At 59.7% G+C, this 115343-nt stretch carries 100 protein-coding genes and 2 rRNA genes (1 of these 102 running past the window's edge); 49 read left to right on the forward strand and 53 right to left on the reverse strand.

Going from position 1 to position 115343, the window contains the following annotated elements:
- From AC3IT9_RS06855 to AC3IT9_RS06865, 3 genes are all read left to right on the forward strand, one after another.
- Nucleotides 1–2088, forward strand: a 23S ribosomal RNA gene (locus AC3IT9_RS06855) (it extends 806 nt beyond the left edge of the window).
- Nucleotides 2089–2238: 150 nt separating this feature from the next.
- Nucleotides 2239–2354 (forward strand): 5S ribosomal RNA (gene rrf, locus AC3IT9_RS06860).
- A gap of 197 nt (nt 2355–2551) precedes the next feature.
- Nucleotides 2552–2743, forward strand: coding sequence for a YegP family protein (locus AC3IT9_RS06865; protein ID WP_489272474.1), 192 nt, complete (start codon nt 2552–2554; stop codon nt 2741–2743).
- Nucleotides 2744–2793: 50 nt separating this feature from the next.
- Here AC3IT9_RS06865 and AC3IT9_RS06870 read toward each other — a convergent pair whose 3' ends face one another.
- Nucleotides 2794–3000: a hypothetical protein gene (locus AC3IT9_RS06870; protein ID WP_150724331.1), complete on the reverse strand. Its 207-nt coding sequence runs from the start codon at nt 2998–3000 to the stop codon at nt 2794–2796.
- Between the two features lie 251 nt (nt 3001–3251).
- Between AC3IT9_RS06870 and AC3IT9_RS06875 the strand changes: the two genes are divergently transcribed.
- Together AC3IT9_RS06875 and AC3IT9_RS06880 are read left to right on the forward strand one after the other, a co-directional pair.
- On the forward strand, nt 3252–4178 hold the full coding sequence (locus tag AC3IT9_RS06875; protein ID WP_150724332.1) for a LysR substrate-binding domain-containing protein: 927 nt from the start codon (nt 3252–3254) through the stop codon (nt 4176–4178).
- Nucleotides 4179–4235: 57 nt separating this feature from the next.
- Nucleotides 4236–4601, forward strand: coding sequence for a 5-carboxymethyl-2-hydroxymuconate Delta-isomerase (locus AC3IT9_RS06880; RefSeq protein WP_489272475.1), 366 nt, complete (start codon nt 4236–4238; stop codon nt 4599–4601).
- A 3-nt stretch (nt 4602–4604) separates the two neighbouring features.
- Here AC3IT9_RS06880 and AC3IT9_RS06885 read toward each other — a convergent pair whose 3' ends face one another.
- The 3 genes from AC3IT9_RS06885 to AC3IT9_RS06895 all read right to left on the reverse strand — a co-directional run bounded on the left by AC3IT9_RS06885 (nt 4605) and on the right by AC3IT9_RS06895 (nt 7773).
- Complete coding sequence (locus AC3IT9_RS06885; RefSeq protein ID WP_489272477.1) at nt 4605–5543, reverse strand: LysR family transcriptional regulator; 939 nt, start codon at nt 5541–5543, stop codon at nt 4605–4607.
- A 114-nt stretch (nt 5544–5657) separates the two neighbouring features.
- Nucleotides 5658–6575: a DMT family transporter gene (locus AC3IT9_RS06890; RefSeq protein ID WP_489272478.1), complete on the reverse strand. Its 918-nt coding sequence runs from the start codon at nt 6573–6575 to the stop codon at nt 5658–5660.
- A gap of 13 nt (nt 6576–6588) precedes the next feature.
- The gene (locus AC3IT9_RS06895; RefSeq protein ID WP_489272480.1) at nt 6589–7773 is read right to left on the reverse strand and encodes a cyanate transporter; all 1185 of its coding nucleotides are present in this window, start codon (nt 7771–7773) and stop codon (nt 6589–6591) included.
- A 496-nt stretch (nt 7774–8269) separates the two neighbouring features.
- Between AC3IT9_RS06895 and AC3IT9_RS06900 the strand changes: the two genes are divergently transcribed.
- The 5 genes from AC3IT9_RS06900 to AC3IT9_RS06920 all read left to right on the forward strand — a co-directional run bounded on the left by AC3IT9_RS06900 (nt 8270) and on the right by AC3IT9_RS06920 (nt 14200).
- Nucleotides 8270–9652, forward strand: a complete 1383-nt coding sequence (locus tag AC3IT9_RS06900; protein ID WP_489272482.1) for a glutamine synthetase family protein — start codon at nt 8270–8272, stop codon at nt 9650–9652.
- Nucleotides 9653–9842: 190 nt separating this feature from the next.
- Nucleotides 9843–11492: a phosphoethanolamine transferase gene (locus AC3IT9_RS06905; RefSeq protein WP_489273487.1), complete on the forward strand. Its 1650-nt coding sequence runs from the start codon at nt 9843–9845 to the stop codon at nt 11490–11492.
- A 232-nt stretch (nt 11493–11724) separates the two neighbouring features.
- A complete protein-coding gene (gene rnd, locus AC3IT9_RS06910; RefSeq protein ID WP_489272483.1) occupies nt 11725–12858 on the forward strand; it encodes a ribonuclease D in 1134 nt (377 codons plus the stop codon).
- Entirely contained in the window at nt 12855–13148 is a 294-nt protein-coding gene (locus AC3IT9_RS06915; protein ID WP_150757523.1) for a YcgL domain-containing protein, read from the forward strand. The genes rnd and AC3IT9_RS06915 overlap by 4 nt, the downstream gene beginning before the upstream one ends.
- A 119-nt stretch (nt 13149–13267) precedes the next feature.
- Nucleotides 13268–14200, forward strand: coding sequence for a D-2-hydroxyacid dehydrogenase (locus AC3IT9_RS06920; RefSeq protein ID WP_489272484.1), 933 nt, complete (start codon nt 13268–13270; stop codon nt 14198–14200).
- A 125-nt stretch (nt 14201–14325) separates the two neighbouring features.
- On the opposite strand, the gene AC3IT9_RS06925 is transcribed toward AC3IT9_RS06920, so the two are convergent.
- On the reverse strand, nt 14326–14919 hold the full coding sequence (locus AC3IT9_RS06925; protein WP_150755681.1) for a nitroreductase family protein: 594 nt from the start codon (nt 14917–14919) through the stop codon (nt 14326–14328).
- A 164-nt stretch (nt 14920–15083) separates the two neighbouring features.
- Between AC3IT9_RS06925 and AC3IT9_RS06930 the strand changes: the two genes are divergently transcribed.
- Nucleotides 15084–15533, forward strand: coding sequence for a YcgN family cysteine cluster protein (locus AC3IT9_RS06930; RefSeq protein ID WP_489272486.1), 450 nt, complete (start codon nt 15084–15086; stop codon nt 15531–15533).
- Between the two features lie 35 nt (nt 15534–15568).
- A complete protein-coding gene (locus tag AC3IT9_RS06935; protein ID WP_353742272.1) occupies nt 15569–16798 on the forward strand; it encodes a hypothetical protein in 1230 nt (409 codons plus the stop codon).
- Between the two features lie 142 nt (nt 16799–16940).
- Here the strand turns inward: AC3IT9_RS06935 and AC3IT9_RS06940 are convergent, their stop codons facing one another.
- The 4 genes from AC3IT9_RS06940 to AC3IT9_RS06955 all read right to left on the reverse strand — a co-directional run bounded on the left by AC3IT9_RS06940 (nt 16941) and on the right by AC3IT9_RS06955 (nt 19174).
- Complete coding sequence (locus AC3IT9_RS06940; RefSeq protein WP_489272487.1) at nt 16941–17318, reverse strand: YgaP family membrane protein; 378 nt, start codon at nt 17316–17318, stop codon at nt 16941–16943.
- Nucleotides 17319–17397: 79 nt separating this feature from the next.
- A complete protein-coding gene (locus AC3IT9_RS06945) occupies nt 17398–17868 on the reverse strand; it encodes an RNA methyltransferase (RefSeq protein WP_150724345.1) in 471 nt (156 codons plus the stop codon).
- Between the two features lie 197 nt (nt 17869–18065).
- Nucleotides 18066–18437, reverse strand: a complete 372-nt coding sequence (locus AC3IT9_RS06950) for a YajD family HNH nuclease (RefSeq protein ID WP_007898702.1) — start codon at nt 18435–18437, stop codon at nt 18066–18068.
- A gap of 50 nt (nt 18438–18487) precedes the next feature.
- The gene (locus AC3IT9_RS06955) at nt 18488–19174 is read right to left on the reverse strand and encodes a spermidine synthase (protein ID WP_150724346.1); all 687 of its coding nucleotides are present in this window, start codon (nt 19172–19174) and stop codon (nt 18488–18490) included.
- Nucleotides 19175–19269: 95 nt separating this feature from the next.
- Between AC3IT9_RS06955 and AC3IT9_RS06960 the strand changes: the two genes are divergently transcribed.
- Nucleotides 19270–19560, forward strand: a complete 291-nt coding sequence (locus tag AC3IT9_RS06960) for a hypothetical protein (protein ID WP_489272488.1) — start codon at nt 19270–19272, stop codon at nt 19558–19560.
- Here AC3IT9_RS06960 and AC3IT9_RS06965 read toward each other — a convergent pair.
- Nucleotides 19557–20030 carry a cyclic nucleotide-binding domain-containing protein gene (locus AC3IT9_RS06965; RefSeq protein ID WP_489272490.1) on the reverse strand — a complete coding sequence of 158 codons (474 nt, stop codon included), beginning with the start codon at nt 20028–20030 and terminating at the stop codon, nt 19557–19559. The two genes, AC3IT9_RS06960 and AC3IT9_RS06965, sit on opposite strands and share 4 nt — an antisense overlap.
- Before the next feature lie 212 nt (nt 20031–20242).
- Nucleotides 20243–22297 (reverse strand): S9 family peptidase, encoded by a 2055-nt coding sequence (locus AC3IT9_RS06970; RefSeq protein WP_489272491.1) that lies wholly within the window; start codon nt 22295–22297, stop codon nt 20243–20245.
- 214 nt (nt 22298–22511) lie between these two features.
- Between AC3IT9_RS06970 and AC3IT9_RS06975 the strand changes: the two genes are divergently transcribed.
- The 3 genes from AC3IT9_RS06975 to AC3IT9_RS06985 are packed head-to-tail and all read left to right on the forward strand — an operon-like array spanning nt 22512 to nt 24374.
- A complete protein-coding gene (locus AC3IT9_RS06975) occupies nt 22512–23009 on the forward strand; it encodes an MFS transporter (RefSeq protein WP_489272492.1) in 498 nt (165 codons plus the stop codon).
- Nucleotides 23010–23041: 32 nt separating this feature from the next.
- Nucleotides 23042–23818 carry a class II glutamine amidotransferase gene (locus AC3IT9_RS06980; RefSeq protein WP_150724351.1) on the forward strand — a complete coding sequence of 259 codons (777 nt, stop codon included), beginning with the start codon at nt 23042–23044 and terminating at the stop codon, nt 23816–23818.
- Between the two features lie 13 nt (nt 23819–23831).
- Nucleotides 23832–24374 (forward strand): DUF2937 family protein, encoded by a 543-nt coding sequence (locus AC3IT9_RS06985; protein WP_489272493.1) that lies wholly within the window; start codon nt 23832–23834, stop codon nt 24372–24374.
- A gap of 44 nt (nt 24375–24418) precedes the next feature.
- Here the strand turns inward: AC3IT9_RS06985 and AC3IT9_RS06990 are convergent, their stop codons facing one another.
- Both AC3IT9_RS06990 and AC3IT9_RS06995 read right to left on the reverse strand, forming a co-directional pair.
- Entirely contained in the window at nt 24419–26530 is a 2112-nt protein-coding gene (locus AC3IT9_RS06990; protein ID WP_150724353.1) for a TonB-dependent receptor, read from the reverse strand.
- Nucleotides 26531–26885: 355 nt separating this feature from the next.
- Nucleotides 26886–27815: a LysR family transcriptional regulator gene (locus AC3IT9_RS06995; protein ID WP_489272494.1), complete on the reverse strand. Its 930-nt coding sequence runs from the start codon at nt 27813–27815 to the stop codon at nt 26886–26888.
- Nucleotides 27816–27961: 146 nt separating this feature from the next.
- Here AC3IT9_RS06995 and AC3IT9_RS07000 point away from each other — a divergent pair, with 146 nt between their 5' ends.
- The 4 genes from AC3IT9_RS07000 (at nt 27962) to AC3IT9_RS07015 (ending at nt 31698) form a co-directional block, all read left to right on the forward strand.
- Nucleotides 27962–29248 carry an MFS transporter gene (locus AC3IT9_RS07000; RefSeq protein WP_489272495.1) on the forward strand — a complete coding sequence of 429 codons (1287 nt, stop codon included), beginning with the start codon at nt 27962–27964 and terminating at the stop codon, nt 29246–29248.
- A gap of 73 nt (nt 29249–29321) precedes the next feature.
- A complete protein-coding gene (locus tag AC3IT9_RS07005) occupies nt 29322–30074 on the forward strand; it encodes a 5-oxoprolinase subunit PxpA (protein WP_489272496.1) in 753 nt (250 codons plus the stop codon).
- Nucleotides 30071–30775 carry a 5-oxoprolinase subunit B family protein gene (locus AC3IT9_RS07010; protein WP_150757702.1) on the forward strand — a complete coding sequence of 235 codons (705 nt, stop codon included), beginning with the start codon at nt 30071–30073 and terminating at the stop codon, nt 30773–30775. The genes AC3IT9_RS07005 and AC3IT9_RS07010 overlap by 4 nt, the downstream gene beginning before the upstream one ends.
- A complete protein-coding gene (locus AC3IT9_RS07015) occupies nt 30772–31698 on the forward strand; it encodes a 5-oxoprolinase subunit C family protein (RefSeq protein WP_489272498.1) in 927 nt (308 codons plus the stop codon). The genes AC3IT9_RS07010 and AC3IT9_RS07015 overlap by 4 nt, the downstream gene beginning before the upstream one ends.
- A gap of 102 nt (nt 31699–31800) precedes the next feature.
- On the opposite strand, the gene AC3IT9_RS07020 is transcribed toward AC3IT9_RS07015, so the two are convergent.
- Entirely contained in the window at nt 31801–32979 is a 1179-nt protein-coding gene (locus tag AC3IT9_RS07020; RefSeq protein ID WP_008049176.1) for a vWA domain-containing protein, read from the reverse strand.
- A gap of 11 nt (nt 32980–32990) precedes the next feature.
- On the reverse strand, nt 32991–33836 hold the full coding sequence (locus AC3IT9_RS07025) for an AAA family ATPase (RefSeq protein WP_057715989.1): 846 nt from the start codon (nt 33834–33836) through the stop codon (nt 32991–32993).
- Between the two features lie 207 nt (nt 33837–34043).
- On the opposite strand from AC3IT9_RS07025, the gene AC3IT9_RS07030 reads away from it, so the two are divergent.
- Nucleotides 34044–34274, forward strand: coding sequence for a DUF4160 domain-containing protein (locus tag AC3IT9_RS07030; protein ID WP_191624905.1), 231 nt, complete (start codon nt 34044–34046; stop codon nt 34272–34274).
- Complete coding sequence (locus AC3IT9_RS07035; protein WP_150757545.1) at nt 34262–34762, forward strand: DUF2442 domain-containing protein; 501 nt, start codon at nt 34262–34264, stop codon at nt 34760–34762. The genes AC3IT9_RS07030 and AC3IT9_RS07035 overlap by 13 nt, the downstream gene beginning before the upstream one ends.
- On the opposite strand, the gene AC3IT9_RS07040 is transcribed toward AC3IT9_RS07035, so the two are convergent.
- Nucleotides 34759–35835 (reverse strand): DUF748 domain-containing protein, encoded by a 1077-nt coding sequence (locus tag AC3IT9_RS07040; protein WP_150757546.1) that lies wholly within the window; start codon nt 35833–35835, stop codon nt 34759–34761. The genes AC3IT9_RS07035 and AC3IT9_RS07040 overlap by 4 nt on opposite strands.
- A gap of 130 nt (nt 35836–35965) precedes the next feature.
- Between AC3IT9_RS07040 and cysK the strand changes: the two genes are divergently transcribed.
- Nucleotides 35966–36940 (forward strand): cysteine synthase A, encoded by a 975-nt coding sequence (cysK, locus tag AC3IT9_RS07045; RefSeq protein ID WP_150724362.1) that lies wholly within the window; start codon nt 35966–35968, stop codon nt 36938–36940.
- Nucleotides 36941–37204: 264 nt separating this feature from the next.
- Entirely contained in the window at nt 37205–38143 is a 939-nt protein-coding gene (locus AC3IT9_RS07050; RefSeq protein ID WP_150757547.1) for an aspartyl/asparaginyl beta-hydroxylase domain-containing protein, read from the forward strand.
- A gap of 59 nt (nt 38144–38202) precedes the next feature.
- Here the strand turns inward: AC3IT9_RS07050 and AC3IT9_RS07055 are convergent, their stop codons facing one another.
- The 3 genes from AC3IT9_RS07055 to AC3IT9_RS07065 all read right to left on the reverse strand — a co-directional run bounded on the left by AC3IT9_RS07055 (nt 38203) and on the right by AC3IT9_RS07065 (nt 39396).
- Nucleotides 38203–38403 carry a hypothetical protein gene (locus AC3IT9_RS07055; RefSeq protein ID WP_150755694.1) on the reverse strand — a complete coding sequence of 67 codons (201 nt, stop codon included), beginning with the start codon at nt 38401–38403 and terminating at the stop codon, nt 38203–38205.
- A complete protein-coding gene (locus AC3IT9_RS07060; protein WP_353742279.1) occupies nt 38400–38945 on the reverse strand; it encodes a GNAT family N-acetyltransferase in 546 nt (181 codons plus the stop codon). The genes AC3IT9_RS07055 and AC3IT9_RS07060 overlap by 4 nt, the downstream gene beginning before the upstream one ends.
- A gap of 280 nt (nt 38946–39225) precedes the next feature.
- Nucleotides 39226–39396 (reverse strand): hypothetical protein, encoded by a 171-nt coding sequence (locus AC3IT9_RS07065; protein WP_191629389.1) that lies wholly within the window; start codon nt 39394–39396, stop codon nt 39226–39228.
- On the opposite strand from AC3IT9_RS07065, the gene AC3IT9_RS07070 reads away from it, so the two are divergent.
- The gene (locus AC3IT9_RS07070) at nt 39395–40258 is read left to right on the forward strand and encodes a DMT family transporter (RefSeq protein ID WP_489272501.1); all 864 of its coding nucleotides are present in this window, start codon (nt 39395–39397) and stop codon (nt 40256–40258) included. The genes AC3IT9_RS07065 and AC3IT9_RS07070 overlap by 2 nt on opposite strands.
- Before the next feature lie 78 nt (nt 40259–40336).
- On the opposite strand, the gene AC3IT9_RS07075 is transcribed toward AC3IT9_RS07070, so the two are convergent.
- Nucleotides 40337–41245: a DMT family transporter gene (locus tag AC3IT9_RS07075; protein WP_489272503.1), complete on the reverse strand. Its 909-nt coding sequence runs from the start codon at nt 41243–41245 to the stop codon at nt 40337–40339.
- A 159-nt stretch (nt 41246–41404) separates the two neighbouring features.
- Between AC3IT9_RS07075 and aceK the strand changes: the two genes are divergently transcribed.
- The 3 genes from aceK to AC3IT9_RS07090 all read left to right on the forward strand — a co-directional run bounded on the left by aceK (nt 41405) and on the right by AC3IT9_RS07090 (nt 48651).
- Nucleotides 41405–43123 carry a bifunctional isocitrate dehydrogenase kinase/phosphatase gene (gene aceK, locus AC3IT9_RS07080; RefSeq protein ID WP_489272504.1) on the forward strand — a complete coding sequence of 573 codons (1719 nt, stop codon included), beginning with the start codon at nt 41405–41407 and terminating at the stop codon, nt 43121–43123.
- 150 nt (nt 43124–43273) lie between these two features.
- On the forward strand, nt 43274–47185 hold the full coding sequence (gene hrpA / locus AC3IT9_RS07085; protein WP_489272505.1) for an ATP-dependent RNA helicase HrpA: 3912 nt from the start codon (nt 43274–43276) through the stop codon (nt 47183–47185).
- A 344-nt stretch (nt 47186–47529) separates the two neighbouring features.
- Nucleotides 47530–48651, forward strand: a complete 1122-nt coding sequence (locus tag AC3IT9_RS07090) for a beta-ketoacyl-ACP synthase III (protein WP_489272506.1) — start codon at nt 47530–47532, stop codon at nt 48649–48651.
- Between the two features lie 234 nt (nt 48652–48885).
- On the opposite strand, the gene AC3IT9_RS07095 is transcribed toward AC3IT9_RS07090, so the two are convergent.
- Nucleotides 48886–50217, reverse strand: a complete 1332-nt coding sequence (locus tag AC3IT9_RS07095) for a putative porin (RefSeq protein ID WP_150724370.1) — start codon at nt 50215–50217, stop codon at nt 48886–48888.
- Between the two features lie 280 nt (nt 50218–50497).
- Between AC3IT9_RS07095 and AC3IT9_RS07100 the strand changes: the two genes are divergently transcribed.
- The gene (locus AC3IT9_RS07100) at nt 50498–51622 is read left to right on the forward strand and encodes a GNAT family N-acetyltransferase (protein ID WP_489272507.1); all 1125 of its coding nucleotides are present in this window, start codon (nt 50498–50500) and stop codon (nt 51620–51622) included.
- 11 nt (nt 51623–51633) lie between these two features.
- On the opposite strand, the gene aqpZ is transcribed toward AC3IT9_RS07100, so the two are convergent.
- From aqpZ to AC3IT9_RS07125, 5 genes are all read right to left on the reverse strand, one after another.
- Nucleotides 51634–52332 (reverse strand): aquaporin Z, encoded by a 699-nt coding sequence (gene aqpZ, locus AC3IT9_RS07105; RefSeq protein WP_046043691.1) that lies wholly within the window; start codon nt 52330–52332, stop codon nt 51634–51636.
- Nucleotides 52333–52632: 300 nt separating this feature from the next.
- Nucleotides 52633–54465, reverse strand: coding sequence for an ABC transporter ATP-binding protein (locus tag AC3IT9_RS07110; RefSeq protein ID WP_489272508.1), 1833 nt, complete (start codon nt 54463–54465; stop codon nt 52633–52635).
- A 94-nt stretch (nt 54466–54559) separates the two neighbouring features.
- Nucleotides 54560–55123, reverse strand: a complete 564-nt coding sequence (locus AC3IT9_RS07115; protein WP_150724374.1) for a peptidylprolyl isomerase — start codon at nt 55121–55123, stop codon at nt 54560–54562.
- 3 nt (nt 55124–55126) lie between these two features.
- Entirely contained in the window at nt 55127–55930 is an 804-nt protein-coding gene (locus AC3IT9_RS07120; RefSeq protein ID WP_223445879.1) for an alpha/beta fold hydrolase, read from the reverse strand.
- Between the two features lie 14 nt (nt 55931–55944).
- Entirely contained in the window at nt 55945–56868 is a 924-nt protein-coding gene (locus AC3IT9_RS07125) for a PA3225 family LysR-type transcriptional regulator (protein ID WP_007972479.1), read from the reverse strand.
- 49 nt (nt 56869–56917) lie between these two features.
- Between AC3IT9_RS07125 and AC3IT9_RS07130 the strand changes: the two genes are divergently transcribed.
- The 3 genes from AC3IT9_RS07130 to AC3IT9_RS07140 all read left to right on the forward strand — a co-directional run bounded on the left by AC3IT9_RS07130 (nt 56918) and on the right by AC3IT9_RS07140 (nt 59220).
- Nucleotides 56918–57232, forward strand: a complete 315-nt coding sequence (locus AC3IT9_RS07130; protein WP_150724377.1) for a 3-phosphoglycerate kinase — start codon at nt 56918–56920, stop codon at nt 57230–57232.
- Between the two features lie 168 nt (nt 57233–57400).
- Nucleotides 57401–58000, forward strand: a complete 600-nt coding sequence (locus AC3IT9_RS07135) for an FMN-dependent NADH-azoreductase (protein ID WP_150724378.1) — start codon at nt 57401–57403, stop codon at nt 57998–58000.
- Between the two features lie 341 nt (nt 58001–58341).
- The gene (locus AC3IT9_RS07140; protein ID WP_489272511.1) at nt 58342–59220 is read left to right on the forward strand and encodes a carboxylate/amino acid/amine transporter; all 879 of its coding nucleotides are present in this window, start codon (nt 58342–58344) and stop codon (nt 59218–59220) included.
- An 18-nt stretch (nt 59221–59238) separates the two neighbouring features.
- On the opposite strand, the gene AC3IT9_RS07145 is transcribed toward AC3IT9_RS07140, so the two are convergent.
- Nucleotides 59239–60126, reverse strand: coding sequence for a LysR family transcriptional regulator (locus AC3IT9_RS07145; protein ID WP_150724380.1), 888 nt, complete (start codon nt 60124–60126; stop codon nt 59239–59241).
- A 158-nt stretch (nt 60127–60284) separates the two neighbouring features.
- Between AC3IT9_RS07145 and AC3IT9_RS07150 the strand changes: the two genes are divergently transcribed.
- Entirely contained in the window at nt 60285–60929 is a 645-nt protein-coding gene (locus AC3IT9_RS07150) for a hydrolase (protein ID WP_150724381.1), read from the forward strand.
- A gap of 135 nt (nt 60930–61064) precedes the next feature.
- Here the strand turns inward: AC3IT9_RS07150 and AC3IT9_RS07155 are convergent, their stop codons facing one another.
- Nucleotides 61065–62363, reverse strand: a complete 1299-nt coding sequence (locus tag AC3IT9_RS07155) for a mechanosensitive ion channel family protein (protein ID WP_489272513.1) — start codon at nt 62361–62363, stop codon at nt 61065–61067.
- Between the two features lie 192 nt (nt 62364–62555).
- On the opposite strand from AC3IT9_RS07155, the gene AC3IT9_RS07160 reads away from it, so the two are divergent.
- Nucleotides 62556–63896: a DEAD/DEAH box helicase gene (locus AC3IT9_RS07160; RefSeq protein ID WP_046043701.1), complete on the forward strand. Its 1341-nt coding sequence runs from the start codon at nt 62556–62558 to the stop codon at nt 63894–63896.
- A 62-nt stretch (nt 63897–63958) separates the two neighbouring features.
- Here AC3IT9_RS07160 and AC3IT9_RS07165 read toward each other — a convergent pair whose 3' ends face one another.
- Together AC3IT9_RS07165 and AC3IT9_RS07170 are read right to left on the reverse strand one after the other, a co-directional pair.
- The gene (locus AC3IT9_RS07165) at nt 63959–64237 is read right to left on the reverse strand and encodes a hypothetical protein (protein WP_353742288.1); all 279 of its coding nucleotides are present in this window, start codon (nt 64235–64237) and stop codon (nt 63959–63961) included.
- A 175-nt stretch (nt 64238–64412) separates the two neighbouring features.
- Nucleotides 64413–65147 carry a DUF899 domain-containing protein gene (locus AC3IT9_RS07170; protein WP_489272515.1) on the reverse strand — a complete coding sequence of 245 codons (735 nt, stop codon included), beginning with the start codon at nt 65145–65147 and terminating at the stop codon, nt 64413–64415.
- A 194-nt stretch (nt 65148–65341) separates the two neighbouring features.
- Between AC3IT9_RS07170 and AC3IT9_RS07175 the strand changes: the two genes are divergently transcribed.
- On the forward strand, nt 65342–65734 hold the full coding sequence (locus tag AC3IT9_RS07175; RefSeq protein ID WP_353742290.1) for a transcriptional regulator: 393 nt from the start codon (nt 65342–65344) through the stop codon (nt 65732–65734).
- A 136-nt stretch (nt 65735–65870) separates the two neighbouring features.
- On the opposite strand, the gene AC3IT9_RS07180 is transcribed toward AC3IT9_RS07175, so the two are convergent.
- From AC3IT9_RS07180 to AC3IT9_RS07190, 3 genes are all read right to left on the reverse strand, one after another.
- Nucleotides 65871–66740, reverse strand: a complete 870-nt coding sequence (locus tag AC3IT9_RS07180) for a DUF6279 family lipoprotein (RefSeq protein WP_489272516.1) — start codon at nt 66738–66740, stop codon at nt 65871–65873.
- Between the two features lie 78 nt (nt 66741–66818).
- A complete protein-coding gene (locus AC3IT9_RS07185) occupies nt 66819–67541 on the reverse strand; it encodes a TorF family putative porin (RefSeq protein ID WP_489272517.1) in 723 nt (240 codons plus the stop codon).
- A gap of 206 nt (nt 67542–67747) precedes the next feature.
- Nucleotides 67748–67936 (reverse strand): hypothetical protein, encoded by a 189-nt coding sequence (locus tag AC3IT9_RS07190; RefSeq protein WP_015096330.1) that lies wholly within the window; start codon nt 67934–67936, stop codon nt 67748–67750.
- A gap of 351 nt (nt 67937–68287) precedes the next feature.
- Between AC3IT9_RS07190 and AC3IT9_RS07195 the strand changes: the two genes are divergently transcribed.
- The gene (locus tag AC3IT9_RS07195) at nt 68288–69124 is read left to right on the forward strand and encodes a CvfB family protein (protein WP_489272519.1); all 837 of its coding nucleotides are present in this window, start codon (nt 68288–68290) and stop codon (nt 69122–69124) included.
- Nucleotides 69125–69320: 196 nt separating this feature from the next.
- On the forward strand, nt 69321–70253 hold the full coding sequence (locus AC3IT9_RS07200; protein WP_489272521.1) for a DMT family transporter: 933 nt from the start codon (nt 69321–69323) through the stop codon (nt 70251–70253).
- Here AC3IT9_RS07200 and AC3IT9_RS07205 read toward each other — a convergent pair.
- Nucleotides 70198–71379 (reverse strand): MFS transporter, encoded by a 1182-nt coding sequence (locus AC3IT9_RS07205; RefSeq protein ID WP_489272522.1) that lies wholly within the window; start codon nt 71377–71379, stop codon nt 70198–70200. The genes AC3IT9_RS07200 and AC3IT9_RS07205 overlap by 56 nt on opposite strands.
- Before the next feature lie 104 nt (nt 71380–71483).
- Here AC3IT9_RS07205 and ptrR point away from each other — a divergent pair, with 104 nt between their 5' ends.
- Both ptrR and AC3IT9_RS07215 read left to right on the forward strand, forming a co-directional pair.
- Nucleotides 71484–72377: a putrescine utilization regulator PtrR gene (gene ptrR, locus AC3IT9_RS07210; RefSeq protein ID WP_150724390.1), complete on the forward strand. Its 894-nt coding sequence runs from the start codon at nt 71484–71486 to the stop codon at nt 72375–72377.
- Nucleotides 72378–72512: 135 nt separating this feature from the next.
- Entirely contained in the window at nt 72513–72641 is a 129-nt protein-coding gene (locus AC3IT9_RS07215) for a PA1414 family protein (RefSeq protein ID WP_007972508.1), read from the forward strand.
- An 86-nt stretch (nt 72642–72727) separates the two neighbouring features.
- On the opposite strand, the gene AC3IT9_RS07220 is transcribed toward AC3IT9_RS07215, so the two are convergent.
- The 6 genes from AC3IT9_RS07220 to speB all read right to left on the reverse strand — a co-directional run bounded on the left by AC3IT9_RS07220 (nt 72728) and on the right by speB (nt 78353).
- Complete coding sequence (locus AC3IT9_RS07220; RefSeq protein ID WP_150724391.1) at nt 72728–72979, reverse strand: acyl carrier protein; 252 nt, start codon at nt 72977–72979, stop codon at nt 72728–72730.
- A 70-nt stretch (nt 72980–73049) separates the two neighbouring features.
- Nucleotides 73050–73775 carry an MBL fold metallo-hydrolase gene (locus tag AC3IT9_RS07225; protein WP_489272524.1) on the reverse strand — a complete coding sequence of 242 codons (726 nt, stop codon included), beginning with the start codon at nt 73773–73775 and terminating at the stop codon, nt 73050–73052.
- An 85-nt stretch (nt 73776–73860) separates the two neighbouring features.
- Nucleotides 73861–75240 carry a sodium:solute symporter family protein gene (locus AC3IT9_RS07230; RefSeq protein ID WP_150755712.1) on the reverse strand — a complete coding sequence of 460 codons (1380 nt, stop codon included), beginning with the start codon at nt 75238–75240 and terminating at the stop codon, nt 73861–73863.
- Between the two features lie 163 nt (nt 75241–75403).
- The gene (locus AC3IT9_RS07235; RefSeq protein ID WP_150724394.1) at nt 75404–76915 is read right to left on the reverse strand and encodes a purine-cytosine permease family protein; all 1512 of its coding nucleotides are present in this window, start codon (nt 76913–76915) and stop codon (nt 75404–75406) included.
- 55 nt (nt 76916–76970) lie between these two features.
- Nucleotides 76971–77393, reverse strand: a complete 423-nt coding sequence (locus AC3IT9_RS07240; RefSeq protein WP_150757630.1) for a YybH family protein — start codon at nt 77391–77393, stop codon at nt 76971–76973.
- A gap of 9 nt (nt 77394–77402) precedes the next feature.
- Nucleotides 77403–78353 (reverse strand): agmatinase, encoded by a 951-nt coding sequence (gene speB / locus AC3IT9_RS07245; RefSeq protein WP_007984912.1) that lies wholly within the window; start codon nt 78351–78353, stop codon nt 77403–77405.
- Between the two features lie 368 nt (nt 78354–78721).
- On the opposite strand from speB, the gene AC3IT9_RS07250 reads away from it, so the two are divergent.
- Both AC3IT9_RS07250 and AC3IT9_RS07255 read left to right on the forward strand, forming a co-directional pair.
- Entirely contained in the window at nt 78722–79615 is an 894-nt protein-coding gene (locus tag AC3IT9_RS07250; RefSeq protein WP_007972518.1) for a LysR family transcriptional regulator, read from the forward strand.
- 5 nt (nt 79616–79620) lie between these two features.
- On the forward strand, nt 79621–80217 hold the full coding sequence (locus tag AC3IT9_RS07255; protein ID WP_489272525.1) for a tRNA-uridine aminocarboxypropyltransferase: 597 nt from the start codon (nt 79621–79623) through the stop codon (nt 80215–80217).
- Nucleotides 80218–80362: 145 nt separating this feature from the next.
- On the opposite strand, the gene AC3IT9_RS07260 is transcribed toward AC3IT9_RS07255, so the two are convergent.
- Genes AC3IT9_RS07260 through AC3IT9_RS07270 form a run of 3 tightly spaced genes read right to left on the reverse strand, consistent with a single transcriptional unit; the run spans nt 80363 to nt 85262 of the window.
- A complete protein-coding gene (locus AC3IT9_RS07260; RefSeq protein ID WP_489272527.1) occupies nt 80363–81718 on the reverse strand; it encodes an HlyD family type I secretion periplasmic adaptor subunit in 1356 nt (451 codons plus the stop codon).
- Between the two features lie 9 nt (nt 81719–81727).
- On the reverse strand, nt 81728–83887 hold the full coding sequence (locus AC3IT9_RS07265; protein ID WP_489272529.1) for a type I secretion system permease/ATPase: 2160 nt from the start codon (nt 83885–83887) through the stop codon (nt 81728–81730).
- A 16-nt stretch (nt 83888–83903) separates the two neighbouring features.
- The gene (locus AC3IT9_RS07270) at nt 83904–85262 is read right to left on the reverse strand and encodes a TolC family outer membrane protein (RefSeq protein ID WP_489272530.1); all 1359 of its coding nucleotides are present in this window, start codon (nt 85260–85262) and stop codon (nt 83904–83906) included.
- A gap of 588 nt (nt 85263–85850) precedes the next feature.
- On the opposite strand from AC3IT9_RS07270, the gene AC3IT9_RS07275 reads away from it, so the two are divergent.
- Entirely contained in the window at nt 85851–95285 is a 9435-nt protein-coding gene (locus AC3IT9_RS07275; protein WP_489272531.1) for a retention module-containing protein, read from the forward strand.
- 320 nt (nt 95286–95605) lie between these two features.
- Complete coding sequence (locus tag AC3IT9_RS07280; RefSeq protein WP_489272533.1) at nt 95606–97618, forward strand: hypothetical protein; 2013 nt, start codon at nt 95606–95608, stop codon at nt 97616–97618.
- Nucleotides 97619–97718: 100 nt separating this feature from the next.
- Here the strand turns inward: AC3IT9_RS07280 and AC3IT9_RS07285 are convergent, their stop codons facing one another.
- A complete protein-coding gene (locus AC3IT9_RS07285; RefSeq protein WP_224789675.1) occupies nt 97719–97943 on the reverse strand; it encodes a hypothetical protein in 225 nt (74 codons plus the stop codon).
- A 46-nt stretch (nt 97944–97989) separates the two neighbouring features.
- Between AC3IT9_RS07285 and AC3IT9_RS07290 the strand changes: the two genes are divergently transcribed.
- A complete protein-coding gene (locus AC3IT9_RS07290) occupies nt 97990–100092 on the forward strand; it encodes an autotransporter outer membrane beta-barrel domain-containing protein (RefSeq protein ID WP_489272534.1) in 2103 nt (700 codons plus the stop codon).
- 114 nt (nt 100093–100206) lie between these two features.
- Here the strand turns inward: AC3IT9_RS07290 and AC3IT9_RS07295 are convergent, their stop codons facing one another.
- The 5 genes from AC3IT9_RS07295 to AC3IT9_RS07315 all read right to left on the reverse strand — a co-directional run bounded on the left by AC3IT9_RS07295 (nt 100207) and on the right by AC3IT9_RS07315 (nt 106741).
- Nucleotides 100207–102846 (reverse strand): hypothetical protein, encoded by a 2640-nt coding sequence (locus AC3IT9_RS07295; RefSeq protein WP_489272536.1) that lies wholly within the window; start codon nt 102844–102846, stop codon nt 100207–100209.
- 129 nt (nt 102847–102975) lie between these two features.
- Nucleotides 102976–104916 carry a cyclic di-GMP receptor LapD gene (gene lapD / locus AC3IT9_RS07300; protein ID WP_489272537.1) on the reverse strand — a complete coding sequence of 647 codons (1941 nt, stop codon included), beginning with the start codon at nt 104914–104916 and terminating at the stop codon, nt 102976–102978.
- 22 nt (nt 104917–104938) lie between these two features.
- Nucleotides 104939–105646 (reverse strand): cysteine protease LapG, encoded by a 708-nt coding sequence (gene lapG, locus AC3IT9_RS07305; RefSeq protein ID WP_489272539.1) that lies wholly within the window; start codon nt 105644–105646, stop codon nt 104939–104941.
- Nucleotides 105647–105747: 101 nt separating this feature from the next.
- Nucleotides 105748–106143, reverse strand: a complete 396-nt coding sequence (locus AC3IT9_RS07310) for a YbaN family protein (RefSeq protein WP_489272540.1) — start codon at nt 106141–106143, stop codon at nt 105748–105750.
- A 10-nt stretch (nt 106144–106153) separates the two neighbouring features.
- Entirely contained in the window at nt 106154–106741 is a 588-nt protein-coding gene (locus AC3IT9_RS07315) for a UPF0149 family protein (protein WP_007975277.1), read from the reverse strand.
- A gap of 386 nt (nt 106742–107127) precedes the next feature.
- Between AC3IT9_RS07315 and recQ the strand changes: the two genes are divergently transcribed.
- From recQ to AC3IT9_RS07335, 4 genes are all read left to right on the forward strand, one after another.
- Nucleotides 107128–109254 (forward strand): DNA helicase RecQ, encoded by a 2127-nt coding sequence (gene recQ, locus AC3IT9_RS07320; RefSeq protein WP_489272542.1) that lies wholly within the window; start codon nt 107128–107130, stop codon nt 109252–109254.
- 119 nt (nt 109255–109373) lie between these two features.
- Nucleotides 109374–109808: a MarR family transcriptional regulator gene (locus AC3IT9_RS07325; RefSeq protein ID WP_150724407.1), complete on the forward strand. Its 435-nt coding sequence runs from the start codon at nt 109374–109376 to the stop codon at nt 109806–109808.
- Nucleotides 109809–109935: 127 nt separating this feature from the next.
- Nucleotides 109936–111189, forward strand: coding sequence for a FimV/HubP-related protein (locus AC3IT9_RS07330; RefSeq protein WP_489272544.1), 1254 nt, complete (start codon nt 109936–109938; stop codon nt 111187–111189).
- A 33-nt stretch (nt 111190–111222) separates the two neighbouring features.
- The gene (locus AC3IT9_RS07335) at nt 111223–111510 is read left to right on the forward strand and encodes an Rdx family protein (protein WP_056721456.1); all 288 of its coding nucleotides are present in this window, start codon (nt 111223–111225) and stop codon (nt 111508–111510) included.
- Here the strand turns inward: AC3IT9_RS07335 and AC3IT9_RS07340 are convergent.
- On the reverse strand, nt 111504–112397 hold the full coding sequence (locus AC3IT9_RS07340) for a DMT family transporter (protein ID WP_489272546.1): 894 nt from the start codon (nt 112395–112397) through the stop codon (nt 111504–111506). The two genes, AC3IT9_RS07335 and AC3IT9_RS07340, sit on opposite strands and share 7 nt — an antisense overlap.
- Nucleotides 112398–112474: 77 nt before the next feature.
- Complete coding sequence (locus AC3IT9_RS07345; RefSeq protein ID WP_489272547.1) at nt 112475–113233, reverse strand: helix-turn-helix transcriptional regulator; 759 nt, start codon at nt 113231–113233, stop codon at nt 112475–112477.
- A gap of 134 nt (nt 113234–113367) precedes the next feature.
- On the opposite strand from AC3IT9_RS07345, the gene AC3IT9_RS07350 reads away from it, so the two are divergent.
- Nucleotides 113368–114183 (forward strand): UDP-2,3-diacylglucosamine diphosphatase, encoded by an 816-nt coding sequence (locus AC3IT9_RS07350; RefSeq protein WP_223441250.1) that lies wholly within the window; start codon nt 113368–113370, stop codon nt 114181–114183.
- A 147-nt stretch (nt 114184–114330) separates the two neighbouring features.
- Here AC3IT9_RS07350 and AC3IT9_RS07355 read toward each other — a convergent pair whose 3' ends face one another.
- Nucleotides 114331–114921: an HD domain-containing protein gene (locus AC3IT9_RS07355; protein WP_489272548.1), complete on the reverse strand. Its 591-nt coding sequence runs from the start codon at nt 114919–114921 to the stop codon at nt 114331–114333.
- Between the two features lie 27 nt (nt 114922–114948).
- The gene (locus tag AC3IT9_RS07360) at nt 114949–115260 is read right to left on the reverse strand and encodes an Mpo1-like protein (RefSeq protein WP_150755729.1); all 312 of its coding nucleotides are present in this window, start codon (nt 115258–115260) and stop codon (nt 114949–114951) included.
- Nucleotides 115261–115343: the final 83 nt, after the last annotated feature.

Genomic DNA, 115343 nt, shown 5'->3' on the forward strand with positions numbered 1-115343 from the left:
TCGAAAGCTATTTAGGTAGCGCCTCATGTATCACTGTAGGGGGTAGAGCACTGTTTCGGCTAGGGGGTCATCCCGACTTACCAAACCGATGCAAACTCCGAATACCTACAAGTGCCGAGCATGGGAGACACACGGCGGGTGCTAACGTCCGTCGTGAAAAGGGAAACAACCCAGACCGTCAGCTAAGGTCCCAAAGTTATGGTTAAGTGGGAAACGATGTGGGAAGGCTTAGACAGCTAGGAGGTTGGCTTAGAAGCAGCCACCCTTTAAAGAAAGCGTAATAGCTCACTAGTCGAGTCGGCCTGCGCGGAAGATGTAACGGGGCTCAAACCATACACCGAAGCTACGGGTATCACCTTCGGGTGATGCGGTAGAGGAGCGTTCTGTAAGCCTGTGAAGGTGAGTTGAGAAGCTTGCTGGAGGTATCAGAAGTGCGAATGCTGACATGAGTAACGACAATGGGTGTGAAAAACACCCACGCCGAAAGACCAAGGTTTCCTGCGCAACGTTAATCGACGCAGGGTTAGTCGGTCCCTAAGGCGAGGCTGAAAAGCGTAGTCGATGGAAAACAGGTTAATATTCCTGTACTTCTGGTTATTGCGATGGAGGGACGGAGAAGGCTAGGCCAGCTTGGCGTTGGTTGTCCAAGTTTAAGGTGGTAGGCTGGAATCTTAGGTAAATCCGGGATTCCAAGGCCGAGAGCTGATGACGAGTGTTCCTTTGGAACACGAAGTGGTTGATGCCATGCTTCCAAGAAAAGCTTCTAAGCTTCAGGTAACCAGGAACCGTACCCCAAACCGACACAGGTGGTTGGGTAGAGAATACCAAGGCGCTTGAGAGAACTCGGGTGAAGGAACTAGGCAAAATGGCACCGTAACTTCGGGAGAAGGTGCGCCGGTGAGGGTGAAGGACTTGCTCCGTAAGCCCACGCCGGTCGAAGATACCAGGCCGCTGCGACTGTTTATTAAAAACACAGCACTCTGCAAACACGAAAGTGGACGTATAGGGTGTGACGCCTGCCCGGTGCCGGAAGGTTAATTGATGGGGTTAGCTAACGCGAAGCTCTTGATCGAAGCCCCGGTAAACGGCGGCCGTAACTATAACGGTCCTAAGGTAGCGAAATTCCTTGTCGGGTAAGTTCCGACCTGCACGAATGGCGTAACGATGGCGGCGCTGTCTCCACCCGAGACTCAGTGAAATTGAAATCGCTGTGAAGATGCAGTGTATCCGCGGCTAGACGGAAAGACCCCGTGAACCTTTACTATAGCTTTGCACTGGACTTTGAATTTGCTTGTGTAGGATAGGTGGGAGGCTTTGAAGCGTGGACGCCAGTTCGCGTGGAGCCAACCTTGAAATACCACCCTGGCAACTTTGAGGTTCTAACTCAGGTCCGTTATCCGGATCGAGGACAGTGTATGGTGGGTAGTTTGACTGGGGCGGTCTCCTCCTAAAGAGTAACGGAGGAGTACGAAGGTGCGCTCAGACCGGTCGGAAATCGGTCGTAGAGTATAAAGGCAAAAGCGCGCTTGACTGCGAGACAGACACGTCGAGCAGGTACGAAAGTAGGTCTTAGTGATCCGGTGGTTCTGTATGGAAGGGCCATCGCTCAACGGATAAAAGGTACTCCGGGGATAACAGGCTGATACCGCCCAAGAGTTCATATCGACGGCGGTGTTTGGCACCTCGATGTCGGCTCATCACATCCTGGGGCTGAAGCCGGTCCCAAGGGTATGGCTGTTCGCCATTTAAAGTGGTACGCGAGCTGGGTTTAGAACGTCGTGAGACAGTTCGGTCCCTATCTGCCGTGGACGTTTGAGATTTGAGAGGGGCTGCTCCTAGTACGAGAGGACCGGAGTGGACGAACCTCTGGTGTTCCGGTTGTCACGCCAGTGGCATTGCCGGGTAGCTATGTTCGGAAAAGATAACCGCTGAAAGCATCTAAGCGGGAAACTTGCCTCAAGATGAGATCTCACTGGGACCTTGAGTCCCCTGAAGGGCCGTCGAAGACTACGACGTTGATAGGTTGGGTGTGTAAGCGCTGTGAGGCGTTGAGCTAACCAATACTAATTGCCCGTGAGGCTTGACCATATAACACCCAAGCAATTTGCGTCGAAAGGCCAGATTGCGGTGTGTGAAGACGAAAGAACCGAAAGTTCGTGATACTCACAAAACACCAAGCTGTCACATACCCAATTTGCTGAAGCGCGACCATCTGGTCGCGACTCAGTACCCGAATTTCTTGACGACCATAGAGCGTTGGAACCACCTGATCCCATCCCGAACTCAGCAGTGAAACGATGCATCGCCGATGGTAGTGTGGGGTTTCCCCATGTGAGAGTAGGTCATCGTCAAGATTAAATTCCGAAACCCCTATCTGCGTATGCAGGTAGGGGTTTTGTTTTTGTCCGCAGGAAAGTTGGCACACGGTTATTCAGGGTCGCCAGTGCGAAATATCCCCTGACATTGAAAGCAATCAGCCTGGAAGCTCCTCCTTTACTCTGGTTTCGCAGACCACTGATCTGCAGCCACCAGCAATCGCAAGGAGCGAGCAATGTATTTTGAGATTTACAGACAAGTCCGCGGCACCGTTCTGACCGGCAAGGGCCAATGGCGTTGGCGGTTGAGGGCAGGCAATCATGAAACGATTGCCAGCGGGGAGGCTTACGTCAACAAGGCTGATTGTGTGCATGCAATCAGTTTGATCAAAGGGACCTGCGAGCAGACCCCGATCAAGGAAATCTAGATAGAGGGCGGTGAAGCTGCTCGTACAGAGCAGCTTCGTTTCAATCCGTCTTACGGCTGGGTATGGCCCAGTTTTCTCTTGATCAGTTCGTAGACGTCCTTGTGGGTGGAGTTGTGCAGGGATTTGTCCTTGCAGGCGGAGGCGAGGAATGTCTTGACCTCTTCCCTGGCGTGCGGGTACAGGCTGGCGACGTAGTCGGCTTCGTGTACCTGGGTGCAGTTGAAATGTTTGTCGTCTTTGGCTTTGTCTCTGGCCATGGTGCCGCTCCTTGTGATTTCGCATGTTTTGGATGACGAGGGTGGTTTTTCACCTCGTGCGTCGCTGAGCTTAGGGACTCACGGGCTGCCTGCCAGGGGTTTCAGGTAAAAAGGAAGAGGCTGTAGGACTAGGCATGGAACAGCATTTTGCTTAAGCGTGAACGGCATCAGGCTGTTGAACCTGAGTTGGATAGACGGCAGTCGCACCAGCTACCTAAACTGTCAGCAGATTTGGGGATCGGGGGCAGTGGATGAATCGCAATGAACTTCGCAAGGCGGATATCAACCTGATGGTGGTATTCGAAGCGCTGATGCTCGAGCGCAATGTCACTCGGGTGGCGGAGAAGCTGTTTCTCGGTCAGCCGACCATCAGTTCGGCACTCAACCGCTTGCGTGCGATGTTCAATGATCCGCTGTTCATACGCGTAGGCCATCGCATGGAGCCGACGGCACGGGCCGAGGAGATCATCAGGCACCTGTCGCCAGCGCTGGATTCGTTGTCCGTAGCCTTGAGCCTGACCCATGATTTTGACCCGGCCAGCAGCACGATGACGTTCCGCATCGGGCTGTCCGACGATGTCGAGTTCGGCCTGTTGCCGCCATTGCTTCGAGCGCTGCGCCAGGAAGCGCCCAACGTGGTGTTCGTTGTGCAGCATGTCGATTACTGGCGGATTCCCGACTTGCTGGCGTCTGGCGATATCACGGTGGGTATCAGCCAGACCCGTGGCTTGCCGGCCAATGCCAAGCGCAAGTTGCTGCGGCACATCCAGCCCAGCATTTTGCGCGCCGATGCCTCCGACACACCGCTGACCCTCGATGAATATTGCGCGCGACCGCACGTGCTGGTGTCTCATACCGCCAACGTCAGTGGCTACGCCGACGAGTGGCTGGCGGACATCGGACGCACACGCCAGGTGGTGCTCTCGGTACCGCAATACAGTTCTTTGCCGGCCCTGCTTGCCGGGACGGACCTGATTGCCAGCCTGCCGGACTACACCGCCGAGGCGATGGCTGCATCGGGAGTGCTGTTCAAGGAACCCTTTCCGATCCAGACACCTACCCTGGACCTGTCCATGGTCTGGCTCAGTCATGTCGATACCGACCCTGCCGAGCGCTGGCTGCGCTCGCGGCTGGAAGCGTTCATGAGCGAGCGTGCGGTTTTGCCGCTGCCTGAATGAGCAGGGCGGTGCTGTGTTATATGTACGACCTTTCCACCCACTTACAGGAACTGACTCATGCCTCACCTGCACATGGAATATACCGCCAACCTGACTGATCTGAATGCCGATGTGGCATTGATGCGGTTGAACAATACATTGGTGGGTTCCGGTCAGTTTGCTGCCGAATTCGACATCAAGAGCCGCGCGGTCAAGGTCGAGACGTTCAAGGTTGGTACGGCACTGGCTGAGCGGGCGTTCGTGCATGTGAAACTGGCGTTGTTGAGTGGTCGTTCCGCAGAGATCAAGAAACAGCTGTCTGAAAGCCTGCTGGCGGTGGTGCGGGACCTGTGTGAATGGCCGGGCAGCATTGAGGTCCAGTTGTGCGTGGAAATTCTCGACATCGATCGCGACTCTTACAGCAAGACCGCCATCAACAACTGAGCATCAGGCCGTTTCCTGGTCGACGCAGGCCCGGATCACTTGCGCTCGCAGCCAGGTGTTGGCGCTGTCCTGATCGACACCCTGGTTCCACTGCATGTCGAGGGTGAAACCCGGCAAGCCTTCGGGCGCTTCACAGTGATTGAAGGTGTCTGCACTGGCCAGCAACCGCTGGATGCGCCGGGGCAGGGTCAGGGCATAGTCGGTGCCGGTAATCAGTTTCAGCGCTGCACTGTAGCTGTTGGCGCGTGCGACGATCTGGCGCTGTTGTGCCTGCTGCGCGAGCCAACCGTCGACCATGTTGGTGGCGGACGTCCAGGGTGTCGGGAACACGTGTCGACGTTCGACATAGGTTTGCAGGCTCAGGCGTGGTTCCGCCGGCGTGGCGCGTTTGTCGAACACACACACCAGATCATCTTCCAGCAGCGTCTGCGATTTGACATCGACGTGACTGCGATGAAAGTTCGGACCGAAGCACATCACCAGGTCGAGGCTGCTTTCGCGCAACGCTTCGGCAGGGATATCGGCCTGGAGCTTGAACACATTGACCATCACCGGAAGGTCGGCGAGGTCGAAGGTTTTCAACAGGCGCGGCAGGATCAGTTGCTCGAAATATTCCGGTGCGCAGATGTTGAAGGTCACGGGTTGCAGGCCCGGGTCGAACGTGGGTACGCCGGCGTGACACAGGTTGATGCTTTCCAGGATTTTCAGTACGTGGGGGTACATCGCGCGGGCCTTGCCGGTGGGCTGCATGCCACCGGTACGGGTATTGATGAACAGTTCGTCCTCGAAACTGGTGCGCAGTTTTTTCAGGCAGTAACTCACGGTGGACTGGCTGACGCAAAGCGTCTCGGATACGTCGGTGACGCTGTTCTGCTCATACACGGCGACGAACACCATGAGGTCCTGCATGTCGAGTTTTCTAAGCGAATTACTGTTCAGCATCCATTGCGTCTCGCTGCGTCCCTTGCGCTGACCGTGTGCAAGGGTGGGTGCATGATCCTAGCGGAATGGGCGAGCAGGGAGAATGCTTTGCGGGACATTTCGCCCAGGACCCTGTCAGCCCTGGACCATCGCCGACACCGTGCGGCGGCTGGTTATCAACAGCGCAAACATGCCGAGACCCACCAGCACCGCACCGGCCATTTCCAGCGACAGCGGCATCTGGCGCCCCCATAGCCAGTGAAACAAGGTGATGAACAGCGTGCTCAGGTAGATGTAGGAAATCACCGAGGACGGCGCGATCACGCCGATGGCCCGATGCAGCAGCCAAAACGTCGCCAGGGTGGCGAACACCGCCAGGTACATCAGCCAATAGAAATCGTTGAGCGTCAGTAATGATGCCGAGCGCCAACCGCCACTCAATCCACAGAACACCAGCAGAAACAGCGCACCGAACAGCATGTTCCAGAACGTCATGGGCACCGGCCCGCGTCCCTTGAGGCTATTGGCTTTCAGGCGCTGGCTGAGGGGGGCGTAGAGTGCCATCGCCAAACAACCGATGCCGTACACCGTCAATGCATAGGGCGATGGCAACTCGCCGGGACCCGTACCTTTCATGATCAACAAAACCGCCCCGGCAGCGGCGAGCAGCATCGGCACAATCCGTTGTTTCAGACGGCTGTCAGGTGTCAGCACGGCTTCGAACCCCAGGGTCATCAGCGGCACCAGCGTGAACATCGTCCCGGTGTTGACAGCCGAGGTGTAACGCAATGCTTCGAACAGCGAACCGAAGTACAGCGCCAGCAGCAGGCCGAGTACCGCGTGACCAAGCAGCCCGCGGGCGGTCATGACGGCATCGCCTCTAAGCAGTAACAGTGGCAGAAACACCACGGCACAAAACAACAGGCGCAAACCGGTCAGCAGGATCGGGTCGATGGCCTGGCTGACTTGCGCCGCCGCGGAAAACGATGCGGCGATCAACAAGGCCCAAAGCAGCATGCTGGCGTGAGCGACGGCGAAACCGGTGGTTTTCATGGCAGGCTCCGGGTCAATGGATGTGGCGGCTGTAGTGCCTTGGGTTGAAGCGCAAAACCATCAGCATCATCAGCGCCATGACCGCCGTCAGCGCCCACCAGGCCCATTCAAAGCTGCCGAGCTGGTCGCGGATGATCCCCGCCAGCAGCGGCGACAGGCCGGCGATCAAGTAGCCGATGCCTTGCACGAATGCGGTCAGGCCACCGGCGCGAAATGGATTGTCCAGGTGGTCCAGCGATACGATCAGGCTCATCGGGAACAGGCCGCCAATGCCCAGCCCCAGCAGGCTTGGCCACATCAGGCTCAAATGCTGCGGGCTCAGAATCAGTCCGCAGAAACCGGCGATGATCAGTGTCAGCAATACCATCAGCACGACGCGGCGGTCGCGGCTGCGGTTGGCGATGACGGGCGTCAGCAGGCCCGACAGTACTTCCATGGCGGTCAGAAACCCGAGCAGCAATCCGGCGTTCTGCTCGCTCCAGCCTTTTTCCACGTAGTACGGCGCCAGCCAGGCCAGAACACAGGTGTAGGACGCAGTGCCCAGGCCAAAGAAAATCGCGAGTAACCATGCGCGGGAATTGGCGAAGTACGAATTTTTGCTGGATGCCTTCGAATCCAGTGTTGGCATCCCCGCGCTTTGGCTGCGCCAGAAAAGCAACGCCAGCACGGCGAGAACGGTCCAGATCGCCAGGCCCATACGCCAGCTTCCAGTACGCGCCATCACCAGCGGCGCAAAGGAAGCCCCCATGGCGGCACCGCCCATGATCGATGTGACGTAGAGCCCCATGCACAGGGCAACGTGGTCGCTGAAGCGGGATTTGATCAGCGCTGGCATCAGGGCCTGGATCAGGGCGATCCCGATACCCGCTAGTACTGCGCTGAGGAGCAACTCCACGGCTGAATCAAGGAACAACCGCGAAACCGTGGCCACGCCGATGATCAGCAACGAGAACACCACCGTGCGCTGATCGCCGAATCGCTGGCTGACGCGCAGGCCGAAAAACATCGCCAATCCCATGGCCGTCACCGGCAACATTGTCAGCAGTGAAGCCTGGCTGAAGCTCAGTGCAATGTCGTCGCGAATCGCCGAGAGCAGAGGCCCGACAGCGGCCATGGAAGGGCGCAGGTTCAGGGCAACCAGGACAATGCTGAACATGAGCCAGAGGGCAGGGCGGGAAGTGGCTCGGGTGTTTTCCATGATCGGACCTTGAACAGAAGGGGTCCGATTAGGCGCGCGAGGCCCGAAGTGGGCAAATCAGAAAGTCTGGGGTGGTATTTAGAAATCAAATACAGACCTTCTCCCACAGGAGGCAGCATAAAACAGCCAAATGTTTAGCCAGACGACATCCAAGGTTCTTCAAATCCTGATTTAACGACTTAAGCCATCGTGTGACGCTGCGGGTCATCTGTTTTCTGCGGTTCTCTCTATGGGCGGTTGGCCAGTCGCAATCCACTTCAAGGCATCCATCGACGTTCGAGCGTCGAGCCTTGGTCGTCGATTCACACCCGCCACCGCGCCAAACCTCTCTGCACTTCCTTCTGAACTGGCTTTCTGGGCGCTGTGGCATTGCCGCCATGCGCGCCCGCCGGATTCCTGCTTTTTCCGCTGATTGTTCCTACATATTCCGCTCGATGGCGGGATTAAAGTGCGGGTGCTTTTGCGTACCCGTCTGACACGGAAAAAGAGAGTTCCCATGAGTTGTGCCACGACCTCGTTTGCCACCCAGCAAGAAGCCCTGACCTTTCTGGAGCAGAACCCGGATATTGAAATGTTCGAGCTGTTCATCCTCGACAACAACGGTGTGCCGCGGGGCAAGTTGCTGCATCGTGATGAGTTGCTGGCGGTGTATGAAAGCGGGCGGCCATTGCCGAGCACCATCCTCGGCCTGACCATCAACGGCGATGACGTGGAAAACTCCGGGCTGGTCTGGGATGTCGGTGATATCGACTGCCGGGCCTACCCGGTCAGTGGCAGCCTCACGCGTATGCCGTGGCGCCTGATACCGACCGCGGCCGTGCAGGTCAGCATGCACCCGACTGAGGGAATGCCCGCCACCATTGCCGATCCCCGCCACTTGCTGGCTAAAGTCATCGAAGGTTTGCAGGCTGACGGTTATTACCCGGTCATGGCGGCGGAATTGGAGTTCTACCTGCTGGACCAACAACGCGACAGCAATGGCCGACCGCAACCGGCGCGGGATGTCGATGGCGGGCGTCCGCACGGCACTCAGGTCTATGGTTTGCGCGAGCTTGAACAGATCGAGCCGTTCCTGGCCGATCTCTACAGCGCCTGCAAGCTCCAGGGGATTCCCGCGCGCACGGCCATTTCCGAATACGCGCCCGGGCAAGTGGAAATCACCCTCGAACACCGCACCGACGCGCTACAGGCGATGGATGAAGCGGTGCGCTACAAGCGTCTGGTCAAGGGTGTGGCGCACAAACACGGCATGACAGCCTGCTTCATGGCCAAGCCTTTCGATGACCTGGCCGGCACCGGGATGCACATGCACGTGAGCCTGGCGGACAAGGACGGCAACAACCTCTTCGCCAGCGAAGCCCCGGATGGAACGCCACTACTCAAGCAGGCCGTCGCCGGCATGCTCAGTACCTTGCTCGATTCGCTGTTGCTGTTCTGCCCCAACGCCAACTCCTACCGGCGATTCCAGGCCAACAGCTATGCACCCCTGGCGGCCACCTGGGGCGTGGACAATCGCACCGTGAGCCTGCGCGTACCTGGCGGGCCGGCGTATTCCCGGCACATCGAACACAGAATCTGTGGCGCAGATGCCAACCCCTATCTGGCGGCTGCGGCGATTCTGGCCGGTATTCATCGCGGTATCCGCGAACAACTCGATCCCGGTGCGCCGGTGGAAGGCAATGGCTACGCCCAGGCTGCGAAACTGTTGCCGACCGACTGGCTGACCACTTTGCGATCGCTGGAAGGTTCGAGTTGGGCCAGGGAAGCCTTCGGCGGTGAATTCCTCGGCGTCTACCTGGCGGTGAAGCGCGCCGAATATCGTCAATTCATGGGGGAGGTCGGTGAACAGGACTGGCGCTGGTATTTGCACCAGGCTTGAGTCGAATCTGAATCGGGGCTGAACCATTCTCAAATAGTCTGAAAGTGTCAGGCGGACTTAATAAGCCAACTAATTGTTGGCTTATTTTTCACAAAAAATTGATTGTTGGCTGCCTAAAATTACAGCTGTCTCGGTAAATGAAATTTTCACATTTGCCGAAGATACTTATTTTCAGGATCCGCCAAATATCATGCTTAAGATTAAAGCTGTGCGCCCTGAATGGGTGACACTGATTGCCAGCACGTTTTTGTTAGTTGGCTTCAATTACGTACTTTGGCAACACCTGTTCGAAATCACCGCATCCGATGGCAAAGGCATCGTCATGCGCGTGGCCTTCGGAGCGATGATCTTCGCGGCCTTCAACATTGTGCTGACCCTGCTGGCATTCCGGCCGGTGCTCAAACCGATCCTGACCCTGCTGTTCATGACCAGCGCAGGGGTGGCGTATTTCATGAGCCAGTATGGTGTTCTGATCGACACCGGCATGTTGCGTAACTTAGCTGAAACCAATGCCACGGAAGTGCGTGACTTACTGTCGCTCAAGTTGTTTGTGTATATTTTTCTGCTCGGCGTTTTGCCATCCTGGCTGTTGTGGAAGACGCCGATTAATTATCGTCGTTGGCACCGTGAACTACTCAGTAAAGTTCTGGTGGTTTTTGCCTCGGCAGCAGTCATTGGTGGTGTTGCACTGGTTAACTATCAAGGGCTGTCTTCGCTGTTTCGCAATCACCACGAGTTACGCCTGATGGTGGTGCCAAGCAACTACATTGGTGCCTCGGCTGGCTTCTTGCGCGAGCAGGTTGCGTCTGCACATCAGCCTTTTGTGAAGCTCGGTGAAGATGCCCGGCGCAATCCGGCCTGGCAAACTCACGGGCGCAAATCCCTGACGGTTCTTGTCGTGGGTGAAAGTGCCCGGGCGGAGAACTTCGGCATCCTTGGCTATAGCCGCGACACCACTCCGACACTGAGTAAGGAAGATGGCCTGATCGCATTCACCGATGTGCATTCCTGCGGTACTGAGACCGCCGTATCGGTGCCTTGCATGTTCTCCAATATGGGACGCAAGGACTACAACGCCAGCAAGGCAAAGAACGAAGAAGGCCTGCTGGACGTGCTCAAGCATGCGGGTATCGACGTGATCTGGCGTGACAACCAGTCAGGCTGCAAAGGTACGTGCGATCGCGTCACCGTTGACGACGTCAGCAATCTGAAGGACCCGGCGCTGTGCGCCAACAGCGAATGCCGCGACGAAATCCTGCTGCAAGGGCTACAGCATTTCATCGATACCCTGGACAAGGACACGGTATTGGTATTGCACCAGATGGGCAGCCACGGTCCGGAGTACTTCAAGCGTTATCCGAAAGAGTTCGAGCGCTTCACCCCGGTTTGCGAGAGTAATGCCCTGAACAATTGCAGTCGCGAAAGTATCGTCAATGGCTACGACAACACCTTGGTCTATACCGACCACGTGCTGTCGACCTTGATCGATCTGCTGCGCAGCAACCAGGACAAAGTGGATACCGCGATGCTGTATCTGTCGGACCACGGCGAGTCCCTGGGTGAATACAACTTGTTCCTCCACGGCACGCCTTACATGCTGGCACCGGAGCAGCAAAAGCATGTCGCCATGTTTGCCTGGTTCTCCGACAGCTATAAAAAGTCGTTTGCGGTAGACACCCACTGCCTGCAACAGAGCCGTGAAAAGCCCCTGAGCCAGGACAACCTGTTCCATTCGATGCTTGGGCTGCTGGAGGTCAACAGCAAGGTCTACAACCAGGATCTGGACATGTTTGCCGGATGTCGCGGTCCAGTGGCCGACGGCGTGTTGGCCAAGGGTTGATTGCCTCTGACTCTGTTTCACGCAACGACCGCCGACCTGGCTTTTGGCCGGTGTTGGCCGGGCACGGTGATTCTCGCGACGGTTCCAGATGCTGGGTAAGACCAGCTAGCTCGGCTTTGTAGGACTATTCTTTATGTCACGCAGTAATTTTCGCTAACGCTCTTGTTCAGTGGATGCGCGGAAATCGCCGGGGGCGATATATACTGCGCGCCATTCTTCAAGGGAGAGCCGTGTGGCCATCGATATTCACTGGATTCGCGACAACGATAGCCTCGGACGGTTGTGCGCCGAGTGGCAACAGTTGCCATTCGTTGCCCTCGACACCGAATTCATGCGGGTCGACACCTTCTACCCGATCGCCGGCCTGCTGCAGATCGGTGATGGCGTTCGCGCCTATCTGATCGACCCGCTGACCATCGACAACTGGCAGCCATTGGCCGCGTTGCTGGAAAACCCGGCGGTGCTCAAGGTTGTCCACGCGTGCAGCGAAGACCTCGAAGTCCTGCTACGCCTGACCGGCAGCCTGCCGACGCCACTGTTCGATACGCAGTTGGCTGCCGCTTACCTGAACCTCGGTTTTTCCATGGGCTATTCGCGGCTGGTGCAGGAAGTGCTCGGCATCGACCTGCCCAAGGGTGAAACCCGTTCCGACTGGCTGCAACGTCCGCTTTCCGAAACCCAGATCAGCTATGCCGCCGAAGACGCCGTGCATTTGGCTGAAGTCTTCGTAAAGCTGCGTCCAAAGCTGTCTGACGAGAAATACACCTGGGTCCTGGAAGACGGCGCCGAACTGGTGGCCAACCTGCGCCGCGAGATCGACCCGTACGAGGTCTATCGCGATGCCAAGCTGGCCTGGAAGTTGTCCCGCGCTCAACTCGCCGTTTTGCGTGAGCTCTGCGCCTGGCGCGAAAAGGAAGCCCGGGTCCGCGACCTGCCGCGCAACCGGATTATCCGCGAGCATTCGTTGTGGCCGCTGGCGCGTACGCAACCGGATAACCTCGGTGCCTTGGCGAAAATCGAAGACATGCACCCGCGTACCGTGCGTCAGGACGGGGAGTTTCTGCTTGATCTGATCAAGCGCTCTGGCAGTGTGTCGCCTGATCAATGGCCGCCAGCCGTGCCGGAGCCGTTGCCGGTGGATGCCGCTGCGCTGCTCAAACAAATGAAGGCCATAGGCCAGGCCGAAGCCGAGCGCCTGAACATCGCGCCGGAACTGATGCTGCGCAAGAAAACCCTGGAAGCGCTGCTCAAGAGCGGCTTCCCCAATGGTCCCTACCAATTGCCTGATTCGCTGCGTGGCTGGCGCCGCGAATTGATGGGCCAGGCGCTGCTCGACAGCCTGGTCACCGCCGGAGAACAGCCTTGAAACGTATTTGTTCCATCTATCGCAGCTCGAAGAGAAACGAAATGTACCTGTATGTGCTCAAGAGCGACGCTCTGGAGCGCGTGCCGGAGTCCCTGATGGCAGCCTTCGGCAAGGCCATCCACGCGTTCGACCTGGTGCTGAGCCCCGAGCGCAAACTGTCGCGCGAGGACATCACGGTCGTGCTGGAAAACCTCGAAAAACAGGGCTATCACCTGCAAATGCCACCTGCCGAAGACGAGTACATCGAGCACTTGCCGGAAGAGTTGTTGCGTCGCAACGATCCGATGTGAGCGCCAGACAGGCTCTGTTCAGAGTGGTTATGAAACACTGATTGATTTTAGCGATGGCAGCATCGACGGAGCACTGCTCCGTCGGCGGCCGTCTGCACCGTTTTTGAAAGGTTTGAAGCATGCGCGTCCTGATTGCTGAACACGACCACCCGGTGTACGCCCAACTGTTGCGCGAGGCGGCACCGGACCTGGAGGTGCTGACCAGCGGTGATTCCGCCGAACTGGCCAGCCAGGCCGCCGATTGCCCGGTGTGGCTCGGCCAGCCTGATTTGCTGGCGACCCTGCTACGCCAGGGCCATCAACCGCAATGGCTGCAATCGACCTGGGCCGGCATCACGCCGCTGCTGGCCGATGGCTTGCCGCGGCACTATCGGCTGACCCGTGCAGTCGGAATCTTCGGCCAGGTCATGGCCGAGTATGTGCTCACGTACATGCTCGGTCACGAACGTGAAGTGCTGGCGCGACTGGTCAGCCAGGTCGAGCGCAAGTGGGACAGTCGCCATGGCCAGAGCCTGGCGGGGCGTAAGGTGTTGATCGTCGGCACCGGTGATATCGGCCAAAGTGTCGCGCAGTTCCTCACGCCGTTCGGCGTCGAGTTGTATGGCGTTGCCAGCAGCGCGCGGGAACAGGCACCGTTTATCGAAGTCGGTTCACTGGCGGATCTGCCGCGGCTGGTCGGTGAAGTCGATTACGTGGTCAACCTGCTGCCGAACACGCCGGAAACCCACGATATCTACGACGCTGCGCTGTTCAAGCAATTCAAGCCGACCGGGTTGTTCATCAACGCCGGGCGCGGTGTGGCGGTGGTCGATGCGGATCTGGTGGATGCCTTGAAGGAAGGCCATCTGGCTGGCGCAGTAATCGACGTGTGCCGTCAGGAACCCCTGCCCCAGCGTCATCCGTTCTGGACGGCCTGGGGCCTGCTGCTGACCGGTCACAGCTCGGCACCGACTTCGCCTTCGATGATGGTGAAGCTGTTTGTCGAGAACCTGCGAGCGTATCAGGCGGGAGAGGCGTTGCGCGGGGAAGTGGATTTCGATCGCGGGTATTAAATCCAATGCGGTCAAAGTGTGGGAGCGGGCTTGCTCGCGAATGCGGTGTATCAGTCGACAATTACAGTGACTGATACACCGCATTCGCGAGCAAGCCCGCTCCCACATTGGTTTTACGGTGGGGCTCAGAGGGTGAAATCACCTTCAGCCGCCAACTCGTTCAATGGGCGACGCGGGCTCGGTTCTTCTCGGGCTTGCAGGTAATCCGCCAGGCTCGCCTTGTCCCCCAGCTTGCCCACCGCGACGGCCGCGTGCAGGGCGTAGCCTTCAGGAATGTTCAGCTCCTTGCGGGTCAGCTCCTGGTCGAAGCCGGCCATGCCGTGGGTGTGCCAGCCGCTCAGGCTCGCTTGCAAGGCCAGGTGGCCCCAGGCGGAACCGGTGTCGAAGGTGTGCCACAGGGCCGGGGTTTCTTCGGTGGCGCCAGGCGCGGTGAAGGTGGTTTTCGAAATCACGATCACCAGGGCCGACGCATGTTGCGCCCAGCTGCGGTTGAATTCGTTCAGCAGGCCCAGGTAACGCTCCCAGTTCGGCGTGTCGCGACGTGCGTAGAGGAAGCGCCAGGGTTGCGAGTTGTAGGCCGAGGGTGCCCAGCGGGCGGCTTCGAAGAAGCTCAGCAGGGTTTCCTCTGCAATCGTTTCGCCAGTGAATGCGCGGGGCGACCAGCGATCGGTGAACTGAGGGTGAATGGCGTAATCGGCAACGCGTGGGTTGGCGCTCATCAAGAGATTCCTGGCTACGTTTGAAAGTGGGAGCAACACAAAACCCTACTTGGCAGCGCAAAAACTGACAAGCCCGTTCTACCGACAGTCGCCAATGCTTGGCCCAAAGGGCTTCGGGCACTAGACTGGCGGCCTTTTCACCACCTGATGTCGATACTCGAACCATGGCCGCCAAAGTAGAACCGTTCTGGATACGCAAGACCCTCGATCAACTCGATCAGGAGGAATGGGAGTCGCTGTGCGACGGCTGTGGATTGTGCTGCCTGCAAAAGCTTGAAGACGAAGACGACAACAGCGTCTATTACACGCGCATCGCCTGCAAGTTGCTGGACCTGAAAACCTGCCAGTGCAAGGACTATCCCAACCGCCGTGACTCGGTGCCGGACTGTATCCAGCTCACGCCGGGCAAGGCCGACGAATTCAAATGGCTGCCGCCGACCTGCGGCTATCGCCTGGTCAGCGAAGGCAAGGAGCTGCCGTTGTGGCATCACCTGGTGTGTGGTGATCGCGATGCCGTTCATCACGAGCGGATCTCCCAGTCCGGGCGCATGCTCGCCGAAGGCAGCGTGCCGGAAGATGACTGGGAAGATCACCTGATTTTCCGCGCAGGCTGATTGCCTGAGGTTCATGGTTTCACGAAGGAGTGTGTATGGCTGTGGGATGGCGGCAGGCGTTGATCCTTGGATTACTGGTCGTGAATTCGCCCGCATGGGCTGCGAACAAGGTCAATCTGGATTACCACGTGCGCCTGTTGCCGCAGAGCGATCAGGCCGAAGTGCGCCTGACGCTCGCCCAGGGGGCGGCGGTACGCAGCCTGGATTTCAACCTCGGCGACGGCAGCCGCTACAGCGACTTCAAGGCTGACGGCCAATGGCAGCTGACCCCCGGTAAAACGGCGCGTGGTGTCTGGCGTCCGGCCGCCGACAAGGCCAGCCTGACCTACCGCGTGAACATCAGCCATAGCCGCAAGAATGGCAGTTTCGAGACGCGCATGACGCCAAACTGGGCGTTGATGCGCGGCGACGATCTGGTGCCGGTTGCCAGGCTCGATCAACAGGACGGCATCGAACTGGTTTCACGCCTTGAATTCGAACTGCCCGGTGGCTGGAAAAGCGTTGAAACCGCGTGGCCACGAATCGGCCCGAATAAATTCCGTATCGATAACCCTTCCCGACTGTTCGACCGGCCCACGGGCTGGATGCTCGCTGGCCAGCTCGGCAGCCGTCGTACTCGTCTGGGCGAGACCGAAGTCACTGTCGCCTCGCCGCTGGGGCAGGGCATGCGCCGTATGGATGTGCTGACGCTGCTGACCTTCGTCTGGCCGCAAGTGCAGGCGCTGTATCCGCGACACCCGGGCAAACTGCTGATCGTCGGGGCCAATGATCCCATGTGGCGCGGCAGCCAGTCGGCGCACGAGTCGATCTATCTCAACAGTCACCTGCCGTTGGTCAGCGAAAGCGGCACCAGTGCCCTGGTCCGCGAGTTGGCCCAGATGTTCGGGCGTATCAATGGCACCCGGCGCAGTGACTGGATCCGCGAAGGCTTTGCCGAGTATTACGCCATCGAACTGGTGCGCCGGGCCGGCGGCATGAGCGATGAACGCTACGAGAACCTGCACGGCAAACTGGTCAGGAGCAGCCAGAAGGTCACCACGCTGCGCGGTGAGCAGATCAACCCGGCACAGGTGGCCAGGGCGGTGGCGTTGCTGCAGGAACTGGACCGCGAGATTCGCCTGAAAACCCATAACAAGCGGTCGCTGGACGACGTGTTGCGCGGGGCGATGCGGCTGGGGGATATCGATACCCAGGCGTTTGTTCAGCTCAGCGAGAGCGTGATCGGTGGCTCTTCAAAGGTATTGAGTACCGAGTTGATTCAGTGAGTCCGTCATCGCGAGCAAGCTCGCTCCCACAGTGATTGGGGGTGAACACAAATGTTGTGAACGCCACATGACCCTGTGGGAGCGAGCTTGCTCCGGGCGGCGTTCCGACGATAGGGCCATCAGCCCCGCCGGACAAGCCTGATCAAACCCCGGCCTTCGGCGACTTCAACGAATCATTTCCGGTAACGGTCGCGGTTTTGGTCGCCGCCTCGGCATTGGCCTTCAACTGGCTCAGTTCTTCACCCGCCCGCTGGATTTTCGCCCGCACGTTTTTCATGTCCTGACGGCCTTTCTCCAGCAGGCTTTTAGCCGAGCTGTGGCCGGTAATACCGCGCGCCAGCGCCACGCCGCCGATGGTCACCTGGATCAGGCCAAAGATCCCACCACGCCGCAGGCCCTTGCCCACCATCACCACGCCGCCAGCCAGGGAGCCAATGCGCTCCCAGCCCTGCACGTTCTGCTCGGAAGGGCTCTGGAACGGGGTGGATTCGATACGCTCGACGCGTTTGAGTTCGCTCATGGTCTGTCTCCAGGCTTCAGGGATCGATAGTCAAGCTGACAGCCGTGGCGGGCAGCTCGTTCAATCGGATGTGCGGCGATTAGCGGAATTTTGGCCCGGAGCGGGTATTGAGCCCCTTGGACATGCGGTCGTAGAGCACGACGTTGACCGTGGCGGCCAGGTTCATGCAGCCGGTGGTCGGAATGTAGACCACGTCTTCGCACCAGTCGCGAATCTCTTTATCCAGCGATCCGTCTTCCGGGCCAAAGATGTAGAGCGCGCGATCCGGGTGGGTGTATTCCGGCAACGGGCGGGCGCCGTCGACGAGTTCCACGGCGACGGGCACACAGTTGAGGGGCAGGATTTTCTTCAGGTCGTCGATGCCGATCAGCGGGATGTCGTAATGCACGCGCTTGGTATCGGTGACGAAGTCGGCGGCGCGCTCATAGCGCTTGCCGGTGTAGAACACCGACGCCACGCCATAACAGCCAGCGGCGCGCATCACCGAACCGACGTTCTCCGGTGATTTGGGGTTATACAAACCAATGCAGCTGTACCGTTTGTCTGCCACGAGCGGGGTGCCTTTCGGAAAAAAGCGCGATTATACGGGGATTGGGGCGGGGGTGTTCGGTTTGAGATTGGTGGTGTCTGAGCGATTGCTATCGCGAGCAGGCTCGCTCCCACAGTTGACCGAGGTGTCCTGACGGACGCAGAACAATGTGGGAGCGAGCCTGCTCGCGAAGGGGCCGGTTCAGGTACAGAAGAACTTCAGTCTTCTTTTTTCATGAGACCCGCCAACGCCGCAAACGGGTTGTGCGTGGCCTTGGCGATTTTCGGCGTGCTGAGGGAGCCTTCGTCGAAATACTGCTGGTCGGTGTAACGCGAGTGTTCATTATCGTGGCAGTACAGGCACAACAGCTCCCAGTTCGAGCCGTCCTGCGGGTTGTTGTCGTGGTTGTGGTCGCGGTGGTGCACGGTCAGTTCGCTCAGGCGCTTGCCGGAGAACTCACGGGCGCAGCGGCCACAGACGTGCGGGTACATCTTCAGGGCCTTGTCGCGGTAGCCCATTTCCTTGTCGCGCTGGTTGTCGGCGAGGATGCGATCCAGCTTCGAAGTGTTGGTCGGGGTGGACGAACTCATGGGTTCACCTTTGTAGAAAGACTAATGACGGTTATAGGGTGAAGTTTAGCCTAGCCCTTGAGCTTCTCGGCAATCCAGATGGTGTGGCGGGTGCCCTTGTTGCCGTGGGCGAAGACCTGCACTTCCTCGGCCTTGAAACCCGCCTTCTTCAGTTTGTCGGAAAATTGCCGGTCAGCGCTGGCCGACCACACGGCCAGCACGCCTTTGGGGCGCATGGCTCTGGCGCAGGCATTCAGTCCGGCGGCGGAATACAGCCAGCTGTTGGCTTTCTGGGTCAGGCCTTCGGGGCCGTTGTCGACGTCGAGCATGATCGCATCGAAACCCTGGGGTTCGGCTTGCAGGACTTTGGCCACGTCTTCCATGCGAATCACGGTCCGTGGGTCTTGAAGCGGGTTTCCGGCTTTCTCGCCGAGTGGTCCGCGATTCCATTCCACAACGCCAGGCACTAATTCAGCGACCACCACTTCGGCGGTCTTGCCCAAATGCTTGAGCGCCGAGGCGAGGGTGAAACCCATGCCCAGGCCGCCGATGAGTACCCGAGAATTCGGTCGGCCGGCAACCTTGCGACACGGAATTTCGGCCAGGGCATCTTCGGAACCGTGCATGCGCGTGTTCATCAATTGTCCGCCATCGCCGCCCTGGATCTTGATGACAAAATCCTCGCCGTATTCGAACAGGCACAGGGCGCCGCCGTTTTCAGGGATGGGGGTGGTGTCCAGCAGAACGAAACGTTTCATGGGGCTCACTTGAAGAAAATTGGCAGAACTCGGGAGGGCAAACAGACGCAGTTGGGAGTAGCCTGTTTATGACGACAAGGTCAACGGAGCCATTGATGAAGCGCACCATTCTAACGGTCATTGCCCTGGCCGCGCTCTCGATAACTGCAGTGCAGGCTCAACAGCTGCAATCGATTCCCGTCAGCCCCGCGCCGATACCCGGTTCACCCGGCACCGCGACGCCCACGCCGTACCCGCAAATCAGCCCGGCACCATTACCTAAAGTCGGCCCCGGCAGTAGCGGTCCGCCGTTGGTGCCGATTGAAATGCCGAGCCCGCCGACCAAGGATCAGCCCGTGCCGGGGATTGAGCCAAACCTGCCGAAACCCAAGTCGCTGGGCGGCTAGACCTGCTGCGAAAGCAGTTGGCCGTCGGCCATGCGCAGGCGTTTGGAGAGGGACACGGCGAGGGCGCGGATGATCTTGGCGGCGATTTTCGGTGCGTCGTTGAGCATCTTTTCCAGCGAGTCCTTGCCCAGGTTGAGCAACTGGCAGTTGCTCGCAGCCACGCAACTGGCCGAGCGCCGCTCGCCATCAAGCACGGCCATTTCGCCGAACGAGCGGCCGCTGCGCAACGTGGCAATGGTGACTCGTTGCCCGTCAGCGGTGGTTTTCTGCACCGCCACCTGACCGGTGTGGATGATGCACATGAAACTGCCCGCATCGCCCTCCTGGAAGAGTTCCTCGCCCTGGGCAATGGTGCTGATACTGAAGTAGCCCGAAGCTGCGGCGAAGTCCGCCGGCAGCAGTTGATTGAACAGGCCGCAATCCATCAGCCAGTCGCGAATTTCGTTGTTCAGAAAGGTTGGTTCAGACATGTCGTCTCGGTCTTTTTTGTGTGTTGCTGACTCGAATTTGAATTCACCGAAAATCCCTTGTGGGAGCGAGCTTGCTCGCGATTGCGGCTTCACAGGCAACGGTAATGTTGATTGTGCTGACGCCATCGCGAGCAAGCTCGCTCCCACAGGGGGCAGGTGTTGTATCGGCTACCAGCGTCCGGAATTAAGACCGGTTCATCGGCCCAGGTTCCTCAGGCAATACCCAGTACCTTGAACAAAAATGCATATTCGAGTGCTACGTCACGCAATCCCTGATATCGACCGCTCATCCCGCCATGCCCGGCACCCAGCTCAGTCTTGAGCAGCAGGGGATTGCTGTCGGTCTTGGTCGCGCGCAATTTCGCCACCCACTTGGCCGCTTCCCAATACTGCACGCGGCTGTCGTTGTAGCCGGCGATCACCAGGGTCGCCGGATAAGCTTGTGCGGTGACGTTTTCGTACGGGGCGTAGGCTTTGATCCGATCATGGACGTCCGGTTCTTCAGGGTTGCCCCACTCGTCGTATTCCGTCACGGTCAATGGCAGGTCAGGGTCGAGCATGGTGTTGAGTACGTCGACGAACGGTACTTCGGCGATGGCGGCGCCAAACAGTTGGGGCCGTTGATTGAGCACCGCGCCGATCAGCAAGCCACCGGCGCTACCGCCACTGATCGCCAACTGCGCTGCAGTGGTGAAGCCTTGGGCGATCAGGTGTTCGGCGCAGGCGATAAAGTCGCTGAAGGTGTTGTGCTTGTGCTCCTGCTTGCCGGCGCGATACCAGGCTTCCCCCAGTTCGCCGCCGCCACGCACGTGGGCAATGGCAAACGCCATGCCGCGATCCAGCAGGCTCAGGCGCGCATGGGAAAACCACGGGTCGAGGCTTTCGCCATAGGCACCATAGCCGTAGAGGTACAGCGGCACGGGTTTGCCCAGGTCTGTGCGTTTGATCACCAGGCTGATGGGCACTTGCGTGCCGTCCGGCGCAGTGGCCCACAGGCGCTGGCTGACGTAGGCGTCGGCATCGAACGGGCCGAGCACCGGGGTTTGCTTGAGCACTTTCTGCTCACTGGTCGCCAGTTCAAGCTGGCGGATTTGCGCCGGACGGTTCAACGCTTCGTAGCGCAGGCGAATCCGGTCGCTTTCGAACTCCAGGCTGTTTTGTACGTGCAGGCTATAGGCTGCGTCTGGCAGTTGCACGCGATATGGCGCCAGGCCTTGCGGGTGAACTTCAATGACCGGCAAGCCGCCGACCCGCAGGCTGAGGGTCATGGCCCGGGTGTTCAGGCTGATGCCGTCGATCATCACCGTGTCGCTGTGGGGGATCAGGTTCTGCCAGTCGGCTTCGGTCGGCGCGGCGCCGGTATCGACAGCGGTGTACAAGGCGAAATTGATGCCGTCACGGTTGCTGCGAATGAACCAGGTCCTTTGACCGTCGAGTACGCCGTGGTCGACGTCGTACTCATGATCCTCGACTCGTGGCGCGATGCAGGTAAAGGCTTGCTGCGGCTGGTTGGCGTCGAGGACCCAGGCTTCGCTGGTAGTCTTGCTGCCCACGGACAGCAGCAATTGCTGCTCGGAGCTTGAACGGTAGCAATGCATGAAGAAGCGACCGTCCGGCTCATGGAACACTTCTTCGGCCGCCGTGCCGTCCAGTCGATAGCGATACAGCTTGTGCGGGCGATGGGTATCATCCAGTTCGCCAAAGAACAGCGTCAGGCTGTCGTTGGCCCAGGTCATGCTGCCGTCGCAGTCCTGGAATTCCAGCTCGCTGACGCGGCCGTCGGACAATTCCTTCACGAACAGCGTGTAAATCTCGTCGCCACTGGAGTCGATGCTGTAGGCCAGACGCTGGTGGTCCGGGCTGATGCTGAACGCACCCAGGGAAAAGAAGCCGCCCTTGGCCAGTTCGTTAGGGTCCAGCAGCAGTTGTTCACGGCTTTCGTCGAGGGTCAGGCTGTCATCGGCCGGACGCGGACAGCGGTAGTGCCGGGCGTACTCATCGCCCGCCGTGGTGCGGGTGTAATACAGATACGGTCCCCACGGCGAGGGCAGGGACAGATCGGTCTCGAGAATCCGGCCCTTGATCTCTTCGAACAGGGTTTCACGCAGCTCGGCCTGGTCGGCGGTTTGCGCTTCCTGATAGCTGTTTTCGGCCTTCAGGTAGTCGAGCACTGCCTTGGTGTCGCGCTCTTGCAGCCAGGCATACGGGTCCAAGCCTTCAGCCATGTGGGCAATCGGAGCGTCGTGAATGTTGGTGGATAGGGGCATGAAGGGCTCTCGAACAGTGTACGGAATAGGGGCTGGCAACCTGTGGGAGCGGGCTTGCTCGCGAAGGCGTTGGGTCAGTCAATATCATTGTTGAATGATAAGCCGCATTCGCGAGCAAGCCCGCTCCCACATGGATAGCGCCCAACAGTCAGGCATTGATGCAGCCTGATGGGCGAAAAGTCGTTATCATAAGCGCCTCTTTGCCTGCCTTGCCATGGACACCATGACCGAGAACGACTATCTGATCGCTTGGGGCCTCTACGCCTTCGCCGCTTTGGGCTGCCTGTTGGTGTGGATGCGCTTGACCCGCTGGATGTGGCGTTGGCTGCGTGAGCCATTGCGGCTGGCGATGGTCGTGCTGCTGTTCAGCCCGACCATCATCGACCCTGTCAAGGATAAAGTCGCACCGGCCATCGCCATTACCGCGCTCGACCTGCTGTTCAAGGTCGGCAATAACGCCTGGCGGGCGATTTCCGATCTGTTGATGTACGGCATGATCGCGTTCGGCCTCTATCTGGTGCTGGTGGCGATCCGTTTCCCCATCGAGCGCGCCTCGAACGCCCGCAAGGAGCGTGAGGCTGTCACCCAAGCCGCCGTCCGCGCCGACGAGCCCGAGGGTGATCAACCGTTCGGCGGTGCCGGCGATGATCGTTACGGTCGTCCACCTGTGCCGAGCAGCCCTCAGCGGATGCGAGTCGAACCCCGTCTGTAACCTTGCCCCTGCGATTGAGCGAGAGTCCGAGCATGTGTGAGTTATTGGGCATGAGCGCCAATGTCCCGACCGATATCGTGTTCAGCTTCACCGGGCTGATGCAGCGCGGCGGACGCACCGGCCCGCACCGCGATGGCTGGGGCATTGCCTTCTATGAAGGCCGTGGGCTGCGGTTGTTCCAGGACCCGGCGGCGAGCTGCGAGTCGGAAGTCGCGAACCTGGTGCAGCGCTATCCGATCAAGAGCGAAGTGGTGATCGGGCACATCCGCCAGGCCAACGTCGGCAAGGTCTCCCTGTCCAACACGCATCCGTTCGTCCGTGAGCTGTGGGGGCGCAACTGGTGTTTCGCCCATAACGGCCAATTGGCGGACTTCCAGCCAGTGGCCAGTTTCTATCGCCCGGTTGGCGATACCGACAGCGAAGCGGCGTTCTGCGATTTGCTCAACCGTGTGCGTGCGGCGTTCCCCGAGCCGGTCGAGGTCGAAGCATTGCTGCCGGATCTGGTGGCCGCTTGCGCCGAATACCGCAGCAAAGGCGTATTCAACTGCCTGCTCAGCGACGGCGACTGGCTGTTCTGCTATTGCTCGACCAAGCTGGCGCAAATCACCCGGCGCGCACCGTTTGGCCCGGCGCGCTTGAAAGATGTCGACGTGATCGTCGATTTTCAGGCCGAAACCACGCCTAACGATGTGGTCACCGTCATCGCCACCGAACCCCTGACCGAAAACGAAACCTGGACCCGTTACGAACCGGGTCAATGGAGCCTGTGGCGACGCGGCGAATGCGTCAGCCAGGGCCAGACCTCATAAGGATTCAACCCCCATGTTGCTCAGTTATCTACGGCTGGTGTTGTTTGCGGCGGGCCTGTTGATCGGTGTCCAGGTGCCGGGCTTCATCAGCGATTACGCCAAGCGGGTAGAGGCGCATCTGATCGAGGCGCAAGCCGGGTTGAGTGGCTTCCAGAACACCGCCAATCAGTTCTTCAAGGGTGACATGCAGGCCCTGGTGGCCCACTACCGCGCCAGCGAAGACCCGATCTTTCGCAGCGATGCCGACAGCCTGGGCAACCTGCTGACCCGTCAGGTGGCGTTGGACAAGCAATTCCAGGCGATGCAGGGCCCGTGGTACATCCGCTTCCTGCAAGTGGTGTTGGCCGCCGATCCGGATATCCGCAAGGAAACCTGGAATGGCTACAGCTACCAGATCCTGTTGACGCCCGAGGCGATGGTCTGGGGCATCAGCGGCGCGTTGCTGCTGTCGTTCGGGATCGAGTGCCTGTTCCGTCTGATCGACTGGGTGGTGCTGGGCGGTAAGCGTCTGCGCCAGAGCCGGCCGATCGAAGAGCGGGATTTGCGCGGCTTGTAACACCGGCGAACGTCAAGGAGCCGGCAAGCCGGCTCCTTGCTTGATTACCAATCGATCGAATAGGTCATGCTCAAGGTACGGCCTTCGGCGTTGGGGAATGGCGCTCTGGCGTTGGCCTGGGCGAACAGGTTGACGTACGTGCGGTCGGTCAGGTTGTACACCCCGCCTTCCAGGCGACCGACCGGCAAGTACACGGAGCCGAGCAGGTCCACCAGCGTATAGCCTTCGATGTCGCGCCCGTTGTTGTCCTTGGCGGCAGCGTCGTAACTGGACAGGTGCATGCCTTGCAGGCGCAGGGTGTAGTCGTCTTCGGCGTAGCCGACGAACAGCGTGGTTTTGGCCGGTGAAATGCGTGTCGCCGGCAGATCGATCCATTTCCCGTTCTGCTGGGTCTCGCCTTTGGCCCAGGCATAGGTGCCACCCACCGACCAGTGATCGGTCGCGAGGTAGGTCAGGCTGTTTTCGATGCCGCGAACCCGCTCCTTTTGGTTGATCAGACGCAAGACACGGTCATTGGCATCGTAGAACTGAGTCACGTCCGAGGTGTTTTCATAGACGGTGACGTCGGCCTGCCACCGGTCCCAGTCACCGCGCCAGCCCAGCTCGTAGCTGTCGACCTTGATGGCCTGAGCGTTGAGGCTCTGGATGTCGAAGGTGCTGTTCACGTCACGCAAGAAGCGCTGGATGTCCGGCAGCGAAAAGCCCTGGCTGTAATTGGCGAAGACGTCCTGATGTTCGCTCAGGTGATAGACCGCGCCCAGGTTATAGAGCGTGGCATCGTATTTGAGGGTGTCGCCGGGCAGGATGGCACGTACGCCGGTCTGGACGATCTGACCGTAGGCGATGCTGTCGGAAACCTCGCTTTCGATCCATTCGCGGCGCACACCGCCACGCAAGGTCCAGTCACCGATGTCCCAGGACATCTGCCCGAACAGCGCCTTGGTGGTGGTTTCGATATCCGGGCCCATCTCGTAAGTGGTGCCAGTCTTGGTGTAGGTCAGCCCTTTGAGGGTGTATTGGTCACCGCGCTGGCGGGAGCGTTCGTGATCATAGTCGGCGCCCCAGACCAGGTTGCCCGTGGCGCTGCCGATGGCCGGCAACGGCGTGTCGATGGCCGCACGCAGGCCATACACATCCTGCACGCTGTTGTTGTCGGCGATCCCGGCCTTGCCCCGCGACAGGTCCGGGAAGAACAGCGCGTCGGCCCGGCGCCAGTAGCTTTCCAGTTGCAGGCCCTGACCGTAGAAGTCGTTGTCGGTGTAGTTGAGGTTGGCCGCCTGGTTATGGGTGTAGGGCTGGTCGTCGAGTTTCAGTCCTTTGACCGCCTCGGCCTCTTGCAGGTTTTTCGGGTTTTTTGTGTAGTCAGTGTCCTGCTGGTCCTTGTAGTCCTGCAGCGACAGGCTGAGTTTTTTATCGGCATCCAGTTCGTAACCGAAACGACCTTGCAGGTCATAGGTGTCGGTGTCCATGTTGCTGCCCTGGGACGTGTCCTGAGGGATGCGATTGCCATTGCCGTCGTACTGATCGTTGCGCTGGGTCAGGTCGGCGGACACGTACCAGTCCAGGGCATCCTTGCGCCCGGTCGCACTCTGAAAGGCCTCGTAGGCGAAACCTTTACTGTTGAGGTTGTTGCCGGTGGTCAGGCCCAGTTTGCTGCTGTAGGCAAGGTCCTGACCCTGATTGCGCTTGGTGATGATGTTGATGATGCCGCCCGAAGCACCGGCACCATAAATGCTGCTGGCGCCGGAAACCACCTCGATGCGTTCGATACTGGCCGGTGCGATGCTGTTGAGCTGGCGGAAGTTGTCACGTGTGGCGTTCTGCGACACGCCGTCGATCAACACCAGCATGTTGCGCCCGCGCAGGGTCTGGCCGAAGTTGCTCATCCCGCCGCTGGACGGCGCCAGGCCGGGAACCAGTTGCCCCAGAATGTCGGAGACCCGACGTCCGGCGCCACTCTGTTGGCGGATCTGTTGTTCGTCGATCACCTGGACCGAGCCTGGAATCGAGGCAATGGTCGCTTCGCTGCGCGTCGCGGAAACGACGGTGGCTTGCATGTTCAATGTGCCCGGTTGCTGCTCGGTGTCTTCGGCCCAGGCCTGGGCGCTGACGGAGCCGAGCAACGGAATCAACAGGGAAAGTTTGGTTCGGGTCATGAATTAGTCTTTTTTTAGTCGTGAGCCAGAAACTGTTACCCAGGCCCAGGGCAAAACCCTGCTGGCTTGGAGACACGGTGTTGGCGATCAGTGCATAGGCGAGGGGGAGCAGCGCTATGCGGCGGGCTCTAGGGCATTGCTCAAATGGTCGGGGGTGATGCGGTGGGATTGCAAAGCCTGAGTGACGAGGGCTTCGCTCCGGTGTGAGAGCAGTTGCCGCTGTCTAGACGTGTAAGCGCGCATCAAGTCCGATTCCTTCTGGACGGTGGTTTAGCTGAATGCGCGCAGAGAATACATTTTCAAAATATTAATGCAAATGATAGTAATTGCTTCTTGCGTGGAGGGGCGCGCCTTTTCAGAGGCCGGCCAGGGGTTTGCTCAAAACCATGTAATGCTCGCCTACCTTCTGCGCATAGTGCTCCACCACGTGCTGACACAGCGTCACGATCTCTTCGACTATCTCTGCGCCGACCCGCCATGACACCACCACTTGCAGGTTGGGTGGGCGTTGGTCGATGGCCAGCAAGGTCAATTCCCCCCGCTCCAGTTCCTCGGCCACCAGCACCGGTGGCAATGCGCCGATGCCGAAACCGTCGCGCAACAAACGGGTTATGGCCGACACCGAATTCACGCAATTGAGTCGCGGTGTCATGACACCGTTGGCCTGCATCAGTGCCAGCACTTCCTGATGCGGATGGGAGTTTTTCGAATAAGTGATGATTCGCTCACGCGCCAGTTCGGCGACGTTCGTGTAATGGCGGTTGTAGATCGAGTTGCTGGCGACGATCCAGCCCATGGGGTGGCTGGCCAGTTCCAGGCTGCGCACGCTTTCCTGGCGCAGCAGGTCGGTTTGCAGGATCACGTCAAGAAAGCCTTTTTGCAGCTGATCGCAGAGGTTGAGCGAGGTATCGGCCACCAGCTCGATTTCCACCAGCGGGTAGTGATCGGTCATCTGCGCCACCAGCGGGCTGAGCCAGGTATGGATCACCGTGTCCATCACGCCGATGCGCACCCGTCCGGCCTTGCTCGAACGGGTCTCGATCGACTGCTTGAGTGCCTGCATGGTGTCCATCATCTGCTCGGCGTAATCGAGCACTTTGAGGCCTTCGGGCGTCAGGCTCACGCCGCGCGAATCCCGCAGAAACAGCTTCACCCCGAGCTCGCCTTCAAGCACTGCGATGCGGCTGGAAATCGAGGCCTGGGTGGTGAAGAGCTTGTCGGCGGTCAGGCGAAAACTCTTGAGTCGGGCGACCCAGACGAAGGTCTCGAGAAACTTCAGGTTCATGGGATAAAGATTTCTTATGTCTAAGGCGGGTTTTTATTAGTTGGACGCAGCAGGGGCGCGCGTCCAAAAATCGACGCATCCGGTTCCCACGATAGGCGTCGTCGGGGCTCAGAACAATACCAATAAAATCAGCGCGGAGATTTGCCATGAGTGCGCCCGACACCACCGTCATTCCGAAAGCCTCGGCCCGTCCGGGACCTTTCGACTGGTATCGCAACATCAATCAGCAGGAACGCCGCACCTTCTGGAGCTGCAAGATCGGCTATGGCCTGGACGGCATGGACACCCAGATGCTCAGCTTCGTGGTGCCGACCCTGATTGCCATGTGGGGCATCACCACCGGCCAGGCCGGGCTGATTCACACCAGCACGCTGATCGCTTCGGCCATCGGTGGCTGGGTGGCGGGGATTCTCTCCGACCGCATTGGTCGTGTGCGCACCTTGCAACTGACCGTGCTGTGGTTTGCCTTCTTCACCTTCCTCTGTGGCTTTGCCCAGAGCTACGAGCAACTGCTGATTGCCCGCACCCTGATGGGCTTCGGTTTCGGCGGCGAGTGGACTGCCGGCGCGGTGCTGATCGGCGAAGTCATTCGTGCCCAGGACCGTGGCAAGGCAGTGGGCATGGTGCAATCCGGCTGGGCGCTGGGTTGGGGGCTGACGGCGATTCTGTATGCGCTGCTGTTCTCGGTATTGCCACCGGAAGACGCCTGGCGCGCGCTGTTCATCCTCGGCATCGTGCCGGCAGTCTTCGTGATATTCGTCCGCCGTCTGGTCAAGGACCCGGAAATCTATCGTGAAGCCAAGGCTAAACAGGAGCCGAGCAACCCGTCGAAGTTCTATGAGATCTTCGCCCCCGGCATGCTGTTCACCACGATTCGCGCTTCGTTGCTGACCACCGGCGCGCTGGGCGGCTACTACGCGATCACGTCCTGGCTACCGACGTTTCTGAAAAACGAGCGCGGTTTGAGCGTACTCGGCACTGGCGGTTATCTGGCGATGGTGATCATCGGGTCCTACGTCGGTTATGTCATCAGCGCCTATTTGACCGACATCCTCGGACGTAAAAAGAACTTCATCCTGTTCGCCGTCGGCTCGTTCACCATTGTCTTGCTGTACACGCAACTGCCGGTCAGCAACGGCGTGATGCTGTGGCTGGGCTTTCCGCTGGGCTTCTTCGCCTCGGGGATCTTCAGTGGCATGGGCGCATTCCTGACCGAATTGTTCCCTACACGCATTCGCGGTTCGGGCCAGGGTTTTTGCTACAACATCGGCCGGGCGCTGGCGGCGTTGTTCCCGCTGCTGATCGGCCTGCTCAGCCAGACCGTGCCGCTGAGTGTAGGCATCGGTGCCTTTGCGGCGGTTTCCTACGGCGTGGTGATCCTCGCGGCCCTGAGTTTGCCGGAAACCCGTGGCAAGCAACTCGACGCCCAGTAACTGATAACCTGCGGGGCTGTCTTATAGATATGTCCCGCAGCTGAAAAGAATAAAGCCTACAGGAGTGTTCAGTGTGAGCCGCCTGCTATTGAACTGCGACATCGGCGAGAGTTTCGGCAGCTGGACCATGGGTCTGGACGCGGAAATCATGCCCTTCATCGATTGCGCCAACATCGCCTGCGGTTTTCACGCCGGCGACCCGAGCATCATGCGCAAGACTGTCAGCCTGGCCCTCAGCCACGGTGTGCAAGTTGGCGCGCATCCGGCCTATCAGGACCTGGTGGGGTTCGGCCGTCGTTCCATGGCCTATGCCACCCAGGAACTTCAAGACATTCTGCATTACCAGATCGGCGCCCTCGACGGCATCTGCCGGGCCCAGGGCGGACGGGTCAGTTACGTCAAACCCCATGGCGCGATGTACAACGACATGATGGCCAACCCGGCGCAATTACGCGCTGTGCTGCAAGCGGTAGCGTCCTATGACCGCAGCCTGCCGCTGATGTTGATGGCGACCCGCGACAACAGCGTCGCGCAGCAGTTGGGCGATGAATATGGCGTGACCCTGTGGTTCGAGGCCTTTGCCGACCGCGCTTACGACAGCGCTGGCAGGCTGGTGTCGCGACAACTGCCGGGAGCGGTGCATCACGCCCCGGAAAAAATCATCGAACAGGCGCTGACCATCGCCCGTGGCGATCCGCTCACCGCCAGCGACGGCAGCGCCCTGCATTTGCAGGCCAACACCCTGTGCGTGCACGGCGACAACGCCAGTTCGGTCGCTGCCGTGCAACGCATCCGTGAAGCCTTGAACCGGCAGTGTGCGTCATGAAGCTGCGGGTGGAAGTGGTGGCGCTGGATTGCCTGATGGTGCGCCTGTTCGATGAAATTGCCGAAACCAACATGCCGTGGATGCTGGCGGCCAGTGAAAGTCTGCGCGCGGTGTTCGCCGGGCATCTGATCGATCTGGTGCCGTCCTACACCACCTTGATGGTGCATTACGACTTGAACGCGCTGAGTCCCGCCCAGGCCCGGGAATTGATTGCCCAGGCACTGATCGACCTGTCGCCCAATGCGCGTACGCGCGGTACCTGCCATGTGTTGCCTGTTTGGTACGACTTGAGCGTCGGTCCGGAATTGAACCTGTTGTCGCAACGCAGCGGGTTGGCGGTGGAGGAGGTGATCCGTCGTCACTGCGAACATGAATATCAGGTGTTTGCACTTGGCTTTGCGCCGGGCTTCGCCTTCATGGGGCTGGTGGAAGAGGTGCTCGCCGCGCCGCGACTGGACACACCACGCAAGAAAGTCGCCGCCGGCAGTGTCGGCATCGCCGAACGGCAGACAGCGGCTTACCCGGTGGCGTCGCCGGGGGGCTGGAACCTGATCGGCCGCACACCGGCCAAATTGTTCGATCGCCACCGTGACGGCTACAGCCTGATGCAACCCGGTGACACCGTACGGTTCGAAGCGGTCGGCCATGCCGAATTCATTAACCTGGGCGGTGACGACACGCCACTGGAGGCCCAGGCATGAGCCGTTTGATGATTGAAGCGAGTACGCCGTTGTGCCTGTTGCAGGACGCTGGTCGTTTTGGCGTGCGGCATCTGGGCGTGACCCAGGGCGGCGCGGCCGATTGGCGTTCGATGTCGTGGGCCAACTGGCTGTTGGGCAACGGACTGGATGCGCCGGTGATCGAAATCACCCTCGGCGGGTTCACTGTCGTGGCCGAGGATGATTGCGTGCTGGCCTTGGCCGGAGCGGATCTAGGCGCGCAGGTGGACGGCGAGGCGCTGGCGCCGTGGCGCAGTTTCAGGTTGCACAAAGGTCAGCGTCTTCAATTCACCCGGCCGTTGCTCGGCGCCCGGGCCTATCTGGCGGCACCGGGTGGGTTTGATGCACCGAAAGTGCTGGGCAGCAGTGCAACGGTGGTCCGCGAGGAACTCGGCGGCCTGGACGGAATGGGCCATGCGCTGGGTAAAGGCGCGTCCTTGAGCTACTCGGGGAGCTCGCTGGTATTGCTGCGCGAGTTGCCGAGCCAATGCGTGCCGGATTTCACCGGCGAGCCATTGCTGGATCTGGTGCTCGGTGCGCAGATTGGCGAGTTCAGCGGGCAGAGCCTGTTCGATGCGTTCAACAGCGTGTGGAGCCTCGACAGCCGAGCCGACCGGATGGGGATTCGCCTGTTGGGTGCGGCGCTGCAGTACCAGGGCAAACCGATGATTTCCGAAGGTATCCCGCTGGGGGCTGTCCAGGTACCGCCCGACGGGCAGCCGATTGTGCTGCTCAATGATCGGCAGACCATTGGTGGTTATCCGCGATTGGGGGCGTTGACGCCGTTGGCACTGGCGCGATTGGCGCAATGCCTGCCGGGGGCGCAGGTGCGGTTGCGACCGGTGGTGCAGGATGTTGCCCATCGCGAACAAATCGAGTATTTGCGCCGCTTCAACAACAGCTAAAAGCATCGCGAGCAGGCTCGCTCCCACAGGGATCTTATGCACGACAAAGATCCAATGTGGGAGCGAGCCTGCTCGCGATGGCGTCAGACCAGACAATAAAAGTTATTTGGAAAGAAACCGCATCCCTTCTTCCAACCCGCGAAGAGTCAGCGGATACATCTGGTCCTCGATCAAATCCCGCACGATGTTGGTCGACGAGGTATAGCCCCAGGTGTCCTTCGGATACGGGTTGATCCAGATGAGCTTCTTGTACTTCTCCTTGAACCGCTGCATCCACACGTAACCGGCTTCTTCGTTCCAGTGCTCGACGCTACCGCCCGCCTGGGTGATTTCGTAGGGCGCCATGGCGGCGTCACCGATGAAGATCACTTTGTAGTCGGCGCCGTACTTGTGCAGCAGGTCCATGGTCGAGGTGCGCTCGGAGGTGCGGCGCATGTTGTTCTTCCACACCGATTCATAAATGAAGTTGTGGAAGTAGAAGTACTCCAGATGCTTGAACTCGGTCTTGCAGGCCGAGAACAGCTCCTCGCAAATCTTCACATGGGCGTCCATCGAGCCACCGATGTCGAACAGCAGCAACAGCTTGACGGTGTTGCGCCGCTCCGGCCGCATCTGGATGTTCAGCAGGCCGGCATCCTTGGCGGTGTGGTCGATGGTGCCATCGATGTCCAGTTCTTCTGCCGCACCCTGACGGGCAAACTTGCGCAAGCGCCGCAGGGCGACCTTGATGTTGCGCGTGCCCAGTTCGACGGAATCGTCGAGGTTCTTGTATTCGCGCTGGTCCCAGACCTTGGCCGCCTTGCCCTGGCGTTTGCCGGCATCGCCGACTCGAATGCCTTCCGGGTTGAAACCGCCGGAGCCGAACGGGCTGGTGCCACCGGTGCCGATCCACTTGTTGCCACCGGCGTGGCGTTCCTTTTGTTCTTCGAGGCGTTTCTTGAACTCTTCGATCAGCTTGTCGAGGCCGCCGAGCGACTGGATCGCCGCCCGCTCTTCGTCGGTCAGCGAACGCTCGAATTCCTTGCGCAGCCAGTCTTCGGGGATCAGCGCCTGCAGGTGATCGTCGAGCTTTTCCAGACCGTTGAAGTAGGCACCGAAGGCTCGGTCGAACTTGTCGAAATGCTTTTCGTCCTTCACCAGAATCGCCCGGGACAGGTAGTAAAACTCGTCCATGTCGGCGAAGGTCACGCGCTGTTTCAGCGCGTTGATCAGGTCCAGCAGCTCTCGCACCGAGACCGGCACCTTGGCTGCGCGCATTTCATTGAACAGGTTGAGCAACATGGCGTTAACCCTTATCGGCTGCCGCGACGGCTCATGAACGCCAGACGCTCCAGCAGTTGCACGTCCTGTTCGTTCTTCACCAAAGCGCCGGCCAGCGGCGGGATGGCCTTGGTCGGATCGCGCTCGCGCAGCACCGCTTCGCCGATGTTGTCGGCCATCAGCAGCTTCAGCCAGTCCACCAGTTCGGAGGTCGATGGCTTTTTCTTCAGGCCCGGCACCTTGCGCACGTCGAAGAACACGTCCAGCGCTTCGCTGACCAGGTCTTTCTTGATGTCCGGGTAATGCACGTCGACGATCCGCTGCATCGTGACGCGATCCGGGAAGGCGATGTAGTGGAAGAAGCAGCGGCGCAGGAAGGCGTCCGGCAGCTCTTTCTCGTTGTTGGAAGTAATGATGATGATCGGGCGTTTCTTGGCCTTGATGGTCTCGTCGATCTCGTAAACGTAGAACTCCATCTTGTCGAGTTCTTGCAGCAGGTCGTTCGGGAACTCGATGTCGGCCTTGTCGATTTCGTCGATCAGCAGGATCACCCGCTCCTCGGACTCGAAAGCTTCCCAGAGCTTGCCTTTTTTCAGGTAGTTGCGAACGTCGTGGACCTTCTCCGTACCCAGCTGCGAATCGCGCAGGCGGCTGACCGCGTCGTACTCGTACAGGCCCTGGTGAGCCTTGGTGGTGGATTTGATGTGCCAGGTAATCAGCTTGGCGCCAAAGGATTCGGCCAGTTGCTCGGCGAGCATGGTCTTGCCGGTGCCCGGTTCGCCCTTGACCAGCAATGGCCGCTCCAGGGTGATGGCGGCATTGACCGCCAGCTTCAGGTCATCGGTGGCGACGTAGGCCTGGGTGCCTTCGAACTTCATCTGCTAATCCTCGAACGGTAACGCCGACCTGAACGAGGCAGGGCGGGGGGGCGCAATAAAAGAGTCAGTCCCGACTATAACGCGCTGCCCGGTCGACTGTGAACGCAGACGGCTTATTCAGTCTCTGAATGGGGCGTCACATCTTGACTCAGTCTCGGCTGCTGGCCAGTATTGAGCTATCGCCATTTTGGCGATAGCTTGCCGGGCATGTCTACTAAATACCGATTTCGTGACACATACCGCATTCAGTTGCGCGAAAAGGATCATCCACCACCTCACGTTCATCTAACTGGTGGCGGGCTGGACGTCATGCTCAGCCTGGAAACCGTCGAGGTGATGGTAGGCAGGGCTCCACCCCTGATCATCAGGGAAGCACTGGATTGGGTCAGGGCCCATCAGGCGCAACTGCTCGAGGACTGGAAACGATGTTACCCATGAAACGACCACGACTGCTGACCGTACAGGCACTGCCGGAGTATCGCCTGGCGTTGACCTTTATTGACGGCCAGCAACTGACTCTCGACCTGAGCCGGGATTTGCTGGCCTTACCAGGCTTGCAACCACTGCAGGGACGCGCGTTCGATGGCGCGGCTCTGGCTGATGATGGCTGGTGCGTCGAGTGGCCTGAGCAGGACATCCAGATTGGTGCAGACACGTTGTACCTGGATGCGATCGCACAAAATGCCTGCGACGAAAATACCCGGATCTTCATCGACTGGCGCGCTCGCACCGGGCTGTCACTCACACAGGCCGCCGAGGCGCTGGGGGTCAGTACCCGCAGCATCAGTCGTTACAGCCGTGGCAAGGAAGCGGTGCCGCGGTCCCTGGCACTGGCCTGTCTTGGGTGGGATTTCTTGCAGTTGCAAGCGAACGCGCCGCGGGCGGCCGAGGAAACAGGCCGGTACATCGTCACGCGCAAAAGTTAGCCTGCATCCGGCTTGGGTCGTTCATACCGCGCATTGAACGCCTGGATGAAACCATTGCGTAAAATCTGTAAAAAAGCCTGGAATGCGCTGACATCTTGCTGATGTACATTGCCCTTGAGTTCGACCCGTGTCGCAAACTGGTTTTTGCCCTGGTTTTTCAAGACGGTCTCGGTGCCGCCGACGAGGGCTTCCCAAATCGAGCGGAACAGCCCTTTGTCGTTGCTTTGCACATCCTGCTGCCAATTGAACACATCAACATCGCGCAGCAGTGGCTTGATATAGCCGGTCAGTCGTCCCTTGTTGGCTGAGGCTTCGATCACCACGTCGCCATGGCCGGCATTGAAGTCGAACTTGCCATAGGCCGCGGCGAAGTCGTTCAAGCGCTTGAGCTCGATATCCGTGGTGCGCAAGCGAAACTCGAAGTCTTCGAAGTCGCTCAAGGGATCGAAAGTGGCCGTGGTTTCCAGTGGCGCGTGCCCCAGCAGCAGGGCTTTGCCTTCGAAGCGCGCATCACGCTTGCCTTTGGTGTCGACCACGTTGGTCAGGTTGTAGAGGTTGGCATCCACGTTTGTGGCATTCATGTTCACGGGTGGTTTTGAGTTGAAGTTGCGAAAACTGATCTTGCCGTCGTTGATCCGCACTTCGTTCAGGGTAATGGGCAGCAGCTTGCCTAACTGTGCACGCCAGTCGGTACCCTCGCCGGTCTGGGAATTTTGCTTGTTGGCCCCGCCATCGACGAAGTTGACCTCGGGATTGATGAACTGCACCTCGGCTACTACCGCCCGGTCGTACCACAGCGAATGCCAACTGACCGAGAGGTCGATCAACGGCGCGTTGACGAAAGGCACCGGAACCTTGCCATCGATCTTGACGATTTTCAGTCCGTTGATTTTGTAGGCGCCGCGCCACAGGGCCAGGTCCACGTCGGTGATTTGGCCGCGGTAGTCGCCCATGTTCGCCAGTCGCTCATTGAGGTAGTCGCGCACCAGATAGGGCAAGGCGATGTGGAGCGCTATCAGCAACAGAACGAGGCCGATGAGGGTCCGCAGGGGCCAACTGTATCGACGTTTCATGGTGGCAAATCTCTGACGATCTAAAGCCATTGACTGCACTGATAAGCGGACGTTCGACCTGACTGGACGCCTGCGGGCAAGAGGGCTTACCTTGATGCCCTATTTCAATGCTGTCGTTAAGGACCCAGCCATGAGCCGCATTTTCGCTGACAACGCCCACTCCATCGGCAACACGCCGCTGGTGCAGATCAATCGCATTGCGCCGCGCGGTGTGACCATCCTGGCCAAGATCGAAGGGCGCAACCCGGGTTACTCGGTCAAGTGCCGGATCGGTGCGAACATGATCTGGGATGCCGAGGGTAGTGGCAAACTCAAGCCGGGGATGACCATCGTCGAACCTACCTCCGGCAATACCGGCATCGGCCTGGCCTTCGTGGCCGCCGCCCGTGGCTACAAACTGATGCTGACCATGCCGGCGTCCATGAGTATCGAACGCCGCAAGGTGCTCAAGGCACTGGGTGCCGAACTGGTATTGACCGAGCCGGCCAAAGGCATGAAGGGCGCCATCGAGAAAGCCGGTGAAATCGTTGCCGGCGACCCGTCGAAGTACTTCATGCCGGCGCAATTCGACAACCCGGCCAACCCGGCCATCCACGAAAAAACCACCGGCCCGGAAATCTGGAACGATACCGACGGCGCGGTCGACGTGCTGGTGGCAGGCGTCGGAACCGGTGGAACCATCACCGGGGTTTCACGCTATATCAAGAATACTCAGGGCAAACCGATACTCTCAGTGGCGGTGGAACCGGCGGTGTCGCCGGTGATCACCCAGGCCCTGGCCGGTGAAGAAATCAAGCCGAGCCCGCACAAGATCCAGGGCATTGGTGCCGGTTTTGTGCCGAAGAACCTCGATTTATCGATCGTCGATCGGGTGGAACTGGTTAGCGACGAAGAGTCCAAGGCCATGGCCTTGCGCTTGATGCAGGAAGAAGGGATTTTGTGCGGGATTTCCTGCGGCGCTGCCATGGCAGTGGCCGTTCGGCTGGCCGAGACTCCGGAAATGCAGGGCAAGACCATCGTCGTGATCCTACCGGATTCCGGTGAGCGTTACCTGTCGAGCATGCTGTTCAGTGATCTGTTTACCGAGCAGGAGAATCAGCAGTAAGCGCTGAACATTGGCGGGTTGTGGCTGGCGGTGATGGTTGAGGCGTTGTCGCTGGTTGCGATCCATTGAACTGGTCTGGTTGATGATGGATTGGCATCAGCCCGCGTTCAGGCACCTTATGTTAGTAAATGCTTTGTTGCACATTCATTAACATTGAATGTTGAAAAGTGCAGGTTTTCACCGGGTCGGTAGTGTTTATCATGCTGGCAGCCATGTCGGGCAATGGACGTGGTGGCATATCGTTTATCTTCAAAGGAGTTGTTGATGACTTTATCGTTTGCCGCGAAGGCCTCGTTGTTGCTGCTGTTTCTCGGCAGCACCCTCTATGTGCATTTACGCGGCAATGCGCGTCTGCCGGTTTTGCGCCAGTTCGTTAACCATTCGGCACTGTTCGCACCCTATAACTCCTTGATGTACCTGTTTTCCAGTGTGCCTTCGAAACCGTATCTGGATCGCAGCAAGTTCCCGGAACTGGATGTGCTCAAGGACAACTGGGAGGTGATTCGCGACGAAGCGATGCACTTGTTCGACGAGGGGTATATCCGCGCGGCGGCAAAGAACAACGACGCCGGTTTTGGCTCGTTCTTCAAGAAGGGCTGGAAGCGTTTCTATCTCAAGTGGTATGACAAACCGCTGCCTTCCGCCGAAGCCTTGTGCCCGAGAACCGTGGAACTGGTCGGCAGCATTCCCAGCGTCAAAGGCGCGATGTTTGCGCTGCTGCCGGGCGGCAGCCATCTCAACCCGCATCGTGATCCGTTTGGCGGCTCCCTGCGTTATCACTTGGGCCTGTCCACCCCCAATTCCGATGATTGCCGCATCTTTGTCGACGGGCAGGTTTACGCCTGGCGCGATGGTGAAGATGTGATGTTCGACGAGACCTACGTGCACTGGGTCAAGAATGAAACGCAAAAGCCCCGCGTCATCCTGTTCTGCGATATCGAGCGTCCGCTGAGCAATCGCTTCATGACCTGCATCAATCGCAGTATCAGCGCCTGGCTGGGTCGCGCCACCGCCCCTCAGAACCTGGACGACGAGCGTGTGGGCGGGATCAACCAGGCCTACGCCTGGAGCAAGAGCTCCAGCGATCAATTCAGTGGTGTGATCAAGCAATGGAAGCGGCGCAACCCCAAGGCCTACCGTGTACTGCGTCCAGTACTGGCGGTGGTGGTGCTGACATTACTGGGGTATTGGTTGTTTGGCTGAAGCCGGTTTCAGAATAAAAGAACCGCTCGTTGTGAGCGGTTTTTTTTTGCTTGCGAGTTTTAAGGGCGTCCGGCGAGAAGGCTAGGTTCTTCGCCGTCGATGCCTGTTACAAGTATTTTTAGAAGACGCTGCTGACTGGCAGTCAGCTCTACAGCGGCGGTCTTTTTTTCCGTATGACGCGAGCTTTTCCTTGTGGGGGATTTTTTGATTACTTTGCGCATTTTCCCTCCGCTGCTGGTCATTAATTGAACAATTTTCACGATACAAGGTTCTCCAGGGTTTTGACAAGACGGCCTTCTATATCGAAGTCAAATCCAAGCTGTTGATAAATTGAAACCGCGCCAACCTGCGGCTCTTGAACTTCGAGGAACCGGCAACCGATGAGCTGCGCGTATTGTTCAATGGCAATCAGCGCCAGTGTCGCAATACGGTTTCTCAAAGGATGCGCCTCCTTTGGACGTCCCTCTAACCGTACAATGCGCATCCGCAGGCGACTGTTGTTTGGATTCGCAAAGCACATGCCGCACAGTTCGTCGTCGAACCAGATGGCAATATCCAGAGCCAATGGCTCTCGTGCTTTCCACCCAACGACTTCATTCCAGGAAAAGTGCGGATCCTCCCAAAGCACAAAAGCATTCAATGCCCGTGTGTCAATCGGTTCAAAGCGCACCTTCGATAAATCGAACGCAGTAGGGCCGATCCGTTCCAGCTCATACTGCAACTGTGCAGTGCTGGCACCAGCAATCTTTCTGGCCTGAGACTTGTACAACTGATACCGAAGATGAGTCCTTTCCCTTGGCATGTGATCTCTTGCATTCCATTCCCCATCGTTGGGCGTTGCAGTTGCTCTCAAGCCTAGGTAGCACCCTCTCCCTTGTCATTACTGGCCTTTTGAGCAAGTCGTTGCAATCCATGTCGCACGCTGGTTATAGTCGGCGCACGGTGAGTTTCAGGACTCACTTTTTCATCCCTCGATCAAAGATCAGCCCAATGCCTGCATCCCTCATCAACGCGGTAGTCGATTCAGCGGTCAACGCTGGCGTCGTGCCGTGCGGGAATCAGCAGCCCGGGCAGATCAGTCATTACCCCCCACCTGTCAGCAGCACGCCGGTGTGCGCAGTCGTATCACCGCCAGGCGTTGGCATTTCGGGCTGATCAGCTGCCTTCTGCTGTTCCCCATGCCTGCCTGAAAAACTACTGGATTTCAGCTTTTTGCTGAGTTGGCTTTTTGCCTGACTACAGGTGGTATCCATGCTTGTCCTTTCGAAAAAATCCGCGCTCGCGGCGGCGTCCACGAGCCTGTTCGTTCTGCTGTGGAGCAGCGGGGCGATTTTCTCCAAGTGGGGGTTGGCCCACGCGTCACCCTTCGCCTTCCTGATGTTTCGTTTCGTCATTGCGCTATGCGGTCTGGTGTTGCTGGTGCCGTTGCTCAAGCTGAAATTGCCCAAGGGCGGCAAACCGATGCTGTATGCGATGACTACCGGTGTGGTGTTGTTGGGGGCTTATCAGATTTTCTATCTGCTGGCCCTCGACCTTAAAGTCACCCCCGGGGTGATGGCGACCATCATGGGCGTGCAGCCGATCCTCACCGTGGTGCTGATGGAGCGCCAGCGTTCCTGGAGCCGAATGTTCGGTCTGGCCCTGGGGCTGACCGGGTTGGTCATGGTGGTCTATCAGGGCATCGGACTGGCCGGGATGTCGTTGGCCGGGATGCTGTACGGGTTGCTGGCGCTGGCGAGCATGACGCTCGGTTCGATCATGCAGAAACGCATCACCGACAATCCCCTCGGCACATTGCCGGTGCAGTATCTGGCCGGACTGCTGTTGTGCGGGATTTTCGTACCCTTCCAGCCGTTTCACTTCGAACACAGCAGCGGTTTCATCTTGCCGGTGCTATGGATGGGGCTGGTGGTGTCGGTGCTGGCGACACTGTTGCTGTACCGCTTGATTGCCCAGGGCAATCTGGTGAATGTCACCAGCCTGTTTTACCTGGTGCCGGCGGTCACGGCGGTGATGGACTATCTGATCTTCGGCAATCGCCTGGCGATGTTGAGCCTGTTCGGCATGCTGTTGATCATCGTCGGTCTGGTGTTTGTGTTCCGTAAAACAGCGTAATTGCGAGGAAACCCGATGAGGCCTGGAGCGATGCTCCGGGCCTTCGTGATTTTTGGCGTCATCTGAAACACAACAACTCTACCGGTCCGCCACCAATTGCGGTTTCACAGCAGCCGGCTTCAACACCAACCACAACGCCAGCGCAATCAACAACCCGCCATAGATATGCGCCATCGACAGCGGCTCATCGAGAAACAATGCCCCCCACAACACGCCGAACAGCGGGATCAAAAAGGTCGTAGTCATCGATTTCACCGGACCAATCGAGCTCAGGAGCCGGAAGTAAACAATGTACGCAAACGCCGTGCATCCCAGACCCAACCCCAGCAACGAGAGCCAGACACTCCAGCCGCCCCAGGTCGCGGGTGGTTGGCTGATCACGCTGTAGCCGAACAGCGGCAGCAGGAACAACGTCGCGCCGAGCATGCTGCCCACTGCCGACAAACGGCTGTCGAGACCACCGGCCTGATCGAGCCAGCGGCGGGCCAGAAACCCCGCAAATCCGTAGCAAGTGGTCGCGAGCAGGCAAGCGACGGCACCCATCAGCAGTTGCATATCGAACGCCACCGGACCGGCTCGGGTCAGCACGCCCACGCCGAACAGCCCCAGGAACACGCCGCCGAGTTTGGCGCCAGTGAGCCTTTCATGGAAAAACAGGCCGCCAATCAGTACGCCCATCAAGGGGGTCGTGGCATTGAAAATCGACGAGTAACCGGCTGGTAGCACCTGCGCGGCCACCGAGTAAAGCGTCGCCGGGATGCCGGAGTTGATCACCCCGAGCAGCATCACGGTCTTGAGTTTGCCCTTGAAATCCCAACTGATGCGCATCAGGCCGAGAATCACCAGCAGTCCGGCAGCGGCTATCGATACACGGAAAAAAGCGGTAGGAATGCTGCCGATCACCGGGGCGATGATGCGCATGAACAGAAAACTCGCACCCCAAATGGCCGCCAGGGACAGTAAACGGAAAATATCGACGGGGTTCACAGCGAGGTCCTTCCTTGGGGGAGGGGCGAAAGTGTTGCTGAGTGTGTGATCGATGGCAACCGAAAACCGGGCATTTAATTCACCCGGAAAATTACGCTTCTCCTGCACCCGGTTCACTGGCTAAGCTCAAGCCTCCCGAATTCCCGCAGAGGTCTCACCATGCCGCAGCAGTGGCCAGCCGCCGACATCGCCCGCTTGATCCTCGATGGCTTTGACGATTACCGCGAGCATTTTCGCCAGATCACCGACGGCGCCCGGGCCCGCTTCGAACAGGCCCGGTGGCAAGAGACGCAGTCGGCGTCGGCGGCGCGGATCAATCTGTACGAAGACAAGGTCGGTGAAACGGTGGAGCGACTGCGCACCGCGTTTGACCCAGGCACCCTGGACGTCAGCTGCTGGCCGCTGGTCAAAAGCGCCTACATCAGCCTGATCGACCTGCGCTTCGACGATGAACTGTCCGAGACCTGGTACAACTCGATCTTCTGCGGGCTGTTCAGCCATGACCTGATCAGCGATGGCTGCATGTTCATCCACACCACCCGGCCGAGCCTGCGCCGTGCCCGGGCCGCGCAAACCCGCACGTACAAGCCGCAAGGTCAATTGTCGGCCATGCTCGCCAGCATCTTCGCCGATTACCGCTTCAGTGAGGATTACGCCGACCTGGCCGGTGACTTGAAGCGCCTCGAAGCGCAGTTGCGCGAGAACCTGCCGGATTGGGTGTGCAAAGACCCGGAGTTGAGCGTCGAACTGTTTTCCTCGGTGCTGTACCGCAATAAAGGCGCGTACCTGGTGGGGCGCATCTACACCGCTGACGAGCAATGGCCGCTGGCGATTCCATTGCTGCACCTCGAGGGTCGCGGCATCCAGATCGATGCGCTGATCACCGATGAGGCGGACGTGTCGATCATCTTCTCGTTCACCCGCTCGTATTTCATGGTGGATGTGCCGGTGCCGGCAGAGTTCATTGGCTTCCTGCGACGCATCCTGCCGGGCAAGCACATTGCCGAGCTGTACACCTCGATTGGCTTCTACAAGCACGGCAAGTCGGAGTTCTACCGGGCGCTGATCAATCACCTGGCCAACACCGACGACCAGTTCATCATGGCCCCCGGTGTGCGCGGTATGGTCATGAGCGTGTTCACCCTGCCGGGTTTCAACACCGTGTTCAAAATCATCAAGGACCGTTTCTCGCCGTCGAAAAACGTCGACCGCGCCACGGTGATCGAAAAGTACCGCCTGGTGAAAAGCGTCGACCGGGTCGGGCGCATGGCCGATACCCAGGAGTTTGCCGATTTCCGTTTCCCCCTGAGCAAGTTCGATCCGGCGTGCCTGGAGGAACTGCTGGAAGTCGCGCCGTCCACGGTGTCGGTGGAAGGCGACACGGTGTTGATCCGTCACTGCTGGACCGAGCGCCGCATGACCCCGCTGAACCTCTACCTGGAAAACGCCAACGAGGCGCAGGTACGCGAAGCCCTGGAAGACTACGGGCTGGCGATCAAGCAACTGGCGGCGGCCAACATCTTTCCCGGCGATATGCTGCTGAAGAACTTCGGCGTTACCCGTCACGGTCGTGTGGTGTTCTACGACTACGACGAGATCTGCTTCCTCACCGAGGCCAACTTCCGCCACATCCCGCTACCGCGTACACCCGAAGATGAAATGGCGTCCGAACCGTGGTACTCGATCGGGCCGTTGGACGTGTTCCCCGAGGAGTTTCCGCCGTTCCTGTTTGCCGATTTCGGGCAACGCAAGTTGTTCGATCAGCTGCATGGCGAGTTGTACAACGCCGATTACTGGAAGAGCCTGCAGGAAGCGATTCGGGCCGGGAAGGTGATTGATGTATTCCCCTATCGGCGTAAAGGTTTGGACAACGAGTAGTTCTCACAGACGCCATCGCGAGCAAGCTCGCTCCCACAGGTCAAGCGCGGTCCCTGTGGGAGCGAGCTTGCTCGCGATCGGCCGCGCAGCGGTCGTAAAATCTGCGACAATCCGCACCCTGCGCCACTAGACGACTGAATTGCGTACCCGATGACCGACGAATCGCCCTCCATCGACAAACTGCTGAAAAACCTCGATCACGCCATGCTCGCCGACCGCCACCGGCTGCGGCGGCAGTTGCTTGAGCTGCGCAAGAAACCCGATGAGGCCAGGCTGGGCCAGTGGGTGACGCGGATGCAGGCGTCCTGTGAGCAGGTGCTGGCGCGCAAGGCCAGCCTGCCGGTGATTCGTTACGACGACAGCCTGCCGATCGCCGCCAAGCGCGACGAAATCAAAAAGGCGCTGGAAAAGCACCAGGTGCTGATCATCGCCGGTGAGACCGGCTCGGGCAAAACCACCCAGTTGCCGAAGATCTGCCTGGAAATCGGTCGCGGCCAGCATGGCCTGATCGGCCACACCCAGCCGCGCCGGATCGCTGCGCGTAGCGTCGCCAGCCGGGTTGCTGAAGAATTGGGCACGCCGCTGGGTTCGTTGGTCGGTTATCAGGTGCGGTTCGAGGATCAGAGCGATTCGAGCACCCTGATCAAGCTGATGACCGACGGTATCCTGCTGGCGGAAACCCAGAACGACCGCTACCTGGAACGCTACGACACGATCATCGTCGACGAAGCCCACGAACGCAGCCTCAACATCGACTTCCTGCTCGGCTACCTGAAAACCCTGCTGCCGCGTCGTCCTGACCTGAAGGTCATCATCACTTCGGCGACCATCGACCTGGAGCGCTTCTCCAAGCACTTCGATGACGCGCCGATTGTCGAAGTCTCCGGCCGCACCTACCCGGTGGACACCTGGTATCGCCCGCTGACGCTTGAGCAGGACGAAGAGGGCAACCGCGTCGAGGACGACCTGACCGTGGATCAGGCGATCCTCGCCACCCTCGACGAAATCGCCGCCTATGAGCGCAGTGAACGCCGCAGTCCCGGTGACGTGCTGGTGTTCCTGCCCGGTGAACGCGAGATTCGTGACGCTGCCGACATGCTGCGCAAGGCCCAACTGAAACACACCGAAATCCTGCCGTTGTACGCGCGACTGTCGCCAGCCGAGCAACAGCGGATTTTCCAGTCGCACCCGGGCCGTCGTGTGGTACTGGCGACCAACGTCGCGGAAACCTCGCTGACCGTGCCGGGCATTCGTTATGTGATCGACAGCGGTACCGCGCGCATCAGCCGCTACAGCTACCGGGCCAAGGTCCAGCGCCTGCCCATCGAAGCCATTTCCCAGGCCAGCGCCAACCAGCGTAAGGGCCGCTGCGGACGGGTCGAGCCGGGCATCTGTGTACGCCTGTACAGCGAAGAGGACTTCCTCGGTCGTCCGGAATTTACCGATCCGGAAATCCTGCGCACTAACCTCGCGGCGGTCATCTTGCAGATGCTGCACCTGCGCCTCGGCGAGGTCAGCGCGTTCCCGTTCATCGAGCCGCCGGATGGCAAGGCCATCAGCGACGGGTATAACCTGCTGCAGGAACTCTCGGCGGTGGACCGCAACAGTGAGCTGACTCCGCTCGGTCGCCAATTGGCGCGGCTGCCGGTGGACCCGCGCATGGGCCGCATGTTGCTCGAAGCGGCCAAGCTCGGCAGCTTGCAGGAAGTGCTGATCGTCGCCAGCGCCATGTCGATCCAGGACCCGCGCGAGCGTCCGCCGGAGCGTCAGCAAGCGGCGGATCAGGCCCACGCCCAGTGGAAAGACGCCGACTCGGACTTCGCCGGGCTGGTCAATCTGTGGCGCGGTTTCGAAGAACAGCGCCAGGCGCTGACCGCCAGTCCGCTGCGTAACTGGTGCCGCAAGAATTTCCTCAATTACCTGCGCCTGCGCGAGTGGCGCGACTCCCATCGCCAATTGAGCCTGATCTGCCGCGACATGCAGTTGAGCCTCAATAAAGAGCCGGCGGATTATCCGAAACTGCACAAAGCGGTGCTGGTGGGGTTGCTCAGCCAGATCGGGCAGAAAACCGAAGACGGCGATTATCTTGGCGCCCGTCAGCGGCGGTTCTGGATTCACCCATCGTCGGGCATCGGCAAGAAGCGCCCGCAATGGCTGATGACCGCCGAACTGGTGGAAACCACCAAGCTCTACGCGCGCATGGTGGCGAAGATCGACGCCGACTGGATCGAGCCGCTGGCCGGGCACCTGATCAAGAAAAACCACTTCGAACCCCACTGGGAGAAGAAGCGCGGCCAGGTCGTGGCGTTCGAGCAGATCACCCTGTTCGGGTTGATTGTGGTCGGGCGCCGGCCGGTGCATTACGGCCCGGTCGACCCCGTGGTGTCCCGCGAATTGTTCATCCGCGAAGCGTTGGTGCGCGGCGAGATTCAGTCCAAGGCCAAGTGCCTGACGGCCAACAAGCAATTGCTGGAACAGCTCGACGAACTGGAAGCCAAGGCCCGCCGTCGCGACATCCTCGCCGATGAAGAAACCCTGTACGCCTTCTACGACGCGCGACTGCCGGCGGAGATCCACCAGACCGCGACTTTCGACAGCTGGTACCGGATCAACAGCCAGAAAGACCCGCAGCTGCTGATCATGCGCGAAGAAGACGTGCTGGCCCGTGAAGCCAGTGAAGTCACCGCCCAGCATTACCCGGATACGCTGCATATCGGCGATCTGGAATTGGCCCTCAGCTACCACTTCGAACCGAATCACCCGCGCGACGGCGTGACCCTGCGCGTGCCGGCGCCGCTGCTGCCGATGTTGCCACCGGAACGCCTGGAGTGGCTGGTACCGGGTGTCATCGAAGCCAAGTGCATTGCGCTGGTGCGCAACCTGCCCAAGGCCTTGCGCAAGAATTTCGTGCCAGTGCCGGACTTCGTCAAGGCGGCCTTGCAGCGCATGACCTTTGCCGAGGGATCGCTGCCCCAGGCCTTGGGTCGCGAGCTGCTGCGCATGACCGGTGCTCGGGTCAGCGATGAAGCCTGGGCCGAAGCGGCGCAGCAAGTCGAAAGCCATCTGCGGATGAACCTGGAAATCGTCGACGCCCAGGGCAAGTTCCTCGGTGAAGGTCGCGATCTGGCCGAACTGACTGCACGTTTCGCCGAGGCCAGCCAGGCCGCATTGGCCGTGCCGCAAACCGCGAAGAGCCAGCAGCCGGTGGAGCCGAAAGTGTTCGCCGCCGTGGCCGAGAAAACCCAACAGAAGATCGCCGGGCTGTCGATGACGGTCTATCCGGCATTGGTGGAAGAGGGCGGCACAGTCAAGGAAGGGAGGTTCTCGACCCCGGCCGAGGCCGAGTTCCAGCATCGCCGCGCGTTGCAACGCCTGTTGATGCAGCAACTGGCCGAACCTGCCAAGTTCCTCCGTGGCAAGTTGCCGGGCCTGACTGAATTGGGCCTGCTGTACCGCGACATGGGGCGAGTCGATGCGCTGGTGGAAGATATTCTGCTGGCCAGCCTCGACAGCTGCATTCTCGAGGGCGAAGACCCGTTGCCCCGTGACGGCGCTGGTCTGGCGTCCCTGGCCGAGCGCAAGCGTGGCGCCTGGACCGAGCACGCCGAGCGTGTGGCGAAGCTGACCCTGGAAGTCCTCAAGCTTTGGCATGGCCTGCAAAAACGCTTCAAGGGCAAGATCGACCTGGCGCAAGCCGTGGCCCTGAACGACATCAAGCAGCAGCTCAGTCACCTGGTCTACCCGGGGTTTGTCCGGGAAACGCCGATGCAGTGGCTCAAGGAGTTGCCGCGTTACCTCAAGGCGATTGAACAGCGCTTCGAAAAAATCGCTGCCCAGGTGCAGCGCGACCGGGTCTGGAGTGGCGAGTTGAGCGGGTTGTGGACGCAATACCAGACCCGCGCCAACAAACACGCCCAGGAAGGCAAGCGCGATCCGCAGCTGGAGTTGTATCGCTGGTGGCTGGAGGAATACCGGGTTTCGCTGTTTGCCCAGCAATTGGGGACCAAGGTGCCGATTTCCGACAAGCGCCTGAACAAGCAGTGGAGCCAGGTCGAGCCCTGAACCCGAGGTTGGCGCAATACCTGTGGGAGCGAGCTTGCTCGCGATAGGGCCATTACATTCAACATCTATGTTGCATGTCAGGCCGCCATCGCGAGCAAGCTCGCTCCCACAGGTTTTTGTATGGCCTGCAAGTGGGAGTCATCCAGCAAAAAGGGGCCAAAACCCTAGGTTTATGGCAAACTTCGCGCCTATAAACGCCGGCCCCGCGGTTTTGAGCCTTCACGGTCTCGGGCAGGTCGGAATAAAGCGATGCCAGGTTTGCGTCCCCCGGATGGGAATAGACCCTTTGTGTATTGGTACGACGGTACCAATGCTTTCTGCCTGAACAGATTAGAGACACGACCATGCATAATGTCGTCATCAGCGGCACCGGCCTTTACACCCCGGCCAACAGCATCTCCAACGAAGAGCTGGTGCAGTCTTTCAATACGTATGTGGCGCAATTCAACGCCGATAACGCCGAGGCCATCGCACGCGGTGAAGTCGAGGCATTGACCGAGTCCAGCGCCGCGTTCATTGAAAAAGCCTCGGGCATCAAGAGCCGCTTTGTCATGGACAAGGACGGCATCCTCGACCCGCAACGCATGGCACCACGCCTGCCGGAGCGTACCAACGACGAATGGTCGGTACTCTGCCAGATGGCGATCGGCGCCGCCGAACAAGCTCTGCAGCGCGCTGGCAAGACCGCCGCGGACATCGACGGCGTGATCGTCGCCTGCTCCAACCTGCAACGTGCCTACCCGGCCATTGCCATCGAAGTTCAGGAAGCGCTGGGCATCCAGGGGTTCGGTTTCGACATGAACGTGGCGTGCTCGTCCGCTACCTTCGGCATCCAGACCGCCGCCAACAGTGTGCAACTGGGCCAGGCCCGGGCGGTCCTGATGGTCAACCCGGAAGTCTGCACCGGCCACCTGAACTTCCGTGACCGCGACAGCCACTTCATCTTCGGTGACGCTGCCACTGCGGTGATCATCGAGCGCGCCGACCTGGCAACGTCCAAGTACCAGTTCGACATCGTCAGCACCAAGCTGCTGACCAAGTTCTCCAACAACATCCGCAACAACTTCGGCTTCCTCAACCGCGCGGCGGAAGAGGGCATCGGTGCCAAGGACAAACTGTTCGTGCAGGAAGGCCGCAAGGTGTTCAAGGAAGTCTGCCCGCTGGTTGCCGAGCTGATCGGTGAGCATCTGCAAGAGAACCAGCTCAACGTCAGCGACGTGAAGCGCTTCTGGTTGCATCAGGCCAACCTCAGCATGAACCACTTGATCGTCAAGAAACTGCTCGGTCGCGACGCCACCGAACAGGAAGCGCCGGTGATTCTCGACACCTACGCCAACACAAGTTCCGCCGGTTCCGTGATTGCGTTCCACAAGAACCAGGACGATCTGGCCGCCGGTTCGCTGGCCGTGCTCAGTTCGTTCGGTGCCGGTTATTCGATTGGTAGCGTGTTGCTGCGCAAACTGTAGGAGCGAGCTTGCTCCGGGCGGCGTTCCGACGATGGTCGTCAACGATAACGCGATAAACCTGACTCCCTGCGGCGTATTCAGGTTTATCGCGAGCAAGCTCGCTCCTACAAGAGAGGGTTGGCAAAAACAAACAGCCCGGCGTTGATGCATCGGAGGATGATGGGGACCGACACATCAACGCCAGGCTGTAAAAGGAGCCCGGGCTTCCTTGCTCGAGTCGTGTAGCGGGGTGAATCAGAACTTCGCTTCGGCATCCAGTTGCAGGGTGTTGATGTCCGAATCCTTCTTGTTGATGTTGGCGTTGGTCTGGTCCGAGGTCGCCATGTAGTAGGTCGCGCCCAGGGCAAAGTTCTTGTCCAGGTCGTAGCTCACTTTCAACTTGCTGCCGCGCGAACCGGTGAAGCCGTTGGCGAAGTCGGAGTCGGTGAAGGCGCCAACCACAGCGTTACGCTGCACGTCGCGGTAGTTGTAGTCCACGTTGAAGCCGTAGAGCTTGGACTTCACACCGGCCAACCAGCCAGTGTCCTGGTCGTTGCTGGCATCGGTGTTGTTGACGTACTGACCGTAGATCGACAGCGGAACCGGCAGGTTGCTGAAGTCCAGCTGACCAAAGCCTTCGTACAGTTTGAACTGCTCGCCCGGGCTGTTGCCGTTGACGGCCAGTGCGCATGGCGTAGTAACGGTACCCGAGGTAGGGCAAGCGCTGCTGTCGTCGTTGTCGTAGGCGTAGAGACTGCCGCCCAAGGTCATTTTCATGCTGTCGGTGATGGCGAAGCGCGCACCCAACTGGCCAGCGTACAGACGCAGGTCGTGCTTGAACTGCACGCCTTCGCCGTCGACGTTGTCCTTGAGGGTGTAGTGACCGGCGCTACCGAACAGCTCGGTGCTGCCGCTCAGCGGGTACTTGTAGGTAACGGCCAGACCTTCCGGGCTGATGTCGCTATCCCAGATGATGTCGCCCATGCTCACCCATTGTTGCGGCATCTTGCCGCCAACCAGGTGCAGGTTCTTGATCGCGTCCGGGTGGTAGTCGATGTAACCCTGGTCCAGCCAGATCTGCTTCTTGTCGAAGTAGTTGTCCAGGCTCTGGTTGGTCGAGCGAGCGTCGTCGTTGTTGCCGGTGGCGATACGGATACCGGTGTCGACTTGCGGGTTGATTTGGGTGTAGGCACCCAGGCGGGCACGAATGCGCTGACGGTCCTGGTCTTTGTTGTTGGATACGCCATCGTTGTGGACGTTTTCCTGACGGAAGCGCACGTCGCCCTTGAACTGGGTCTTTGCCGCCCATGCAAGCTTCTGGTCGAAAGCGCTCAGTGTGTCGGTTTTCTTCGCGGTGGCCGCGATTTGCTCGTTGGTCTCTTGCTGAGCCTGACGGGCGATCTGCTGGTCTTTCTGATCCCTGGCCAGCTCGGCTTGCAGTTCGCTGTACTGCGCGTTGGTGATCGAGCCGTTAGCCTTGAGCATGTCGAGCAGTTTGGCGTCGACTGCGGCACTGGCCGGAACACTCATGGCCAGCAACAGGCCACCGCACAAGGCCGCCGCAGTTTTCGTGGAAGCAAGACGCATATCAATCTCCGAAGATGAGAGGGGATGACAGAGCCATCCGGGACACAACCGACCATAAGGGGCGGAAAACAGTGACCGGGTATAACCCGGCGCTCTAAAAACAGGCGCCAGTATCGCGATGGTTTATGACAGAGCAGTGGCAATGTGATGTCATGTCGGTGACGATACAAAGTCGCCGTGAACTATTGAGTTAGAGCACTGTCGTCGTTTTGCCCGTGTGCATTGCAGAGCGATAGGCGATACTCGCGGGGCTTTCACGCCATGAAGAGTGAGGATGGTGATGCCGTTGCAACGCCTGCAAAAACTGTCAGAAATCGCCCCGCAGATATGGGACGCACTGGTGCCCGAGACTCAGCCTTTTCTGCGTCACGCTTTTTTGAGCGCACTGGAAGACAGCGGCAGCGTCGGACCCCATACCGGCTGGCAGCCTGAGCATTTGTTGCATGTTGAAGGTGAGCGCTTGATCGCCGCGCTGCCCGGTTATCGCAAGTGGCATTCCTACGGCGAGTATGTGTTCGATCATGCCTGGGCCGATGCCTGTGAGCGTGCCGGCATCGACTACTACCCCAAGCTGTTGAGCGCGGTGCCGTTCAGTCCGGTCACCGGACCACGGCTGCTGGCGGCCACGGTCGAAGACGGTTTCGAGTTATTGAAAAGCCTGCCGGGCTACCTTGAGCTTGAAGGGCTCTCCAGTGCCCACATCAATTTCACCGATCCGTTCACCGACGCGGCACTGAGCGAGCAGCCCGGCTGGCTGCAGCGCGTTGGCTGTCAATACCACTGGCAGAATCGCGGCTACCGGGATTTCCAGGACTTCCTCGACGTGCTCAGTTCGCGCAAGCGCAAACAGATGCGCAAGGAGCGCGAGCAGGTAGCGGGGCAGGGCTTCGATTTCGAATGGCTGGAGGGGCGGGAACTGAGCGAGGCGCAATGGGATTTCGTCTATGCCTGCTACGCCAATACCTACGCAGTGCGCCGGCAAGCGCCGTATCTGACGCGGGAGTTTTTCAGCCTGCTGGCCGAGCGCATGCCGGAGTCGATTCGCGTGGTGCTGGCCAGGCAAGGTTCACGGCCGGTGGCGATGGCGTTCAGTCTGGTGGGGGGCGACAGCTTTTATGGCCGTTACTGGGGATGTCTGGCGGAGTTCGATCGCCTGCATTTCGAGACCTGTTTCTACCAGGGGATGGACTATGCCATTGTCAACGGTTTCCAGCGTTTTGATGCCGGGGCACAGGGTGAGCACAAACTGATTCGTGGATTCGAGCCAGTCATTACGCATTCCTGGCACTACTTGCGGCATCCGGGATTGAAAGCTGCGGTGAAAGACTTCCTTGAGCAGGAGCGACTGGGAGTGCTGGCTTATGCAGAGGATGCAAAGTCAGCCTTGCCTTATCGACAAGGCTGAGCTTCAGCGTTTCAGCTTTCTTCTTTACCCAGCCAGCGATACAGCACGCCGCCGACCACTGCACCGAGTAGCGGTGCGACCCAGAACATCCACAGTTGTTGAATCGCCCAGCCGCCGACGATCAGCGCCGGGCCGGTGCTGCGCGCCGGGTTGACCGAGGTGTTGGTGACCGGGATCGAGATCAGGTGGATCAGCGTCAGCCCCAGGCCGATGGCAATCGGTGCCAGGCCTGCCGGTGCTCGTTTGTCGGTGGCGCCGAGGATGATCAGGATGAACATCGCGGTCATCACCAATTCACAGACAAACCCCGCCGCCATCGAATAGCCGCCAGGCGAGTGTTCGCCGTAGCCGTTGGACGCCAGGCCCCCTGCCAGTTCGAAACCGGGTTTGCCGCTGGCAATGAAATACAGCAGGGCGGCCGCAATCACGCCGCCAATGACCTGGGCAACGATGTAGGCCGGCAGTTCATTGGCCGGAAACCGCCCACCCACAACCAGGCCGAGGGATACCGCGGGGTTGAGATGACAGCCGGAAATATGGCCGATGGCGAAAGCCATGGTCAGCACTGTCAGGCCAAACGCGAAGGACACCCCGAGCAGGCCGATCCCCACCTCCGGAAAAGCTGCCGCCAACACCGCACTGCCGCAACCACCCAACACCAGCCAGAACGTACCTACCAACTCTGTAGCCGAACGTTTTAACAGAGACATGAGAGTGAGCCCTTTCGAGATTATGCTGCCTTTAGCATCCAGCCGATGGACTGCAGAACCATCTCCAGAACGTTGGAGTGAGTACAGCACGGTTTTTTAAGAATTCCAGCAGGCATAAAAACCGCCAGGGCCCGTTGTTGGCGGGGCCTGGCGGTTTTTATGGACTATCGGGATCACTGGATGTCCTTGTGGGAGCGAGCCTGCTCGCGATGACGGAATATCATTCAACAATGATGTTGTCTGACTCACCGCTATCGCGAGCAGGCTCGCTCCTACAGGGGAAGTGTGTTGTTCAGGGGATCAATCGATCCCGACAAACCCACCGGTCTGGTGTTGCCACAACCGCGCATACAATCCGCCATGGGCAAGCAGCTCGGCATGGGTTCCGGTTTCGGCGATCTTGCCGTTTTCCAGCACCACCAGCCGGTCCATCCGGGCGATGGTCGAGAGCCGGTGGGCAATGGCGATCACGGTTTTGCCCTGCATCAGGGTTTCGAGACTTTCCTGGATCGCCGCTTCGACTTCCGAATCCAGTGCTGACGTGGCCTCGTCCATGATCAGGATCGGCGCGTCCTTGAGCAACACACGGGCAATGGCGATGCGCTGGCGCTGGCCACCGGAGAGTTTCACCCCGCGCTCACCGACGTGGGCATCGAAACCGGTGCGGCCTTCAGCGTCCGACAGCGAAGGAATGAATCCGTCTGCCCGGGCCTTGTGCACCGCTTCCCAGAGTTGCGCGTCGGTGGCGTCGGGCTTGCCGTACAGCAGGTTGTCGCGGATCGAGCGGTGCAGCAGCGAGGTGTCCTGGGTGATCATGCCGATGCGTTCGCGCAGGCTTTCCTGGCTGACGTCGGCGATGTTCTGGCCGTCGATCAGGATGCGTCCGCCTTCGACGTCGTACAGGCGCAGCAGCAGGTTCACCAGGGTCGACTTGCCGGCACCGGACGGGCCGATCAGGCCGATTTTCTCGCCAGCCTTGATGGTCAGGTTGAGGCCGCCGATGATCCCGCTCTGCTTGCCGTAGTGGAAATCCACCTGTTCGAAGCGCACTTCGCCACGGGCCACTGCCAGGGGTTTGGCCTGGTCGCGGTCGGTGACGCTGACCGGTTGCGAAATGGTCTGCAGACCGTCCTGAACCATGCCGATGTTTTCGAAAATGCCGGTCACCACCCACATGATCCAGCCGGACATGTTGACGATGCGGATCACCAGGCCGGTGGCCAGGGCAATCGCTCCCACGCTGATCAACGACTGCGTCCACAACCACAGGGCCAGGCCGGTGGTGCAGACGATCAGCAAGCCGTTCATGCTGGTGATGACCACGTCCATGCTGGTGACCACGCGGCCGGCCAGTTGCGCCTTTTCGGTCTGTTCCTTGATGGCTTCGCGGGCGTATTGCTGTTCGAAGTTGGTGTGCGCGAACAATTTCAGGGTGGTGATGTTGGTGTAGCCATCGACAATCCGCCCCATGAGTTTGGAGCGCGCATCGGATGCCACCACCGAGCGATCCTTGACCCGAGGCACGAAGTAGCAGAGGGCGCCGATGAAGGCGAAGATCCAGGTCAGCAGCGGGATAATCAGGCGCCAATCCGCTTCGGCGAACAGCACCAGCGAACTGATGGCGTAGATCAGCACATGCCACAACGCATCCACGGCCTGCACGGCGGAATCGCGCAGTGAGTTGCCGGTTTGCATGATGCGTTGGGCGATGCGCCCGGCGAAGTCGTTCTGGAAGAAATTCAGGCTCTGCTTGAGCACGTAGCTGTGGTTCTGCCAGCGGATCATGCTGGTCATGCTGGGGCTCAGGGTCTGGTGCACCAGCAGATCATGCAGGCCGACAAATATGGGGCGCAGCACCAGCGCAACCACCACCATCCAGGTCAGTTCGAGGGCGTGATCCTGGAACAGACTGACGTTCGGCGTGCCTTGGGCCAGGTCGATGATGCGGCTCAGGTAGCTGAACAACGCCACCTCGATCAAAGCCCCAATCAGGCCGACGATCAGCAGGGCGGCGAAGCTCGGCCAGACCTGCTTGAGGTAATAAGTGTAGAAAGGGAAAACCCGGTCCGGCGGAGACGCCGTCGGTGCTTCACGGAAAACATCGATCAGTTTTTCAAAGCGGCGATAAAGCATTGGTTGTTCGCCCGCGAGCGGGCTCTCCTTTTAACGTTTTGAGCGTTGCCGGCAAGCACCGGCAACGGCTCGGACATCCTTGTCCAGCTTAGTCTCAGTCGATGCGCTTGGCCGACTTGATGAACACCGGATCGGCCGGCACGTCGCGCATACCGTTTTTGCTGGTGGTCGGTGCATTGACGATGATATCGACCACATCCATGCCCTTGACCACTTTGGCGAACACGGCGTAACCGGCATCGCGGCCCGGATCAAGGAAGTCGTTGTCCTTGACGTTGATGAAGAACTGGCTGGTGGCCGAGTCAGGATCGGAGGTGCGTGCCATCGACAGTGTGCCGCGTACGTTATGCAGGCCGTTGCTGGCTTCGTTCTTGATCGGGTCCTTGGTTGGTTTCTGCTGCATCGAGGAACTGAAACCACCGCCCTGGACCATGAAACCCGGGATCACCCGGTGGAAAATCGTGTTGTTGTAGAAGCCACTATCGACGTACGCAAGGAAGTTCTTGGTACTGATCGGAGCCTTGACCGGGTCCAGTTCGATTTCGATCTGGCCGTTGGTGGTGTCCAGCAGCACATGCGGTGCCTTTTCCGGCGTCGCGGCCATCAGGTTGGCGGCAAACAGGACGGAGCCTGCGGCGAGGGCGATTTTTTTCAGCATGGGTCAGTGATCCTGAGTGGTGGTGTCGACTGCGGTCAGAAACTCCAGCAGTGTTTGGTTGAAGTGTTCCGGCTGGTCCAGCGGCGTGGCGTGGCGTGAATCGGCGATCACCACCAGCCGCGCGTCAGGCAGCAGTTTTACGTAGTTTTCCTTCAGCGCCACCGGTGTGTAGTCCCGGTCGGCGCTGACGATGAGGGTTGGACAGGTGACCTTCGAAAGTCGTTCCTGGACTCCCCAGCCGACAATGGCATTGAAGCTGGCGAGATAAGCATGTTTGTCGTTTTTTGCCCAGCGTTCGGCCATTTTTTGTCGCAAGTCGGCCTGCTCGGGTTTCGGGAACAACTTGCCGCCCAGCGCCTTGCCGATGGTGCCCAGGCTAAGGGCGCGCATCAGGCTCCAGCGCTTGAACCACTGCCAGTAGTCATCGCGGCTGCGCAGTTTGACCTCGGGTGCGCTGTTGACGATGCACAGGCTCTTGAGCAGTTGCGGCTGATCCACGCCCAGCTGGAAGCCGATCATGCCGCCCATGGACAGGCCGACATAGTGTGCCGGACCGAGATTGAGGTGCTCGATCAGTGCAATCAGATCAGCGCTGAATCCGGCAATGCTGTAGCGCTCCCGGGGTTTGTCCGAACGGCCGTGACCGCGCACATCCGGGACGATCACCCGGTAGCGGGTGGCAAGTGTCGGGATCTGTTTTTCCCAGTCCAGCGTGCTGGAACCGAGACCGTGGACCAGCAGCAGCGGTATGCCGTGGCCATATTCCTCATAGTGCAGGTTGCAACCTTCGTGTTCGAAATAGGCCATGCATACACTCCGTGTCAGGCTTGTTCGGGGGCGGCGAACGGTGCGTCCAGTGGTGCGGTGTCAAACGTACGCAGCAGTTCGATGAGAATCTGCGTGGCCGGCCCCAGCGGTTTGTCCTTGTTCGAATACAGGTAGAAGCTCGGGTTACGGCTGCCGCCCTGATCCAACGGTAGCAGCTTGAGCGTGCCTTCCTTGAGTTCCCGTTCTATCAAGTGCCTGGGCAGCCAGGCAAAACCAAGGCCGCTGCTGACGAAGGTCGCGGCGGTGGCCAGGCTGCCTACGGTCCAGCGCTGTTCGGCACCGAGCCAGCCGACATCCCGCGGTTGCTGGCGGCCCGAGTCGCGGATCACCACTTGCATCTGGCTTTCCAGGTCCTGGAAGCTCAGCTCGCGGTTGAGGCGGTGCAGGGGATGCTCCGGGTGGGCGACCGCGACGAATTCGACGTCGCTCAATTCCGCGCCCAGGTAACCGGGAATACTGAAACCGGTGATGGCCAGGTCGGCCACGCCTTCGAGCAGGACTTCCTCCACGCCCGACAGCACTTCCTCACGCAGACGCACCCGGCAGCCACGGCTTTGCGGCATGAACGCGGTCAAGGCGCGGACGAGGCGGGCGCTTGGGTAAGCGGCATCGACCACCAGGCGCACTTCGGCTTCCCAGCCCTGCTCCATGTGATGGGCCAGGTCTTCGAGTTGACTGGCCTGTTTCACCAGTTGCCGGGAACGGCGCAACAACACCCCGCCGGCTTCGGTCAGCACGGCTTTGCGTCCGTCGATGCGCAGCAACGGCACGCCGAGCTGATCCTGCATGCGGGCCACGGTGTAGCTGACTGACGATTGCGAGCGATGCAGCGCCTCGGCGGCCTGGGCGAAACCACCGTGATCGACCACGGCCTGCAGCGTTCGCCATTGATCAAGGGTCACGCGGGGCGCTTTCATGTTGAGCTCCTCTTGTCCTAAGCTGGCAGCCCTTATTGGAGGCTGCTGAATGAAAAAATTCTGTTGTGTGCTGCTGGCGCTTCTGCCGCTGACGGCGATGGCTTACCCGATCGATGTGAAAAAAGACCTCAACGGCATGAAGATCGATTACCAGACCTACGACACGGATAGCGACATCGGCTCCATTCAGGTGGCCAACTACGGCGACGTCGATGCGAGCTGCAAGGCCGTTTTCATCAATGGCCCGGAAGCCCCCCGCACTCGCAAGCTCGATGTACCAGCCGGCAAACACAAAAACGCCACGGCCAAATTCAGCCGCAACATCATCAAATTGCGCATCGAGCTGACCTGCACCCCGAAATGACAGCAATCTCCTGTGGGAGCGAGCAAGCCTGCTCCCACAGGGGCATGGTTTGCTTATAAACGAATTTATTGATGGGTTATAGCAGTTATTTGCGCTTTTTCATCGATATGACTCTGTTTAACCTTCACTCCATCGACCTGAAGCATTCTCAGATGGAGGCTACATCCCATGTCCCGCGTTCTGATCATCGAAAGCAGTGCCCGTCAGCAAGACTCGGTTTCCCGTCAGCTGACCCAGACCTTCATCAGCCAGTGGAAAGCCGCTCACCCGAATGACCAGATCACCGTCCGGGACCTGGCCGCCAAGCCGGTGCCGCACCTGGACATCAACCTGCTGGGTGGCTGGATGAAACCCGCCGAGCAGCGCAGCGACATCGAACAGGCGTCCCTGGAACGCTCCAACCAGTTGACCGACGAATTGCTCGCCGCCGATGTACTGGTCATGGCCGCGCCCATGTACAACTTTGCGATCCCCAGCACTCTGAAAGCCTGGCTCGACCATGTGCTGCGTGCCGGCGTGACCTTCAAGTACACCGAAACCGGCCCGCAAGGCCTGCTCAGCGGCAAGCGTGCCTATGTGCTGACGGCTCGCGGCGGCATCTATGCCGGCAGCACCGCCGATCACCAGGAACCGTACCTGCGCCAGGTCATGGGCTTCATCGGCATCCACGACGTGACGTTCATCCACGCCGAAGGCATGAACCTGGGCGGTGACTTCCAGGAGAAAGGCCTGAACCAGGCAAACGCCAAGCTCTCGCAAGTGGCCTGACCGGTTAATCGCCAGATAATCGCTGGATGGTCTAGTGACCTGGCGCAACCCTTCAAGCCTGTACGCGCATCGAACCTCCCTTCGCACTGGTTGCTCCTGAGTGCCCTGGCCCGATTGAACGCTTTAGCGAGATCGGGCTTTTTTTTGCCTGTGATTTTATAGACACCCACGCAACCCTGTGGGAGCGAGCCTGCTCGCGAAAGCGTCGGCACATCCAGCATCTATGTGTCTGGCGCACCGTCTTCGCGAGCAGGCTCGCTCCCACAGGTTTTGTGTTGGTTTAGCGTTCGCGATCAGCAGCAAAAACCGCTATCGTCGCCGCCATTCGAAATGAGGCGAGCATGGGCTATCTACTTTTTGTCACGCTGATCCAGGCGTTTTCCTTCAGTTTGATCGGCGAATACCTGGCCGGTCATGTCGACAGTTACTTCGCCGTGTTGGTACGCGTACTGCTGGCAGGGCTGGTGTTCATCCCGCTGACCCGCTGGCGCTCGGTTGAGCCGGCATTCATGCGCGGCATGCTGCTGATCGGCGCGTTGCAGTTTGGCGTGACCTACGTCTGCCTGTACCTGAGCTTTCGCGTACTGACGGTGCCGGAAGTGTTGCTGTTCACTATCCTCACGCCGCTGCACGTGACACTGATCGAAGATGCGCTCAATCGTCGCTTCAATCCCTGGGCCCTGGTCGCGGCGCTGGTGGCGGTGGCGGGGGCGGCGGTGATTCGCTTTGACCGGATCAACCCGGACTTCTTCATGGGGTTCCTGTTGCTGCAACTGGCCAACTTCACTTATGCCGCTGGCCAGGTGCTCTACAAACACCTGGTCGCACGCCACCCGAGTGATCTGCCGCATTACCGGCGCTTCGGCTACTTCTACCTCGGCGCACTGGCGGTGGTGTTGCCGGCGTTTCTGCTGTTCGGCAAACAGAACTTCCTGCCCGAAGCGCCGCTGCAATGGGGCGTTCTGCTGTTCCTCGGCCTGGTCTCGACCGCTTTGGGGCTCTACTGGTGGAACAAGGGTGCGTGCATGGTCAACGGCGGGACGCTGGCAGTGATGAACAACCTGCATGTGCCGGTGGGGTTGCTGATCAACCTGCTGATCTGGAACCAGCATGAAGAACTGGGGCGGTTGTTGCTCGGCGGTTCGGTGATTTTGCTGGCGGTGTGGATTAGTCGGTTGGGTATACGCCAGTCGTTGGTGGCAAGCCCGCTCCCACAATAGATAGCGTGATCTCGAAAATCACTTCGGCGCCAGTTGCCCCACCAGAAACTCGATAAACGCGCGGGTCTTCTGCGGCACCCGTCGCGCTGACGAATACACCGCGTTGATGGTGATCGCCGGGGCCTGCCAGTCACACAGCACCGGCACCAGTCGCCCGGCCGCCAGCGCATCCTCGACTATGAAGTCGGGCAGCAGGGCGATGCCCATGCCGGCTTCGGCGGCCTGGGCCAGCAAGTCGCCGTTGTTGGCGTGCAGTGGGCCGGTGACATTCACCCGCTGGGTTTCCTTGCCATTGCACAGTTGCAGGCTGACTCCGCTCTGCAGATACCCGTAGTTCAGGCATTGATGGGCGCGCAGATCCTGCGGAGTCTGCGGAACGCCCGCGCGTTCGAGATAAGCCGGGGACGCCACCATGATGCGCGGCGCGGGTGCCAGTTGCCGGGCGATCATCGTCGAGTCGGGCATGCTGGCGATGCGGATGGTTACATCAAATCCACCCCGCACCGGGTCGACCTGCTGGTCGCTGAGCACCAGTTGCAGCTCGATGTTCGGGTGCTGTTCATGAAACAGCGGAATCAATGGCCCCAGCCGCCGAAGACCGAACGACATCGGCGCATTGACCCGCAATACACCGCGTAACTCGCCGATGCCGTCACGGGCGCGTTGCTCGGCCTCGTCCAGTGCCGCCAGCACCTCCCGTGCTGCATCGAAATACTCGGCCCCGGCCTCGGTCAGGTGCAGGCTGCGGGTGGTGCGTTGCAGCAATTGCACACCGATGGCTTCTTCCAGTGCCTGAATCTGTTTGCTGACTTTCGAGCGCGGCACGTCCATGGCCCGGGCGGCTGCAGCGAAGCCGTTCTCGCCGACCGTGACGACGAAGGCGCGCATGCATTCGATGCGATCCATATTGTCCCTATTTTTGAATCAATGATTCTCGATTTTAGGTAATTGTCCCTTTTATAGCCAGCCCCTAAAGTGACATCCAAGCCGACAACAACGCCGCTGAAGGCAAGGTCGACTAACCCCTTACCCATTCGAAGTATCGACATCAAAAGGAACGCGCCATGTCTATTCGTGAACTGCTCAACCCAACCAACTCCGCCCTGATCCTGATCGACCACCAGCCGCAAATGGCTTTCGGCGTGCAGTCCATCGACCGCCAGACCCTGAAGAACAACACCGTGGGCCTGGCCAAGGCGGCGAAGATCTTCAACGTACCGACTATCTACACCTCGGTCGAAACCGAAAGCTTCAGCGGTTACATCTGGCCCGAATTGCTGGCGGTGCACCCGGATCAACAGCCGATCGAGCGCACTTCGATGAACTCCTGGGAAGACAAGGCATTGGTCGACGCGGTGAAAGCCACTGGTCGCAAGAAGCTGATCATTGCTGCGCTGTGGACCGAGGTCTGCCTGACTTTCCCGGCACTGGAAGCCCTGGCTGAAGGCTACGAGGTGTACATCGTCACCGACGCCTCCGGCGGCACCAGCAAGGAAGCCCACGACATGTCGGTGCAACGGATGATTCAGGCCGGCGCGGTGCCGGTGACCTGGCAACAAGTGTTGCTCGAATACCAGCGTGACTGGGCGCACAAGGATACTTACGAGGCGGTGATGGAACTGGTGCTGGAACACAGCGGCGCGTACGGCATGGGCGTGGATTACGCCTACACCATGGTGCACAAGGCACCGCAGCGGCAGGTGAAGTAATCCATAAATACATCAGTAACGATGCGGTTCATGTGGGAGCGGGCTTGCTCGCGAAAACGGAGTGTCAGTCGACATCAATGTTGAATGACCCACCGCATTCGCGAGCAAGCCCGCTCCCACATTTGTTTTTTGGTGTTACACCCTGCGTTTTTCGGCTTCGGGAATATGGCTCGCGCCCAGTACCGCCGGCAATATCCCCGCACGCAAATCCGATCCGCTCGGCTGCTGATAAAGACTCAACCCAAACTCCGGCAGCACCGCCAGCAGGTAGTCGAAAATATCCCCCTGGATCCGCTCGTAATCGGCCCACGCCGTGGTGCGGGTGAAGCAGTAGATTTCCAGCGGAATACCCTGGGCCGTGGTCTGCATCTGGCGCACCATGCAGGTCATGTTCGGCTGGATCCCCGGGTGACACTTCAGGTAGGCCAGCGCATAGGCGCGGAAAGTGCCGATGTTGGTCATCCGCCGGCGATTGGCCGACATGGCCGCGACGTTGCCCTGGGCTTCGTTCCAGGCCTTGAGTTCGGCCTGTTTGCGGGTCATGTAGTCGGTGAGCAAGTGCACCTGGGACAGCTTCTGCTCTTCGTCGTCCCGCAAAAAGCGTACGCCGCTGGCGTCGATGAACAGGCTGCGTTTGATCCGGCGGCCACCGGAAGCCTGCATGCCGCGCCAGTTCTTGAACGACTCGGACATCAGGCGCCAGGTCGGGATCGAGACGATGGTCTTGTCGAAGTTCTGCACCTTGACCGTGTGCAGCGTGATGTCCACCACATCGCCGTCGGCGCCCACCTGGGGCATTTCGATCCAGTCGCCGACCCGCAGCATGTCGTTGCTGGTCAACTGCACGCTGGCGACGAACGACAGCAGCGTGTCCTTGTAGACCAACAGAATCACCGCCGACATGGCACCCAGGCCCGACAGCAGCAACAGCGGCGAGCGGTCGATCAGCGTGGCGACGATGATGATCGCGCCAAATATGTACAACACCATTTTCGCCAGTTGCACATAGCCCTTGATCGAGCGGGTGCGGGCGTGCTCGGTGCGGGCGTAGATGTCCAGCAGGGCGTTGAGCAGGGCACTGACCGCCAGCAGCAGAAACAGGAAGGTGAAGGACAGGGCGACGTTGCCGAGGAAATTCAGGCTGGTTTTGCTCAGGTCCGGCACCAGATTGAGACCGAACTGGAGCACCAGCGAAGGCGTGATCTGCGCCAGGCGATGGAACACCTTGTTCTGCAGAAAATCATTGACCCAGTGCAAGGCCGGTTGGCGGCCGAGCATTTTTGCCGCGTGCAGAATGAGGTAACGCGCCACCCGTCCGAGGAACAGCGCAATTGCCAACAGCAGCAACAGCGACAGGCTGGAGTGCACGAGCGGGTGCTGGTCGAGGGCACCCCAAAGGTCCAGGACATTGGTCCAGAGCTGTTTGATATCCATGGTCGAAAACGATTCTTCTGTAAGGCGCGAGAGGGGATTAGAGCATTTAAGACGCTTTGTATTACGTTTCGGGAAAAATCAGGCAACAAAAAACCAACTGTTTACCGCCATTTGTATAAAGAAACTCGGCCTGAGCGCTCGAAACCGTTACCCTATGCAGCTGTTTTTTTGCATTTCTTCGAGGTAGCACCCGTGTTTTCCCAATTCGCCCTGCACGAACGCCTGCTCAAAGCCGTGGCCGAGCTGAAATTTGTCGAGCCAACGCCTGTGCAAGCCGCGGCCATCCCGCTGGCGCTCCAGGGGCGTGACCTGCGGGTGACGGCGCAAACCGGTAGCGGCAAAACCGCTGCATTCGTTTTGCCCATCCTCAACCGTCTGATCGGCCCGGCGAAAATCCGTGTCAGCATCAAGACCCTGATCCTGCTGCCGACCCGCGAACTGGCCCAGCAGACCTTGAAAGAAGTTGAACGTTTCTCGCAGTTCACCTTCATCAAGTCCGGCCTGATCACCGGCGGCGAAGACTTCAAGGTCCAGGCTGCCATGCTGCGCAAGGTGCCGGACATCCTGATCGGTACGCCGGGCCGGATGATCGAGCAATTGAACGCCGGCAACCTCGACTTGAAAGAAGTTGAAGTACTGGTGCTCGACGAAGCCGACCGTATGCTCGACATGGGCTTCGCCGATGACGTTCAGCGTCTGGTGGACGAGTGCACCAACCGTCAGCAGACCATGCTGTTCTCCGCCACCACCGGTGGTTCGGGCCTGCGCGAGATGATCGCCAAAGTCCTGAACAACCCTGAGCACTTGCAGCTCAACGCGGTCAGCCAGCTGAACGAAACCACCCGTCAGCAAATCATCACCGCTGACCACAACCAGCACAAAGAACAGATCGTCAACTGGCTGCTGGCCAACGAGACCTACCAGAAGGCCATCGTCTTCACCAACACCCGGGCCATGGCCGACCGTATCTACGGCCGCCTGGTGGCGCAGGAATACAAGGCGTTCGTGCTGCACGGCGAGAAAGACCAGAAGGATCGCAAACTGGCGATCGACCGCCTGAAGCAGGGCGGCGTGAAAATCCTCGTGGCCACCGACGTCGCCGCTCGCGGTCTGGACGTGGACGGCCTGGACCTGGTGATCAACTTCGACATGCCGCGCAGCGGCGACGAATACGTGCACCGCATCGGTCGTACCGGCCGCGCCGGTAACGACGGCCTGGCCATCTCGCTGATCTGCCACGGCGACTGGAACCTGATGTCGAGCATCGAGCGCTACCTCAAGCAGAGCTTCGAGCGCCGTACCATCAAGGAAGTCAAAGGCACCTACGGCGGACCGAAAAAGGTCAAGGCCTCGGGCAAGGCCGTCGGCGTGAAGAAGAAAAAGACCGACGCCAAGGGCGACAAGAAGAAAACCGCCGCCAAGACCCCGACCAAGCGCAAGAGCGCCAACCGGCCGAAGAGCGACTCCCTGGTCAGCAAGGACGGCATGGCCCCGCTCAAGCGCCGCAAGCCGGAAGCGCCAGCGGCTGAGTAAGTCGTTGTAGACGGCCTGTGAAAAACCCGGACAGTGTCCGGGTTTTTTTTGCCTGGCGTTTATCAGCCTTCGGCTTTCTTCTCGGCGGACTCCAATTCCTTCAAACGCTGGTCAATCAACTGACACTTGTCCGGAAGGTCTTTGGAGGCAGTGCCCAGATCCATTTTCTGCAACTCATCATTCATCTCCTTGGCCTTGGTCGGGTTTTGCTCGGTGAGCCTGGCCACTTCCCGGGCCAGTTGTTCGCGCTTGGCGGTGGCTTCATCGAGGGTGCAGGCCCAGGCGGGCAGGGCGCAGGTGAGGGCAGCGGCGAGAGTGAGCTTCTTCAGCAGTGGTTTCATGGGGGCGGGCCTCAGCTTCGGTCAAGGCGGGTTAACCGGTTGAGCGCTGGCCCAGAGGAAAGTTCAGTCTGTAATTGTCAGGGCTCCGTCGCGGGCAAGCCCACAGGTTTTGTGAACAACACAGAAACTGTGGGAGCGTGGCTTGCCCGCGAAGGCCGCGCCTCGCTGTCTGGGGCTAACCACCATGACAGCAGCTCGACTTCTCCTGTTCCTCATATTTGTCATGATGTCGCACCCACTCCATGATTTCTTCTTCGTTGCGCCCCTTGGGCGTCAGGTCGAGGTAGTTGTAGGCGCCGACCAGCATGTCCAGGCCCCGGGCATAGGTGGAGTAGGTATGGAAAATTTCGCCGGCGTCATTGCGATAAAACACGCTGAGACCGGGGAGTTCTTCCTCGGAACCGTCGGTTTTTTCGTAGTTGTACGTAGCCTTTCCGGCGGCGACGTCTTCAGCTCGGGCGGTGACGCCAAAGTCGTAGTTGAAATCGCATCCTTCTGACGACACCCAGTCGAATTTCCAGCCCATGCGCCGCTTGAACGCCTGGAATTCGGCGAACGGTGCGTGGGAAACCGCCACCACGGCCACGTCATGGTGGGCCAGGTGCTGGTTGGCGCCGTCGATGTGATCGCTCAGGTACGAGCAACCGGGGCAGCCCTCGTCCCAGCCCTCGGCGAACATGAAGTGGTAGATGACCAACTGGCTGCGCCCCCCGAACAGGTCCGCCAGTTTCATTTCGCCGTTGGGCCCCTGGAAGTGGTAGTCCTTGTCGATTTTCACCCAGGGCAGGGCGCGGCGTTCGGCGCTGAGTTTGTCCCTTTCCTTGGTGAAGGCTTTTTCGTGGGCCAGGTGCTGTTTGCGGGCGGTGAGCCATTCTTCCCGCGATACGACGGGATGATTCTGAATATTCATGTTGTTTTCTCCTGCGTGGGGCGGGGAGGTGACTTACACAGCCTAGTCGTTTGGCTTGCATGGATTTCGACATGCCGCCGGTCGGTCGTCTGCAAACGCCCGGCTGAACGGCGGCCGGGTGTACCGGTCACAACCTGTAAGGCCCGTTCAATTGCACGGGCATCAATCGAACGGGTACCGGAGGTTGAATCAGGATGACGACTTACAACTGGGACTTGATTGAGCGCTTGCTGCATGAAGTGCAAAACAGTGCGGGCCACAGCTTCACGCCGCGGCCGTACGCCGAACAGCATGCCGCGCAGAAGGCCGCGGAAGGCGAGCCGATTGAAAATCTTGATCACTTGAAAACGGTGGCTGGAGAGTACGAAAAGCTACTGCTGGTGCGTGGCTATATCGAGCCGCGACCGGAGGACGAGGGTGGCACGGGTGCCAATTATATTTTGACGGCGCGGGGTTCGCGTTTGTTGAGCCTGATCGACAGTAGTATTCCCGGCAATGATCACCCGCGGCAGGTGCTGGACGAGCAGGAGGATGCGCTGGATGAGATGACGTTTGATGAGGTGGCGTCGAAGGCGCAGATTGCCTGAGGTTCTCATGCAATCCTGTGGAAACACTCTGTGGGAGCGAGCTTGCTCGCGATTGCGATGTCACATTCAGTATTGATATTGACTGACACACCGCAATCGCGAGCAGGCTCGCTCCCACATTGGTCTTGCGTTGTCCTCAGCCTTGTTTCCCGGCTTTCAGGCACTTCAAGTCGCTGAAGTCCTTCCTTACACCCTCAATTTTCTTCAGCAGACGCTCACGCTGGTTCGGCGTGCTGTCAGCCATCAGATCCACGAACAGCGCACGTGCCTGGGCCTCGGTGTTGGCAAAGGCCTGACGATAGGCGGGCGTCCACAAGCTCTCGCGATTGACCAGAAGTGTCTCGATGCGTTGTGGGAACTGCGGACTCTGGCGTTGCGCAACAGCCGCGCTGAACTGCTTTTGCCAATGGACCCGGTTGGCAAGCCACTGGGTGTTCTGCTCGCCCAAGGCGCTAGACCATGTGGCTACCCGCTGTCGCTGGGTGGTGCTCAGTGGCCCGAGCCAGTCGTTCAGACGCTTCTCCATGCGCGCACCGCGTTCTTTGATCTGCTGGTCGAGGGAAGGTTTGAGGTATTGCTCCTGGCGTTTGCGCTGGTCCTTGGCAAAAGCGTCGTTCATTTCGGCGACTTGCTTGTCATCCAGCCTTTGCAGCAACTCGATGGCCGACGGGGTGATTTCCCGCGCGGTCTCGGCGATCGCTTGTTCGGCTTCGTGGGCGCGGGCCTGCAAGGCGGCGTCGGTGACCTGGTTGGTGGCGATCATGGTTTGCAGGCGGTCCAGCCAGTCGAGGTAGCCGGGCAGTTGGGTGGTGCAGTGCCAGCTCAGGTGTTCCTTCAGGCGTTCGTTCAGCCAGCTTTTTTGCTCGCCGTTCATGTCCAGGTAGTCGCTGAGTGTCCACGGGATGATCACATCGAGATTGCGGTAGGCCAGGCCCACGCGGCTGCACGCGCCGAGGGCGAGGGAAACGCTCAGCACAACGACGATATGTTTGAACCAGCGGGACATGGGCGAATCCTTGCGAAAGCCAGTCTTCGGGGTCTGATTCTCATGTGAACCCGGGAGGAGCCCGGCAGTTCAAGCCGATCAATAGAACGCGTGTTCGGCCTTGAGCGTCACCAGCCCGTCGCATTGGTTGTTGTGCCCGGCATAGGCCGAGCAACCGCTGCCGCTCAGGCTGGAGTCACTGTAGATCAGGTCGAGGTCGATGCCCATGAACGGGCGGGACAATTTCAGCGACCAATCGGTAAAACTGCCTACATACCCGCCATCCACCGCCACTGGCGTATTGAATTGGTGAGTGGTGTATTTCAGGCTGACACCGACACCGAACGGTTGATTGCCGCTCAAGTCAGCGAACAGGGTGTTGTTCTGTTTGTCCGGGTCATTGCTGAAGGCGATGCCGAAACGGCTGCCGAGCAAGGTCAGGCCGCCGAACAGTTCCTGGCTGTCAGGGGTGGTGACTTCGGGGTAGCTATAGCGGATCAGGCCCACTTCGTAGCCCAGGGTCTGGTCGAAGGGTTGTTTAAAACCCATGTAGGAGTCGATCTCGAGGTCTTTCCCCGGGCTGATGCCCATGCTGGGCGACCATTGGCCCACGTAGAAACCGCTGTCGTGGCTCAGGTCCAGGCCACCGTGGAACGAGCCGACGGCCGAGGGTTTGACCAGGCCCTGGGCCATGCTGCGGGTGGGGGTGGTGCCGAGCTTGAGGTCGAAGGCACCCAGCTCACGCTGAAAGATTTGTGCGTGGGCTACGGAGCAGGCCAGCAGGCCGGCGAGCAATGCCGATAGATAGAAAGGTTTGAACATGCGTCACTCCATGAACAGCGAGGACAGGCTGGCGGGCCCGCTGAAACGCTTGATCCAGACGTGTGCAAGGATACCGGCGAATGATCGGCAATGAAGGCCGTTCGTCGATTTCTACGGGATTTGAGGGAGTGCCAGAGGAGTATCGAGGGTTCCAGTCCAAGCGCTTCGAAGCTCAAAGCGCTTTGGGACCAGGTGACGCGAGGGGGTTACTTTTTGCCCAGAGTGATCTGCTTGGACGGGCCGAACGTCTGGCCGCTGACGCCTTTGGCAATTTGCTGGATTTCACCGCCGGACTTGAGGAACGCAGCGATCTGGCTGTTGATCGATTCGCTGGTTTCGACGGCTGGAGCTGGCTTTGCTTTGCTGGTGGATGCTTTTACGCGCATGGCGGCCATTAACCTGTAGAAAATTAACTTGGCCAGGCATCGTACAGGAATTACCTGATAATTGCTTGGCAAATATCCCCTCGGCATATTCGTGATGGCGGGGTAATTAGTCCCCGGCGAATATTCGAAATATGCACCTAAGCCGCTGTTTTAACTAAGAACATTGCCTGGAAAAATACCGCGTCATGCTTGCCTGGGCATGGCGTAAATGCCCGGAGCGGCCTGACGAGCGGCCGGGCGCGGGATGAAAACCCGGGAAAGTTAAGGGTTTCAGAGGATTTTCTCGCGCCATCGGGCCGGCTGCCGAACGCGGCGCTTAAAACCGGGTAGAATGCCGCCCACGCAATGAGGGTATTGGAAATGGCTTTAGTCGGGCGTTACAACAGTTTGCAAGTGGTTAAACACACTAACTTCGGTTTATATCTGGACGGTGGCGCGGATGGCGAAATCCTTCTGCCTAATCGTTATATTCCAAAAGATATTCCTACCGAAGATGAAGACTGGCTCAACGTTTTTATTTATCTGGACAGCGATGACAAACTCATCGCAACTACTGAAAAGCCGAAAGTTCAAGTCGGTGAATTCGCCAGTTTGAAAGTTGTTGAAGTCAACAGCATCGGCGTATTCCTGGACTGGGGGTTGCCGAAAGACCTGTTGCTGCCGTTCTCCGAAGAGAAGCGCCAGATGACGGCTGGCGAGTATGTGGTGGTGCACGTCTACCTGGACAAGCACACCCGTCGCATCACCGCCACCGCGCGCCTGGACCGCTACCTGGACAAGACCCCGGCCAACTACACCGCGGGCCAGGAAGTGGATCTGCTGGTGGCCGAAGCCACGGACATGGGCTTCAAGGCCATCATCAACAACAAGCATTGGGGCCTGATCCACAAGAACGAAATCTTCAAGTTCATGCGCGCCGGTAAAGAAGAAAAGGGCTTTATCAAGGAAGTTCGCGCCGACGGCAAGATCAGCCTGAGCCTGCAACCGGTCGGCCAGGAAGCGGCCACCAGCCTGAACTCGAAGATCCTCGCCAAGTTGCGCGAAAACAACGGCAGCCTGGCGGTGAGCGACAAGAGCGATCCGGCGTTGATCAGCAGCCTGTTTGGTGTCAGCAAGGGCAACTTCAAGAAGGCCATCGGTGCGTTGTACAAGAATGGCCAGATTGTCATTCATGCCGATTGCATCGAACTCAGTTGATGCACTGACAATACAGAGGGCCAGGATGGCGCAAGCAGAGAAGTAGAGGTCTCTGGCGGGCGGCATTTTCTGGCTTTCTGGTTAATAATCGACAACATGATTTTTCGCCCCGGTGATTTCTTTTCAACGAGAAGGCCGGGGTTTTGCTTTTTTACTGCCGAGTCTTTGCCATGGATTGTGTCTTCGAGGTGTTCCGGTGACCGCCACCCGGCGCAGCGCCGACGGGTTTGCCCTGCAAGTGATGGTCGGGTTGTGCCTGGTCTGGGGCGTGCAGCAGGTGATGATCAAGTGGGCGGCGGCAGATATCGCGCCGGTGATGCAGGCGGCCGGACGTTCCGGTATGTCGGCGTTGCTGGTCGGGCTGCTGATCTGCTGGAAGGGCGGTTGGAACCAGGTGGGTGCGACCTGGCGCGGCGGTCTGCTGGCCGGTGCCCTGTTCGGCCTGGAATTCTTCTTCATTTCCGAAGGCCTGCAACTGACCACGGCGGCGCACATGTCGGTGTTCCTCTATACGGCGCCGATCTTCACCGCATTGGGGGTGCACTGGTTGCTGCCCAGTGAGCGATTGCGGCCGTTGCAATGGCTGGGGATTGTCCTGGCCTTTATCGGGATTGCCATCGCGTTTGCCGGCGGGGTGTCCTGGGACAACCTTGATTACCGCATGTTGATGGGCGATGCCCTGGGTGTGCTGGCGGGTGCCGCCTGGGGCGCGACCACGGTGGTGGTGCGCGCCTCGCGCCTGTCGGAAGCGCCGGTGACCCTGACGCTGTTCTATCAGTTGATTGTCGGCTTCTTCGGCTTGTTGTTGATTGCGCTGCTCAGCGGCCAGATCACCCATGTCAGCCTGACCCATGTGGCGGTGGCCAGTGTGCTGTTTCAGGGCGTGGTCGTGTCGTTCTTCAGTTACCTGATCTGGTTCTGGCTGCTGCGCCGTTACCTGGCGGCCAACCTCGCGGTGTTTTCGTTCATGACGCCATTGTTCGGCGTCACCTTCGGTGTGGTGCTGCTCGGCGAGGAACTGAGCCTGAACTTCGTCATCGGTGCCGTGCTGGTATTGGCGGGCATCACCTTTGTCAGCGCCGAACAGTGGTTGCGCCGTCGTTTGCGCAAAGCCCTCGGGCAGCACTGACCGGCGCGAGCAACAGACCGCCGGCGATCAGCAAGCCACAGCCGGCGACCACCAGTGCCGGCTGCAAACCACCACTGAAATGACTGCTCAGCGCCGCCAGCAATGGCCCGCTGAGCTGGCCCACGGCAAAGCAGGCTGTCAGCAGGCCGGCATTGCGCTGGGTAGCGTGGGGCGCCAGTTCCCGGGAACGTTGCATCACCAGTTGCATGCAGGCCAGGAACGGCGTGCCGCACAGGATCACGCCCAATGCCAGACCTGGACCGTTGCCCAGCAGGCAGGCGAACACACCAGCGGCTTGCAGCCATAACGTCGCCATCAGCCAGTGACCCGTGGCACCGGGTTTTTGCCGCCGCAGACTCACCAGCACCACGCCGGTTGCCGCCGCCAGGCCAAAGCACGGCCAGAACAGGTCGGCCTGCCATTGGCCATGGAATTGCGCGTTGGCCATTTGCGACAAAAAGGTCGCCGGAATGATGTAGCCCAATCCGTACAAGGCATAGATCCAGCCCAGGCGAGCGATGCCTTGATTGCCCGAGGCGCTGGCGCTGGGTGCAGCCGTCGCGGTGACACCCGGTTGTGGCAGGAACGGCAGGATCCCCAGCAGCATCGCCAGCCCTGCGGCGGCGTACACCAGCCACAAGGTGGCGGAAGTCTGGTCCAGCAGATTCGAGCCCAGGGCCAACAAACCTGTCAGAAAAATCCCCAAGCCCGGTCCGGCAAAGACCAGGGCACCGAGCCGAGGACGACCGGCCGCTGCCGCAAGTGGTTGGCTCAGGGCGGTAATCATCACCAACACCCAGGCGCTGGCCACGCCGGTGCCGAAGCGCAGCAGCAGGTGCGACCAGAAACCATTGGCCCAGAACGACGCCAGGGTCAGCAGCACGCAAAGCCACAATCCGCCGAGCAAGCGCCGGCGCACTTGCGGTGGACGCCGGGAAAACATCGCGTCCACCGCACCAATGAAATACCCGAGGTAGTTGGCGGCGGCAATCAGTCCGGCGGCGGTCAGGTCGATCTGACCTTCGCTGAGCAGGTGCGGCAGTTGCGGTGTCAGGGCAAAACGGCCGATGCCCATGGCCATCATCAGGGCAACGAAACTGGCGGATAAGCGGATCAGGGGAGACATGGTCTGGATTCCGTATGGAGGATCAATGACCGTCAGGCTAGGACTGATTGACTTTCTTTAAAAATGAATAATAGTGAGTAACTTGTTCTTTTTCGGAGAGTGTCGTGGAGTTCAGCCAATTGCGCATCTTCCAGGCGGTGGCGGAGGAGGGGTCCATAACCCGTGCCGCCGAACGTCTGCATCGAGTGCCCTCGAACCTGTCGACCCGGCTCAAACAGCTGGAAGAGCAACTGGGCGTCGAACTGTTCCTGCGCGAACGTCAGCGCTTGCAGTTGTCGCCTGCGGGAAAAGTCCTGCTGGACTACACCGCCAAACTGTTTGCCTTGCACGATGAAGCCAGCGCGGCAGTGCAGGGCGGGCAACCGGCGGGCGACTTCGTGCTCGGCACCATGTACAGCACGGCAGCGATTCACCTTCCGGGGCTGTTGGCGCACTACCACCGTTTGTATCCGACGGTGAACCTGCAAGTGCAATCCGGCCCCAGCGGTGAATTGCTCGAAGGCCTGCTCACCGGTCGACTCGATGCGGCGCTGGTGGATGGCCCCCTGGAACTGGCCGGGCTCGACGGGGTGCCCTTGTGCGACGAGCGCTTGGTGCTGATTAGCGAGGCCGACCATCCACCCGTGCGCAGCGCGCTGGATGTGCAAGGTCGCTCGGTGTTCACCTTTCGCCAGGGCTGCTCCTACCGCATGCGACTGGAAGCCTGGTTCGCCCATGACCACGCGGCCATGGGTCGGGCGATGGAGATCGAGTCCTATCCGGGGATGCTGGCATGTGTGATTGCCGGTTCAGGTGTGGCGCTGATGTCGGAGTCGATGCTCGCCAGTCTGCCGGGTCGTGAGAGTGTGGCTGTGCATCCGTTGGCCGAGCCGTTCGCCAGTGCTACCACCTGGCTGATGTGGCGCAAGGGCATGGTCGGGGCCAACCTGAATGCCTGGATCGAGCAGCAACAGGTGGTTTTTCCCCCGGCACGGGTGCGGGCACGGGAAATTGCCTGAACACAGGCTGATTGTGATGGATTCAGTAACAGATCATTGTGACTTTGCGCGAGCATTGCGTAGGACTTCGGACTATTATCTGTACGAAGGGGCTACAGAACTTTGGCCGCTCGGCACTACCCTGAAGGGGGCACCATGAAAGAGAAAATCCAAAACTGGCTGCATGACCTGGGCGTGGCTCTCGGTTTGATCGAACCGCCTCTGCAACCTGTGCCTGTTCGTACTGACGACGAACAGCGTCGGCGCCAGCAGCGACGCCGGTAATGGCAGATATCATCTGACAGGTGAAAGGTTTCCCGTGGCGAGGGAGCAAGCTCCCTTGCCGCTTCGTGTACGTTTGATCAACAGCCTTAGTACCGCCCGATCTCCAGCAAGAACCGGCTCAAATCATTCGCCGTCCTGGCGGTCTTGAGCATCCGGTCTTCCTCCGCGGTAAACGCCGTGACATCCAGTTCATCTTCCAGATGGAAGATCAGCTCTTCGATATCTTTTTTATCCAATCCCAACTGCGCCAGGCTGGCGTTGTCGTCGAAGTCATCCCGACCTTCCAGCAGGCGGCTGATGTAGCGATGTACGACAGCACGAAGGGCGGCTTCTTTCATGATCGTTCTTCGAGGAGGTGGGGGTAGTTCTCTCTGCCGGTGCAGATCCTGCCGTTGAGTACAGCAGGCTTTAGCCGTGTGAGCGCTGCCACTCGTCAATCATGTTGCGCAAGTGCTCCCCGGAAAAACTGCCGAAATGCCCGCCATGCACCGTGCGGATCGACAGCTCACGCAAGCGTTGCAGGCTGCGGGCGTAGTCATCGAGGTTGGAGTGGTAGGCGTTTTCGATCAGCGGGCCGTCGTAGATGATGTCGCCGCTGAACAAGGTCTCGGTGGCGGCTTCGTACAGGCAGATGCCGCCCGGCGAGTGTCCCGGTGTGTGCACGACCTGCAACACCCGATTGCCCAGGTCCAGCACATTTCCATCTTCGACAAACCCCGTGGCTGGTGCGGCCTTGACCCGGTATTCGGCGTAGCACAGCGGGCAATCGGGGTGCGCCTCGAACATGTCGTCGCCGACAAAGGCTTTGCTCAGGTCGTTGTCGCCATCGGGGGCGGCGAGAATGTCCGCCTCGGCCGGGTGCACCAGCCGTTCAGCGAATTCGTGATGACCGGCGATGTGATCGAAATGGCAGTGGCTGGCCACGGCCACCAGCGGCCGTTCGGTGATCCACGGCAGCTGTTCGCGCAGGCTCACCAGGCCCGAGCCGCTGTCCAGCAGCAGGTCTTTGTCGCGGCCCTGGATGTGCCAGAGGTTGCAGCGGTAGAAGGGGCGGATGTACGGCTCGTGAATCAGGCGGATGCCGTCACTGAGTGGTTTCACCTCGAACCACTGGTTGCGAGAAACAATCTTCATGAAATGTTTTCTCCAGACGAAAAAAAACGAGTGTGGCAACCGACGCCACACTCGTCGAAGAAAGCATCAAGTCGTTATGTTCAGCTTAGGCCGCGCTGGCCACTGTCACCGGGCGACGGGACAGCAGGCTGACCAGCACGAAGCTCACCAGGCTTACGCCGAGGCTGAAGTAGATCGGCGAGTTGGCATCCATTCCGTCCTTGAACATGAATATCAGGGCGGTAATAAAGCCCAATGCCATGGCGGCGATTGCACCGGCCGTGGTGGCGCGTTTCCAGAAGATCGCACCCATCAGCGGGATCAGCATGCCTCCTACCAGCAGGTTGTAGGCCAGGGTCAGCGCGCTGATGACGTCATTCACCACCAATGCGATGCCCAGCACGACAATGCCGGTCAGCAGGGTGAACAAGCGGTTGGTAGCAATGTTCGACTCTTTACCACCGCGCAGCTTTGGCAGCAGGTCTTCGGTCAAGGTGGTGGACGCAGCCAGCAAGCCGGCGCTGGCGGTGGACATCATGGCCGCCAGGGCCGCAGCGATCACCAGGCCACGGATGCCGTCCGGCAGCGAGACTTTGACGATAGCGGCGAAGGCGTTGTTGACGTTGTCCAGATCCGGGATCAGTACGTGAGCGGCCATACCGATCAGTGCGCAGACCAGACCGTAGATGATGCAGTAGATGCCTGCCGAAGTACCGGCGTACTTCGCCACTTTTTCACTCCTGGCGGTGAACACCCGTTGCCAGATGTCCTGGCCAATCAGGATGCCGAAGAAGTAGATCATGAAGTAGGTGATGATGGTGTCCCAGCCAATGCTGGTGAAGCTGAAGCTTGCAGCCGGCAGTTGGGCAACCAGTTGATCCCAACCACCCACGCGGTACAGGCAGATCGGCAGCAGCAGGAACATCAGGCCGACGGTCTGGATACCGAACTGCACAATATCGGTCAGGGTCAGCGACCACATGCCGCCGATGGTCGAGTAGATTACGACGATACCGCCACCCACCAGTACAGAGACCCAGAATGGCAGGTCGAACAGTACTTGCAGTACGGTGCCAATGGCCAGGATTGAAACCACGCCGATCATCAGGGCGTAGGCCAGCATGATAGTCGCGCTGGCGGTGCGGGCCATTGGGTTATAGCGTTTTTCCAGCACCTGGGTGACGGTGAACACTTTCAGTTTCAGCAAAGGTTTGGCGAGGAACAGGTTCAGCGCGATGATCCCGCAACCCAGTGCGGCGCAGAGCCAGAAACCGGAGATGCCGTGCACGTAGCCCAGACGCACGGTGCCCACGGTGGACGCACCGCCGAGGACGGTGGCGGCCATAGTGCCCATGTACAGGCTCGGGCCGAGGTTACGACCGGCGACCAGGTAGTCCTCGTGGGTCTTGGCCTTGCGCATGCCGTAGTAGCCGAGTATCAGCATCGCGGCGGCGTAGATGAGTACGACGAATAAATCCAAAGCCATTATGGCGTGTCTCCGATTGTCTTTTTTATGTGGAACAAAGGCGATTTTGTGGGGCTGCTCTCTGTGGGAGCGAGCCTGCTCGCGAATGCGGTCTGTCAGTCACATCGATGTTGAATGTGCCGCCGTCTTCGCGAGCAGGCTCGCTCCCACAGGTGTATCTGCGTCAGGCCGTCTGACGTTGTTCTGGTTTCGCCGTGATGCTTGTGCTCTTGCTGCGAGGGTCGTTCGGACCGAACACTGCACTCGATTCCGGGAACAGGCTCAGCAACGCCAGGTACACCAGCGAGGCCAGGCCCAGGGTCACCGGCAGGCTGATGTCGATACCACCGGCCATTTCGCCCAGCGGCCCGACAAACTGACCCGGCAGGTTGACGAAGCACAGGCCGACGGCCGCGCTCGGGATCCAGGCACCCAGGCCACGCCAGTTCCAGCCGTGGGTGAACCAGTAGCGGCCACCTTTCTCGCCGCGGGTGAATACTTGCAGGTCATCCGGGCAGTAGAAGCCGCGACGCACCAGCAGGCCGATGATCATGATCACCATCCACGGGGTGGTGCAGGTGATGATCAGCACCGCGAAGGTCGACACGCTCTGCACCAGGTTGGCCGCGAAGCGCCCGATGAAGATGAAGGCAATCGACATCACACCGATCAGCAGCGTGGCCTTGACCCGCGACAGCACCCGAGGGAACACGCTGGACATGTCCAGGCCGGTGCCGTAGAGCGAGGTGGTGCCGGTGGACATGCCGCCGATGACCGCGATCAGGCACACCGGCAGGAAGAACCAGCTCGGCGATACCGCCAGCAGGCCGCCGACATAGTTGTTGGCCGCGATGTAGTCCGGTGCCTTGACCGCTACGATGGTGGCGGTGACGAGGCCGAACAGGAACGGAATCAGCGTGGCGAGTTGCGCGGCGATCACCGACGCCATGATCCGGCCTTTGGGCGTATCACGCGGGATGTAGCGCGACCAGTCACCGAGGAACGCACCGAAGGAGATCGGGTTGCTCATGGCGACCAATGCTGCCCCGATGAACGCAGCCCAGAAACCGGCCTGGCCCATGGCGACGGTGCCGGCGTACTGGCTGTCGAATGCAGGGGCGAAAGCGAAAACCCCCAGCAGGAACAGCAGACTGGCCGCCCACACCGCAATGCGGTTGACCCACAGCATGAAGCGGAAGCCATAGATGCACACGGTCAATACCAGCAGCGCGAACAGACCGTAGGCCAGGCCCAGGGTCAGATCGGTTTCCGGCAGATCGATCAGGCGTTTGGCACCGCCCACCAACGCATCGCCCGAACTCCAGACGGAGAGCGAGAAGAACGCGATAGCGGTCAACAGCGACAGGAACGAACCGACGATTCGCCCGTGCACGCCGAAGTGCGCGCCGGAAGAAACGGCGTTGTTGGTGCCGTTGATAGGTCCGAACAGGCCCATCGGCGCCAGGATCAGCGAGCCGAGTACCACGCCCAGCACAATCGCCCAGACGCCAGCCTGAAAGGACAGGCCGAACAGCACCGGGAAACTGCCGAGCACGGCGGTGGCAAAGGTGTTGGCGCCGCCGAAGATCAGGCGAAACAGATCGCTGGGCTTGGCGTCACGCTCATGGTCCGGGATCTGTTCGACCCCGTTTGTTTCGATGCTGCTAAGGCTTTTTTCGTTGTTTTTGTTATTCATGATCAGCTCCGATCATAAAGGCGCGCTCATCGTGTGTGAGCGTCACCTGTGTTGGCTAAGGGGATGGCAGCCCTTCCGGCATCGCGGACAAATGTTCGTGGCAGGCCAGCCATAGGCCTTGTTGTTCTTGGCCAGACGCTTGTTTCTTGAAAACAATCGTCTCGCGCTCCTGGCTGAAGTGTTGCTCCCCTTGCATGCGCAACTCGGTGGCTACGTCATGGATGAAAATCGCCACGTCACCCTGCAGGCTGACGAAAGCGTTGCTTGAGGTGCACGAGAGCACCTCGAAGCCATCCTCGGAGCGCCAGCTGTCCCACATCGCCTGATAGGCGTCGCGCGACAGCAGGGGCTGTTCGAGGGTGTAGAAGACGAAACTAGCGTCGGCGCTGAACGCGCCGAAGTAGGCTTCGCGATCGTTACGGGCAAAAGCAGACACCAGATCGGCGGCGGCTTTCAAAACCTGATCACGTTCGTTCATGACCGGTCCTCAGCGATGGACTACGCCAGGCAGTACGCAGAGCATTTCGTACAGCAGGTTGGCGGCCAGCAGCGAGGTGTTGCCGGTGGTGTCGTAAGCGGGCGAGACTTCTACCAGATCGCAACCGACCAGGTCGAGGCCTTGGCAGCCACGAACGATCTCGATCGCCTGAATGGTCGTCAGACCGCCGATTTCCGGGGTGCCGGTGCCAGGTGCCCAGGCCGGGTCGATACCGTCGATGTCGAAGCTCAGGTATACCGGGCCGCCGCCGACCTTCTCGCGGACTTCAGCCATCAAAGGCTCTAGTGACTTGTGCCAGCACTCTTCGGCCTGGACCACACGGAAGCCCTGGTTGCGGCTCCAGTTGAAGTCATCGGCGGTGTAGCCCTGGGCGCGCAGGCCGATCTGCACGACACGGTCCGGGTCCAGCAGGCCTTCTTCGACGGCGCGACGGAAAGTCGTGCCGTGGGCGATTTTCTCGCCGAACATGTGATCGTTCACATCGGCGTGAGCGTCGATGTGCACCAGGCCGACCTTGCCGTGCTTTTTATGGATGGCACGCAGGATCGGCAGGGTGATGGTGTGGTCGCCACCCAGGGTCAGGGGGATCACATCGTGTTCGAGGATGTTGTCGTAGGACTCTTCGATGATCCGCACGGCATCCAGCAGGTTGAAGGTGTTGATCGCGATGTCGCCGATGTCGGCAACCGACAGCGAGTCGAACGGCGCAGCGCCGGTCGCCATGTTGTACGGGCGGATCATCACCGATTCCGCGCGGATTTCGCGAGGCCCGAAACGGGTGCCGGGACGCAGTGAAGTACCGATGTCCAGCGGCACGCCTACGAAGGCAGCGTCCAGGCCGGCAGCGGTATTCAAATGGGGGAGTCGCATCATGGTGGCGATGCCGCCGAAGCGCGGCATTTCGTTGCCGCCCAGTGGTTGGTGAAGAATCTTGTCCACGGGTAGGGCCTCATCGTCGTTGTTTTATTTATTGGATTGCGCCGTTCACGGGAGTACGGGCGAACCTTGTGGCGCCGATTCTGCGAAATGTAGTGGCCGGGAAGAATCGCTACGGGCAAATACTTAGTTCAGATTTTTCTAAACTAATGACTGGGACAGCGATAGACTTCGCTCCATGCGCAGAACCACTGATGCCTTTCAGTCAAAGGGTGAGCACTGCAATCATTGTGGGAGCGGGCTTGCTCGCGAAGGCGTCGGGTCAGTCGGCATTGATGTCAATAGACACACCGCTTTCGCGAGCAAGCCCGCTCCCACAGGGATTGTGTTTCCACAGCAGTACTTTGCGCTTCCTTTCGATCGGAGTCCCCATGGCCAACGCTTTACCCGACCTGAAACTATTGCGCATCTTCGTCAGCGTGGTGCGCCATCAGGGGTTCGCCAACGCCCAGCAGGAGCTCAATCTCTCGACGTCGGCCATCAGCACCTACATGAGTCAGCTCGAAGCAGCCCTCGGCCTGGTGTTGTGCCATCGCGGCCGTGGCGGGTTCAGCCTGACCAGCAAAGGCGAGCTGTTCCATCAGGAAACCCTGCGTCTGTTGGGCGAACTCGAAGGCTTCGAGCAGTACGCCGCCGCCCTCAAGGGCGAGTTGCGCGGTACGTTGAACCTGGGGGTGATCGATTCCACCGTCAGCGACAAGGCCCTGCCGTTCGCCGAAGCCATCGGCGCCTACAGCCAGGAACACCCGGCCGTGCACTTGCACCTGTCGGTGATGAGCCCTTACGAATTGCAACTCGGGGTGCAGGACAACCGTCTCGACCTGGCCATCGGCGCGTTTTCCACGCGTATGAGCGGCCTGGTATACATGCCGCTGTACCGTGAACAACACTGGTTGTATTGCAGCACGCGACATCCGCTGTTCAACGAGCGGCGCATTCCCGAGCAAGTCATCACCCAGCAGCGCATGGTCGGACGTGGCTACTGGAGCCAGGCCGAGCTGGCGCGCCATGGTTTCAAGCACAGCGCCGCGACGGTAGAAAGTATGGAAGCCCAGTTGATTCTGGTGCTGTCCGGCGCCTACATCGGTTATTTGCCGGAGCACTACGCCCAGGCCTGGGCCGACAAGGGTGACTTGCGGGTGTTGCTGCCGGCGACCTTCGGTTATCAGGCGCCGTTCTCGATGATCGTGCGCCGGGGCCGTAGCCGCGAGCCGCTGATCCAGACATTCCGTGATCTGCTCAAAGCACAACTGAATCAGGCGTAAAGACGATGTCCAGAATTCAATGTCCGCGCTGCCTGCGCCCGCAAAGTCACTGCCTGTGCCCGTTGATCCCGAGCCTCGACAGCCGCACCCGGGTGTTGCTGTTGCAGCATCCGAGCGAAGTGAATCATGCGTTGAACACCGCGCGTCTGGCGGCGCTTGGGTTGAAGAATGCCGAGTTGATCGTGGGCGAGGTGTTTGAGGATTTGCCGGCGCTGTTGAATCAGCCGGGGTATCGGGCGCGGTTGCTGTTTCCCGGCGAAAATGCCCAACCGATGCAGGCGTGTGCCGCGACGGACGAACCCTTGTTGCTGGTGGTTCCCGACGGCACCTGGCGCAAGACGCGCAAGATGTTGCACCTCAATCCGCTGCTGGCGGCGTTGCCGAGGGTGACGCTGGCCGAGGGCGGCGTGTCCCGCTATCGCCTGCGCAAGGCGCCGGGACCGGGGGCGTTGTCGACGGTGGAGGCGATTGTGCAGGCGCTGGAAACCCTCGAAGCGCCGGCGACGTTTGCGCCGTTGCTGAAGCCGTTCGAGGCTTTGATCGAGGGGCAGATTGCGGCGATGGGGGAGGAGGTTTACCAGCGTAACCATGCCGACAGGTGATCGTTGTATGTGCCGGCCTCTTCGCGGGCAAGCCCGCTCCCACAGGTTCAGTGGCGTTCGCAGATTTTGTGTACACAACGGACACTGTGGGAGCGGGCTTGCCCGCGAAGAGGCCGGTTCAGTCACTGCAATCCTCGAAGAATGACTACCTTTCCCGCATCGCCTCGGTCCGCGCTTTCAACACCGGTTTAAGCAAGTAATCCAGTACCGTTTTCTCCCCGGTAATAATGTCCACCGTCGCCACCATCCCCGGGATGATCAGCAGCGGCTTCACATCCCCGCCCAAATGGTTTTTGTCGGTGCGCACCTGAATCAGATAGAAGCTGTTGCCTTTGTCGTCGGTGATGGTGTCGGCGCCGATCAGTTCCAGTTTGGCGCTCAGGCCGCCGTAAATGGTGTAGTCGTAGGCACTGAACTTGACCATGGCTTTCTGGCCCGGATGCAGGAATGCAACGTCCTGCGGGCGGACCTTGGCTTCGATCAGCAGGTTGTCTTCCAGCGGCACGATTTCCACCATGTCACTGCCGGGCTGGACCACGCCGCCGATGGTGTTGACCTTCAACACCTTGATGATGCCGTGCACCGGCGATACCACGGTGGTGCGGGTCACGCGGTCGTCGATGGCGATGCTAGAGGCCGTGATTTTCGACAGGTCGGTGCGTTTCTCGTTCAGCTCTTTGGCGGCTTCCGAGCGGAAGGTCTGTTCCGATTCATCTATCTTGCTTTTGATCTCGTTGATCGCCGATTCCGCCCGTGGAATCGCCAGGGTGGTGGCGTTCAATGAGCCGCGAATCTCCACTGCGCTGCGTTTGAGCCGCAGGATTTCCACCGGTGATACCGCACCCGTGCCCACCAGCGGCGTGGACATGTTCATTTCCTGTTGCAGCAACGCCAGGCTGGAGCTGAACTGCCCCTGTTTCGAACGGAACTCTGCCAACTCCTGGGTTTTTTGCCGAAGTTGTTCGGTCAGGGTGCGCTGCTCGCTGGCCAGGCGCCGTTGCCGTTGCTCGTACAGCGAGCGCTCGTCTTCGGCCACTTGCGGGGCCTTGGCGATCACTTCTTCCGACAGCTTGAACGGCCGGCCTTCGGCTTCGGCCGAAAGCCGTTCGACCTGCGCGGTCAAGGCATAGCGATCGGCTTCGCTTTCACCCTTGTTCGACAGGTAGCGGGTGTCATCCAGGCGCAGCAAGGTGTCGCCCTTGTTCACCATTTGTCCTTCACGGACGAAAATTTCAGTGACGATGCCGCCCTCCAGGTTCTGGATCACCTGGACCTTGCTCGACGGAATCGCCTTGCCTTCGCCCGTGGTCACTTCCTGCAACACGGCGAACTTGGCCCAGAGCAGTGCGCTGACCACCAGCGCGGCGGCCAGCCACACGGTGATTCGCGACCAGCGCGGAGAGTCCTGCAAGGAGGCGCCGGCGGTTTCCGGCATGAACTCGGTTTCGGCACTTTTGTTGAAACTGTCGAAGTAGCCACGGGATCCTTGATCGGCAGGCATGGACGACTCCTAGACGGCCGCAGAGCCGACACGGCCCTTGCGCAGTGCATCGATGACCGCTTCCTTCGGACCGTCGGCGACGATCCGCCCGTTGTCCAGCACCACCAACCGGTCCACCAGACTCAGCATCGAGGTGCGGTGGGTCACCAACAGGATGGTTTTGCCCTGGACCCAGCCGTGAAGTTTTTGCCGCAGGACGTCTTCGCTGCTGTTGTCCATGGCGCTGGTGGGCTCGTCGAGCAGCATGATCGGCGGGTCGAGCAACATCGCCCGGGCCATCAATACGGCCTGGCGCTGGCCGCCGGACAACAGTTGCCCACGTTCGCCCACGGGCCGGTCGAAGCCTTGCGGGTGTTGCCGGGCCAGTTCGGTGACCCCGGTCATTTCTGCCACTTCGAGCATGCGTGCGTCACTGATATAGCGCGCGCCGAGGGTCAGGTTGTCGCGCAGGCTGCCGGCCAGCAGCGGCAGGTCGTGGGCGACGTAGCCGATTTGATGGCGCAGGTCGGCGACGTCCAGTTGCCGCAGGTCCAGGCCATCGAGCAGCAGCTGGCCTTCATCCGGTTCATAGAACCCCATCACCAGCCGCGCCAGGGTGCTTTTGCCTGAGCCGCTGCGGCCGATGATGCCGACGCGCTCACCGGGTTTCACACTGAAACTGGCATTGGCCAGGGCGGGAGAACTCTGACCGTTGTAGTGGAAGGTCACGCCGACAACATCCAGCGCGCCCTGCAGTTGGGTGCGCTCCAGCGGCCGTTGTCTGGCATCGCGCTCCTGGGGCAGGCCCATCAACGCGTCGGTGCTTTTCATGGTCAGTTGCGCTTGCTGGTAGCGGGTGATCAGGCCGGCGATCTGTCCCAGTGGCGCCAGCACCCGACTGCAGAGCATGTAGCTGGCCACCAGCGCGCCGACGCTGAGGTTGCCGGCGATGATGCTGTAGACCCCGGCGACGATGATTGCCATGCCGGACAGTTGCTGGATGAACAGCGTGCCGTTGGTGGCCAGGGCCGAGAGGTTGCGCGCGTGGCTGTCGAGGCGGGTGAGGGCGCCGTGGGTGCTTTCCCATTTGTGCTGGCGTTCGCTTTCGGCGCTGCAGGCCTTGAGGGTCTCCAGGCCGCTGAGGGTTTCGATCAACAGTGCCTGGCGTTCGGCACCAAGGCTGAGGCTCTTTTGCACGGTGTCGCGCAGGCGCACCTGGATCACCATGGCGAAGATGATGGTGATGGGAAACGCCAGTACCGGGATCACCACCAGCCAGCCACCGAGCAGGCCGATCACCAGCAGCATCAGCAGGCAGAAGGGCAAGTCGATCAGGCTGGTGAGGGTCACGGCGGTGAGAAACTCCCGCAGGCCCTGGAAGTCATGAATGCTTTGGGCAAAGCCACCGATGGTCGCCGGTCGTGCTTTCATCGCCATGCCGGTGATGCGCTCGAACAGGGTGGCCGACAGGATCACATCGGTTTTCTTGCCGGCGGTATCCAGCAAGTGCGCACGCACGACCCGCAGCACCAGTTCGAAAACGGTGCCGATCAGCAGACCGATCGCCAGTACCCACAAGGTCGAGGTGGCCTGGTTCGGCACCACGCGGTCGTAGGTCTGCATCACGAACAGCGGCACCATCAGCCCGAGCAGGTTGATCAGGAAACTCGCCAGGATCGCATCGCTGTACAGCCATTTCGACAGCTTCAGCGTATCGCGAAACCAGGCCTTGACCCGTGGCACCAGCGGCGAGCGCAAGTCTTCGAGTTCATGGCGTGGCCGGGCAAACAACGCCTGGCCACTGTAGTGCTCGGCCAGCTCCTCGGGGCTGAGCCATTGTTCGCCGCCGTCGGCTTCGCTGGGCAGGATCAGCACCTTGCCGTCCTCGCCATAACGGCGCAGGACGGCCGTGCGGCCATTGTTGAGCAACAGCAGCACGGGCAGGTTGAGCGCGGAGATGTCTTTGAGGTCACGGCGCAGCAAACGCGCCTGCAAACCGGCCCGGGCCGCTGCACGGGGCAGCAGGTCCAGGCTCAGGCGTTGGTGTGCCATGGGCAGCCCGGCACTCAGGCTGGCGCGGCTGACCACCGCGCCGTGGAGTTTACAGAGGATCAACAGACCGTCCAGAAGCGGGTCATCGAAGCTCAGGCGCGGATCGACACCGGTGTTGCCGGGTTCCATGCTGGTCATTGAACCCTCCCGGGCCCTACTTCATTTCAGGCAGACGAGCTTCGTTTTTCACTTCGGTCTGGGCGATCGCGTCGGCGGGCAGTACGACCCGTTGCTTGCTCAGCAACTGGCCCATGTTCGCCAGGACACGGTACATCGAGAACTCTTCGGTGTAGCGCACTTCGGTGTAGCGACGGTTGGCGTTGTAGAGTTCGTTTTCACTGTCGAGCAGGTCAAGCAGGGTCCGTTGACCGAGGCCGAACTGGTCCTGGTAGGCAATGCGTACGCGCTTGCTGGTTTCGGCATATTCACGGGCGGTCGGGGTTTGTTTCTTGGCATTGACCATGGCGTTCCAGGCCAGGTGAATGTTCTCGTTGAGCTGGCGCAGGGCATTGTTACGGATGTCCATGGCCTGGTTGATCTTGTGCGAGTCGGAGGCCAGGCGCGCCTTGTCGCTGCCGCCGCGGAACAGGTTGTAGTTCATTATCACGCCGACCCGCCATTCGTTGTCGTGGCCTTCGTCACCCTGCACGTTGTTGTTCGCGCCCACTGCCGCCTCGGCGTCGAGGCGCGGGTAGAACGGCGATTTGGCGACTTCGTACTGGCTTTCGGCCGATTGCACGTCGGCCTGGGCGGATTTCAGAAAAGGGTTGTTTTCCACCATGCTCTGCTGGGCTTCGGGCAGGGAAGTGGGGACTTCACCGCGAATCGATGGCGGGGTTTCGAGTTCATCGGGCATGCGCCCTACAACGGCGTAGAAGCTCGACTCGGCATCGGCCAGATCGACTTCGGCGGTGTCGAGGTTGTTTTCTGCCAGTGCCCGGCGAGCCGAGGACTGGTCGGCATCGGCGTTGCTGCCCACACCGCGCTGGGTGCGCAGGCCGATCTGATCGTTGACCCGCAAGTGCGCTTGCAGGTTGTTCTTGGCCAGTGTCACCAGTTCGCGGCGCTTGAGGACTTCGAGGTAAACCTCGGTGGTGCGCAGGGCCAGATCCTGAGCCGTACCCTGAGCGTAATAGGCTCGCGAGTTGACCACGCCCTGGGTGCGCCCGACTTCATTGGCGGTGTTGAACCCGTCGAAGAGCATTTGCCGCAGGCGCAGTTCCGACTGGGTGTAGTTGAGGGTTTCGGTGTTGTGATTGCCGAACGCCCGGGTATTGGTGTTATCGCTGTACCCGCGCCCGTAGGCCGCGTTCAAATCAACGGATGGATAAAAGCCCCCTTTGGCGACCTTCACGTCCTCATCCGCCGACAGGCGGCTGTCTACCCGTGATGCCAGTTCCGGGTGGGTCGCGATGGTGCTCTGGATTGCCTCGGTCAGCGTCATGGCCTGAGCCTGGGACGAGCAGGCCATGGCCAAAAGAACCGCGCTGCAGAGGGGGGTTAATAGGCGCATGGTACATCTCCCTGATTCCTGGTGGTGCTTATCAGTCGCCAATTATTTGACGATATTTGTAGGTAAAGTTGTTTCACATCTTTAACAGAAGAGCTAAGAACATTCTGGAGCGTAGCTAAGAAATTTTTTTCATAACGGGTATGCAAAAAAAAACTTATGCGCTCTGCAAAATCCAGCACATTGTTCAATTCGAAAGCCCTTGTTTTATGAGCTCTAGGGCGCTCATCGGGGTTTGAGGAAAGTTCTAATCCACTTATCGACAAAGAGCGGAGAAGTGCTGGAGGGGAGGGACGCGAACGATCTGAAGGTGACGGTTTTTTGTCACTTGAGTGATTCAAGATCGTTACGCACCGCTCACAGGCAAGGTTGTTGCGTACAGGGATCCGATGCCATTGATTGCAGAGGGATTTTCCCGAAATCGTAAACAGCGCCGTGAGCGACTGGCTGGGCGAGATCGTTGCCGGGTCCACGGCTTACTCAAGTAAACCGGCACCCGCAGCACGATCCGCCAGACAACCCGCTTGAGCCATGAGCACGTTCTTCGCACAAACAAGCTGCCGACAGCGGTTGGCAGCGGAGGAAGTGCACATGGCTACGCTCATCGGTATCGTCAGTAAGGTCATCGGTCAGGTGTTCGCGGTTGCGAGCGACGGCAGCCGGCGTGCTTTGGTCGAAGGGGACCGGCTGTTCGCCGGCGACCAACTGAGCACTGGCGCTGAAGGCGCCGTGGCGGTGCATCTGCAAAATGGCCAGGAACTGACCCTCGGGCGCGGCAGCAGCATGCAGATGACGTCGCAGTTGCTCGCCAATCAGATTCCCCATGTGAACTCGCCTGAAGCGCTGACGCCGAGCGAAGCGCAACTGACCGATGTCGAACAGCTGCAAAAAGCCATTGCGGCGGGCGATGACCCGACCCAAACCGCTGAAGCCACCGCTGCCGGACCTACCACGACTACCGGTGTACCGGGCGGCGTCCAGGGCAGTGGCCATAGTTTCGTCATGCTCGAAGAAGTGGGCGGGCGAGTCGATCCGATCATCGGCTTCCCCACTGCAGGGTTCAATGGCATTCCCGAACTTCCCGAAGAACGCCTGAACGTTAATCCGGACAACGTTGTCGCGGCCGATGCCCCTGTGGTGCCGCCGGTGGTTCCGCAAGTGCCGAACAATCCGGTCACCTTCGACGGCCTGTCGCAGCAGAACGGCGAGCGAACCGTCAATGAAGCCAACCTGGCCGACGGTTCGGCGAGGAGCGAAGGCTCGCTGACGCGAAGCGGCACCTTCACCATCAATGCGCCCGACGGGCTGACCAGCCTCAGCATCGGCGCGATCAACTTGATCAGTGGCGGCGTGGCGGCAGGTTTCCCGCAGTCGATCACCTCCCCGCTGGGCAGCACGCTGACCGTCACCAGTTACAACCCGGCCACGGGCGTGGTCAGTTACAGCTACACCCTCAACCGTGCCGAATCCCACGCAAGCGGCGAGGGGGCCAACAGTCTTGCCGAACACGTCACCGTGGTGGTCAGCGACAGCAATGGCGACAGCATTACCGGTACGCTGGATATCAGCATCATCGACGACGTGCCCAAAGCAGTCGATGACAACAATGGCACCGCCTCGGAAACCCTGCTGACCCTCAACGGCAACGTATTGAGCAACGACGTGCAAGGCGCTGACCGGGTGCCGGTCGGTGAAAACACCGGCCCGATTACCCCGGGCACCTTCACCGGCACTTACGGCACCCTGGTGCTCAACGCCAACGGCACTTACACCTACACGCTGAGCACCAGCGATGCCGACTTCAAGGCGTTGCACGGTGGCGGCGACGGCACTGAAACCTTCACCTATACGCTGACAGACGCCGATGGCGACAGCAGCACCGCGAGCCTGGTACTGCAGATTCACAACAACGATGACCCGGACACGATTGACGGTTTGAACGCTCAGGGTGGCGAGTTGACCGTCTTCGAGAAAAACCTCAGCGACGGCAGCGCACCGGATGCCACGGCGTTGACCCAGAACGGCACCTTCACCGTCACCGCCCTCGACGGTGTTACGACCCTGACCGTCGGCGGTATCGCCGTGGTCACCGGTGGCGTGGCCGCCGGCTTCCCGCAATCGATCACCACCCCGTTGGGCAGCACCCTGACCATCACCGGGTTCAACGCGGCGACCGGGGTGATCAGCTACAGCTACACCCTCAACGATAACGAAGCCCATCCGACGGCCAACGACGCCAACACTTTGCCTGAGCAGTTCGCTGTGACCGTGGTCGACGACAACGGCACCACTGCCACCGGTTCACTGGACGTGAACATCGTCGACGAGCTGCCCAATGGCGTGGACGACAGCAACGCCAATACCGCTTCGGAAACCCTGTTGACCCTCAACGGCAATGTGCTGAGCAACGATGTGCAAGGCGCCGACCGCTTGCCGGTCGGAGAAAACGCCGGCCCGATCACCCCCGGCACTTTCACCGGCACTTACGGCACCCTGGTGCTCAATGCCAACGGCACCTACACCTACACGCTGAACACCAGCGATGCCGATTTCATAGCCCTGCACGGCGGTGGCAATGGCAGCGAATCCTTTACCTACACCATCACCGATTCGGACGGCGACAGCAGCACCGCGAACCTGGAGCTGCAGATCCACAACAACGATGACTCGATCACGATTGGCGGTTTGAACGCTCAGGGTGGCGAGCTCACCGTTTTCGAGAAAAACCTCAGCGACGGCAGCGCACCGGATGCCACGGCGTTGACCCAGAACGGCACCTTCACCGTCACCGCGCTGGACGGTGTAACGACCCTGACCGTCGGCGGTATCGCCGTGGTCTCCGGCGGCGTGGCCGCCGGCTTCCCGCAATCGATTACCACCCCGTTGGGCAGCACCCTGACCATCACCGGGTTCAACGCGGCGACCGGGGTGATCAGCTACAGCTACACCCTCAACGATAACGAAGCCCACCTGACGGCCAACGACGCCAACACTTTACCTGAGCAGTTCGCCGTGACCGTGGTCGACGACAACGGCACCACCGCCACGGGCAGCCTCGACGTGAATATCGTCGACGACCTGCCCAATGGCGTGGACGACAGCAACACCAGTACCGCCTCGGAAACCCTGCTGACCCTCAACGGCAACGTGCTGAGCAATGACGTGCAAGGCGCCGACCGCTTGCCGGTCGGAGAAAACGCCGGCCCGATCACCCCCGGCACTTTCACCGGCACTTACGGCACCCTGGTGCTCAACGCCAACGGCACTTACACCTACACGCTGGACACCAGCGATGCGGATTTCAAAGCCCTGCACGGCGGCGGCGACGGCACTGAATCCTTCACCTACACCATCACCGATTCGGACGGCGACAGCAGCACCGCCAATCTGGAACTGCAGATCCACAACAACAATGACTCGATCACTATTGACGATTTGAACGTTGAGGGCGGCGAGTTGACCGTCTTCGAGAGAAACCTCAGCGACGGCAGCGCACCGGATGCCACGGCGTTGACCCAGAACGGCACCTTCACCATCACCGCCCTCGACGGTGTTACGACCCTGACCGTCGGCGGTATCGCCGTGGTCACCGGCGGCGTGGCCGCCGGCTTCCCGCAATCGATCACCACGCCGTTGGGCAGTACCCTGACCATCACCGGGTTTAACGCCGCGAGCGGTGTCGTGAGCTACAGCTACACCCTCAACGATAACGAAGCGCACCCGACCGCCAACGACGCCAACACTTTGCCTGAGCAGTTCGCCGTGACCGTGGTCGATGACAACGGCACCACCGCCACGGGCAGCCTCGACGTGAGCATCGTCGACGACCTGCCAAAAGGCGTGTACGACAGCAATGCTTCAACGGCCTCGGAATCCCTGCTGACCCTCAACGGCAATGTGCTGAGCAATGACGTGCAAGGCGCCGACCGCGTGACGGTCGGTGAAAACACCGGCCCGATCACCCCCGGCACTTTCACCGGGACTTACGGCACTCTGGTGCTCAACGCCAACGGCACTTACATCTACACGCTGAACACCAGCGATGCGGATTTCAAAGCCCTGCACGGTGGTGGCGACGGCAGCGAATCCTTCACCTACACCATCACCGACTCGGACGGCGACAGCAGCACCGCCAACCTGGTGCTCAACGTCTACAACAACGACAATCCGGTGACCCTCAACGGCCTCGACGTGTATGGCGGTGAGCTGACGGTCTACGAGAAAAACCTCAGTGACGGCAGCAGCCCCAACACGCCGGCCCTGACCCAAAGCGGCACCTTCACCGTCACTGCCCTCGATGGCCTGCAAACCCTGACGGTAGGCGGCATCACTGTCGTGAGCGGTGGTGTGGTCGCCGGCTTCCCGCAAACGGCCGTCACGCCACTGGGCAGCACCCTGACCATCACCGGATTCAACGCCGCTACCGGGGTGATCAGCTACAGCTACACCCTGAACGATAATGAAGCCCATCCGACGGCCAACGGCGCCAACAGCCTGACCGAGAACTTCAACGTCGTGGCCACCGATACGGATGGCGACAGTGCGACCAGGCAGATCAACGTCAATATCGTCGACGACCTGCCAAAAGGCGTGTACGACAGCAATGCTTCAACGGCCTCGGAAACCCTGCTGACCCTCAACGGCAACGTGCTGAGCAACGATGTGCAAGGCGCCGACCGGGTGCTGGTCGGTGAAAACAGCGGCCCGATCACTCCCGGGACCTTCACCGGCACTTACGGCACCCTGGTGCTCAATGCCAACGGCACTTACACCTACACGCTGAACACCAGCGATGCCGATTTCAAAGCCCTGCACGGCGGTGGCGATGGCAGCGAAACCTTCACCTACACCCTCACCGACTCGGACGGTGACACCAGCACTGCGAACCTGGTGCTGAACGTCTACAACAACGACGATCGCGTAACCCTCGACGGTCTCGACGTGTATGGCGGTGAGCTGAAGGTCTACGAGAAAAACCTCAGCGACGGCAGCGCACCGGACTCCACGGCGCTGACCCGGAACGGCACCTTCACCGTCACCGCCCTCGACGGTGTCACGACCCTGACCGTCGGCGGCATCGCCGTGGTCACCGCTGGCGTGGCCGCCAGCTTCCCGCAATCGCTCACCACACCGTTGGGCAGCACCCTGACCATCACCGGGTTCAACGCCGCGACCGGGGTGATCAGCTACAGCTACACCCTCAACGATAACGAAGCGCACCCGACCGCCAACGGCGCCAACACTTTGCCTGAGCAGTTCGCCGTGACCGTGGTCGATGACAACGGCACCACCGCGACTGGTTCGCTGGACGTGAACATCGTCGACGACCTGCCCAATGGCGTGGACGACAGCAACACCAGTACCGCCTCGGAAACCCTGCTGACCCTCAATGGCAACGTGCTGAGCAACGACGTGCAAGGCGCCGACCGGGTGACGGTCGGTGAAAACACCGGCCCGATCACCCCCGGCACTTTCACCGGGACTTACGGCACCCTGGTGCTGAACGCCAACGGCACTTACACCTATACGCTGAACCCCAATGATGCGGACTTCAAAGCCCTGCACGGCGGTGGCGACGGCACTGAAACCTTCACCTACACCCTCACCGACTCGGACGGCGACAGCAGCACCGCCAACCTGGTGCTGAACGTCTACAACAACGACAATCCGGTGACCCTCAACGGCCTCGACGTGTATGGCGGTGAGCTGAAGGTCTATGAGAAAAACCTCAGCGACGGCAGCGCACCGGACTCCACGGAGCTGACCCAAAGCGGCACCTTCACCGTCACTGCCCTCGATGGCCTGCAAACCCTGACGGTAGGCGGCATCACTGTCGTGAGCGGTGGTGTGGCCGCCAGCTTCCCGCAATTGCTCACCACCCCGTTGGGCAGCACCCTGACCATCACCGGGTTCAACGTCGCGACCGGGGTGATCAGCTACAGCTACACCCTGAACGATAACGAAGCCCACCCAACGGCCAACGGCGCCAACACCTTGCCCGAACAGTTCGCCGTGACCGTGGTCGACGACAACGGCACTACCGCCACTGGTTCGCTCGACGTCAACATCGTCGACGACCTGCCAAAAGGCGTGTACGACAGCAACGCCAATACCGCTTCGGAAACCCAGCTGACGTTGAGCGGCAACGTGCTGAGCAACGACGTGCAAGGCGCGGATCGGGTGACGGTCGGTGAAAACACCGGACCGATCACCCCCGGGACCTTCACCGGGACTTACGGCACCCTGGTGCTGAACGCCAACGGCACTTACACCTATACGCTGAACCCCAGCGATGCCGATTTCAAAGCCCTGCACGGCGGTGGCGACGGCACTGAAACCTTCACCTACACCCTCACCGACTCGGACGGTGACAGCAGCACTGCCAACCTGGTGCTGAACGTCTACAACAACGACGATCGCGTAACCCTCGACGGCCTCGACGTGTATGGCGGTGAGCTGAAGGTCTATGAGAAAAAACTCAGTGACGGCAGCAGCGCCGACACGTCGGCCCTGACCCGGACCGGGACGTTCACCGTGAGCGCCCTCGACGGCCTGCAGACCCTGACCGTGGGCGGCATCACTGTCGTCAGCGGTGGTGTGGTCGCCGGCTTCCCGCAAACGGCCGTCACGCCACTGGGCAGCACCCTGACCATCACCGGGTTCAGCTCGGCGACCGGTGTCGTGAGCTACAGCTACACCTTGAACGATAACGAAGCCCATCCAACGGCCAACGGCACCAACAGCCTCACCGAGAACTTCAACGTCGTGGCCACCGATACGGACGGCGACAGCGAGACCGGGCAGATCAACGTCAACATCGTCGATGACCTGCCGAGCGCCAGACCTGACTCGTCGTCGGTAGTGGAGGGCGGCACCGTCAACATCAGTGTGCTGGGCAACGACATCAGCGGCGCCGATGGACCGGCGACGGTGGTCGGCGTACGCGCCGGCAGCAATACCTCGACGTCGGCCATCGGCGGGCTGGGCAACCCGATCATCGGCACCTATGGCTACCTGACCCTCGATGCCAACGGCAACGCGGTGTATCACAGCAACCAGAATTCGCTCGGCGATGCGGGGGCCACCGATACGTTCACCTATACCGTGCGTGATTCCGATGGCGATGAAAGCACCACCACCATCACCATCGACGTCGCCAACAGCATCATCAAGGCCAACCCCGACAGCGACGTGACGGTCTACGAAAAAGCCCTCGACCTGAGCCAGGAAGGGCAGGACCTGGCCGCCGCTACGGTCACCGGCAGCGACCCGGGCAACACTGGCGAAACTGCGTCCGGGACCCTGGTCGGTTCGGTCTCGGGTGGCAGCGGCGCGCTCACCTACACCCTGGTCGGCAGCGCCACCGGCACCTACGGGCAGATCCTGCTCAACTCCGACGGCAGCTACACCTACACCCTCACCTCGGCACCGAAAACCTCGCCGAATGCCAACGACGGGCCGAACAGCCTGAGTGAAAGCTTCACCTACAAAGCCACCGATGCATTAGGCAACAGCAGCACCAGCACCATCGTGGTCAACATTGTCGATGACGTGCCCAAGGCAGTGGCAACGGATCGCTCGGTGGCGGCGGTGGAGATCGATTCCAACCTGCTGATCGTGCTCGACGTCTCCGGCAGCATGGACGACCCTTCCGGCGTGTCGGGTCTGTCGCGGCTGGATCTGGCCAAGCAGGCCATCAGTGCCTTGCTGGATAAATACGACGACCTCGGCGATGTGAAAGTGCAGCTCGTCACCTTCAGCAGCAGCGCCACCGACATGACCTCGGTGTGGGTCGATGTCGCGACCGCCAAGACACTGCTGGCCGGCCTCACCGCGGACGGTGGCACCAACTACGACGCGGGCGTGGCGACCATGCAGACCGCGTTCAACACCTCGGGCAAACTGACCGGTGCGCAAAACGTCGGCTACTTCTTCTCCGACGGCAAGCCCACCACCGGCCAGGAAATCGGCACCGCCGACGAGACCGCGCTGAAAGCCTTCCTCGATGCCAACAACATCAAGAACTACGCGATCGGCCTGGGCAGTGGCGTGAGCAACGCCAACCTCAATCCACTGGCCTATGACGGCAGCAGCCACACCGACACCAATGCGGTGGTGGTGACCGACCTCAACCAGCTCAACTCGGTACTGTCCGGCACGGTGATTGGCGCCCCGGTGACTGGTTCGCTGCTGGGCGAGGGCGGCACATTCGGCGCCGATGGCGGCTTCATCAAAACCATCACGGTGGACGGCACCACGTACACCTACGATCCGAGCGGTAACAGCAATCAGGGCTCGTTGAGCTTCAGCGGCGGTCTCAACCACGGCACGTTCAACACCGTGGACAACACGTTGAACATTGCCACCAACAACAGCGGTACCTTGCAGATCAATCTCGACACCGGTGAATACGCCTACATTTCGCAGAAAACCACGTCGGTGTTGATCACCGAAACCATCGGCTTCACCGCCAGCGATAACGACGGCGACCTGGCCAGCGCCACCCTGACGGTCAAAGTCATACCGAACGCACCGCCAGTGGCCGCCGATGACCACGTCATCACCAACGTGCTCTCGGGCACTGTCGTGGTACCTGGCGAACTGTTGCTGGCCAACGACACCGACCCCAACGGCGATCAACTCTCGGCGACACCGACCTCGTTCAACACCGGCTGGATAGCGAAGGGCGCGGACTTCATCGGCACCGGCGCGATCAGCTTCACCGGCACCAACAACAACCCCGCCAACCAGAGTCTGGCCGACGTGCGCAATGCCTTTGCGGCCAACACGGCAACCATGACGGCGCTGCTGGTGGTCAGTGGCTATCTCGGTTCAGCGAACAACTCCAATGGCAACAATGAAGACCTCATCACGGTCAAGCTGAAACAAGGTGAGACGCTCAACCTCGATCACAACCTGGATGCCGGGCACGTCACGATGGAGTATTCGCTCAACGGTGGGGCGTTCGTCAGCATCGCCGATGGCGGCACCATCACCGCCAGCGCGGATGGCACTTACCAGATCCACCTGATCAACATCACCAACCCCGGTAACGGCAATTCGAATGCGGCGGAAGACTATCAGCTGACCATGACCGTCAACTACGCCGGGGCACAGGACGTCACCACCGACTACCACGGCACCTACACCGCCAACGATAACCATGGCGGCAGCGACTCGGCCAACCTGACCATCAGTTATCAGGACGGCCACACCCTTACCGGCACCAGCGGGGATGACGTGCTGGTGGCGGGCACGGGCAACAACATCATCAATGCCGGTGACGGCAACGATGTGCTCACTGCCGGCTCCGGCAACAACGAGATGCACGGCGGCGCCGGCAATGATTTGCTCTTCAGCGGCCAGGGCAATGACATCCTCGATGGCGGCACGGGCATCGACACGGCCAGTTACGCCCACGCCAGCGCCGGAGTGACGGTCGACCTCAGTCTGCTCGCTGCGCAGAACACCCTGGGCGCGGGCTCGGACACCCTGACCGGCATCGAAAACCTAACCGGCTCGAACTTCAACGACACCCTGATCGGAAACAACACCAGCAACGTGATCAACGGCGGCCTGGGCAACGACATCCTCAACGGCGGGGGCGGCGATGACTGGCTGATCGGCGGCCTGGGCAACAACACCCTGACCGGCGGAACGGGGGCCGATACCTTCCAGTGGCTCAAGGGCAACAGTGGCCATGACGTGATCACCGACTTCACGCCCGGCACCGACAAGCTCGACCTGTCTCAACTGCTGCAAGGGGAGAGCGGCACCACGGCTTCGCTGGATGACTACCTGCACTTCACCGTCACCGGCAGCGGGCCGTCGACGGTGACCAGCATCGACGTCAGCGCCATGGCCGGCGCCGCGCCGAACCAGACCATCGACCTGGCCGGCGTCAACCTCGCCAGCCATTACGGTGTGACTCCGGGGGCGGGTGGGGTGATCGCGGGCGGGCATGACACGGCGACCATCATCAACGGCATGCTCAACGACCATTCGTTGAAGGTGGATACCGTGTGACCTGAAAACCCACTAAAGAACCCGCCATCCCTGTGAAGGGATGGCGGGTTTTTTGTCTGCGACAGAAGTGAAAGTCCGACCAATGGTAGAGAGAACTGTAATTTCTGACAGTAGCCAGTCCTTCTTCGCTGCCTTTAAATCAAGTCTCGCCCCATGAGTAAACAGGTGAGCATTCCTTAAACACTCATGTGTGCCAGAGCATCTCGATGCCCTGCTTTGGCACGCGCATACCGGGTTTGTCATACAGGCGCCAAGTCTTCGTGGATGGGGCGTGAGTCGACACGTGGGCAGAACGTCCGATTACTGGAAGGAACTGCGAAATGACCATTGTTGAAAAAACCAACACGCTGAAAACCAGTTCACTGCGCAGCAGGAAAAAGCCTCGCGTCCCTGGGCCGGCAGATTACGATCCACCCGGAGTGGAATCACCTGTGTTGCTGGGGCCGACAGATGATGACCCGGGTAATCAGGTCCATACCGATGACCAAGGCCTTGCGGTGAGTCTGACCTTTGCGAACCTGGCCGCTGGCGACATTCCGAACAACACTCTGGTGCAAGTACAAGCAAGGTGGGATGGCGCCCTGACAGGGAACATAGTCGAGGGCCGCACTCCTTTGGCGGCCGACTGGGCAGATGATAAAAGGCTGGTGATTCCAGCAGGCAAGACAGACGTACCGGGACCTCACGAGGTTAAATACAGGGTGAAGTTTGGCTTGAACGGCAAGGATTCTAATCCGATAACCATTCATGTCGATAAAGAAGCGCCCACACTGAGTGAGGCGGTCACCTATCCGGATGAAATTAAAAACGACGGGTTTACCCATGAGTATTTTGAGGACGTCTCGCCCCATGCATTATTGAGTTACAAGGATACATATACCGGCGCCAGGACAGATGACTTGTTTGAATTCTGGATGGGAGAGATAGATCAGAACGGGCAACCTACTGCTGATTCGACGCTTATTGAAACCGTGAAACTCGTTTCGCCCAGACAAGCACTGGAAACCAAAAAACTTACAAGGGCATTGATTACGATAGACGAAGGAACAATCGATTTGTTCGCATTCGTAACGGATCGTAAAGGCAATCGAAGCTTGGCATCGCCACCCGTTACAGTTCCCATTTCAATGATTCCCATGCCCAAGGATCTGACACTGGATATCGTGCTGGAAAATGGTGATGTGACTGATCGGGTGATTTTGTTCCGGGATACGCAAGTACCTGTACATGGCAAACATGAGTTTCTGAACTGGAGAGCTGGTGACAAGTTGCGGAGAAAGATCGCTAATCAAACTGAAAGGGTTCTCGATATCAATAGTGCTCCGCCATTCTTTGATAATATCACTTATAGAGAACTTCTGGATGACGGGAACCTGGATCTTAAGGATCTTGAATACAAGTACCAGATTCAACGTGGCAACAAGCTGATCCCTGCAACGCCAATCTCGAAAATATTGAAAGTGCATTTGGATAAACCTGGTGAGCAACCGGATGACCCCGATAATCCTGGAGTGCCAGGCTCTCCAGATCCGAAGTTGAATATTGTCAATGTGAAAGGGGTAAATGCTAGGCTCAACTATCTGAGTAAGCACGATACGGAGTTGGGTGCAACTGCATTTGTATTGATTTATAAGGGGCATAAAAAAGATGATGAAATTGAGTTTAGTTATCATGGTGTTCCACTGTCAACCGTTTTGAAGTTGAATGGTGGTGAGGCAGATGATGAAGTTTTGGAAGTTCACGTTCCTGCGGATTACATTGCTAAAGGAGGTAACAACAAACAAATGCGTTTTGGTTACACTGTTTTTCATGCAGATATAAATGAGACGATTGCTATCGCAGTAGACCAGCTTCTCGATGTTTATGTCGATGAGATTCCTATGCCTCAACCCAATTTCAAAGTGACCGGCGATCCTGGGAACGGTGACGGTGAAACGGTGTACTGCGACTCTTTGGTGCGTGATCCAAAAACGAACAAGGTTGCAGTCGAGGTCACGTTTCCCCCGAATGAAAAATTCGCAGATAAGGAAATTTCATTTTTCATCCAGGGATTTGAGAACGTGGTTGATGCGGGCCAAAACAAGCCCGGCCTGTCGATAGAGGGTGCATCGGACAGTGTGTATGAAACACCGAATGCAGACCAGGCAGCGGCAGGTTTTAGTGTGTTCTTTGAACATACTGTCTTCGAGAAAATTTTTAACGGTTGGTGCGAACTGCATTGTGGGGCGATCCAGGATATATACTACACACGCTCGTATCCTTTAAGGTTCCGCGTCACCATGAACCATGGTGATGGCTCGTATTGCGAACTCCCCCCTCCCTTGACCAAATAATCTGGAGGCGCTCAGGCGCCTCCATTTTTTCAAGCGTTTTTATTGTGCGGTGGACTGGATTGGGAGTGGCGGATTTGTCTGATGCGCTTAGAGATTAATCCTACATTTTTCCGTAGGAAGAATCGGTATCGTCTGCCGCCTTCGTAGTCCTCCAGGTGTCATTGTTCAGTGAGGGCGCAATGATAGAAGGATATGAACCCATGGCGATCCGCACAGCAGCAAACCCGACTTTCACCTTACGATCCATTGGAACGCTGGCGTTGATGCCAGCTTTTTTTTTGAGCTCATCCGCTTTTGCAGCGGTCATCGTCGATAACGGCAGCACGCTGGATATCGATCCGACAAGCGCGCCTGTACCTATCGACTATTTGGTGCGTAATAACAGTGTCCTCAATGTGAACGGTGCCACGACGCAAAGCATCGAGATTCAACGTGGCTCGACGCTCAATATCAACGGCGGCACCATCAACGGCAATGCCGGTGGCGACGGAATCACCATCAACGGTAGCCGGGGGAGCATCAATCAGGCGACGGTGACCGCTGACGGCTTCGCACTGTTGGTCAACCGGGAACCCGGATCGACGCAGGGATCGGTGGTGACTGCGGCAAACAGTCAGTTCAGTGGCGCCATATCCGGTGCCGCTGTGTCGGGTTTCAGTACCCTGGACCTGATCAACAGCAAGGCCACGGGGACGGACCCAGGCAGCTTCGGCCTGTTCGTAGCGGGGGGCGTCGTTCGCGCATCCGCCAATACGCAAATCAGCGGTGATGCCGCCGGTGTCCGGTTTGAAACGGACTCACCCGTAGGCACTGCATCGTTGCTGCTGGACGGCTCAAGCGTAGTGGGCCGCAGCGGGCCGGCGTTGGAGGTGGACGGTGGTGTCGACGCCACGATCGAGGTGTTGAACGGTTCCACGTTGACGGCCGGTAACGGCAATCTGCTGGAAGTGCTGGGCGCATCCACGGCCGCCATGAGAGTGGCCGGCAGCGCCTTGCAAGGCAATGTGCAAGTCACTGACAACAGTAGCGCCAACCTGACGTTCGATCGAGGTCAGATGACCGGCGACGTAGTGGTCGAAAATGGCTCTACCGCCAATGTCACCCTGCAAAACGGCTCGCAGTTCACCGGTCGCCTGGATAACGTCACTGGCGTCACGCTCAGTCAGTCGAACTGGACCATGACCGGTAATGACACGGTCGGCAGCCTGACCATGGATGGCGGCCGGGTGGATTTCGGTGATGCCGCGGGCGCATTCCGTCAACTGAACATCGGAACCCTTGAGGGCAATGGCACGTTTGCCATGAAGGGCGATTTTGCTACCGGAACCAGTGATTTTCTCAATGTGACCGGCGCAGCCAATGGTCAATTCGAGCTGAAAGTCGAGGCTTCGGGCACGGATGCGGTGGCCACGCAACAACTGGCACTGGTACGCACTGCCAGCGGCAATGCGCAGTTCTCGCTGAACGGCGGCCGGGTGGATCTGGGCACCTGGTCCTATGATCTGGCCAGCGCCACCGATGGCAGCGGCGGTACAGAGTGGTTCCTCGACCCCGCCACGAAAACGGTCAGCCCCGGCGCCCAGACGGCGTTGGCGTTGTTCCGCACCGCGTCGACCATTTCCTATGGCGAGCTGAAATCACTCGAAAGCCGCATGGGTGACTTGCAATCGAATGGCAATTTGTACGGCGTCTGGGTACGTCCCTACGGTAACAAGTACAACGTCGGCGAGGGGGCGGGCGTGGCCTACCAACAGCGGCAACAGGGCGTTTCCCTGGGGGCCGATACACGTCTGGGTGATGGCCCCTGGCGAGTCGGGGTGCTGGCCGGTTACAGCCAGTCGGACATTGATCTCAAAGGCGGAAGCAGCGCAACGGTCGATAGTTTTTACGCCGGTCCATACGTTGGCTGGCAGGATCCGGACAACGGCTACTACGTCGATGGCGCGCTGAAATTCAACCATTTCCGCAACGACTCAAAAATCCGTTTGAGCGACGGATCCCGCGCCAAAGGCGACTACAGCAACTCGGCTGTCAGCGCACTGGTGGAAGTCGGCCGCAACATCCGGCTGGCGGATGATTGGCTGGTCAAGCCTTCCGCCCAATTGTCGGCGGCTGTCATCGAGGGCGCGAGTTATGACCTCGATAATGGCATGGACGCCGACGGCGACCGGACGCGTTCGTTGCGTGCCAAGCTGGGTGTCGCTGCCGGTCGTGACTTCAAGATGGGCAGCGGCACCGTCGTGCAGCCATACGGGCGGGTCGCAATGGTTCATGAGTTTGCCAACAATGACAACGTGCATGTCAACGGCAACGAGCTCAACAGCGATTTGTCGGGCAGTGGGTTTGAGGTGGGTGGCGGAGTGTCCGTTGCCTTGGCATCCAATGTACGGGTGAGTGCGGACCTCGACTACGGCAAAGGGGAAAGTTACGAACAGCCATGGTCGGCGACGCTGGGGGTGAGTTACGGGTTTTAATGGCTTGGTATAGAGGAATGAAAAAAACCGCGTTAAGCGGTTTTTTTCATTGCCTGGTACTACTGATGAAAAGCCTGTGGAGTAATCAGGTAAACAACCCTGACTTACTAATTACTAAGTGATTGTAATGTACCAATCCTGCGAAACCTGCCCGTTCACCCCTTTCACCTGGAATCTGTGGCTTCCCTTTAATAGTTCACCGGTGTCTATTTGGAATTCTCCATTTTCTTCAGCGTATCTTATGCTTGCGAGGTTATCGTTAACATACAGTTTGATCTCCGAGTACTGGTAGGCGCCGGATCCGTAGAAATAAATCAAACTCATCGGAGAATGAGGAACACTACCGGAGTTTTGAATGGGGGTTCCGTTTCTGCTTGTGACCCTATCAATGATCAGCTCAGAGTTCTCCACCACGTAAAATGTGCGGGGCGGGCTGGACACGACATCCTTGACCTTGATGGTGATGCTATGAAGTCCAAGGGATACACCTCGAACGTGACGCCAATCGTCGTCTCCGTCGGCGGTTACTTCCTTCCATTTACTATTGTGGTTCCAAATTTCAACTGTGTGGTGTGGACTGGCCTTGCCGATAAACGTGAGGCTTGTGTCAGTGGTGTATCCACCTTCCAGAATGGGGTTGTTTTTGGAGTCGACGATGTTCGTTACTTCGCCGAACGGTGTAACGGTAAACGTGTAGGGTGGGAAGGATGTTTCGCCCTGCCCATACAGGGCCTTTACGGTAAGGCTGACGAACTCGGTAAAAGCGGTTATGGGTTGTACCCACTTGCCCTCACCATCGGCCTCAGGCTCTCCCAGCGGATCAATACCTTTGAGCAACCGGACCTTCTGTCCTGGTGCTGCCTTGCCGCTGACGGTCAGATGAATATCTCTGGTCTCGGAGCCAGACAGGACAAGGGTGCCATTGGAATCCTTAACGCTTTCGATGTCCGGTTTGACGTCCTGTTTCCCGGTAGTAAATGTCCATGGATTAGACTCGGCATTGTTACCATAGTCTGCCACCGCGATGAGTGTATGACGGGTATCGTATTTCAGATTTGGAACGAATCTGACCCATTTGCCCTTATCGTCGGTCGGTTCCGGCGTCGGATCGGTGACACCGTTGATCTTCAGCTTGATCCCGGCTGACGGCTTGGCATCACCCCTGACTATTACATGGTTGTATGGGGTACTACCGTTGTCCTCGATCGGGCCGTCCGAATCGTACACGCGGGTATTGTGCGGCTTGATGATGGATGAAACGGTAAAGGTGCGCGGCGGGTCGGTGATGTCCCCCTCGCCATAGTTCGCCTTGGCGGCGAGGCGGTAGAAACCGTCTATCACATCGAGCAGAAATTTCCATTGGCCATCGTCGGGATCGGCAGGTGCAATGGCATCTTTTATGGGGTTGCCATCATTGAGTAGCTGAATGCTCTCTCCGGGTCTGGCATGCCCCTTGATGATCAACTGGTTCTTGTCGGTGGTGCCGTCGTCAGGGACAGGAGGGCCGTCTTCGGACTCGAGGACATCATCCAGGCTCAGCTCGACGGCCAACTCCACGGTAAAGGTGCGGGGCGGTTCGGAAATCTCGTCATCGCCATAACGCGCCTGAACGGTAAGGCTGTACGAACGGGGACTCACATCAAGTTCGAATGTCCAGTATCCGTCTTCCTCATCGGCGTGTGCGATTGCTTCTGGGATGTCCACGTTATAATTGCGCAACTGCACATCTTTGCCGGGCCTGGCATAGCCGCTGACCGTTACCTTATTGTCGTAGGTCTTGCCGCCCTCATCGATCGACCCCTCTGAATCGGCGACATCATCCAGGCTCAGCTTGACATCCAACGCCACGATAAAGGGATAGGGCGGCTTGGAAATCTCGCCCTCGCCATAACACGCCTGAGCGTCAAGGCTGTGCGGACCGGGGAACACCTCATGTTCGATTTTCCAGGATCCTTTCTCCAGCTCGGCGGTCGCCGTTGCTCCGTCGATAAGCGTCTCGTTATTGCGTAGCTGCACATCTTCGCCGGGCTTGGCATAGCCATGGACCGTAACCTTGTTGTCGTAGGTGGTGCCGCCTTCAGGGATCGCCTTCTCTTGGGAGTCGTAGACCCTATCAAGGATCAGTTTTACATCCAATACGACGCGGAATTCGAACACGTCGGACTCTTTGCCATTGGCTGCCCTGATCTTGATGCTGTAGGCGCCAGCGGTGAGCCCATCGAAGGTGAGATTGAACTGGCCGTTACGATCAACAGTGTCTTGCTTGCCCGTGGGAGTGTCGCCGTTGAATGCTTCGACTTCCATTTCGGGAGGTGCGTGGCCGGAGAACTCCAACGAGTCGCCGTCGTAGGTCGCGCCACTTTCAATCGGGCCATCCTTGCCAGTGACTTTGTCGATGATCGGTGTCTCGGTCGCCAGGACGAAAATGTATTGTGTGGATGAATCTTGAGGTAACTCTTTTTCGATAGCATTAAGGCTGTAACGCTTGAAGGTCGACAGGGGAGGAAGCTGTTTGATCCAGTTGCCAGAAGCGCCGCTTGTGACTTCAACCAGTCTGGTCAGACCATCGCGTAACCAGAGATCCGTGTTGGGCCCAGCCATGCCCGTGGCCGTCAGGTTTTTATCGAAGGTAGTGGTGTTCTTGCCAACCAGGTCGCCTTTGGAGTCACGGATCTCGGTGAAAGTCACCGTTGCCATGGTTTCGATTGGGGTATCTGGGGAGAGCGTTGAGGAACTCGGTGGTTTCGCGGTCATGATGGTGACTCCGTTCGTTGACAGGGGTAACGGAGTGATTTAAAGCCCGGAACGACGGGTTGACTACTGTCAGAAATAACAGGTTGGTGAGGTTTTCGGATCAATGGTCAGGACGTAGCGGGCCGGCCATTACATCGGCTCTGGCGCCCCGATCAACCGCCCCATCGCCCCGAATACGCCCAACTCCCGGATGATCTCCAGTTCCCCTGGCGTCTCGACCATCTCGGCAATCAGCGGCAGATCAATGCTGTGGGTCGCGCGAAAGATCGCGTCGATGAACAGCCGCTTGTCAGGTTGCTCGTCAATGTTGCGAATGTAGGCCCCATCGATTTTCAGGTACGCCAAGCCCAATTGGGTGAGGTTGCCGATCTGGCTGAAGCGCCCGCCAAAGTGCTGCAGGCCGATTCGATAACCGGTCTTGAGCAATGTGCTGCAAAGGTTCTGTAGCACTTCGGGGGAGGGCAACTGGCGCTCGTCGATTTCCAGGGTCAGCAGCGGCGCCAGTTCGGGAAGGGAGTCAAGCAGGTCGAGGATTGTTCGCCATTGCAGCGGGTCGCGCAGGGTGCTCCCGGACAGGCTTAGCGCCAAGGGCCTGCGGTTGACCACCAAGTGGTCCAGCGTGGCTTCGAGCATCGCCAGGTCGAAGCGTGCCGACCAGCCGAGACGCTCGATCCATGGCAGGAAATGCCCGGCGGCAATCGCCTCGCCCTGTGGGTCGAGCAGGCGTGCGAGCACTTTGTGATGCAGCACCTGGTGGGTGTCGGCGCATTGCACGACGGGCTGGAAGTACAGCTGCATTTTGCCTTCGGTCAAGGCGTCGTCGATCCAGGTGCGCCAGTCGTGCTGAGAGTGATTCGGCGCCGTGTCACGATGGCTCAAATAAACCCAGGGTCGTTCGGGATGTTGCCGGGACTCCGTCACTGCCTGATCAAGGCGCAGGAGTACGGTGCTGATCGGCTCACCGGGGTGGTAGGCGACAACGCCCAGATGGGCGACGGGCATGCAATCGCTGGCGCCGGTCAGGCGCAGGTTCTCCAGGCTGACGCTGACATCGGCGGCCAGGCGCGCGGCACTTTCAGCGTCCAGACCCGGTGTCAGCAGGCTGAATTCGCCGCCACGATTGCGCGCCGCCAGCCAGGTGCGACGCTCCGGCAATTGAGTCAGGCGCTTGAGGAATTCACCTACAGCACTGATCAGCGCGTCAGTCCGTTGGCCACCCAGGCGCTGATTGAGGCCGTTCAGGTCGTTGATCCGCAACATCAGCAAATGGCCGTCGCGGCTCTGTTCGCACACACGTAAATGGTCGGCCAGTTGCTCATCGAGCAGGCGCCGGTTGGCCAGGCCGGTGAGGCTGTCCAGATAGGATTCGGCCCGCAGTTTTTCGCTGCGCGCAGCCTCCTCGACGAACAGTGCCTTGAGCTTTTCGACCATCTGGTTCATCGCCAGCACCACCCGTTTCAGTTCCGGCGTGCGCGGCAGTTTCGACAGGCTGAGAAACTCGCGTTTGCTGATGGCCTCGGCTTGTTGGACCATACTGTCGAGTGGGCGAAATTGCCGGCGCAGCATCCATCCTCCAATCACGGCACTGAACACCCCGCACAACAGCAACCAGATCAGGCTGCCGAGGGTGCTGTCCCAGAGCTTGGCCAGGGCAAATTGCGGATTGCTCAGCACTTCGACCCGTGCCAGCTGTTCCCAGCCGCGCATGATCAAGGCATCGCCACCTTCCGGGCGCAGGTCGACCAGGTTGACGAACCAGTCAGGCACACCGTCGATTTTTGTCGGTGCGCTGCGTTCCACCAGGGTTTGCTGATCCTTGAGCCGAATGACGCGGATGCTGCTGAAATAGCCGCTGTCGAAAATCGAACTGACCATCAGTTCCATCATTGCCGGGTCATCGACCTGCGCCGTCAGCGACAGCCCCAGCGCGGTGGCCGCGTCCTGGGCGTGGGCGCGCAGCTGGCTGAGCGTTTGCTCGCGGGAGCTTTCCAGGCTGGCAAAAAAACTGCCGCTGAACGCCACCAGCAGGAACAGGCAGATGGCCAGGAACAACTGTTTACGCAGTGTCATACATCGCTCCTTGGCATGGCGGCTAGCCGTCACCGATGTCGAACCCTTCGGCCTGCATCTTTTTCAACACGTCCTGCCAGCGCGACAGCTTTTTCGAGTCGCTGCTGCGCTGGTCACCGTTCTTGCCCGGCAGGTACAGGCCTTCGGCGTTGAAGGCGTAAACCGGCAGCAAGTCTTTACGCTGGGAAGCGGGGCGGATATCGCCGATCAAGTTGTCCAGCACCAGCGGGTCGGCTGTGGGGGTGCTGTAGAACGTCAGCACCATGTGCGCCTGGTTCCGGCTCAGGGCCTTGACGTAGGTGATGCGCAGTTTTTCGCTGGAAATGCCGAGTCGGCGCAGGCTGAAATACTTCGCCAGCGCGTAGTCCTCGCAATCGGCGGCGCCCTTGATCAGGGCTTCGACGGGCGTGGCCCAGTAATCGGTCTGTTGCCAGATGCGCGTGTCGTCCTGGAAGTTCAGGTGCTGATCGAAGAAGCGGTTCACCGCGTTGAGCTGCTCGCGTTCGGTCGCGCCGCGTGCACTTTGCAGCATTTGACTCCACGCCTCGATCCGATCTCGCGCCGCTCCGAGCGGGCCGTAGCGTTGTTCAACGGTTTGCAGAATCTGCGCAAAATCCCAGTCGGCCCGGACCCCGTTGAATACGGTCAGTAGCAAACCCGCCAGCAGCAACCAGCCGCCGAGCCGAAGTCGGAGCGTTGGCCATCCTGGACTACGCAGACTGCGGGCCATGTCTGGCTGCTCGAGTGTAGGTTTGTGAAGTTTAGGTGGTGTTTTGGGCGCGGCAGGACAGGTCGTCGGACGGGGCTAGCCACAAATGGCCAAGGGAGACTTCAGGGTTTGTGCAGGGTTTTCTGCTTGAGGATGTAGATCGTCACGAGTACCGCACTGGTCAGCATGAAGCCCCGTGCCCAGGGCAGCGGCACCAGGTAGCACGAGAGCAGGATGCTCGCCCACATCAAGCTGATGGCGTAGACCTTGCTCTTGAGCGGGATGCCGTTGCCGTCGAGGTAGTCGCGGATCCAGGGGCCAAGCCGTGGATGCTCAACCAGCCATTGATAAAAGCGCGGGGAACTACGGGCGAAGCAGGCTGCCGCCAGTAACAGGAAAGGGGTGGTGGGCAATACCGGCAGGAAAATCCCGATCACCCCCAGCGCCACACTCAGCCAGCCGATGGCCAGCAGCACGTAGCGCAACATCAGGGGGCGGTTGCCTATGGGGTTGTCCATAGGCAGAACCTTAGTGGTGGCGAGGCTTGAGAATCGCCGGTTTTTCGTCTGGCGCGTTGCACAGCAGGTACAGCGCAGTCAGGGCTTCCGGGATCTGCACGATCATGTCGTCCATCAGGTTGGCGTCGGCGGCAATGTCGGAGAACTCCGGTTGCTCGTCGAACAGACCCGAACCGACCATGATCGGCAGCAGCATTTCGCTGACTTCGTCTTCGGCGGTTTCGAACCAGGCTTCTTCGCGCAGGAACACGCCTTCCATGAAACCGATGCACCAGCCGCGCAGTTCGGAATCATCCGGGTCGTCGCCCAGGTCGAGGTCGCACGGCAGCTCGAACTCTTCGTCGGAGGCCAGTTGGCGGGCGATGTGGGCCTTGAGGCCGATCAGCGTGGCTTCGATCTCTTCGCGCTGGGCTTCGCCGCTGTAGTGCGGCTCTTCGGCGAAGAGAGCATCGATCCACTCACGATCAGGAACGACTTCGGAACAGATCGACAGCGCAGTGAGGTAGCCGTGGGCGGCCACGTAGTCCAGCGCCTCGTCATGCAGTTCATCAGCATCGAGGAAGACTTGCAGGCGGGTTAGTTGCTCAGCGAAGGACATTAAAGGACTACCTTGGGGAATGTTCGATGCGGGAATTCTAGGCCTTCTTGAGCACTTGAGCCAGCCGCACGGCATATTTGCACCGTATTCCCTGTAGGAGCGAGCCTGCTCGCGATAGCGGTGGTTCAGGCGAAATCAATGTTGACTGTGATGGCCTCATCGCGAGCAGGCTCGCTCCTACAGTTTTGGCATTGCATGGGCGGAGTCTTATCAGCGGTGCCCTTTGCCGGACAGCGCTCGGGTATACTCGCGCGTTTTGTAATGCCCTGCTGGCGTTACGGCTGAAATGTGAAGCGTCATGCAATGCGCACTTACGATTTGTCGGTGCAGCATCGCGGGTTCTGAACCAGCATTGCAGGGATGTTTCGGTGATTTTTGGAGTTTCTATGCTCGAACAGGCTCAACGCGTCCTCAAGGACATCTTCGGCTACGACAGTTTCCGTGGCCGCCAGGGTGCAATCATTGAGCGCGTGGCCAGTGGCGGCGATGCCCTGGTCCTGATGCCTACCGGTGGCGGCAAGTCCCTGTGCTTCCAGGTCCCGGCGCTGTTGCGCGAAGGCCTGGCCGTGGTGGTCTCGCCGCTGATCGCACTGATGGACGATCAGGTCGCCACCCTCGAAGAGCTGGGCGTGGCCGCCGCCGCATTGAACTCCACCCTCAGCGCCGAGCAGCAGCGCGACCTCGCCGCCCGTATCCGCCGCGGCGAGGTGAAAATGCTCTATCTGGCGCCGGAACGTCTGGTCCAGCCGCGCATGTTGTCCTTCCTGCAGGGGCTGGACATCGCCCTGTTCGCCATCGACGAAGCACACTGCGTGTCGCAATGGGGCCACGATTTCCGCCCGGAATACCTGCAACTGGGCCAATTGGCGGAAATGTTCCCCGACGTGCCGCGCATCGCCCTGACCGCCACGGCCGACAAGCGCACCCGGGAAGAAATCGTCACCCGTTTGCACCTGCAAGACGCCGAGCGCTTCCTGTCGAGCTTCGACCGGCCGAACATCTTTTATCGCATCGTGCCCAAGGAGCAGCCGCGCAAGCAGTTGCTGGCGTTCCTCGCCGAGCGCCGTAGCGATGCGGGCATCGTGTATTGCCTGTCGCGCAAGAAAGTCGAGGAAGTCGCTGCGTTCCTCAGCGAACAAGGCTTCCCGGCGCTGCCGTACCACGCTGGTCTGCCCAACGATCTGCGGGCCTACCATCAGAAACGCTTCCTCAATGAGGAAGGCCTGATCATGGTTGCGACGGTGGCGTTCGGCATGGGCATCGACAAGCCCAACGTGCGTTTCGTCGCGCATCTCGATTTGCCGAAATCTCTTGAGGCCTATTACCAGGAAACCGGTCGTGGCGGCCGTGACGGCCTGCCGGCGGATGCCTGGATGGCCTACGGCCTGCAAGACGTGGTGATGCTCAAGCAGATGCTGCAGAACTCCGAAGGCGACGAGCGCCACAAACGCCTGGAGCAGCACAAGCTCGACGCCATGCTCTCGCTCTGTGAAGAAACCCGCTGCCGTCGGCAAACGCTGCTGGCCTACTTCGACGAAGACATGCCCGAGCCTTGCGGGCATTGCGACAACTGCGTCGATGGTGTGCAGACCTGGGATGCCACCGAGCCTGCGCGTCAGGCGCTGTCGGCGATCTACCGTACCGGGCAGCGCTATGGCGTCGGGCACCTGGTGGACGTGTTGCTGGGTAAGGACAACGAAAAGGTCCGCAGCTTCGGCCATCAGCACCTGTCGGTGTATGGTGTCGGCAAGACGATGGCGGAGGGCGAATGGCGCTCGTTGTTCCGCCAACTGGTGGCTCGCGGTTTGGCCGATGTTGACCATGAGGGCTATGGCGGTCTGCGCCTGAGCGACAGTTGCCGGCCGTTGCTCAAGGGCGAAGTGACCCTGGAGCTGCGCCGCGATCTCAAGGCGCAAACCGTGGCGAAAAGCAGCAAGAGCCAGGCGAGCCAACTGGTCCGTGGCGAGGAGCGCGAACAATGGGAAGCCTTGCGCGCCCTGCGTCGCAAGCTCGCCGAAGAACATGGCGTGCCGCCATACGTCATCTTCCCCGACTCGACCTTGCTGGAAATGCTGCGCAGCCAGCCGACCTCACTGGCGGAAATGGCCACGGTCAGCGGTGTCGGCGCGCGCAAGCTGGAGCGCTACGGCGAGGCCTTCCTCGAAGTGCTCGGCGGCCAGGTCGAGGCGCCGAAACCGGTGGCCGACGTGCGTCATGAACTGATCACTCTGGCGCGGGCCGGGATGACGCCGGTGCAGATCGCCGGTCAGTTGCAGTGCTCGGAAAAGAACGTCTACACCATGCTGGCCGAAGCGATTGGCAAGCAGCAGTTGTCGTTGGAGCAGGCACTGGATCTGCCTGAAGACCTGATGGGCGAAGTCCAGGACGCCTTCCTCGACGGCGAAGGCGAGTTGCCGCCGGTTTCCGAGATCTCCGCGCTGTTTGCAGGCAGGGTTCCGGAAGGGGTGCTGTACTGCGTTCGGGCGGCGTTGCAGTCGGAGTTCGAGATTTGAGACATCTGTAGTGCTGATGTAACGATTCAGTACAGATCAAGCCTTGCCTCAAGTCGAGGCTCATGCTTAGCTGACTAATAATTAGTTTTTATTTATTTCAGTCTGATCATGAGTGTTTTATGCCGTTAACCGATCAACACCGCTTTGGCATGCAATTGGCCCAGATGTCCCGTGGCTGGCGTGCCGAACTGGACCGCCGACTGGCGGGCATGGGCTTGTCCCAGGCGCGCTGGCTGGTGCTGCTGCACCTGGCGCGTTTCGATGAAGCACCGACCCAGCGTGAGCTGGCACAAAGCGTCGGCGTCGAAGGCCCGACCCTGGCCCGTTTGCTCGACAGCCTGGAAAGCCAGGGCCTGGTGCAACGCCAGGCAGTGCTGGAAGACCGTCGGGCGAAGAAAATCGTGCTCTGCGCCCCGGCGCGTCCCCTGATCGAACAAATTGAAACCATTGCCACGCAACTGCGTCACGAACTGTTCGAAGGCGTCGATGAGGCGGATTTGAAGGTGTGCATGCGGGTTCACGGGCACATCCTGGGCAACCTTGAAAAGTCTTGAGGCATAACCGAACGCCAGGCTTTTGAGAGACCGCATTGCGCAGACTATAAGAACTACTCGGCAATATCGTGTTCGTAACGGATGTACGAACCCGTGCGGATGGTTTCTGTAGATCTCAAGGATGCTCATGCTCAAGTGTTGGCGATTGGTTTTACGCGGTGGTTCTCAGTGGTTGCTGACCGGGGTCGCAGTCACTTACTCGGCATGGGCGCCGGCGCTGGGCCTGGGTGAAATCACCCTGCATTCGGCGCTGAATCAACCGCTGCGTGCCGATATCGCACTGGTGGATGCCGCCGGCCTCGAGGAAAACCAGCTGTCGGTGAGCCTGGCAACGGCGGACGAGTTCAGTCGTGTCGGGGTCGACCGGGCATTTTTCCTCAGCGACCTGAAGTTCACCCCGGTGCTGCGCGGTAATCGTAGCGTGATCCAGGTGACCTCCGGCAAACCGGTCAGTGAGCCCTTCCTGAATTTCCTCGTGCAGCTCAATCAGCCTAATGGGCGATTGCTGCGTGAGTACACGGTACTGATCGATCCGCCGGGTTCGTCGGGGGTTGTTCCCGCCGCCGATGAAGCGTTTTCCCGTTCCCCGGCGTCCGCATTCCCCCGTGTTCAACCGGTCGTGGCGCCATCACCCGTGACAAAGACGATGCCAGAACCGGACGTCGCCGTGGTTGATCCCGCTGTCGAACAACTGGCCGCCAGCACCCTGCAAAACCACCAGTTGCAAACCACTGTCGATGAGCTCAACGAGAAGCTTCAAGGCCAGGATGAGCTGATCACCGACCAGAAAAAACAGTTGGCCGAACTGCAAACCCAACTGGCGGAGCTCAAGAAGGTAAAGGCGCAACCCATTGCATCCGACGCCGTGGCGCCACCCCCCGCTATTGCTGAAAGCCCCGGGATTGGCTGGCTGCCGATTGCCGGTGTGTCGGCGCTGATAGCATTGCTGGCGCTGGGCTGGTTTGTTCGACGCCGGCGTCAGCAGCATCAAGTCTCAGAGTCAGAGGCGCTGCCGTCGCAGCATGAACCGTTGGCTGAGCTCTTTACCGAGCCTGTGATGTGGCCCCCCGTCATGCAACCATCCACTGTGCATCGGGACGGGGTGCCGGCCAACGATGAGCTTGAGCGGGTCGACAACCGTCATACCATTCCGGTCGCTACTGCCGTGGCGGTGGTTCCGGGGCTGGCGATATCCGGCGATTCCGCCACTGAGGATGAGTACCGGCTCAACCTGGAGGAGCTGTCCATGGCGTCGAGTTGGGAGGTGATCAGCCCAAACGGGAACCAGCAGTCGGCTGCCCTGGCCATGATCGAGCCTGCGTTCGAGTTGGAGGCGCAACCCGCTCCGCCGTCTCGGCAGCCTCCGGTCGGGCTATCATAGCGGCGTCGTCAAACTCTGGAGTCACGTCCCATCATGACCGTCAGCAAACCGGAAATCATCATCACCTATTGCACGCAATGCCAATGGCTGTTGCGTGCGGCCTGGCTGGCCCAGGAACTGCTCAGCACCTTTGGTGATGATTTGGGCAAAGTCTCCCTGGTGCCGGGCACCGGCGGGGTCTTTCATATCTACTGTGACGCCGTGCAGATCTGGGAGCGCAAGGCCGACGGTGGTTTCCCCGAGGCCAAAGTGCTCAAGCAGCGAGTTCGCGACCAGATTGACCCGGACCGCGACCTGGGGCACAACGACCGCACTCAGTGAGACGCGGCCTCGACTGCAACAGTCTTTTTGCTTGTGCCACTTGAGAACCGGCTGGACACCACAATCGCCACAATGATCAGCGCACCCCCCAGCAACATACGCAGGGTTGGATTTTCGTTGAACAGCAGCCACGCAACAGTGATGCCGTAGACCGGCTCCAGGGCGAACACCACGGCGGCGGTGCGTGCCTTGATCACCGCGAGGCTGGCGACGAACAGGCTGTGGGCGACACCGGTACAGAACACTCCAAGCAGGCCGATCCACAGCCAGTCGATGGCGCGCACTTCGCTCAACTGAGGCGCCGCCACCGGCAGCAGGCACAGGGCAACCACCACGTTCTGGCACAGCGCAGCCTGTACCGGCGGGACCCGCCCGGAGCTGGCACGGTTGGTCAGTGACAGCAGGGCGAACAACAAACCGGAACCCACGGCCCACAGCAGGCCGGTGGTGGCGCCGCTGGCCAGGTCGAAATCTGGCGTGACCAGCACCAGGCCGACACTCACCAGCAGCACCAGCACAATTTCATTGGCGCGAATGCGCTCGCGGAAAATCAGCCCTTCGAGGATTACGGTAAAGGCCGGGAAACTGGCGAAACCGAGCGTCGCAATTGCTACGCCTGCGACTTTCACCGCAATGAAGAAGCTCACCCAGTGCCCGGCCAGCAACAAGCCGCTGAGCAGCAGCCGGCGCCAGTCCACCGCCTCGAGTTTCTGCCAGCGCGTCTGGCTGGCGAACCGTGCAAAGAACGCCAGCGCGAGCACGGCAAACGCGGCACGGCCGAAAACGATGATCGCCGGTGAAGCGGCAGCCAGTTTGCCGAACACACCGGTCAGGCCGAACATCAATGCGCCGATATGCAAGGCGCCAAGGGCGGTACGGGGAGTCATTGCAATCCTTAACGACAAACGAACAGAGGCTTCATTGAAGCGCGTAATCGCCCATCAAGTCTGTCGGCAAACTCGCGTTATTTGTCGCCAGCCTCGCGCCGCAGTTTTCCGGGGGATGCCCCGAACTCGCGCAGCACCGCCGCCGCAAAGGCACTCTGGGAGCTGTAGCCGACGCGGCTGGCAATCTCGCCGATGGGCAGCGCCGAGTTGCGCAGCAAGCCCACAGCGATGTGCAGACGTCGGCTGCGGATATAGTCCATCGGCGTCTGCCCGCATTCGGCCACGAACCGCGCATGCAAACGGGCACTGGAAAGGCCGGCTATCCGGGCCAGGTCGGCCACTTGCAGCGGGTACGCCGCGTACTGATCGATGTGCGCGTTCAGCGCGGCATAGGGCAGGCGTCGACCGCCGACCGCGTCGGGCCTGGCGTTGTTGAGACTGGCCAGTAACAGCACCGCGCCTTGTTGAGCGATCAGCGGATCATCGACCGGACTGTTCGCCAGCCAACTGACCAATTGGCTTTGCCCGGCGTCCAGGGGCAGGCGCCCGGCGTTGTCGAGCAAGCGTCGGCTGGACTCGGCGTGATCGCCCAACGACTGGGCAACCCATTGTTCGCCGGGTACATCCAGCACCAGGCAGCGGCTGCCATTGGCGCTGCCACACGCGTGATGCGCCCCGGAGGGCACCACCACGAAACTCTGCTGCACCACTTGGCTGCCACGGCCGTCGACCTCGAAATCCAGCGCGCCCGAAAGCCCGAACACCAGTTGCGCGTGTTCGTGGCTGTGGACGATCAGGTCGTGGCTGTATTGGCGAAGCGTGAGGATCGGTCTCATCGCAGGTCTCCCGGTTCAGGGCGTCAGTCTACACCGAGCGGACCAACAAACGCTGTCACAGGACTGACTTGACTCTGTCATGGACCATTAACCGGCTCGGGGCAGACTTGGCAAAACTTGCCAGAGGGTTGCCCATGACCAGCGCCGAGCTCGCCAAACCCACCCGTAAACAACGCGTACGGACTTTATGGATTTCCGACGTGCATTTGGGCACCCGGGATTGCCAGGCTGAACACCTGTCGCAGTTTCTCAAGAGCTACCACGCAGACAAGATCTACCTGGTCGGCGACATCATCGACGGTTGGAAACTGCGCGGCGGCATGTACTGGCCACAAGCGCACACCAACGTCATCCGTCGCCTGCTGACCATGAGCAAGCGTGGCACCGAGGTGATCTACGTCACCGGCAACCACGATGAATTCCTGCGCCGCTATTCCAAGCTGATCCTGGGCAATATCCAGTTGGTCGACGAAGCCGTGCACGTCACCGCCGACGGCCGGCACCTGCTGGTGATCCATGGCGACCAGTTCGATGTGATCACCCGTTACCATCGCTGGCTGGCGTTTCTCGGTGACTCGGCCTACGAATTCACCCTGACCCTCAACCGCTGGCTCAATCATTGGCGCGCGCGATATGGCTACGGCTACTGGTCGCTGTCGGCCTACCTCAAGCACAAGGTGAAAAGCGCGGTCAGCTTCATCAGCGACTTCGAAGAAGCCATCGCCCATGAATGCGTCAAGCGCGAGCTGCACGGTGTGGTGTGCGGGCACATTCACCATGCCGAGATTCGCAAGGTCGGCGAGGTGGACTATCTCAATTGCGGCGACTGGGTGGAATCGTGCACCGCGTTGATCGAGCACTGGGATGGTTCGATCGAGTTGTATCGCCTGGCGGATGCCCAGGCGCGCGAGGCGCAGTTGAAGGCGGCCAGGGTTGCAGAGTTGGCCTGATAGTCATTCGGTGTTTGTACTGGCCTCTTCGCGGGCAAGCCCGCTCCCACAGGTTTTGCGGTGTCCACAGATTCTGTGTTCGCAACAAATCCACTGTGGGAGCGGGCTTGCCCGCGAATGGACCGCAAAGCGGTCCCGCTGGGTCTGTCAGGCTGGGGAATGTTCTTCCATCGCCGCCTTGTAAATCGAGTTCCTGGGGTGCGCAAACAAGCGCTCCATCATCGGCTCGAAAAAGCTCAATGGCAGCGTGTCGTACGCCGGATCAAACGCCGCCGCATCGTATTTGGCGCAGAATTCGACGGTCGCCTGGTACTGCGGATGGTCCTGGAATTGCTCACGCAGATGCCGGTCCATGCCCAGGTGATGGAAGAAGTAGTAGCCCTGGAAAATCCCGTGCTTTTCCACCATCCACAAGTTATCGGCGCTGACGAACGGCTTGAGGATCGCCGCCGCGATGTCCGGGTGGTTGTAGGAACCCAGGGTGTCGCCGATATCGTGGAGCAGGGCGCAGATCACGTACTCTTCGTCGCGGCCATCGCGCCAGGCGCGGGTGGCGGTTTGCAGGGAGTGGGTCAGGCGATCCACCGGGAAGCCGCCAAAATCCCCCTCCAGCAACTTCAGGTGCGCCACAATCCGTGCAGGCAATTGTCTTGCATAGGCACTGAAGTCCGCGGCGATGATCGCCCAGTCTTCCTGCGTTCCGTCCTTCATGTGGGTGAAGCGGGCATTGGCATTCATAGGCAACTCTCTTGTGACGGATGTCAGCTAGAACGGAACGCGCCCCAGAACCATGTCCCGGTACATGACAAAATCGCCGAGCAGGCTATAGAAGGGGTGTTGGAAGGTTGCCGGGCGGTTCTTCTCGAAGAAGAAATGCCCGACCCAGGCAAAGCTGTAACCTGCCAGTGGCAGGGTCCACAACAGCATCCATGCTCCACGACCAATGGTCAGCGACAGAATCAAGATAACCAGGGTCGTGCCGATAAAGTGTAAACGGCGACAGGTGCTGTTGCTGTGCTCGCTGAGGTAGTAAGGATAGAACTCAGCGAAGCTGTTGAAGCGTTTGACGTTTTCCACGACTGCGATCTCTGTGGTTATTGTTCTTGCTGCAAGTTGTTCTGTGGGTAGCTTATTTGAGTCTAGAGTGATCAATGGCATCA

It is taken from the genome of Pseudomonas sp. KH_046_1, from assembly GCF_057839025.1.

Excerpts from the sequence above, each read along its gene's own strand:
- AC3IT9_RS07125 (WP_007972479.1), bottom strand. The coding sequence starts at position 56,868 with ATGAAAGCGCCCCGCGTGACCCTTGATCAATGGCGAACGCTGCAGGCC.
- AC3IT9_RS06895 (WP_489272480.1), bottom strand. The coding sequence starts at position 7,773 with ATGGAAAACACCCGAGCCACTTCCCGCCCTGCCCTCTGGCTCATGTTC.
- AC3IT9_RS06920 (WP_489272484.1), top strand. The coding sequence starts at position 13,268 with ATGCGCGTCCTGATTGCTGAACACGACCACCCGGTGTACGCCCAACTG.
- AC3IT9_RS07130 (WP_150724377.1), top strand. The coding sequence starts at position 56,918 with ATGAAAAAATTCTGTTGTGTGCTGCTGGCGCTTCTGCCGCTGACGGCG.
- AC3IT9_RS07355 (WP_489272548.1), bottom strand. The coding sequence starts at position 114,921 with ATGAATGCCAATGCCCGCTTCACCCACATGAAGGACGGAACGCAGGAA.
- AC3IT9_RS07265 (WP_489272529.1), bottom strand. The coding sequence starts at position 83,887 with ATGACCAGCATGGAACCCGGCAACACCGGTGTCGATCCGCGCCTGAGC.
- AC3IT9_RS07225 (WP_489272524.1), bottom strand. The coding sequence starts at position 73,775 with ATGAAGATTGTTTCTCGCAACCAGTGGTTCGAGGTGAAACCACTCAGT.
- AC3IT9_RS07310 (WP_489272540.1), bottom strand. The coding sequence starts at position 106,143 with ATGGACAACCCCATAGGCAACCGCCCCCTGATGTTGCGCTACGTGCTG.
- AC3IT9_RS06965 (WP_489272490.1), bottom strand. The coding sequence starts at position 20,030 with ATGTCTGAACCAACCTTTCTGAACAACGAAATTCGCGACTGGCTGATG.
- AC3IT9_RS07100 (WP_489272507.1), top strand. The coding sequence starts at position 50,498 with ATGCCGTTGCAACGCCTGCAAAAACTGTCAGAAATCGCCCCGCAGATA.
- AC3IT9_RS07145 (WP_150724380.1), bottom strand. The coding sequence starts at position 60,126 with ATGGATCGCATCGAATGCATGCGCGCCTTCGTCGTCACGGTCGGCGAG.
- AC3IT9_RS07340 (WP_489272546.1), bottom strand. The coding sequence starts at position 112,397 with ATGACTCCCCGTACCGCCCTTGGCGCCTTGCATATCGGCGCATTGATG.
- AC3IT9_RS07040 (WP_150757546.1), bottom strand. The coding sequence starts at position 35,835 with ATGAAACGTCGATACAGTTGGCCCCTGCGGACCCTCATCGGCCTCGTT.
- AC3IT9_RS07170 (WP_489272515.1), bottom strand. The coding sequence starts at position 65,147 with ATGAATATTCAGAATCATCCCGTCGTATCGCGGGAAGAATGGCTCACC.
- AC3IT9_RS07000 (WP_489272495.1), top strand. The coding sequence starts at position 27,962 with ATGAGTGCGCCCGACACCACCGTCATTCCGAAAGCCTCGGCCCGTCCG.
- AC3IT9_RS06930 (WP_489272486.1), top strand. The coding sequence starts at position 15,084 with ATGGCCGCCAAAGTAGAACCGTTCTGGATACGCAAGACCCTCGATCAA.
- AC3IT9_RS07220 (WP_150724391.1), bottom strand. The coding sequence starts at position 72,979 with ATGAAAGAAGCCGCCCTTCGTGCTGTCGTACATCGCTACATCAGCCGC.
- AC3IT9_RS06925 (WP_150755681.1), bottom strand. The coding sequence starts at position 14,919 with ATGAGCGCCAACCCACGCGTTGCCGATTACGCCATTCACCCTCAGTTC.
- AC3IT9_RS06890 (WP_489272478.1), bottom strand. The coding sequence starts at position 6,575 with ATGAAAACCACCGGTTTCGCCGTCGCTCACGCCAGCATGCTGCTTTGG.
- AC3IT9_RS06875 (WP_150724332.1), top strand. The coding sequence starts at position 3,252 with ATGAATCGCAATGAACTTCGCAAGGCGGATATCAACCTGATGGTGGTA.
- AC3IT9_RS07325 (WP_150724407.1), top strand. The coding sequence starts at position 109,374 with ATGCCGTTAACCGATCAACACCGCTTTGGCATGCAATTGGCCCAGATG.
- AC3IT9_RS07185 (WP_489272517.1), bottom strand. The coding sequence starts at position 67,541 with ATGTTCAAACCTTTCTATCTATCGGCATTGCTCGCCGGCCTGCTGGCC.
- AC3IT9_RS07060 (WP_353742279.1), bottom strand. The coding sequence starts at position 38,945 with ATGCCAAGGGAAAGGACTCATCTTCGGTATCAGTTGTACAAGTCTCAG.
- AC3IT9_RS06985 (WP_489272493.1), top strand. The coding sequence starts at position 23,832 with ATGTTGCTCAGTTATCTACGGCTGGTGTTGTTTGCGGCGGGCCTGTTG.
- AC3IT9_RS06950 (WP_007898702.1), bottom strand. The coding sequence starts at position 18,437 with ATGAGTTCGTCCACCCCGACCAACACTTCGAAGCTGGATCGCATCCTC.
- AC3IT9_RS07120 (WP_223445879.1), bottom strand. The coding sequence starts at position 55,930 with ATGGCCTATTTCGAACACGAAGGTTGCAACCTGCACTATGAGGAATAT.
- AC3IT9_RS06870 (WP_150724331.1), bottom strand. The coding sequence starts at position 3,000 with ATGGCCAGAGACAAAGCCAAAGACGACAAACATTTCAACTGCACCCAG.
- AC3IT9_RS07205 (WP_489272522.1), bottom strand. The coding sequence starts at position 71,379 with ATGTCTCCCCTGATCCGCTTATCCGCCAGTTTCGTTGCCCTGATGATG.
- lapD (WP_489272537.1), bottom strand. The coding sequence starts at position 104,916 with ATGACACTGCGTAAACAGTTGTTCCTGGCCATCTGCCTGTTCCTGCTG.
- AC3IT9_RS07345 (WP_489272547.1), bottom strand. The coding sequence starts at position 113,233 with ATGAGACCGATCCTCACGCTTCGCCAATACAGCCACGACCTGATCGTC.
- AC3IT9_RS07215 (WP_007972508.1), top strand. The coding sequence starts at position 72,513 with ATGAAAGAGAAAATCCAAAACTGGCTGCATGACCTGGGCGTGGCTCTC.
- AC3IT9_RS07110 (WP_489272508.1), bottom strand. The coding sequence starts at position 54,465 with ATGCTTTATCGCCGCTTTGAAAAACTGATCGATGTTTTCCGTGAAGCA.
- AC3IT9_RS07195 (WP_489272519.1), top strand. The coding sequence starts at position 68,288 with ATGGCTTTAGTCGGGCGTTACAACAGTTTGCAAGTGGTTAAACACACT.
- AC3IT9_RS06905 (WP_489273487.1), top strand. The coding sequence starts at position 9,843 with ATGCTTAAGATTAAAGCTGTGCGCCCTGAATGGGTGACACTGATTGCC.
- AC3IT9_RS06970 (WP_489272491.1), bottom strand. The coding sequence starts at position 22,297 with ATGCCCCTATCCACCAACATTCACGACGCTCCGATTGCCCACATGGCT.
- AC3IT9_RS07025 (WP_057715989.1), bottom strand. The coding sequence starts at position 33,836 with ATGAAGTTCGAAGGCACCCAGGCCTACGTCGCCACCGATGACCTGAAG.
- AC3IT9_RS07135 (WP_150724378.1), top strand. The coding sequence starts at position 57,401 with ATGTCCCGCGTTCTGATCATCGAAAGCAGTGCCCGTCAGCAAGACTCG.
- AC3IT9_RS07030 (WP_191624905.1), top strand. The coding sequence starts at position 34,044 with ATGTCTACTAAATACCGATTTCGTGACACATACCGCATTCAGTTGCGC.
- AC3IT9_RS07090 (WP_489272506.1), top strand. The coding sequence starts at position 47,530 with ATGCATAATGTCGTCATCAGCGGCACCGGCCTTTACACCCCGGCCAAC.
- AC3IT9_RS07115 (WP_150724374.1), bottom strand. The coding sequence starts at position 55,123 with ATGCTGAAAAAAATCGCCCTCGCCGCAGGCTCCGTCCTGTTTGCCGCC.
- AC3IT9_RS06960 (WP_489272488.1), top strand. The coding sequence starts at position 19,270 with ATGAAGCGCACCATTCTAACGGTCATTGCCCTGGCCGCGCTCTCGATA.
- recQ (WP_489272542.1), top strand. The coding sequence starts at position 107,128 with ATGCTCGAACAGGCTCAACGCGTCCTCAAGGACATCTTCGGCTACGAC.
- AC3IT9_RS07230 (WP_150755712.1), bottom strand. The coding sequence starts at position 75,240 with ATGGCTTTGGATTTATTCGTCGTACTCATCTACGCCGCCGCGATGCTG.
- lapG (WP_489272539.1), bottom strand. The coding sequence starts at position 105,646 with ATGGCCCGCAGTCTGCGTAGTCCAGGATGGCCAACGCTCCGACTTCGG.
- AC3IT9_RS07280 (WP_489272533.1), top strand. The coding sequence starts at position 95,606 with ATGACCATTGTTGAAAAAACCAACACGCTGAAAACCAGTTCACTGCGC.
- AC3IT9_RS07240 (WP_150757630.1), bottom strand. The coding sequence starts at position 77,393 with ATGAACGAACGTGATCAGGTTTTGAAAGCCGCCGCCGATCTGGTGTCT.
- AC3IT9_RS06865 (WP_489272474.1), top strand. The coding sequence starts at position 2,552 with ATGTATTTTGAGATTTACAGACAAGTCCGCGGCACCGTTCTGACCGGC.
- AC3IT9_RS06995 (WP_489272494.1), bottom strand. The coding sequence starts at position 27,815 with ATGAACCTGAAGTTTCTCGAGACCTTCGTCTGGGTCGCCCGACTCAAG.
- AC3IT9_RS07250 (WP_007972518.1), top strand. The coding sequence starts at position 78,722 with ATGGCCAACGCTTTACCCGACCTGAAACTATTGCGCATCTTCGTCAGC.
- cysK (WP_150724362.1), top strand. The coding sequence starts at position 35,966 with ATGAGCCGCATTTTCGCTGACAACGCCCACTCCATCGGCAACACGCCG.
- AC3IT9_RS07035 (WP_150757545.1), top strand. The coding sequence starts at position 34,262 with ATGTTACCCATGAAACGACCACGACTGCTGACCGTACAGGCACTGCCG.
- AC3IT9_RS07015 (WP_489272498.1), top strand. The coding sequence starts at position 30,772 with ATGAGCCGTTTGATGATTGAAGCGAGTACGCCGTTGTGCCTGTTGCAG.
- AC3IT9_RS07275 (WP_489272531.1), top strand. The coding sequence starts at position 85,851 with ATGGCTACGCTCATCGGTATCGTCAGTAAGGTCATCGGTCAGGTGTTC.
- AC3IT9_RS07190 (WP_015096330.1), bottom strand. The coding sequence starts at position 67,936 with ATGGCCGCCATGCGCGTAAAAGCATCCACCAGCAAAGCAAAGCCAGCT.
- AC3IT9_RS07235 (WP_150724394.1), bottom strand. The coding sequence starts at position 76,915 with ATGAATAACAAAAACAACGAAAAAAGCCTTAGCAGCATCGAAACAAAC.
- AC3IT9_RS07095 (WP_150724370.1), bottom strand. The coding sequence starts at position 50,217 with ATGCGTCTTGCTTCCACGAAAACTGCGGCGGCCTTGTGCGGTGGCCTG.
- AC3IT9_RS07140 (WP_489272511.1), top strand. The coding sequence starts at position 58,342 with ATGGGCTATCTACTTTTTGTCACGCTGATCCAGGCGTTTTCCTTCAGT.
- AC3IT9_RS07260 (WP_489272527.1), bottom strand. The coding sequence starts at position 81,718 with ATGCCTGCCGATCAAGGATCCCGTGGCTACTTCGACAGTTTCAACAAA.
- AC3IT9_RS07315 (WP_007975277.1), bottom strand. The coding sequence starts at position 106,741 with ATGTCCTTCGCTGAGCAACTAACCCGCCTGCAAGTCTTCCTCGATGCT.
- AC3IT9_RS06980 (WP_150724351.1), top strand. The coding sequence starts at position 23,042 with ATGTGTGAGTTATTGGGCATGAGCGCCAATGTCCCGACCGATATCGTG.
- AC3IT9_RS07020 (WP_008049176.1), bottom strand. The coding sequence starts at position 32,979 with ATGTTGCTCAACCTGTTCAATGAAATGCGCGCAGCCAAGGTGCCGGTC.
- AC3IT9_RS07165 (WP_353742288.1), bottom strand. The coding sequence starts at position 64,237 with ATGAAACCACTGCTGAAGAAGCTCACTCTCGCCGCTGCCCTCACCTGC.
- AC3IT9_RS07335 (WP_056721456.1), top strand. The coding sequence starts at position 111,223 with ATGACCGTCAGCAAACCGGAAATCATCATCACCTATTGCACGCAATGC.
- AC3IT9_RS06990 (WP_150724353.1), bottom strand. The coding sequence starts at position 26,530 with ATGACCCGAACCAAACTTTCCCTGTTGATTCCGTTGCTCGGCTCCGTC.
- AC3IT9_RS06975 (WP_489272492.1), top strand. The coding sequence starts at position 22,512 with ATGGACACCATGACCGAGAACGACTATCTGATCGCTTGGGGCCTCTAC.
- hrpA (WP_489272505.1), top strand. The coding sequence starts at position 43,274 with ATGACCGACGAATCGCCCTCCATCGACAAACTGCTGAAAAACCTCGAT.
- AC3IT9_RS06885 (WP_489272477.1), bottom strand. The coding sequence starts at position 5,543 with ATGCTGAACAGTAATTCGCTTAGAAAACTCGACATGCAGGACCTCATG.
- AC3IT9_RS07065 (WP_191629389.1), bottom strand. The coding sequence starts at position 39,396 with ATGGATACCACCTGTAGTCAGGCAAAAAGCCAACTCAGCAAAAAGCTG.
- AC3IT9_RS06940 (WP_489272487.1), bottom strand. The coding sequence starts at position 17,318 with ATGAGCGAACTCAAACGCGTCGAGCGTATCGAATCCACCCCGTTCCAG.
- AC3IT9_RS07295 (WP_489272536.1), bottom strand. The coding sequence starts at position 102,846 with ATGACCGCGAAACCACCGAGTTCCTCAACGCTCTCCCCAGATACCCCA.
- aceK (WP_489272504.1), top strand. The coding sequence starts at position 41,405 with ATGCCGCAGCAGTGGCCAGCCGCCGACATCGCCCGCTTGATCCTCGAT.
- AC3IT9_RS06900 (WP_489272482.1), top strand. The coding sequence starts at position 8,270 with ATGAGTTGTGCCACGACCTCGTTTGCCACCCAGCAAGAAGCCCTGACC.
- AC3IT9_RS07050 (WP_150757547.1), top strand. The coding sequence starts at position 37,205 with ATGACTTTATCGTTTGCCGCGAAGGCCTCGTTGTTGCTGCTGTTTCTC.
- AC3IT9_RS07010 (WP_150757702.1), top strand. The coding sequence starts at position 30,071 with ATGAAGCTGCGGGTGGAAGTGGTGGCGCTGGATTGCCTGATGGTGCGC.
- AC3IT9_RS07150 (WP_150724381.1), top strand. The coding sequence starts at position 60,285 with ATGTCTATTCGTGAACTGCTCAACCCAACCAACTCCGCCCTGATCCTG.
- AC3IT9_RS06955 (WP_150724346.1), bottom strand. The coding sequence starts at position 19,174 with ATGAAACGTTTCGTTCTGCTGGACACCACCCCCATCCCTGAAAACGGC.
- AC3IT9_RS07155 (WP_489272513.1), bottom strand. The coding sequence starts at position 62,363 with ATGGATATCAAACAGCTCTGGACCAATGTCCTGGACCTTTGGGGTGCC.
- AC3IT9_RS06880 (WP_489272475.1), top strand. The coding sequence starts at position 4,236 with ATGCCTCACCTGCACATGGAATATACCGCCAACCTGACTGATCTGAAT.
- AC3IT9_RS07070 (WP_489272501.1), top strand. The coding sequence starts at position 39,395 with ATGCTTGTCCTTTCGAAAAAATCCGCGCTCGCGGCGGCGTCCACGAGC.
- AC3IT9_RS07350 (WP_223441250.1), top strand. The coding sequence starts at position 113,368 with ATGACCAGCGCCGAGCTCGCCAAACCCACCCGTAAACAACGCGTACGG.
- AC3IT9_RS07255 (WP_489272525.1), top strand. The coding sequence starts at position 79,621 with ATGTCCAGAATTCAATGTCCGCGCTGCCTGCGCCCGCAAAGTCACTGC.
- AC3IT9_RS06935 (WP_353742272.1), top strand. The coding sequence starts at position 15,569 with ATGGCTGTGGGATGGCGGCAGGCGTTGATCCTTGGATTACTGGTCGTG.
- aqpZ (WP_046043691.1), bottom strand. The coding sequence starts at position 52,332 with ATGTCTCTGTTAAAACGTTCGGCTACAGAGTTGGTAGGTACGTTCTGG.
- AC3IT9_RS07330 (WP_489272544.1), top strand. The coding sequence starts at position 109,936 with ATGCTCAAGTGTTGGCGATTGGTTTTACGCGGTGGTTCTCAGTGGTTG.
- AC3IT9_RS07180 (WP_489272516.1), bottom strand. The coding sequence starts at position 66,740 with ATGTCCCGCTGGTTCAAACATATCGTCGTTGTGCTGAGCGTTTCCCTC.
- AC3IT9_RS07175 (WP_353742290.1), top strand. The coding sequence starts at position 65,342 with ATGACGACTTACAACTGGGACTTGATTGAGCGCTTGCTGCATGAAGTG.
- AC3IT9_RS07270 (WP_489272530.1), bottom strand. The coding sequence starts at position 85,262 with ATGCGCCTATTAACCCCCCTCTGCAGCGCGGTTCTTTTGGCCATGGCC.